The following is a 112,421-nucleotide window of genomic DNA, read 5'->3' on the forward strand; positions in this document are numbered from 1 at the left end:
CCTTCGCTTGGTCGCGGGCAACACGCGGGAGCTTGATGCCGAGATCCCGGAAGGTGTGCTGGACAAACGAGGAACAGTCCAGACCGATGTCGGGATTGTTCCCTCCCCACACGTAGGGAACACCCAGGTACTTGCGTGCCTCCCGCACGACGTCGCTGCCGTCGGTCTTCCCGTCCCGCGCGATTGGTGCTTCGTCCACTTGGTTGACGGCGTTCTTGCCTGTTTCAATCCGCGGGGAACTTGTTGCATCGCCCGACAATCCCTTGGGCTCCGACAGCGCCGTGCGGGCCGGATCCAGGGCCTCCTGCAGGAGCTGGGTGAAGTCCGCCGATGCGGTCACGCCGGAGCTGATCGTGCCCGATCCGCCCTGGTTCAGGCCGAGCGACGCAGGCGCATTCACGGCTTGGACGGTCCGTGGGACGGCAGGTTCGGTTGCCACGGCGCCGCTGACCGTGGCAAGGGTTCCTTGGATGGAACCAATGCGCGATGCCATCTCGCTGAAACTCACTATGCGTTCCTTCCCAGTGATCGGGCCGAGCCCAAATCATCAAGCAGGGCTTGTTCACGGCCCAGGTCCTCAAGCCGAAGGGCCGATGCGTGCCTGTTGGCAAGCTTCTCCAGGGCCTTGACCTCGGCCCGGGCCCGCTGGTGTTCGAATCCCGCGGACTGCGCCGTCTCGTTCAGGGTTTCGACCAGGGCATTGAGCTCCAGCAGCATCCCACTCGTTGAGGCGCGCGATGCGGCAACGGCCAACATCGTTGCCGAGTCCACCGGGTACTCTTCGCCGGCTCCCGCGGCTTCCTGCACGTTCCTGATCGCGGTCTTGCCGCCACGCAGGGCCTTGTTGGCGGCCGCCAGCTCGCCGGCGGCCTTGCTTTCCTGGAGCTCGCGCAGGCGAAGCAGCCCCGACAGGGGAAAAGTCCTACCCATTTAGTTCACTCCCAAGGTAAGCAGCAGGTTTGTCAGTTCGGCCCAGGACTGTTCGCCCGAGACGGGCTCTTCCAGTCGCTGGCGCAAGAAGTTGTTGATCGCATGTTCGTGGTCCACGGCGGCGTCCGCCAGCGGGTTGCTTCCGCGCTGGTAGGCGCCGACGTCCAAGAGGTCCTGGACCGAACGCCGGGCCGCGAGGACACGACGCAGGCCCGCCGCGGCCTGCGCCTGGTCCCGCGTGGTGACCCGGTTCGCGACACGCGAGACGGATGCCAGCGCATCGATCGAGGGAAAGTGCCCGGAGACCGCCAATTTGCGGTCAAGCACAATGTGCCCGTCCAGCAACGACCGGGTTGCATCGGCGATGGGCTCGTTGTGGTCGTCGCCGTCCACCAGGACCGTGTAGATGCCCGTGATCGACCCGTGGGCATCGCTGCCCGCGCGTTCCAGGAGCCTGGCCAGCAGGGAAAAGGTGGAGGGCGGGTAGCCGCGCGTCGCCGGCGGTTCCCCGGCGGAAAGCCCGATTTCGCGTTGGGCCATTGCCACGCGGGTCAGCGAGTCCATCATCAGCAGCACCTGTGCACCGGATGAGCGGAAGGACTCGGCAATTCGGGTTGCAACGAATGCGGCACGCAATCGCATGCGCGCGGGTTCATCGGCAGTGGAAACGACAACGATGGAACGGGCGAGCCCCTCGGGGCCCAGGTCCTCTTCGAGGAACTCCCGGACTTCGCGGCCGCGCTCGCCCACCAGGGCAATGACGTTGATCTGGGCGGAGGCTCCGCGGGCAATCATCGACAGCAATGAAGACTTGCCGACGCCCGAACCTGCAAATAGGCCGATGCGCTGCCCCGCCCCCACCGCGGTGAGCGTGTCCATGACACGGACCCCGAGCTGAAGCGGGGCGGTGATGCGGCTGCGTTCAAGTGCTGCAGGGGTTTCGTGCTCCATGGGAACCATGGAGTGCTCCCCCAGCGGCCCCTTGCCGTCGATGGGCTTGCCCAGTCCGTCCAGCACCCGGCCAAGGAGTCCGGTTCCGGTGGGAATCTGCGCGCCGTGGCCGCTGCTGCTGACCAAATCCCCGACGCTGATCTTTTCCAGCTCGCCCAGCGGCATGCAGTGAAGGGTCTCGCGGCGGGCGGCAACAACCTCGGCCGCGACCTTCTGCGGACCGATCTCCAGCACCGTCCCCAGTGGCGCGTTCAGGCCCGCCACTTCAAGCCCAAGCCCCACCACGGAACTGACCACACCGACGCGTACCGGATCGGCGGCCAGCAAGGCAGCATCCAGCGCTGGCCAGGCGAGTCCGCCCGTTGCCATCAGGACTCGCCCCGCAAGACCATCGCGGCGCGTTCGAACGCCGTGGAGATCCGGGCATCAAGGAACCCCTCGTCAAACGCGGTCATGGCGTCGCCACGGGCCAGCGTGGCATCGGCGGCAAGCTTGATCGTGGTGCCGGGGACGTGCGAAAGTCCCAGCAATGCCAGGTCATGCGGGTTCATCCGCACTTCGCGCACGGTGCTTGCCTCGATGCCCGTCAGGGCCCTGTCGAGGGCCGCCTTGGCGCCAAAAGCGTCGTTCGACAGTTCCTTGCCGATGACCTTCTGGGCCAGGAGCACGGCGGCTTCAGCCAAGACGGTGGAGGCGGCATCCAGCACGGGCACCGTCCTGGCGTCCAGCGCCCGGGCGGCTGCCCGCAAGGCGTCGATCGCCAGTGCGTGTTCGGCTGCCCGTGCGGCCTCGGCCGCGGCGTGCGCCCGGGCGAGCCGTTCGCGCTGCTCGCGCGCCACCGATTCGGCCGCGCGGATGCCAGTGGCATAGCCGGTGGCGTAGCCATGCGTCTGGGACATGGTCTCGTGGCGTTTGACGTTTTCCGCCGTGTTCAATTCGCTGAATTGCGCGGGTTCGAACGCCGGCACCCCGGTGCCAACCGTCTCAGAGGACAAAGTCATCTTCGTCGCCACGCTGGATCGTTATCTCACCAGTGGTTTCCAGTTCACGGATGGCACGGACGATATCCGCGCGCGCTTCCTCGACCTGCGAAACGCGTACCCGGCCCATCGATGCAATCTCGGCGTCCAGGACTTCCTTGGTGCGGTCCGAGATGTTCTCCCGGATGGTCGCCTCGACCGCGTTGCCGGCGCCCTTGAGCGCGAAGGCCAGGACAGCCGGGTTGATGCCGCGAAGTACCCGCTGGACATCCTTGCGGTCGAACTTCACCAGGTCGGTGAAGGAGAGCATGCGCGAACGCACTTCCTCGGCCAGCTGCGGGTCGCGCTGTTCCAGGGACTGCAGAAGGTCCTTTTCGATCGCGACATCCGAACGGTTCAGGATCTCAACCAGCGGCTGGATTCCGCCGACGGCCTCGACCGGTTCGCGCGGAGTCATGACGGCACCCGTGCGCTTCTTCAGGGCTTCGGCGACCACGCGCACGGCCTCGGGGGACGCCGTTCCCATGGTGGCCAGTGCCCGCGCAATGTCCGTGCGGAGGGGCGATTCGAAGCTGGCGAGCACCGCCGACCCGATTTCCGGGCGCAGGTGGGCAACCACAAGTGCCGTGGTTTGCGGAAGTTCGCCGTCGAGCAACGCCACGATCTGCGCGGGATCCGCGCTGTCGAGGAACTCGAAGGTCATCCCGGCCAGGGAGGACGAGAGCCTGTCCATGACGGTGTTTGCCTTGTCGCTGCCGAAGGATGCTTCCAGCAGACCCACGGCCATTTCGCGTCCGCCGCGGGCATTCAGCCGGCCGGACGTGGCAAGTTCGTGGATCTCGTGGATGGTGTCTTCCACTGTGGCGGCATCAACGCGGCGAAGGCGCACCAATTCGCCGGCGATTTCATCTGCCTCGAATTCGGTGAACTGCTTCATGACTTCGGCGGCGTGTTCCTTCTCCATCTGCATGAGCACGATTGCGACTTTTTGGGTGCCACTGAGCATCGCAGTCCCGCCGGGGCCTAGCGCTTTCATTCGTGCTTCCGATCATCCATGACGGTGCGCAGGTACTCGGCCATTTTTGCCGGGTCGCTGGCCGCCAGTGCCGATAGTTCTTCGCGTTTTACGTTGTGCGAGATGGGGAAGGTCGCCACCGGCGGCGGCAGCACCACCTGGGTCAGGGCAACGGTCTCCGGGTTCGGGGTTTCCATGGGCACCGCCGAGAGCGACGGGTAATCGCGCAATTCACCGAGGTCGATGGGTTCGCGGTTCTGCTTGTTGCGACGCACATAGAGTGCGTAGGCGGCAATCAGGATCAGGGCCAGGGCGACGACACCTGCAATGATCAGCGTGCGCATCAGGGCCGCGTTGCGCGCGGCGGTTTCGGCTGCGTCCGCCGCGGCCAGCTGGTTTTGGGCTGCGGTTGCGGCGTCCGTGTTGAATGGCACGACCGAGACGCTGACCTGGTCGTTGCGGTTCGTGTCGACTCCCGCGGCGTTGCTGATCATCTGGGTGAGCTGGGGAATGCTCAGGCCCTGGGCTGCCTTGTCGCTCAGTGCAACCGAAATGGTCTGACGCTGCAAGGTGCCGGCCGGGATCGTGCGGTTCTCGGTGACCTTGTTGACGGCGTTGGTCCGTTGGTTGTCCGTTGAGGTGAACGTGCCGGTGCCGTTGGTTCCGTTGGGTACGGCGATGTTGTCGGGGCCAAGGACGCCGGCGGCCGGACCTCCGTTGCCGTTGCCCTTGTAGTCTTCCTTCTTTTCCGATTCGACAAGTGCCGGTGAGCCCTTGGGGTCGGTGAAGGTTTCCTCGGTGCGTTCGGCGGATTCCTTGCTCATTTCGGCAGCCACGGCGACTGTTGCGTTGCCGGGACCCACCACGCGGTCGAGCATTCCCTGGATGGAGCTCGCGACACGGGTTTCGTAGTCGGACGTTTGTTGGTTCACTCCCCCGGTCAATCCGACGCCCGCTGCGGAGAGCAAGTTGCCCGCGGAGTCAACGACAGAGACATCATCTGGCTTCAGCCCGTCAACCGCCGCAGAGGTCAGGTGGACAACTGACTGGACTTGGTCACGGCTGAGCGTGACTCCCGGCTTGGTTTCGACAAAGATCGAGGCCGTGGGGTTGGTCTTTGAATCAACGAAGACCGTCTGTTCCGGAATCGCCAATTTCACCGAGGCCAGCTTTACGCCGTCCATGGCTTGGATCGTGTTGGCGAGCTCGCCTTCCAAGGCACGCTTGTAGGTGACGCTCTGCTGGAATTCGCTGGAGGTGACACCCATCTGGTCAAGCAGGGAATAACCGCTGGTTCCCGAGCTGGGCAGACCCGAGGCGGCTGCCTTGAGCCGGGCTTCGTAGACGCTGCCTTCGGGAACCAGGATGGTTCCGCCGCCTCCGGTGAGCTCATAGGACACACCGTCGGACTTGAGCTGTTCCACGATGCCCGCGGCGTCCTCGGGGGCAAGCCCCGAGAACAGCGGTGTCATTTTCGGCTGGCTCAGAAAAGTGCTGAGGGCAACGGCGCCCATGACCAAGATGGCAACGCCAATGATCATGATCGTGCGTTGGGCCACGGTGAACCCACGCACGGTGTCCATCATCTTGCCCAGCGGTGCGGGAACATTGGCCATCAGGCTTGCATCCTCATGATCTCGTTGAAGGCTTCAACCCCGCGGTTGCGGAAGGTTGACACCATTTCCACGGCCAATGAGGCGCGAGTGGACGCAAGCGTCGCGGCGTGGATGTCGGTCAGGTCCCCGGTGACGGCCTTGATGGAAAGGTCGTTTGAGATTCCCTGCAAACTTTGGACTTCGTTCACGGCGCCGCCGAGGGCGTTGGCGAAGGCAGAACCGTCCGTGCCGGCCTTTGCAGTCTGTTGGACGAATCCGGTGGCCGTGGTTGCGGCTACTCCGGTGACAGGGGCAATGTTGATGGGCATTAGTTGCGTCCGATCTGGAGTGCGGCCTGGTAAGTTTCCTTGGCGCGGTCGACGACTGCGGCGTTCACTTGGTAGCCGCGCTGCGCCATGATGAGGGCACCCATTTGTTCAGCCATGTCGATGTCCGGGTAACGAACATTTCCTTCGGCATCCGCCAGCGGATGATTTGGCTCATGCACGATGCGGCCTTCGGCGCTGCCGAATTCTGCACCCGAGACGAACACTCCCTGCTGGTCGCCGCTGGCCTGCGCCACGATGTAGCGGGCACGGAAGGCCTCGCTGCTCGTGGCGGTCGCGGTGTTGACGTTGGCAAGGTTGTCCGAGACGGCGTCCAACCACTTGCGGTGAACTGTCAGTGCCGTGCCGGCTATTCCGATTGCGTCAGGCATTAGTTGCTCCTCAGAGCGGTGCGGATGCTGTTGAATGGGCCGGATGCCGCCTGTGTCGCGAACTGGAAGCGCAGCACCGTGTCGATGTTGGACAGGGTCTCCGTATCGATGTTGACATTCGAGCCGTCGAGCCGGGTGGGTTCCAGCGACGTCGCCGTGGTCGCCGCACTTTTTCCGTCACCGCGTGACACGGATTTGGCAAGCGCGGATTCAAATTCGACCCGGCGGGCGTGGTAGCCGGGGGTGTTGACGTTTGCAATGTTGTTTGCAATGGCACGCTGACGCAGCGCCAGGCCATCCAAAGCGCTTTCCAGCGCCAAAGACGTCACGGAATCGAACACGACTAGTTGCTCCAGGATCGTAATGCGGCCCATCCTTGGGCACAAAGGGATGCGAGCAATCCGTGCTCTCAAGTTAGACAATCGGCCAAAAACAACTAGCCGTTAGTTATTTATGGCTATCCAAGCAGATCGATGTAAACGGCAGTGGGACTCCCCGACCGAGGGACCGAATCGATCGCGCGCAATTGCCGCGCGGTTTCATCCCGGCGGTCCTTGAGGACCACGGAAAGTTCCTGCATTTCCGTGAAGACTGCCTGTGCACGTGGCGCCAGAGCCTCGGGCAGCGGACCTACATTTTCCGGAGGGCTCCAGCTTGTGGGCAACTCAAAAAGCTCTTCGCTGTCCAGTGCGCATCGGCGCAACCGGGCCAGTTCGTCTTCCATTTGTTCCAGAACTTCAACCCAGGCTTCTTCGGCCGTGCTGAGAGTGGCGTTGTTAGCCAACGAACGTACCGCCATCGATCGCGGGAGTCGCCGCCGGAACGGCAGCAGCCTCGTGCCACGCCTGCCGCAGTGGCTCCAGCAGGGAAATTGCCTGGCGAGTCAGTGCCGGATCGCGGCGGATATTTGCATTGACCAACGTTTGGGTCGCGAAAGCGTAGAGGCCTTGCAGGCCCGGGGCTCCGTCCCATGATTCCGTGTTCAGCGAGGAAACCAGCTCGGCGATGATGTCCTGGGCATGCACGAGGTTGTCGGAGGCGGCAATCCAATCCTGTGCCTGCTGCGCCGCCTCGGCACGATTCAGGTCAAGCAGCAAGCGGTCAAAGAGCATCGTCAGCAGGCGTGCCGGGCTGGCCGAGAGGATTGCCTCGCGGTTCAGCTGTGCGCGTTTCTGGGCCGGGTTCATCATCATTTGCCCTGGGCTCCCGTGTTCAGGGAGCTAAGCTGCGAGGACATGTAGGACTGCTGGGAATTGAGCTTGCTCAACTGCACTTCCAGCGCGGAATAGGTTCGCTTCAGTGTGGCTTCGCGAGTGGAAAGCCGTCGATCCCAATCCAGAACCTGAGCGTCCAACCGGGAAACCAAGGATTCCTGGCCCTTGATGCGCGTAGTGATTGTGCCGTCGTATTTGTCGGACAGGTTCGAGGTGACGGTTGATACGCGTGAGGCGACGGTTTGCACCACGGATTCGATGCGGGCGGGGTCCTCGGCCAGAACCTTTGCAAACTTCTCGGCGTTGAATTCCAGCTTGCCGTCCTTGGTGATCGAGATGCCGATTTCCGATGGGGACTTTCCATCGATTGGCAAGACCACTGCATCCATGACCAGCTTCTTGACATCTCGGGCCGTGCTGTCGCCCGTGAAGATCTTGGCGGACGTCGCGCCGCCGGCGCCACTGGCGACTGCCGAGTTTGCGGCAATGAACTTGAAAAGGTCGTTGAGTGAAGTCACCAATTCCGAAGCGGCGTCGGAGGTGGCCTTCGTATCCCGGGCGACCGAAACCGTTGCGGGCTCCGTCGATGTCTTGGAAACCGTGACGTCTACGCCCGGGAGCAGCGACGCGAACGTATTGGTTGCGGAGCTGACGACTTGTTCCGCGCCGGTTCCTGCCCAAAGCTTGAGCTCGGCGTCTTGAGCCGCACGAATCTCCGTGAGCGGAGCATTGGTGCCGTCCTGGTTGAGGACCGTGAATGCATTCTTGGCGCCGGTTTCCGTTGCCGAGAACTGCACACGGAACTTGCCGTCGCCTGTTGCGACCTTGACGGCCTTGACGCCGGCGTCCGACGCATTGACCGCCTTGATGACGTCGTCGAGGGAATTCGAATTGGCCGCGATGGCGGTTTCGGTTCCGTCGGCTGCCTTGATGCTGAAATTCGAGCTGGTCCATTCAGTCACCGGACCCGATACATGGATCTGGCTTTGAGCGAGCTTGGTGACCGTGACATCCAGTGAGCCGGGGCTGGCGCCTGCCCCGGCGGTTGCCTTGACGCCATCGGAGCTGCTGGATGTGGTGAAGAGCTGGAGGGAGTCCGGCTTTGCCAGCTTCTTGGCAAGGGTGGCCAGGTCGGCGACCTTGGTGTTCAGCGCTTGCAGGGCACCGACCATGGTCTGGGTCGACTTGACCTTGTTCTTCAGGATGTTTTGCGGAATCGCTTCAACCTGCATGAGTGATTTGATCAGCGCCGCGGTGTCTAGTCCGCTGGCGAGTCCATCGAGTGACAGGCCCATGCCGTCTCCGCTTCTTCAGTCTTGGGTGTATACCGAGAATCTCCCGCGGCAAGAGCGCACTTCGTGCTGCGCTGATGCCACGGGAGATCCTTGTGTCATGCTTTGCGTTTCCTAAACCACAGACTGGCCTGTTGGCAGCTTGGGGGTATGCCAACTCGGAATCCGGGTATAGAAAACGATCTTGCTAGTCCGTGCCAGAGTTTCTAGCGGAGCAGCGACAGGACGCCCTGGGTGGACTGGTTTGCCTGCGCGAGCATGGCGGTACCGGCCTGGGACAGGATGTTCTTGGCGGTGAACTTGACCATTTCTCCGGCCATGTCGACGTCGCGAATGCGGGACTCTGCAGCAGAGAGGTTCTCGCGCGATACGTTCAGCGAGTTGATTGCCGATTCAAAGCGGTTCTGCACGGCACCGATGTTGGCGCGCTGGGTGGAGATCGCAGTGATTTCGGTATCAACAGAACCGACGCTCGTCAGGGCGTTGGCAGCCGTGTCGAACGTCAGCGCCTTGATGGTGGTTCCCAGTGCGGCGATGTCGGCAGCGGACAGGTCGACCGCGATCTGGTCATTGGCAGCGGTGGAACCGGCACCAACCTGGAAGGTCAGGTTTGCGGAACCGTCCAACAGGTTGATTCCGTTGAAGTTCGTGGTTCCGCTGATACGGGTCAGTTCGTCGGCCAATGCGTCCGATTCGCCCTTGATTGCAGCGCGGGAGTCAGCGTTGTTCGAGTCGTTGCCGGCCTGGACGGCCAGGTCGCGAACGCGCTGCAGGATCGAGTGAACCTCGGTCAGTGCGCCTTCAGCGGTCTGGATGACAGAGATGCCGTCCTGGGCGTTACGTGCTGCGACACCCAGACCGTTGACCTGCGAACGCAGGCCTTCGGAGATGGCCAAGCCTGCAGCGTCATCGGCCGCACGGTTGATGCGAAGGCCGCTGGAGAGCTTCTCGAGCGACTTCGACAGGTCGTTCTGCGTGTTGGACAGGTTTCGGTGAGCGTTGAGCGCCGAAATGTTGGTGTTGATCTGCATACCCATGTTGAATTCCTCCGTGAGACGGGTTTGGTTACCAAGGTCCATCCATGGACCTCAATCACCGACTATCGGCAGTCATCAACTTCGGGTTAGCGGTTTCCGAAAAATTCTTGGGAGGGTCGCTAAACAGCAGGCACCAAATACTCGGCGGTATCCGCCGGTCGGGTGATTCCCCCGGCAGCCCGTTCCTGGAACTCATACAGGTAGGAGTCCCGTCGCTGCGCTGCAGCTCGAGTCAAGGCTTCGGTAGCCACCGGTGTCGCCTCGGGCATGTAGTTCCTCTGCAATCCCTCTTGCAGCAACTTCATGGCAGTGGTTCGGCGCTGAGACACGGCCGAATGGGTGATTCCCATTTCGACTGCCAATTCCTTGACGGTGGATCCCTGGAAGTAAATGCGCTCAATGACTACACGCAGGTTCTCCGGCAACGCCGCCACCGCTTCACGCACGACCTGAACGTGCTCGACTTCGAGGACGGATTCTTCAGGCGTGAGATTGTTCGAGCTCAGATAATCGTTCATCGCATCATCGATGCCAACGACCGTGCGCGCAGAATCCGTGAGCGCGGCGATTGTTGATTCCTGGTCGGTGCCCATGGCTTCTGAAAGTTCGGCAACTGTGGGAGTTCGTCCCATGGCCGCGGTCAAGGTTGCTTGGATGGTGCGGGTTTCAGTGATGCGCTTGCGCGCACCTCGTGTTGCCCAGTCGTTGGAACGCATGTCATCCGCGAAGGCGCCAACGATGCGTCGACGGGCATAGGCGCCGAACGGGACGCCAACCGCTGGGTCGAATGCCTCGGCAGCCGTAATCAAGGCAATGGCGCCAACTGAAGCAAGATCTTCGCGGGAAAGGTGCGTCGCTTTTGCGCACATTTCAGCCGCGAGATAACCAACAAGCGGCAAATTCTCAACAACCAACAGGTTGCGTGCTTCTTGATCCACTGGGGGCGTTCCTTACCGCTTAGAGAGGGTCCCAGGCCGGTGCGTATTGTCACTGGCCAACTGGCTATTTCTCCCCAAAGAACCTCGCCACATGAGATATTAGCGGCAAATTCCACTTTGTGGGGTTATTTTGGCTAACGCGTGTCGATATGGAACCGATAGTGTCAAACAACTGGGGAATTATTGGGGTGCCTAGAGCTTTGGGAGGAAAACATCCATGGGAACCAATGAGCTTTCGGTGCTGTTATGGAAAGAACGCGAATTACTCGAACTGCTTCAATTCAAATTGGAAGAGCAGCATTTGCTGCTTGTGGCAGGAAAATCGCGTTGGATAGACCTGGCAACCCGAGAAATTGAAAGTGTTCTGGAAAAGGTCCATGCTGCGGGTTTGGCCCGCGCAGTGGAAGCTGTAGGCGTTGCAAATGCCTGGGGACTTGCCGACGATTCGTCGCTGGCGGAGATTATCGATTCGGCACCAGAGGGCCCGTGGAAGGACATCTTCACGGCACACCTTGGTGCCTTGCGGTCCACTAGCACCGAAATAGCCAGCCTTCGAGACGCAAACGAGCAGTACCTGCGTGCGGCATATCGCTCGACGCAAGAGACACTTGCCACCTTGGGTGAGGACTCATCGCTTTATGGGCCCAAGGGCTCATCCTCGACGCAACACGTCGGGGCACACATCATCGACACCAATCTATAAGGAGTCCCTGTGAGCACGTTCAGTGGCCTGAATACCGCCATGACAGGCCTGAATGCGGCACGCTTGGCAATGGAAACGGCCGGCAACAACTTGGCCAACGTGGGTACAAAGGGATACACGCGCCAGCGCGCCGACTTTGTTTCCGTCGGGTCCCTTGCACATACAGGGCATCTCACTTCTCGTAACGGCGTGGGACAAGGCGTTGCGCTTACTGGCATTGCACGGCTTTCCGACGCGCATCTGGAGGCCCGCGTCCGAGGGACATTGGCCTTTGCCTCGCAGTCCGACGTGCGCGCCGAGGGCCTTTCCAACCTTGAAGGAGTCCTCCGCGAACCCGGTGAAAACGGGCTTTCCGCGTTGCTCAACGACTTTTGGGCTGGATGGGAAGATGTCGCCAGCCAACCCGGTGCGACTTCCCCGGCATCCGTCCTGCTGGAACGGGCAAAGGCCGTGGCCGATCGGATCGCTGTCTCGCACTCGGAGATCTCAACCCAATGGGCTGCACAAAGGCAGAGTCTCGACACGATGGCCAGCGAAGTCAACGCGGCCGCCACGGCGATCTCGGACCTGAACGGCCAGATTCGCTCGTCGATTGCAGCCGGAGGCACGCCCAACGCCCTACTTGACCAGCGCGCGCTACTCAGCGACCGCATCGCGGAACTTACCGGAGCCACGGTTCGCGAGTCCCCGGACGGAACAACTGACGTGCTGATTGGTGGAAACGCCCTGGTTAGCGGAGACACGGTTCGACCCGTCGAAGTCACCGGAGGACTGTCGATGGACGACGGAATCGCCCCGGCGCTGCAGTGGGCCCACCGTCCCGGCGATTCGATAGGCCTTGAATCCGGTCGAATCGCGGGGGTAATTTCCATCCTTGCACCTGCCAACGCGTCCGGCACCGGTGGTGCCCTTGCCGAATCGGCCAAGTCGTTGAACACCATCGCCATGGAACTTGCAACGCGCGTCAACGACGTCCAGTCCAATGGAGTCACGGTTGACGGTCTCCAGGGGCAGGACTTCTTCAGTTTCGACCCCGCCAACCCTGCCTCGTCGATCAAGGTGATCGCAACAGGTCCAAAGGACCTGGCCACGGGCATTGCCGGCGGCGGAGCCTTGGACGGGTCCAACGCCTCGGCCATGGCCCAGTTGGGCAAATCCAAGGATGGCCCCGACGCACTGTGGGCGAACATGGTGATCAAGATCGGTGTTGCAACCAAGTCGGAAGCACAGCAGGCCGTGTCCACGGCGGTTTCGGCCGCCAGCGCCCAGGCCGCCCAACACTCCGTGTCGGCGGTCTCCCTCGATGAAGAAAACGTCGCCTTGCTGGCTCACCAGCATGCATTCCAGGGGGCAGCACGCGTGATGACTGCCGTCGATGAAATGCTGGACACACTCATCAACCGCACCGGACTCGTTGGACGATAGGTAACAAGGATCATGATGAGAATTACCACGGCGTCGCTGAACGCCACGACGGAACGCAATCTGCAGGTGGCCATGAACCGCCTGGCCACGGTGCAAAACAAGGCTGGAACCCAAAAGGAAATCGGGCGTCCGAGCGACGATCCCAGCGGCACTGCAAATGCCATGGCCATCCGGGCCCAGCAGCGCCAGAACGACCAGCTCATGCGCAACGTACAGGATGCCAACGGCTGGCTGTCCACGGCCGACAAAGCCCTGAGCACGACCACGGATCTGCTCCAGCAGCTGCGTGACGCCACGGTGAAGGGCGCCAACAGCGGCGCCCTGGACCCGAATGCCAGGGAAGCCATCGCGCTGGAACTCGAACAGCTGCACGATTCGCTGATTGCTGTGGCCAACACCGAATTCACCGGACGCCACATTTTTGCCGGCACCTCCGACGCGTCAACGGCGGTGGACGCGGGCTACAACTTTTCCGGATCCGGCAATACCGGCGTCGTTGAGCGACGCATCGGAACCAACTCCAGCATTCGCGTCGACGTAGAGGGCGCGGACCTTTTTGGTGAAGGAAACGCCAGCGTTTTTGCGTTGGTGAACAACATAGTTGCCGATTTGCGCGGTGGGACCAATATCGGTAACCGAATAGCGGAAGTAGATAAATTCATGCAGAACGCACTTGGGGTGCATTCAACTATCGGCGCCAGTCATGCCGCCGTGCTCGCGGCGGACGAGTCGCTGTTGGGCGACGCAGTGTCGCTGGAATCGCAGCGCAGCCTCATTGAGGACATTGATTTGGGGTCGGTTGCCCTTCAGCTCAAGACCCAGGAACTGGGCTACCAGGCAGCTCTTTCCGCAGCGGCTCGCACGCTGCAGCCATCGTTGATGGATTTCCTGCGATGAGCCGCGCGCTGGTTCCGGTTGTTCCGCTTCCGGGTTTTCCGACGGCTACAACTCTGTCCTTGGACGCAGTTGAGGGCGCAATCGGGCTTTACTCCCTGGTTTCAGCACAGGCGCCGGAGCTGCGGTTCTTTGTGCTGGACGCCGCAATCCACCTTGCCGATTATGACCCGGTGTTCACCAACGAGCAGATGGCCTTGGTTGGAGACCCAGCGCCCGGGGACAACAGCGTCCTGGTCATCGTCAACACAACCGACAGCCAACCGACGGTGAACCTGCTCGCCCCCCTCTTGGTCAACGCCGGCACCGGGTATTGTGCACAGGTCATTCTCGAGGGCCAGGAATGGCCGCTGCGCCACCTGCTGCCGCACTAGCCGATTCCGGCTTGACCCGGGTGCCTCGGAACTCCGGGCCGGCCGCCGAAGATTGAGGTTCACGCCACGGCTCAGCCGCCCGAGCGGCTAGGCTTAAGCGCATGTCTTCCAACAGTTCCGATGTACCTAGTTCCCAGCTTGCAATCCTGTTGACGTCCACAGGATGGGAGCTGTTGAATTCCGTCGACCCGTCGTCGGCCGGCACGAACGAAGCTGCTTTTCAACTGAACCTTAGCCTTCGGAAAGCCGGGCACCCGGCGGAGTTGGCCACAGCCGTCGTCCAGCAGAGCCAGTTGCGCTTCAAGGCCAGGGCGAAATTCGGGCCGTTTGCCGACAGCATGGTCTTCACGCAGGCCGGCCTGGAACAAGCCACTCGGCTGAACATTGCCGGTTTGCATGCCCAGCGCTACACACGAGCCGGCATCAAGAAGGTCGCCGACCTCGGTTGCGGCATCGGCGCGGATTCCTTGGCGCTGGCCAGCGCGGAAATTGATGTGACCGCGGTCGAACTCGATGAAACCACGGCCGCAGCAACGACCCTCAACCTCATGCCGTGGCCAAACGCCCGGGTGGTCAACGCGGATGCGACGTCATTCGACCTGACCGGATTCGACGGGGTGTGGCTGGACCCCGCGCGCCGCACCACCGACACCTCGGGCACCTCACGGATCTTTGATCCCGAGGCGTTCAGCCCTCCGCTGTCGTTCGTGGAGAACCTGGCCGACCGGGGGTTGGCCGTTGGCGTGAAGATGGGGCCGGGCCTCCCCCACGACGCCATTCCCGCCAATTGCGAAGCCCAATGGGTCTCGGTCAACGGGGATGTCACGGAAGCCGCCCTGTGGTTCGGCAAGCTTGCACGCCCCGGCATCCGCCGGGCCGCCCTCGTCATCAGCGAGCACGGTGCCAACGAAATCACCAGTGCCAACGATTTCGATCCGGACGCCGCCCTCCGCGGCGATGTGCCGGTCGGCCCCATCCCGGAGTACATCTACGAGCCGGACGGCGCCGTCATCCGCGCGGGGCTCATCGATGAACTGCTCAAGATCACCGGAGGGCACCTTCTCGACCCGCATATCGCCTATTTCGGAACCGACTCCTTTGTCCAGACGCCGTTGGCCAAGGCATACAAGGTGCTCGAAGTCCGGCCGTACCACGTCAAGAACCTGAGGGCCTGGGTCAAGGCGGAAAAGATCGGCGTTCTGGACATCAAGAAGCGCGGCATGGACGTCACCCCGGAAGAGTTGCGCAAGGTGCTCCTTGCCGGTTCCGGAAAGGGCGCCAAGAAAAAGGCCACCCTGGTTCTCACCCGCATCGGCGATCAGCGTGTTGCAATCCAGGTCGAGCCCGTGGCCTAAGGCAGGGCCGCCGGATTTCTCTTCGTGTCAGGGGCATGGATCGGTTATTACATTCATGTCATCCACCACGCCAACTAACTCGATAGAATTGACCGTGCATTAAATTTGGGGTGGTTCACCGCAAAATATTTGGAGGCTAGATGCAAATAGAATTCGCATCATCACGCCAGTCCACCCTTGGGGTGGAATGGGAAATTGCGTTGGTGGATCGAAACACGGCGGACCTGCGTTCCGTTGCCGACGACGTCTTGGCGCAGCTGCATGCCCGCCATGGTTCCCTCGAACTTGATGAAGAGCACCCGCGCGTGAAGCAGGAGCTGCTGCTCAACACCGTGGAAATTGTCACGGGCGTCTGCGACACCGTATCCGAGGCCAAGGCCGAGCTTCACGAGAGCATCGCGTCGATTCGTGAGGTCACGGACCCCATGGGCATCGACCTCTACAGCGCTGGATCGCACCCGTTTGCGTCGCCCAAGTCGCAGCCGGTGACCGACAAGGACCGCTATGCGAGGATGATCGACCGCACGCAGTGGTGGGGCCAGCAAATGGTGATCTACGGTGTCCACGTCCATGTGGGGCTCGACTCCCGTGAGAAGGCGCTCCCGATTGTGGACGGGCTGATCAACTACCAGGCGCATTTCCAGGCGCTATCGGCTTCGAGCCCATTCTGGGGTGGCGAAGACACAGGCTACGCCTCACAGCGCGCATTGATGTTCCAGCAACTCCCGACAGCCGGCGTCCCCTACCATTTCGCCACCTGGAAGGACTACGAAGCATACGTGTCCGACATGGTGCACACCGGGGTCATTGACGACATCTCGGAGATCCGCTGGGACGTGCGCCCGGTGCCTCGATTTGGCACGGTGGAAATGCGCATCTCCGATGGGCTTTCGTCGCTCCAAGACATCGGGGCCATTGCAGCCCTGACCCAATGCCTCGTCGACGACATGTCCACGACGTTGGACAACGGTGGTTCGATTCCCGTGATGCCGCCTTGGTACCGAGTGGAGAACAAATGGCGTGCCGCGCGTTATGGCATGGAAGCCATCATCATTCTCAACGCCGCTGGCGATGAAATGCTGGTCACCGATCATTTGAGGCTCGAGCTCGAGCGGCTTGCCCCCGTGGCCGAAAAGCTGGGGTGCAGTTCGGAGCTTGCCGACGTGGAACGCATCATCACGGGCGGCGCCGGCTACCAATGGCAGCACAAGATTGCCGACGCACACGGCGGAGACCTGCGTGAGGTAGTCAAGGACAATATCCGGCGAATGAACATCGCCTAGATTCCCGTTCCGGCTAAATGTTTGAGGGGTGTGCGCGTGGCGCATACCCCTCAAACGCTTAATTCTGCTGTCCGCCCAATGGGCCCCGAAGCTGCTGACTAGGCGACCAATGAAATCAGGCTCACTGGCTGGCCGGAGTCCGTGGAGAACTTCAGTCCTGTCGGCTTAACGCCGACAGCGACAAGCTGTGCCCCAAGTGCGGCAACCATGGCTCCGTTGTCGGTGCACAGGCTGATGGGCGGTACCCGAAGCGTAATCCCTGCAGACGCGCAGCGGGCAGCCAGGAGCTCTCGCAGCCGGGAGTTGGCCGCCACCCCTCCCCCGAGCAGCAGGTTGGTCAGCCCATGCTCTTGGCAGGCGCGCACTGCCTTTGAGGTGATGACATCGACAACGGCTTCCTGGAAGGATGCTGCGATGTCCGCCACAGGTACTTCCTCGCCGCGTTTCTGATACTGCTCAACGCAGCGGGCCACAGCTGTCTTCAAGCCGGAGAACGAGAAGTCATGGCGGTGTTTGCCGGGCTCTTCAGCGGTGCCAACGAACTTGGGAAGGGTCAGCCCGCGCGGGAAGCGGATGGCCTTGGGGTCGCCTTCCTTGGCAACCCTGTCGATGGCGGGGCCTCCGGGGTAACCCAGCCCAAGGAGGCGTGCTACCTTGTCGTAGGCCTCGCCCGCGGCGTCGTCAATGGTCGCACCCAACAATCGGACATCCTCGGAGAGGGAATTCACCTGCAGGATTTCCGTGTGGCCACCGGAGACCAGGAGTGCACCTAGATTTTCCGGCAGCTTTCCACCATCCAGCACACCGACTCCGACATGTGCAACTAGATGATTAATCGCATAGAGGGGTTTTCCACTAGCGAGGGCCAGCGCCTTGGCGGCGGCCACCCCCACCATCAGGGCTCCGGAAAGGCCCGGGCCACTAGTGACGGCGATTGCGTCGATTTCATCCAGCGTGACCCCGGCCGCCGTGAGGGCTGCTTCAAGGGTCGGCACGAATTCGTTCAAGTGGGCCCGTGACGCAATTTCGGGGATCACGCCACCAAAGCGCACGTGTTCTTCCATGGAGGAGGCAACCGCGTTGACCAGCATCTCGGTGCCACGCACGATCCCCACCCCTGTTTCGTCGCAGGATGATTCAATGCCAAGAACAAGGGGATTGGAAACAGACATAGCCATAATTTTAGGTCTCCTGACCCTGAGTAATCGAAGTGGACGGGTGCCGAGCACCAGGCCGCTGCTATTCGGAAGGGATCAAGACCTTGCGCATGATGATCGCGTCCACACCGTCGCGGTAGTAGCGCGGGCGACGGTGGATCACTTCGAAGCCGTGGCGTTCGTAGAGGCCCTGGGCGCGGGGATTGTCGGCCCGGACTTCCAGCAGCAGGTCAGTTGCGCTTCGGTCGATGGCACGCGCAATCATGGTGCGCAGCAAATGCGTCCCGATCCCCCGCCCTTCGTATTCCGGGATCACGGCAATCGTTTGAACGTCGGCCAGGGGCAGCACGCACATGAGTCCGCAATAGGCCACGATACGGCCCCCATCTTCCACAACCCAGTAGTCGCGGGTCGCGGTGAGGGCCAGTTCATCGACGAACATGGAGAAGGGCCATGCGTCTACGGGGAACAGCTCGGTTTCCAAGGCCCAGACCTCTGCGAGGTCCCCGCTGCCCATGGTCCTGGTATGAAGACCCTCAACCGGCGCGATTTCACTCACAGCAGCTTCCCCTTCATGACCGCAGGAACCTTGGCGTCCGATTCACGCAGGTACAACGGCTCCGTGCTGAGCGGTTGCTCCCCCGCCGCGAGCTGGCGTGCGGCACGGGTGCCGATTGCCACGGCATTCGGGTGCAGATCCTCGAACCCTTCGACTACGCTGGCTCCGACGGCCCGGAGCCGTTCGGCGTAGAGTCCTGCGCCGGCCCCGTATACCGGGAGCGCTGGAATCTCCTCGGCCACGGTGACGTTCGGCCCTTCCAGGAGTTGGCCGGTGGAGGTGTAGCGTGCCCAGTAGAGTTCCTTCCGGCGCGCGTCAATCGCGACCACGAATTCCGTCTCGGGGGCGCCGGCCACGGCCTCAAGCGCAATGGCGTCGAGGCTCATCACACCATGGACCGGTATGTTCCAGACGAAGCCCAGTGTCCGGGCGGTGGCAAGCCCTACACGCAAGCCGGTGAACGGGCCCGGTCCGACGCCCACGACAATCCCGGCGAGGCCTGCTCCTTCGATGCCTGCATTTTTCAACAGACCTTCTATGGCCGGAGCCAAGACTTCGGAGTGGTCGTTGCTGAACGTGGAGGTAAAGGAATCCATGACGCGAACGTCATGCGCGTTGGTGGCGTCGAGAAGCGCCGCCGAGGCATTGGCTGAGGTGTCAATCGCCAGTAGGTACACTGTCTATTTCCTTGAACTGTTGAAGTCGTTGAGAAGTTCGGCGAGCGCCTCGTGGCGTTCCCAGCGGGGCCCGTAGGCACCAAGGATGATGGTGCGCGGTTCCTCGTCTTCACCTTCATGGAAGTCGAAGACCAGTTCCCCGCCGGTGTCGGCGGAGCCCGCCCGCACCAGCCTGATTTCTAGGCGGGAGTCGCTCAGCTGTTCGACTTTTCCCTGTCCCCATTCCACCACCGTTACCGAGGAACGCATGCTGCTTTCCAGGTCGAGGTCGTCCACCTCCCCAGCGCTTTCGAGCCGGTAGGCATCCACATGGACCAGGTCCGGCCCCTTGGCGAGAGAAGGATGGATACGTGAAAGGACGAAGGTCGGCGAGATAATGCCTTCGCGTACGCCGAGGCCCAGGCCCAGGCCCTGGGTAAAGGTCGTCTTGCCTGCCCCCAGCTCTCCGGTGAGCACAAGTAGGTCCCCGGCTTGCAGCAGCTCGCCCAGGCGCTGTGCAAAGCGCTGTGTCTCGGCGACATCCCCCACGGCTATCTGCGCCTCGAGGGCCGCTCCCCCGCCGGCCGGATCACTCACCCGATTCACCCCACGTTCCTTCAACCAGCTGGCGGGGCACGCGCGGGGAAATGCGGGTCACGATTTCGTAGTTGATCGTTCCGGCCGCATCGGCCCATTCGGTGACTTGCGGGCCCCCGTCGCCGAAGAGGACGACCTCCGCTCCCAGGATTTCTTCCACGTCGACGTCGGGCCCCAGGTCCACCACGAACTGGTCCATGGCGATGGAGCCGCGGACTCGGTAGATCGTTCCGTTGATGCTGACCGGCGCATTGTTGGCCACGCGGGGAATGCCGTCCGCGTAGCCCATCGGGATCAGCCCCAGGTAGGTGTCTTCGGTGGTGTGGTAGCGAAGGCCGTAGCCGACCCCTTGCCCCGCCGGAACACGCTTCACGTTTGCCACGCGGCTCACCAGGCGCATGGCCGGGCGCAAGCCGAAGCTCTCGGGGCTTTCGTTTTCGAAGGGGCTCAGTCCATACAGCCCCAGCCCCAGCCGCACCATGTCGTAGTGCGCGTCAGGGCGGGTCAGGATGGCGGGCGTATTGGCAATGTGGCGCACTTCAAGGTCGAAACCTGCGTCCTCGGCGAGCGCCACGGCCTCGTTGAAGGCTGTCAGCTGTTCGTCGGTTTCGGGACGCTCGGGTTCATCGGCGACCGCCAAGTGGGAGAACACGCCAACGATGCGCATGAGCCCTTCCTCCTGGTAGCTTGCCGCACGGCCCAGGAGGGCGTCCCAATCGGCGGGTGTGCTGCCGTTGCGTCCCAGGCCGGTGTCGATCTTGAGGTGGACGCGCGCGGGCTGCGCGGCAGCCTCGGCGGCACGGGCCACGTAGTCCAGTTCCCAACCGGAAACCGCAATGTCGATGTTGGCGGCGATCGCTTCCTCGAAGGGAGTGCCCTCCGTGTGGAGCCATGCCAGCAGCGGGGCGTTGAGTCCCGCTTCGCGGAGCTTTAGCGCCTCGGTGACGTGGGCGCAACCCAGCCATGTCGCACCGGCTTGAAGAGCTGCACGGCCCACGGCGACGGCACCGTGTCCGTACCCGTCGGCCTTGACCACGGCCATGATTTTTGCGGGGGCCACCAGTTCGGATACTCGCTTGACGTTCTCGCGCACGTTCGCCAGGTCAATGATTGCTCGGCGTTCCCAGTTCGGCGCCTTTGCCGGCTTCTGGTCGTGTGTCGGGTTCTCGGGCTGTTCAGTTGATTGCGCACTCACCGAACAATTATCCCACTATCGCCCGGTTGCTTTCTCCATGGACGCGAGACCGCAGGTGCCGATATGAAAAAAGCCCCGTTGCCTTCGGCATGGAAGGCAACGGGGCATCGGATTCGGCGGGTTTGGGCCGCTCTAGCTGGCCCGGCTCTTGAGTTCGTCCCGAATTTCGGCAAGGAGCGCCAGCTGCGGGTCTTCAGACTCTTCCGGCTCTTCGATACCCAAGCGCGCCTTGCTCATTTCGGTGAGCTTTCGCATCGGCACCACGACTATGAAGTAAATGGCCGCAGCTACAAGCAAGAAGTTCACGAGGACCGTGAGGAAGGCACCGAACTTAACCTGGACGCCACCGGCAAGGGTGAGGACAAGGAAAGCATCAAAGTTCGGGGAACCCACCAACCCTGCAATAAGCGGCATGAGGATGTTTTCCACCAGCGCGGTGACGACGGCGCTGAATGCCGCACCGATAACAACGGCGACGGCAAGGTCAACGACATTGCCCTTCAATATGAAATCTCTGAATCCCTTAAGCATGAACCCAGCTTTTCATACAAACAGGACGAACATCACGGGTTGACCCGCTGTTTCACCAAAATTCGTTTGGCTTGCCAGAGAATCAGATCTTGCGGAGCAGCATTCTCCGGATTGAGTGGTCCGCGGATTTGCTGAGCACCAGCTGTGCCCTGCCACGCGTTGGAATGACGTTCTCGCGCAGGTTCGGTTCATTGATTCGTTTCCAAATGCCGTGCGCGGTTTCCCTGGCCTCCTGATCGCTCAGGTTCGCATAGCGGTGGAAGTACGATGCCGGATCCGAGAACGCGCCGGAGCGAAGCTTCATGAAGCGGCTGATGTACCACTCTTCAATGTCGGCGGTGCGTGCATCAACGAATACCGAGAAGTCGAAGAAGTCGCTCAGTGCGAGTCCGGCGATGCCGTCCATCCGGGCACGGGCCGGCTGCAGGACGTTGAGTCCCTCGACAATGAGCACCTGCGGTGAGCGGACCACGACTTCCTTGCCCGGCACGATGTCATAGGTCAGGTGCGAATACCAGGGTGCTCGGACTTCGGGAGCCCCGGATTTCACCTCAGAAACGAAACGCAACAGCCTTCTGCGGTCGTAGGATTCCGGGAAGCCCTTGCGGTGCATGATTCCGCGTTTTTCAAGATCAGCGTTTGGATACAGGAATCCGTCCGTGGTGATCAGCTGGACATCCGGGGTATCGGGCCAGCGACGCAGCAACTCCTGCAACACGCGTGCAGTCGTTGACTTGCCTACGGCCACGGATCCCGCGACGCCGATCACGAACGGCGTACGGCTGGTTTTTTCGCCCAGGAAGGTGTTGGTTGCCTGGTGAAGGGATGCAGCACCTTGGACATAGAGGTTCAGCAATCGCGAGAGCGGCAGATACACCTCACGGATTTCTTCAAGGTTTAGCTGTTCACCCAAGCCACTGAGCCGCTGCAGGTCCGCCTCATCGAGGGGCTGTTGCATTTCATTGGATAGGCGCGCCCATGTTTGACGGTCTAATTCGACGAAAGGTGTCGCACCGAAGTCGACCGTACGCTGTCCATTCACGCCTTGAATTGTGCCAAGAAAGCTCCTATTTACCCAAACTTCGACGAATCGGCGGTTTCGGGCAACATGGTAAAGCCCATAGAGCTCTGGCGCTCTCTCACGGCAGAAATGCACTTTTCGGCGCTTTTCGGCATGTAGTCTTTTTTCATGTGTGGAATCGTTGGATATGTAGGTAACCCAGAACGAACGGCCTCTCACGGCGCGCTCGAAGTCATCATCGAAGGCCTCCGTCGCCTCGAGTACCGCGGCTATGACTCGGCCGGAATCGCCGTAGTCACAGCAGACGGCGTTGACTCGCGAAAGAAGGCGGGCAAGCTTGCCAACCTCATCGCGAACCTTGAGGAAGACCCGTTGCCGGAGTCCGTCACCGGCATTGGCCACACGCGCTGGGCAACCCACGGCGGGCCCACCGACCTCAACGCCCACCCTCATAAGGCGGACAACGGCAAGCTGGCGCTGATCCACAACGGCATCATTGAGAACTTCGCCGAGCTGAAGGCATTGCTGCTCGAGGAGGGAGTTGAGTTCCTCTCCGACACAGACACCGAGGTCGCCGCCGCGCTGCTCGGTTCGGTTTACCGTGGCGCCGGCCAGGGCGACCTCACTCGTTCCATGGAACTGACCGCCCGCCAGCTTGAAGGGGCTTTCACCCTCCTGGCCGTCCATGCAGACCACCCCGGCGTGGTTGTTGCCGCACGCCGCAACTCCCCCTTGGTATTGGGCCTTGGAGACGGTGAGAACTTCCTGGGCTCGGACGTCTCGGGCTTCATCGATTTCACGCGACGTGCCGTCGAGCTTGGCCAGGACCAGATCGTGACTATCACGCCGGAGAGCCACACCATCACAGACTTCTTCGGCAACCCGGCCGAGGGCAAGGAATTCTCGGTCGACTGGGATGCAGCCAGCGCCGAAAAGGGCGGCTACCCGTCCTTCATGGAAAAGGAAATCAACGACCAGCCGGCCGCCGTCGCCGACACCCTGCTTGGCCGCTCGGATGCATTCGGCCGCCTGACGCTGGACGAAATGCGAATCGCCCCCGAGGAACTCGCCAAGGTCACCAAGATCGTCGTGCTCGCCTGCGGTACTTCCGCCTACGCGGGCTCGGTTGCCAAGTACGCCATCGAGAACTGGTGCCGCATTCCGGTTGAGGTCGAGCTCTCCCACGAGTTCCGTTACCGCGATCCGATCGTGGACGCGAACACCCTGATCGTGTCCATCTCGCAGTCCGGCGAAACCATGGACACCTTGATGGCCCTCCGCTACGCCAAGGAGCAGGGCGCCAAGACGCTGTCGATCTGCAACACCAACGGGTCGACGATCCCGCGCGAATCCGACGCAGTGCTTTACACGCACGCCGGACCGGAAATCGCCGTGGCCTCCACCAAGGCATTCCTGGCCCAGATCACCGCCACCTACCTGCTGGGTCTGTACCTGGCGCAGTTGCGCGGCAACCTGTTCAGCGGCCAGATCAAGGACATCCTTGCCGATCTCGGCAAGATCCCTTCCAAGATCCAGGACATCCTGGATCGCGGCGAGGAAATCAAGGCGCTGGCCCGCTCCATGGCCGAAGCAAATTCCGTGCTCTTCCTCGGTCGCCACGTGGGCTACCCGGTCGCCATGGAGGGCGCATTGAAGCTCAAGGAAATCGCTTACATCCACGCCGAGGGCTTCGCCGCCGGCGAGCTGAAGCACGGCCCGATCGCGCTCATCGACGAAGGACAGCCCGTCTTCGTTGTTGTTCCGTCCCCGCGCGGCCGTGATTCCCTGCACTCCAAGGTCGTGTCCAACATCCAGGAAGTCCGCGCCCGCGGCGCCAAGACCCTGGTCATCGCAGAAGCCGGCGACGAGTCGGTGCGCGAATTCTCCGAGTTCGTCTTCTATGTTCCGGAAACCCCGACCTTGCTGATGCCGTTGCTGGCAACGGTTCCGTTACAGCTCTTCGCCTGCGAATTGGCTTCGGCCAAGGGACTTGACGTCGACCAGCCGCGCAACCTGGCCAAGTCGGTCACGGTCGAGTAAACCAAACGTGCATGGTGTTGGTTTCGTTTCCCGCGAGGGGCCTGAAACCAACACCATTGTCGTTTAACGGCTTCCCGGGTGTCCACGGTCCGGGCAATCCGGCACCAGCCACAAAAGCCCCGCATGCCCACGCCACGGATCGGCACGGAACGTCATTGCGGAGGCCAATGTCCGCGCAGTGACGCAAGAAATGGGCGATCAATCTACCAGTTTTGGTCGGCGGCATTTCCAGGTGCCAGGTCAGGGATCAGGCGCGGTCTGCAAAGATTCCCTGAATGAATTCGGCTTGCCCCAGGTGCTTGGTGGTCTCATTGAGCACGCTCACCAGCCGGACTCCCGCGGTCACCGGCGGATCCCAACGCCGATCAACGATCTTGCTGAAGTCGCTGTCCGCCAGCTTGCCAAGAACACCGCCGGTGAACTGATGCACCGACCGGTAATATCCAAGCAAGTACTCGCTTTCAAACATCGCGAACGCTTCCACCTGCCCGCTACTGTGCCCGTAGCCGGTATCAAGCTCGGTGTAGGGCAGGTGAAACCTTGGGCGCCACCCGTCGACGACCCAGCGCTGTTCCACGAGTGTCTCGGGCCACAGCTTGTTGGCGAGGTGCACGAAGTGGTCATCCTGCACCCGGCAAAGGTGCCAGATCAGCCACGCGATGTGGTTGGTGTTCTTGGAGGGCCTGAAGCGCAACAGCTCCGGATCCGCCGACTCAAGCAGTGTTTCGATCCCCTCCAGGACCCGACCGAAACCGTCGAGCAAGAGCGCGTTGGCCGCTGTATCCAATGCCCCTGAATTCTCCATGGATCGTTTACCCCTTGCTTCCGGAAGTCCATCAGTTACACGTTGTCCAATAGCCAACACTTGTCCAACCGCCTTGAAAGTTCAATGGCCGTTTCGATCCGCCATCGCCTTCGCGGATAAACTCGAATCCATGATCGTTGGAATTGGTGTGGATGTTGTCGAGGTTTCTAGGTTCAAGGCGCAGCTGGAACGCACGCCTGCACTCATCGAACGGCTTTTCGTTCCGGCGGAACGGGATCTGCATGTCAGGTCCCTGGCCGCCCGTTTTGCCGCGAAGGAAGCCATAGCCAAAGCCCTCGGTGCACCGGCCGGAATGAACTGGCAGCATTGCCAAATCGTCAAGGACGATGCCGGCGACCCACATGTCCTGCTTGACGGTTCCGTCGCAGAAGTCGCCGCGGCGAAGGGCATTCTCTACTGGCACCTTTCCATGAGCCACGACGGGGATCTTGCCACCGCCATGGTGGTCGCCGAGCGCTAGACGGTTCAACAAATTTGCTGGTGGGAACCGGCTTCCCTTTTCCGGCGTGGGGCGACAGATGGGACATGTGCCGGACAGAGTCGGTATTCTGTCAATATGATTCCCGTGTACAGAGGCTCCCAGGTACGTACGGCAGAAATCCCACTGGTGCGTGAATCCGGGGCATTCCGGCTGATGCGTTTGGCAGCGGATGCCTTGGCCCACCATGCGGTGCAGATGTTGCGTGAGTATTCGGGGAAACTCTACGGCTCGCGGGTGGTCGGACTCATCGGCCCGGGAAACAACGGCGGCGACGGCCTGTACGCCATGGCTTCCTTGGCGAAGCGCGGCGTTAGATGCACTGCCGTTTTGCTCGACGAGCGTGCCCACCCCGAGGCCTTGAAGGCATTCGGCCGTGCCGGCGGGCGTTCATCTGCTGCCACGTACCTCCCCGAACTGCTTGAAGACTGCGATCTGCTGATCGATGCCGTCTACGGCACCGGAGTCCGCCCTGGCGTGGTCCTGCCGGAGATTCCGCGGGGCGTGCCCGTGTTGGCGTGCGACCTGCCCAGCGGTGTCAATGCCGATACCGGAGCAGTCGCCCCGACCGTCATTGCCGCCGACCGCACCGTGAGCTTTGGTGCGCTGAAGACCGGATTGGTCGTGGGCCCCGGCCACTTGGTGTCCGGGCAAATCAACGTGGTCGACATCGGACTGCGCGAGACCCTGCCCGCGCCGGAGGCCTGGGTGGTGCAGGGCGACGATCTGGAACTGCTGCTGAACCGGTCATCCGACTGGCGGGTGTCGGGACAGCACAAGTACCAGAGGGGCGTGCTGGGCCTGTTTGCCGGTTCCCCGCGCTACCCGGGAGCGGCCGTGCTGACCGCACGGGCCGCGGCCTCCAGCGGCCTGGGGCTGCTGCGAACCATGGTCCCGGACCAGGTCGCACCGGCCATGGCCGGCGCCGTCCCCGAAGCCGTGCCGCTGTCGTCGCAGGAACTCACCGCGCTGCTCACCCACAGCCGCCGCAACGACCGCGAAAGCGCCAAACGCATTGGCGCCTGGGCAGTCGGCCCGGGCCTCGAAGACACGCCCGAGAACCGCCAGACGCTTGCGCAGATCCTGGCTGCCGACACCCCCTGCGTAGTCGATGCCGGGGCTCTGGGCATGCTTGAACCGGGCGAAAACCACCAACTTCGAATCCTGACCCCGCATACCGGCGAGCTGCATTCCCTGTTGTCCAAGGCCGGTGTCCGGGTGAGCGCAACGGACATCGCAGAGGACCCGGTTCGGTGGGCCCGCTGGGCCGCGGTCGCCTACGACTGCGTGATCCTGCTGAAGGGCTCGGCAACGATCTGCACTGCACCCGACGGCTACACCTTGATCGTGCACGCCGCCACCCCGGACCTGGCAACGGCCGGCAGCGGCGACGTGTTGACCGGGCTATTGGGAACACTCGTGGCGGCAACCAAGTTCCCGGCCAAGGTATCCGATGCCAATCCCCTGCACCGGGTAACGGACATTGCCGCCTGCGGGGCACTCATCCACGCGCATGCCGGCGCACTGGCGGCGCTGGAAGGCACGCTAAGCGCCGTGGATCTGCTCCGGGCACTTCCACGCGCAGCACGGGACTTGGGGCTCTGAGATACTCCCCCAGCAGTTCCTTGCACAAACCACAAACGACGGGCCTTGGTCGACTTCGTGAAGTCGACCAAGGCCCGTCGTTTGTTTGGCGGTCCGGCGTCCGGGAACTGATCAGGGTTGTGCGTCCAGCGGGGCGTAGTGCTGGCCCATGCCGACGATCTCCCACCCGTCCGATTCCCACGCGTTGCGGTCCAGGACATTGCGGCCGTCAATGATGCGGCGTGAAGCGACCAGCGGATCCAGGTCGGCCGGCACCAGCTGCCTGAACTCTGCCCACTCGGTCAGCAGCAGGACGACGTCGGCGCCGCCGACGGCCTCGGCAAGGCCCGGGGCATAGTCCAGGCGCGGGAAGCGTGCTGCGGCGTTCTTGTTGCCCTTGGGGTCGTAGACGGTTACCTCGGCCCCCGCGTTGTAGAGCCGCACGGCGATGTCCAGGGCCGGCGAATCGCGCACGTCGTCGCTGTCCGGCTTGAACGTCACACCGAGAACAGCGATTTTCTTGGCGACCAAATCGTCGTTGAGCATCGCATGCGTCAAGCGCACCACGCGTTCGCGACGGCGCAAATTGATCTCGTCGACCTCAGCCAGGAAACCCATGGTGTGCGTCAGGCCAAGTTCACTGACGCGAGCCTGCAGCGCCCGGATGTCCTTCGGAAGGCATCCCCCGCCGAAGCCCACCCCTGCGTTGAGGAACTTGCGCCCGATGCGCACGTCGTGCCCCAGGGCATCGGCCAGGGTCGTGATGTCCCCGCCGATGGTCTCGGTGACCTCGGCGAATGAATTGATGAAGGAAATCTTCGTGGCCAGGAAGGCGTTGGCTGCCACCTTCACCAATTCGGCGGTCTCGAAGTCGGTGACAATCAGCGGGGTGTCGGCAGCCAATGCCTTGGCGTAAACCCTGCGCAGGATTTCGGCTGGTTCGGCGTCTTGAGCACCAATGACAAGTCGATCCGGGGTCATCGTGTCGGCAACGGCGAAGCCTTCGCGCAGGAACTCAGGGTTCCAGGCCAGCATGATCCTGGAATCCGGGTGTGCTTCTGCCTCGATCAACGACTTCAGGCGTCGCGCCGTTCCGACTGGCACCGTCGACTTGCCCACGATGAGGGCCTCGCCCCGAATGCGCTGGGCCAGTTCGCGGACGGCAGCGTCAACGTAACGCAGGTCGGCGCCGTGGCCGTCCGCCCGCTGTGGTGTGCCGACACCGACGAAGTGAATGTCCGCCCATTCGGCGACCTGGTCGTAGTCGGTGGTGAAGCGCAGCCGGCCCGTTGCAACGTGCTTCCGCAAGAGCTCGGGCAAACCCGGTTCGTGGAAGGGCAGTTCGCCCAGAGCCAGCGAATCGATCTTCGCTTGGTCGATGTCCAAGCCTATGACTTCAAAACCCAGCTCAGCCATGCATGCGGCGTGGGTTGCGCCCAGATACCCGGTGCCCACCACCGATATTTTCAACGTCATGCCCGTGGGACACCCTTTCTAAGACTCTTGCACACGCATTCAGCGGCACAACCATCAGCAATGTGGCCGGGCCAAACGGACCTCAGTCCGCTCCACCCGGCCACACGCAACAACTTGGTTTCCTAGAGAGCTAGCTCTCGCGAAACAACATCCGCCAGGGACTTGGCAATGTTCTCGGCCACGGACTGCGAGGTTGCCTCAACCATGACACGGACAACGGGTTCGGTACCCGACGGGCGCAACAGCACCCGACCCGAATCACCAAGCTCGGCCTCGGCCGCAGCAACGGCATCGGCAAGCACCGCGTTGGTCGGAGCCGCAGCCTTGTCTACGCCCTTGACGTTGATCAAGATCTGCGGCAGCACGGTCATGGCGCCGGCAAGTTCCTTCAGCGTCTTGCCGGTTGCGTTGACACGCGCCGCGATCTGCAGGCCGGTCAACACGCCGTCGCCCGTCGTGGCGTAGTCGGCAAAAATCACGTGGCCGGACTGTTCGCCGCCCAGGTTGTAGTCGCCTTCGCGCATGCCTTCGAGCACGTACCTGTCCCCGACGCCGGTTTCCTTGACGGTGATGCCGGCTTCGCGCATGGCGATCTTCAGGCCCAGGTTGCTCATCACGGTGGCAACCAGGGTGTTGTCCTTCAAAGTGCCGAGGTCCTTCATGGCGGTGGCCATGATCGACATGATCTGGTCGCCGTCGACGACGGTGCCCTCGTGGTCCACGGCCAGGCAACGGTCGGCGTCGCCGTCGTGCGCGATTCCGAGGTCTGCCTTGTGTTCAACGACGGCCGCCTGAAGGTTCTCGAGGTGTGTGGAACCGTAGCCGTCGTTGATGTTGATGCCATCGGGCTCGGCGCCGATGACAATCACCTTGGCACCTGCGGCGGCAAAGACCTCCGGGGAACAACCGCTTGCAGCGCCGTGCGCGCAGTCCAAGACGATCTTCATGCCATCCAGGCGGTTCGGCAGGGACTGCAACAGGTGCATGATGTAGCGGTCTTCGGCATCTGCGAAGCGGCTCACCCGTCCCACGTCCCCACCGAGGGGACGGTACTTGGGCTTCTCCATGGCGGCTTCGATTGCGTCCTCGAGCGCGTCGTCAAGTTTCTTGCCGCCACGGGCCAGGAACTTGATGCCGTTGTCGGGCGCCGGGTTGTGCGAGGCGGAGATCATCACGCCGAAGTCGGCACCGAGGTCCGCCACCAGGTACGCGGCAGCCGGGGTCGGCAGTGTTCCTGCTTCATGCACATCGACGCCGGACGCGGCAAGCCCCGCCTCGATGGCAGCCGAAAGGAAGTCGCCGCTGATCCGGGGATCCTTGGCCACCACCGCCATGGGCCTTCGCCCATCCTTTATTTGTTCATGCCCCAGCACCATTGCGGCGGCCTGTGAAAGCGCCATCGCCAGTTCTGGGGTCAAGAGTTCGTTTGCTTTTCCGCGGACACCGTCGGTCCCAAATAACCTTGCCATCGTCATCCATCATAGGGCCACAACTCCCCCGCGACCGGTATCTGCGGGCACCGGCCGCAGCCGAATATCCAATTCGCTAGCGATATTTCCCACAACAAAGGCGATTAAACGGCCGAAGGGCCCAGGGAATAATCCCTGGACCCTTCGTGTCGGGCAAAAAACCCGACGCAAGCGATTTAGCGCTTGGAGAACTGCGAAGCCTTGCGGGCCTTCTTGAGACCGGCCTTCTTGCGTTCGATGACGCGTGCGTCACGAGTCAAGTAGCCAGCCTTCTTCAGCGGCGCGCGGTTGTTGTCGCGGTCGATTTCGTTCAGCGAACGGGCAATGCCCAAACGCAGAGCGCCGGCCTGACCCGAAGGGCCGCCACCGTGGATGCGAGCGATAACGTCGTAGGCGCCATCCAGTTCGAGCAGCTTGAACGGCTCGTTGACATCCTGCTGGTGCAGCTTGTTCGGGAAGTAGTTTTCCAGCGTGCGACCGTTGAGGGTCCACTGGCCGGTACCCGGAACGACGCGAACGCGGGCGATAGCCTGCTTGCGACGGCCGACAGCTGCGCCTGCAACGGTCAGGGCCGGGCGTTCCTTAACAACAACGGCTTCTGCCGATGCGGATTCCGAGGTGTACGAAGCCGGAGCTTCACCCTCGAATTCGGTGATCTCTTCAGTGTTCTGAGCCACGATAATCTCCTAAAGTCTTTTTCTCGGGGCCCAGCGCTACTGCGCGACCTGGGTGATTTCGAAGGTCGTCGGCTGCTGTGCAGCGTGCGGGTGCTCGGCACCGCGGTAGACCTTCAACTTGGACAGCTGCTGTGCAGCCAGGGAGTTCTTCGGAAGCATGCCCTTGATGGCCTTCTCCACTGCCTGAACCGGGTTCTTCTCAAGAAGTTCGGCGTAGGTAACGGACTTCAGGCCGCCCGGGAAGCCCGAGTGGCGGTAAGCGCGCTTGTTTTCGAGCTTGGCGCCGGTCAGGGCAACCTTCTCGGCGTTGATGATGATGACGTGATCGCCCATGTCCATGTGGGGGGCGAAGGTAGCCTTGTGCTTGCCGCGCAGCAGGGTTGCGGCCTGGACGGCGAGGCGACCGAGTACAACGTCTGAAGCATCAATGATGTGCCACTGACGGGTCTGGTCGGCCGGCTTTGGAGTGAACGTACGCACTGTAATTGCCTTTGTTTATTGGTTACTGGTCAAGCACATCTTAGGAAAGCGGCTGTGAGATCCACAATCCTTAGAATGTGCCGTGTTTCGATGCGCTGTAACCAGTTCGCCAGGTGAGGACTGAAAAGACCGGCCGTCCATGAATGTTCGCAATCCCCGCAGACCAGTGGCTCTGCAACTGAGCCGTCACGCGAAGAAGGTTGTGTCGAACAAAGGACACGCACAACAGCCAATAGTCTATCGGATTAACCCCACGTCTACCAAAGTGCGTGGCGTGAGTCCGCCTACGTTTCCCAGGCGATGACAGCGAAAGCGAGTAATACGGAGCCGCTGAGGGCTCAAACCCAGCTCGGAGGCTTCCACGCACACCGCACCCCTCGGCGTGGCCTATCCGTCGACTCCGCGCAGTTCCGGCAGATCGGTGGTGATCTCGTGCGGCTGGCGCCGGGTTCTGGTCAGTTCCGCGCGCATCGCAATCTCTGCCTTGTCATCGGGATAGGCGACTTCCTCGAGCACCAGGGCGCGCGGGTCGGCAAGCATGTTTTTCGAATCCCGAACCGCTGCTTCGAGCCGACGGGCCACCCATCCGGGATCCTCGCGTCCGTCCCCGACGGTCAGGCAGGCACCGATCATGGCCCTGACCATGTTGTGGCAGAAGGCGTCGGCCTTCAAATGCGCCACAACGATCCCCGATTCGTCTCGTTCGAAGTTGAACTCGGTGAGCGTTCGAATGGTGGTGGCACGCTCTCGCGGCTTGCAGAAGGAGAGGAAGTCATGGCGGCCCAGCAGGCTCTCCGCTTCCGCATTGAGCAGGTCGACGTCGACGTCCTTCTTGTGCCACATCGTGAAGGCCCGGGTCAGCGGGTCGAACCTGGCCGGTCCATCGGCAATGCGGTAGGAGTAGCGGCGCCACAGGGCCGAGAAGCGGGCATCGAAACCTTCGGGGGCCCTGTACGCCTCGTGCACCAGGATGCTCCCGCCTTCCTTTCCCAGGACTCCGCGCAGGCGGCGCACCAGGGCATACCCCGGGTCCAGCTTGGCGCCACGGGCCAGTCCTGCATACTCGGTCTCGGTCAGGTCAAAGTGGACCATCTGGTGGCGGGCATGGACGCCGGCGTCGGTGCGTCCTGCAACGGTGGTTCTGATGGGGCGGCGAATCAGCATGTCCAATGCATCCTCAAGGACACCCTGCACAGTGGGTAGGCCCGGCTGAAGCGCCCATCCGTTGTACGAGCTGCCGTCGTATCCCAGGCGCAGGCACATGCGCACCAATGCCGGCTCGGCGGCACTGCCGTTTGGCGCCAGGGCCGGGTTGGTGGTGTTCAGCTCCGGAATAATCATTGACCTTTTCCCAGTTCGGTTGCCAAGCGGTTCTTGGGGGGGCAACCGCGAACCACTACGCCTCGGCCGGCTTCAAGTCTTGGCCAGCCGTTTTGAGGGCTTAGATAAAAAGTTAAAACATTGGCCCGGTGCATAAGTGCACCGGGCCAATGATTCAGCTATCGCCGAGAAGACAAGGACTAGGCCTTGTTCTCCTCTGCGGCTTCGGTCTCTACAACCTCTGCAGCTTCGGTTGCTTCGGTCTCAACGACCTCTTCAACCGGAGCAGCCTTTGCGGCAGCCTTTTCGGCTTCCTTCACAACGGCCTGCTTCGGGGAAACCGGCTCCATTACCAATTCGATAACAGCCATCGGAGCGTTGTCGCCCTTACGGTTGCCAATCTTGGTGATGCGGGTGTAGCCACCCGGGCGCTCGGCCATGAGCGGTGCGATGTTCTCGAACAGTTCGTGAACGATCGACTTGTTGGTGCGGCTGCGCGAGGCGATGACAGCCTGGACGCGACGACGCGAGGCCAGGTCGCCACGCTTTGCGAACGAGATCAGACGCTCAGCGTGCGGACGAAGGCGCTTGGCCTTGGTCAGCGTGGTGGTGATGGACTTGTTCTCGAACAGCTGCGCGGACAGGTTCGCGAGCATCAAACGCTCGTGAGCTGCGCTGCCGCCGAGACGCGGACCCTTTGGCGGGGTAGGCATAGTGTTCTCCTAATATGGTGGCCTGCGCAACCCGGGCAAGCCCGGGTGCGAAGGTTTAAGTTCTGTAGCGGGTAGCTAAGAAGCCTTAGACTTCTTCGTCACCGTAGACGTCATCGTCGCCAATGGCTGCGGCACGTGCGGCCAGATCGAAGCCCGGAGGGGAATCCTTCAGGGCCAGACCCAGATCGATCAGCTTCGCCTTGACCTCGTCGATGGACTTCGCACCGAAGTTACGGATGTCCATCAGGTCGGCCTCGGAGCGAGCAACGAGTTCACCCACGGAGTGGATGCCCTCACGCTTGAGGCAGTTGTACGAACGAACGGTCAATTCGAGGTCTTCGATCGGCAGCGCCATGTCGGCTGCGAGTGCGGCGTCCGTCGGGGACGGGCCGATCTCGATGCCTTCAGCGGCGGTGTTCAGCTCGCGTGCCAGGCCGAACAGTTCAACCAGGGTGGTGCCTGCGGATGCAACGGCATCGCGCGGGGCAATCGAATCCTTGGTTTCAACGTCGACAATGAGCTTGTCGAAGTCGGTGCGCTGTTCAACACGGGTGGCCTCCACGCGGAAGGTCACCTTCATTACCGGCGAGTAAATCGAATCCACAGGGATGCGACCAATTTCGGCGTCCGCGTTCTTGTTCTGCGATGCAGAAACATAGCCACGGCCACGTTCGATGGTCAGTTCCATGTCGAACTTGCCCTTCGCGTTCAAAGTCGCGATGTGCAGGTCCGGGTTGTGGAATTCAACGCCGGCTGGCGGGGTGATGTCGGCTGCGGTAACGACGCCCGGGCCCTGCTTGCGCAGGTAGGCGACGACCGGCTCGTCATGTTCGGAGGACACCGAGAGGCTCTTGATGTTAAGAATCAGCTCGGTGACGTCTTCCTTCACGCCGGCTACGGTGGTGAACTCGTGCAGTACTCCGTCGATCCGAACGCTGGTGACAGCTGCACCAGGGATGGAGGAGAGCAGGGTACGGCGAAGCGAGTTACCCAGGGTGTAGCCGAAGCCAGGCTCCAACGGTTCAATTACGAAACGGGAGCGGTTCTCCGCTACGACTTCTTCGGTCAGGGTGGGGCGCTGTGCAATAAGCACTTACATTTCCTTTCAGCGAGCGTCCGCTATATGACGCAACACAGGGGGTGGAAACGACGTAAGCCTCGTCGGCGTTCGTCTGGTTCGGTCTGGCTTGCCGTGGCGATCCTGCCGCCGCGTCAAAATCCGAAGGATGTTGAACACGGCGGCAGGAAAGCCAGACAGTCAATTAGACGCGGCGACGCTTTGGCGGGCGGCAACCGTTGTGTGCGCTTGGGGAAACGTCCTGGATGGACCCAACCTCAAGGCCAGCAGCCTGCAGCGAACGGATCGCGGTTTCGCGTCCCGATCCCGGGCCCTTGACGAAGACGTCAACCTTACGCATGCCGTGCTCCTGAGCGCGCTTTGCAGCGGCCTCGGCGGCCATCTGAGCAGCGTACGGAGTCGACTTGCGCGAGCCCTTGAATCCAACCTCGCCGGCCGAGGCCCAGGAGATTACAGCACCGGTCGGATCCGTGATGGAAACGATGGTGTTGTTGAAGGTGCTCTTGATGTGCGCCTGTCCGAGCGCGATATTCTTTTTGTCCTTGCGACGCGGCTTGCGTACCGCTCCACGAGTCTTGGGGGGCATTCTTACTCCTACGAAAAATTTGGCTTAGTCGACCGCTAGATTTAGCGGGACTTCTTCTTACCGGCGACGGTACGCTTCGGGCCCTTGCGGGTACGAGCGTTAGTCTTGGTGCGCTGACCGCGGACCGGCAGGCCCTTGCGGTGGCGGATGCCTTCGTAGGAGCCGATTTCAACCTTGCGGCGGATATCAGCTGCCACTTCACGGCGGAGGTCACCCTCAACCTTGAAGCTGCCTTCAATGAAGTCACGCAGCTGAACCAGCTCAGCGTCGGTCAGATCCTTGACGCGAGTGTCCGGGTTGATCCCGGTCTCGGCAATGGTCTGTTCTGCACGGGTCTTGCCCACGCCGTAGATGTAGGTGAGCGCAATGATCACACGCTTTTCGCGTGGGATGTCTACGCCAGCTAGACGAGCCATATGCTATGTCTACCTTTCGATGTGCGGAGGTCTTAAGCAGTACATCCTAGTTACCCAGGCCCCGGCCTCCGTGCCGAGGGATGCATCGCGCGTTTGGATGCTGTACTGCCGATTTCATTACTACGCGCAGGGTTTTCCCGTGAGGGAAAATTAGCCCTGACGCTGCTTGTGGCGTGGGTTTTCGCAGATCACCATGACTCGACCATTACGTCGAATCACCTTGCACTTATCGCAGATCGGCTTCACGCTAGGGTTAACCTTCACGGCTTACTCCTTTTGCGGTTGCGGTTTCAGTGGAGCGTAACTACCTTCGTCGCCCGGATCCCCTAAGGGAACCTGGACAATGAAAAGTCTTTACTTGTAGCGGTACACGATACGGCCGCGGTTGAGGTCGTACGGGCTGAGTTCCACCACTACGCGATCCTCAGGGAGGATTCGAATGTAGTGCTGACGCATCTTTCCCGAGATAGTTGCAAGCACAACGTGTCCATTGGGCAGCTCAACACGGAACATCGCATTGGGCAGCGCCTCTGATACGGTGCCTTCTACCTCGATGACACCCTCTTTCTTGGCCATATCCTCCGCTAACTTTTGTTGTCGGCAACATTTATCACCGACAGGTTTATGGTTCTGGCCGCAGTTCTCCCGGAAACCTAAGCAATTGCTTTTGGGCACCAAGGAACAGACAACCAACAGTCAAGCCTACGCGGTGGGTGGCTTAAAGGGAAATCCCCTTGGGCGCCAACTTTAGTTAGTTTGCCCACACCAGCGCCGTGGCCGCACCGACCCCAGAGCAACGGGTGAACAAGACGGAGACCGTATCCAGTGTTGAGTGCGGGCTCCGTCGACGCATTGTGTCGTCATCGGGGATGTTGCAAAACGCGCAGCGGCCTCCTAGCTTCATCCATCTCCCGCTCGCGCACAACCGCAGGCGTCCCGGGGTCAAAAAAGTGGGCCAGGGTTCTAGAACCCTGGCCCACTCTCCATGATCTATCCGCTACGGAACGATCGGGGACGGCGTAACTCCGAAGGGAGCAAGGCCCGCCACTCCCCCGTCGTGCGCGGTGAGTACCCAGATGCCACCCATGTGCACGGCGACGCTGTGCTCCCACTGCGAGGCGCGTGCGCCATCGACAGTGACAACGGTCCAGTCATCCTCAAGCACCTTTGTCTCGAGGTCGCCGCGTACGAGCATCGGCTCGATCGCCAGGCACATGCCCGGCTTCACCCGCGCACCGCGGTGGCCGGTGCGGTAGTTCAGCACGTCCGGCGCCTGATGCATTTCCGAACCAATGCCGTGCCCCACGTAGTCCTCGAGGATACCCAAGGGCGCGCCCGGCACCGAGGAAACGAAGTCGTCGATGGCGTCACCGATCTGTCCAACAAAGCGAGCCTCGGCCAATGCCGCGATGCCGCGCCACATCGCTTCCTGTGTGACATCCGAGAGCCGCTGGTCCTCGGGGTCGGCGGTGCCAAGGATCACGGTGCGGGCGGAGTCGGCGTGCCAGCCGTCCACGATGGCGCCGCCGTCGATCTTCAACACGTCGCCGTCCTTGAGCACGTAGTCGCTCGGGAAGCCGTGGACGACCTCTTCGTTGACGGAGGCGCAGATGGTGGCGGGGAACCCATGGTAGCCCTTGAAGTTGGACTTGGCGCCGTGGCGTTCCAGCACCGAGGCGAAGACCGAATCGACGTGGGCGGTGGTGACACCGATTTGCGCCGCCGCAACCGCCTCGTCCAGGGCTTCGGCCAATACCAAGCCGGCTTCACGCATCTTCAGGATCTGCTGGTTGGTTTTGTACTCGATTTTTGGTTGGCCGAAAGCCATGGTGTTTGTCCCTTCGAAGACTGATTAGCACTATTATCGCAAAAAGCCGCGGGGACCTGCACGCTATGTGCGGATCCCCACGGCTATTTGCTTACGGCCTTTGCTTAGGCGTTCTGTTCCAGCGCGTCCAGGACGCGGTTGGTGACTTCGTCGATTTCGCCGATTCCATCAACCTGGCGCACGATGCCGCGCTCCTGGTAGCGGTTGACCACGACTGCGGTTTCCGCGTGGTAGAGGCCCAGACGGTGACGGATGACCTCTTCGGTGTCATCCGCGCGGCCTTCAATTTCCGCACGCTTGAGCAACCGGACAACCAGTTCCTCGTCGTCGGCGGTGAGCTGAAGAACCGCATCCAGTTCCACGCCGGCGTCGGAGAGGATCGAGTCCAGCTCATCGACCTGAGCGCTGGTGCGCGGGTAGCCGTCGAGCAGGAAGCCGTCCTTGACGTCTTCCTGGGACAGTCGGTCGCGCACCATCGAGTTGGTGACCGAGTCGGGAACGAAGTTCCCTGCATCAATGTATTTCTTGGCTTCAATGCCGAGGGGGGTTCCGCCCTTGACGTTGGCGCGGAAGATATCACCGGTCGAGATTGCCACAACATTGAGGCGCTCCGAGATACGTACAGCCTGGGTGCCCTTGCCGGCACCTGGCGGTCCAATGATCAACAGTCTTGTCATCGCAGAAGTCCTTCGTAGTGTCGCTGCTGCATTTGTGCGTTGATTTGCTTGACGGTCTCAAGGCCCACACCAACCATGATGAGGATCGAGGTTCCGCCAAACGGGAAGTTCTGATCGGCGTTGAAGAGCACGAATGCAATCAACGGAATCAGTGCCACGAATGCCAGGTAAATGGCACCCGGGAGAGTGATGCGGCTGAGCACGTATTCAAGGTACTCGGCCGTCGGGCGTCCGGCACGGATGCCCGGGATGAAGCCGCCGTACTGCTTCATGTTGTCCGAGACCTCGGTCGGGTTGAACGTGATGGCCACGTAGAAGTAGGTGAAGCCCACGATCAGCAACGCGTAGACGGCCATGTACAGCGGGGAGGAACCGGAGAAGTGGGTCGAGATCCACAGCGCCCAGTCCGGAAGCGTTCCGTCCTGGCGGGTGTTGAACGTGACCAGCATGCCCGGCAGGGCAAGCATGGAGGAAGCGAAGATCACGGGGATCACGCCGGCCATGTTGACCTTGATCGGGATGTAGGTGGAGGTTCCGCCCACGGTGCGGCGGCCAACCATGCGCTTTGCGTACTGGACCGGGATGCGTCGCTGGGACTGCTCAACAAAGACAACCAGGGCAATGACGGCCAGTCCAACGAGGATGACACCGACGAAGGTGCCCCAGCCCTGGGACTTGATGATGGCACCCATGGAAACCGGGAAGCCGGAGGCAATCGACGTGAAGATCAGCAGGGACATGCCGTTGCCGATGCCGCGTTCGGTCGCCAGTTCACCCATCCACATGATCAGGCCGGTGCCTGCGGTGAGCGTGATGATCATCAGGATGATCACGATCAGGCTCTGGTCCGGAACGATCGGCAGCTGGCAGCTCGGGAACAGGGTTCCGCTGCGTGCCAGGGAGACCAGCGTGGTTGCCTGCAGCAGGCCAAGTGCGATCGTCAGGTAGCGGGTGTACTGCGTCAGGATCGCCTGGCCGGACTGGCCTTCCTTGTGCAGCTCCTCGAAGCGCGGAATGACCACGCGCAACAGCTGAATGATGATCGAGGCCGTGATGTAGGGCATGATGCCCATGGCAAAGATCGATACCTGCAGCAACGCTCCGCCACTGAACAGGTTGACGAACTGGTAGAGACCGCCGCTGGTGTTGCCGGCGGCCAGACACTGCTGGACGTTTGTGTAGTCCACACCGGGTGCAGGAATGTACACACCGGCGCGGTAGATCGCGATGATGGCGAGCGTGAACAACAACTTGCGTCGCAGGTCAGGCGTCCGGAATACCCGGGCAATGGCGCTGAACAAGCGTCCTCCTGAATGGTGATGGCCGGGATACCCGGAGATGACCTATCGATTCTACCGGGTGACTAGCGTTACTAACCAAATGCGCCGCGGCAAAAGTGAAATGAATCCCATGGCTGATCGATATTTTCGGCGGGGAATTGGCGCACTCCCCCGACTTTCGGTGCCTGGGCGAGGGCCGGAAATGACAAAAAAGAGGGGTTCCGGGAATCCGTTTCCGAATTCCTGAAACCCCTCTTTCCGCTATGCGATCAAGAGATCACGTAGCTTAGAGCTCTACAGCCGAACCGCCGGCTGCGACGATCTTCTCTGCTGCGGACGAGGAGAAGGCGTTGACCTTCACGTCGACCTTGACGGTGAGCTCGCCCGAGCCAAGGATCTTGACTGGCTCGTTCTTGCGAACGGCGCCCTTCGCGACCAATGCCTCAACGGTGACCTCGCCACCTTCCGGGAACAGCTCCGAGATCTTGTCCAGGTTTACAACCTGGAACTCGACGCGGAACGGGTTCTTGAAGCCGCGAAGCTTCGGAAGGCGCATGTGCAACGGCAGCTGGCCGCCGGCGAAGCCGGCCTTGACCTGGTAGCGTGCCTTGGTGCCCTTGGTACCGCGACCAGCGGTCTTACCCTTGGATGCCTCACCACGACCCACACGGGTCTTGGCCTTCTTGGCACCTTCGGCCGGACGCAGGTGGTGTACCTTCAGTGCGTTTTCTTTTTCAGCCATGATTACTTCGCCTCCTCAACCTTTACGAGGTGCGGAACCGTGTTGACCATACCCACGGTCACGGCGTCAGCGGTACGGGTCACGGTGTGACCGATACGCTTCAGACCGAGCGAGCGAAGGGTGTCGCGCTGGTTCTGCTTGCCACCAATGGTGGACTTGATCTGGGTGATTACCAGCGTAGCGTCGCTAGGGACAATGTTCTTTGCCACTACTTACGCACCTGCCTTCTGGTTCTGGATGTTGCGAAGCATCTGCGCCGAAACAACCTCGTCCAGCGGCAAGCCACGACGGGCTGCAACTGCCTGAGGCTCTTCAAGGGCCTTCAGAGCGGCAACGGTGCCGTGAACGATGTTGATCTGGTTGCTCGAGCCCATGGACTTGGACAGAACATCGTGGATGCCTGCACATTCCAAGACGGCGCGAACCGGACCACCGGCGATAACGCCGGTACCCGGCGATGCCGGACGGAGGAGAACTACGCCTGCAGCGGCTTCACCCTGCACCATGTGCGGGATGGTGGTGCCGATGCGCGGAACGCGGAAGAAGGACTTCTTGGCTTCTTCTACGCCCTTGGCGATTGCTGCTGGAACTTCCTTGGCCTTGCCGTAGCCGACGCCAACGAGACCGTTGCCATCGCCAACAACAACAAGTGCGGTGAAGCTGAAGCGACGACCACCCTTGACGACCTTGGATACGCGGTTGATAGCTACAACGCGCTCAAGGAACTTGTCCTTGTCTTCGTTGCGGCTGTCCTTCGAATCGCGGCCACGGCCACGACCCTCGCCACGGCCACGGCCTTCGCCACCACGTCCACGGCCTTCGCCGCGACGAGCGCCGGCGTTGTCCGCGGCGGGAGCAGCAGCAGTCTCGACTGCCTCAGTAGCTTCAGACACCTGAGTTTCCTTCTTGTTAGTTGCTTCGCTCACAGTGCCAGCCCACCTTCGCGTGCACCTTCAGCAACAGCAGCCACGCGACCGTGGTACTTGTTGCCGCCGCGGTCAAAGACCACAGCTTCGATGCCGGCAGCCTTGGCGCGCTCGGCAACGAGCTCGCCAACGCGCTTGGCCTTGGCGGTCTTGTCGCCATCGAAGGCGCGCAAGTCAGCTTCAAGCGTGGACGCGAACGCCACGGTGATGCCCTTGCTGTCGTCAACGATCTGAACGAACATGTGGCGTGCCGAGCGGTTAACGACCAGGCGCGGACGCAACTCGGTGCCGGTGATGCGCTTACGAACGCGCAGGTGGCGGCGGCCGCGTGCGGCAGCCTTGCTCTTACCCTTGATTCCGATAGCCATGGTTTACTTACCAGCCTTTCCGACCTTGCGGCGGATGATTTCGCCAGCGTAGCGAACACCCTTACCCTTGTACGGGTCGGGCTTGCGGAGCTTGCGGATGTTGGCGGAAACTTCGCCAACCTGCTGCTTGTTGATACCGGAAACGGTGATCTTGGTGTTGCCGTCGATCGCGAAGGTGATGCCTTCGGGAGCTTCGACAACAACCGGGTGCGAGAAGCCGAGGGCGAACTCGAGAGTCGAGCCCTTCAGTGCAACGCGGTAACCGGTACCGTGGATTTCCAGCTTCTTTTCGTAGCCAGCGGTGACACCGATGATCATGTTTTCGATCAGGGTGCGGGTCAGGCCGTGCAGCGAACGCGAATCGCGCTCGTCGTTCGGGCGAGACACGGTGACGATGTTCTCTTCGAGAACAACGGCAATCGGGCTTGCTACGGTGTGGGTCAGTTCGCCCTTGGCGCCCTTGACGGAGACAACGTCGCCATCAATCTTGAGCTCGACGCCGGCAGGAACAGTGATCGGAAGACGTCCAATACGTGACATGGTTTCTTTCTCCCTTTCCCGTTACCAGACGTAGGCGAGGACTTCCCCACCTACACCCTTCTTGGCTGCCTGGCGGTCGGTAAGCAGACCGGAGGACGTGGACAGGATGGCGATGCCGAGTCCACCAAGGACGTGCGGCAAGTTGGTGGACTTTGCGTATACACGCAGGCCCGGCTTCGAAATACGGCGAACGCCAGCGATTGAACGCTCGCGGCTCGGGCCGAACTTCAGGGTGATGGTCAGCTTCTTGCCAACCTCTGCTGCTTCTTCAACGAACGAGGCGATGTAGCCCTGTTCCTTGAGGATCTGGGCAACGCGCACCTTCAGCTTCGACGACGGCATTGCAACCGTGTCGTGGTAAGCCGAGTTGGCGTTACGCAGACGAGTCAGCATATCTGCGACAGGATCTGTCATTGTCATTTGGGCTTCTGCCCTTCCTCGCTACGGTTTCCGCGCAAGCGCGGACCTGCAACGTAGTTGATCTAGTTGGCGGTCTTGAACGGGAAGCCCAGTGCCTTGAGCAAGGCACGACCTTCGTCGTCGGTCTTCGCGGTGGTCACTACGGTGATGTCCATGCCGCGAACGCGGTCGATGGAATCAACATCGATTTCGTGGAACATGGACTGTTCCGTGAGACCGAAGGTGTAGTTGCCGTTGCCGTCGAACTGCTTCGGGCTCAGGCCACGGAAGTCGCGGATACGCGGCAGTGCCAGCGTAACCAAGCGGTCCAGGAATTCCCACATGCGATCGCCGCGAAGCGTAGCGTGGGTACCAATCGGCATGCCTTCGCGCAGCTTGAACTGTGCGATCGACTTGCGGGCCTTGGTAACCAACGGCTTCTGGCCGGTGATTGCGGTGAGGTCGCGAACTGCGCCTTCGATGAGCTTGGAGTCCTTGGCGGCTTCGCCGACACCCATGTTGACTACAACCTTGACCAAGCCCGGAACCTGCATCGGGTTGGAGTAGTTGAACTCAGCCGTGAGGGCTTCGCGGATCTCGGCGGCGTACTTGGTCTTCAGACGTGGCTGGATGTTCACAGCTGCTTCAGTCATTACAGTGCCTTCCCGGAAGACTTGGCGTAGCGAACACGGACGGTCTTGGAGACGCCGTTCTTCTCTACGGTTTCCTCACGGAAGCCAACGCGAGTCGGCTTCTTGGTTTCCGGATCAACGATTGCCACGTTCGAGACGTGCATCGGGGCCTCAACGACCTCAATGCCACCAGTCTGCGTGCCACGCTCGGTCTGACCGGCCTTGGTGTGCTTGGTGACGCGGTTGACGCCTTCAACAATCACGCGCTGCGCTGCCGGGAATACCTTCAGCACCTTGCCCTGCTTGTTGCGGTCGGAACCGGCGATGACCTGAACGAGGTCACCCTTCTTAATCTTTGCACCCATGGTTACAGTACCTCCGGAGCCAGGGAAACGATCTTCATGAACTTCTTGTCGCGAAGCTCACGACCCACCGGACCGAAAATACGGGTACCGCGGGGCTCGCCGTCAGCCTTGAGGATGACAGCTGCGTTCTCGTCGAACTTGATGTAGGAACCGTCTGCACGACGGCGCTCCTTCTTGGTGCGAACGATGACAGCCTTGACGACGTCACCCTTCTTTACGTTTCCGCCAGGGATAGCATCCTTGACGGTGGCGACAATGATGTCGCCAATGCCTGCGTAGCGACGGCCAGAGCCACCGAGAACACGAATGGTAAGGATTTCCTTAGCACCGGTGTTATCGGCAACCTTCAGTCGCGATTCCTGCTGAATCACTTTTCACTCCTGTCGTCTCGCTGGTTCTCCTAGGGAGCCTTGCGGAACGGATATGGTCCATCCCAGCCTTCACTTACCCCCACCTCCAAACACTTCAACCCGCACCGCAAAGCGGTAGCTGGATTTCATGCTGGGGAAGCAGGGCCGAGGCGTTAGCTGAGAGCTATGCCGCACAAACCTTCGGGCCCGTAAACGCCCGTCCGAGTGCACTATGCGTGGCGCTTGAGGTGGATAGTCTCCAAACGCAACGCGCACAGGATATCAAGTCTACGTTAAAAAGGCCGAGACCCGAAATCGAGTGCATAGCACAGGATTTCGGGTCTCGGCAAACGCTGCGCACCCCCGTTGAAGAGGGTGCGCAGCAACGCTAAGCGTCGAGGGTCAAAAAGCTTACTTAGCCTTTTCGATGACCTCTACCAGGCGCCACCGCTTGTCAGCGGACAGCGGACGGGTCTCGGCGATGAGAACGAGGTCGCCGATGCCGGCAATGTTCTCTTCGTCGTGAGCCTTCACGTTCTTGTTGCGACGCATGACCTTGCCGTAAAGGGCGTGCTTAACACGGTCCTCTACGTCAACGACGATGGTCTTCTGCATTTTGTCGGAAACCACGTACCCGCGGAGGGTCTTGCGGTCGTTGCGCTCTGAAGCTGCATCCACGACGTTCTCCTTCTCGCTCATTACTTGGCTTCCTCAGTTGCTTCAGCAGCTTCGGCCTTCTTCGAAGACTTCTTGGCCTTCGGGGCTTCTTCTACTGGGACAACAACGTCCGGACGAATGCCCAGCTCGCGTTCGCGCAGTACCGTGTAGATACGAGCGATATCGCGCTTGACAGCCTTCAGGTTGCCGTGCGATTCAAGCTGACCGGTGGCCGACTGGAAACGGAGGTTGAAAAGCTCCTCCTTGGCCTTCTTGAGCTCCTCGACCAGACGGGCGTTATCAAAGCCGTCCAGTGCTTCGGTTGCTAGATCCTTGGATCCGATTGCCATTCCTTATTCACCACCTTCGCGACGCACAATGCGTGCCTTCAACGGCAGCTTGTGGATTGCCAGGCGCAATGCCTCGCGTGCTACCTCTTCACTGACACCGGAGAGTTCGAAGAGAACTCGTCCCGGCTTTACGTTTGCGACCCACCATTCCGGCGAACCCTTACCGGAACCCATGCGGGTTTCGGCAGGCTTCTTGGTCAGCGGACGGTCCGGATAAATGTTGATCCAGACCTTACCGCCACGCTTGATGTGGCGGGTCATGGCGATACGAGCAGCTTCGATCTGGCGGTTGGTAACGTAGGCCGGGGTAAGGGCCTGGATACCGTATTCGCCGAAAGCTACCGTGGTACCGCCCGATGCTGCGCCACTCCGCTTGGGGTGGTGCTGCTTACGGAACTTTACGCGGCGTGGGATAAGCATTTAAGCCTGTCCTCCTTCTGCGCCTGCTGCCGGAGCTTCAGCAGCTGCTGCTGCTTCCGGTGCAGTGTTGCGGTCGTTGCGACGACGACGTTCGCCACCTTCTGGACGTCCACCCGGGCGTCCGCCCGGACGGTCGCCGCGGCCACGAGCAGGAGCTGCTGCAGCCTGGGCTGCCAGTTCCTTCGAGGTTACGTCGCCCTTGTAGATCCAAACCTTCACGCCGATGCGGCCGAAGGTGGTCTTGGCTTCGAACTTGCCGTAGTCGATGTTCGCACGGAGGGTGTGCAGCGGCACACGACCTTCGCGGTAGAACTCCTTGCGGGACATTTCTGCGCCGCCAAGACGACCCGAGCACTGTACGCGGATGCCCTTGGCACCTGCGCGCATTGCCGACTGCATTGCCTTCTTCATCGCGCGGCGGAAAGCCACACGCGAAGCAAGCTGCTCGGCGATGCCCTGTGCAACAAGCTGAGCTTCGATCTCGGGGTTCTTGACCTCGAGGATGTTCAGCTGAACCTGCTTCTGGGTGAGCTTTTCAAGCTCGCCACGGATGCGATCGGCTTCGGCGCCGCGGCGACCGATAACGATGCCCGGACGTGCGGTGTGGATATCCACACGAACACGATCGCGGGTGCGCTCGATCTCGACGCGGGCGATGCCGGCGCGCTCCATGCCGGTGGTCATCAGTTCGCGGATACGGATGTCTTCTTTTACGAAGTCCTTGTATCGCTGGCCGACCTTGGTGGAATCAGCGAACCAGTGCGAAACGTGGTCCGTGGTGATACCGAGGCGGAACCCGTGCGGGTTAACCTTCTGTCCCATTTACTTTTCCCCACCCTTCTTAGGGGTTGCGACGACCACAGTGATGTGGCTCGTGCGCTTCTTGATCTGGTATGCACGACCCTGAGCACGCGGCTGGAACCGCTTCATGGTCGGACCCTCGTCAACAAACGCTTCGCTGATGATCAGCTCGTCTTCGTTGAACGCGATTCCCTCGCGATCAGCAGCGGCACGGGCGTTAGCCACGGCCGATGCTACAACCTTGAACACCGGTTCAGAAGCTGCCTGTGGGGCAAACTTCAAAATCGCCAGTGCTTCGTTCGTCTGCTTGCCACGAACCAGGTTGACGACGCGCCGGGCCTTCATAGGCGTCACGCGAATATGGCGCGCAATTGCCTTGGCTTCCATTGCTTTCCTTCTCTCGTCTTCTCGAAGAAGTGCTAAGCACTCACTAACCCTTGCGGGTTAGCGGCGCTTGCCCTTCTTGTCGTCCTTTACGTGGCTACGGAACGTCCGCGTCGGGCTGAATTCGCCGAGCTTGTGCCCGACCATCGACTCGGTGACAAACACAGGAATGTGCTTGCGTCCGTCGTGTACGGCGATCGTGTGCCCGAGCATGTCGGGGATGATCATCGAACGGCGGGACCACGTCTTGATGACGTTTTTGGTGCCCTTTTCGTTCTCAGCAGCTACCTTGACAAACAGGTGCTGATCGACGAAGGGGCCTTTCTTCAGGCTGCGTGGCATGTTTCCAGGCTCCTATCGCTTGTTCTTGCCGGTACGACGGCGACGCACAATGAGCTTGTCGCTTTCCTTGTTCGGACGACGAGTGCGTCCTTCACGCTTACCGTTCGGGTTGACCGGGTGACGACCACCGGAGGTCTTGCCTTCGCCACCACCGTGCGGGTGGTCAACCGGGTTCATGGCAACGCCACGTACGGTCGGGCGAACGCCCTTCCAGCGCATACGGCCGGCCTTGCCCCAGTTGATGTTCGACTGCTCGGCGTTGCCGACCTCGCCGACGGTTGCGCGGCAGCGCACGTCAACGTTGCGGATTTCGCCGGAAGGCAAACGGAGCTGAGCGTAGCGACCCTCACGGGCCACCAGCTGAACCGAGGCACCTGCGGAACGAGCCATCTTGGCGCCGCCGCCGGGACGCAGTTCCACAGCGTGGATAACGGTACCCACCGGGATGTTGCGCAACGGCAGGTTGTTGCCTGGCTTGATGTCGGCGTTGGGGCCGGCTTCAATGGCATCGCCCTGGGAGAGCTTGTTCGGTGCAATGATGTAACGCTTGGTTCCATCAATGTAGTGAAGAAGCGCAATGCGAGCGGTACGGTTCGGGTCGTACTCGATGTGAGCGACCTTTGCCGGTACGCCGTCCTTGTCGTGACGACGGAAGTCGATCAGACGGTACTGGCGCTTGTGTCCGCCACCCTTGTGACGGGTGGTGATCTTACCGGTGTTGTTACGGCCGCCAGTCTTGTGCAACGGGCGAAGCAACGACTTTTCCGGAGTCGAACGGGTGATTTCTGCGAAGTCGGCAACGCTCGAGCCGCGAAGGCCCGGGGTTGTCGGCTTGTACTTACGGATTCCCATAGTTTAATTCCTCGTTAAAGTGGTCTCCGCTTAAGAAAGCGGACCGCCGAAGATGTCAATCGAGCCTTCCTTCAGGGAGACGATCGCACGCTTGGTAGCCTTGCGCGTCCCCCATCCGAACTTGGTGCGCTTGCGCTTACCGGCACGATTAAGGGTGTTTACGGAGTCAACCTTGACCGAGAAGATAGCTTCTACGGCGTTCTTGATTTCCGTCTTGTTTGAACGCGGGTCAACGAGGAAGGTGTACTTGCCTTCGTCGATCAGACCGTAGCTCTTTTCCGAAACGACGGGTGCGATGACCACATCGTGCGGAGCCTTTGAGAAGGTGCTCACTTGGCTTCCTCCTTCTGGACCAGGGCGTCAAAAGCAGCCTTGGTGAAGATGACGTCATCGGAAACCAGAACATCGTAGGTGTTGAGCTGGTCTACGTAGAGAACGTGTGCAGCCACGATGTTGCGGCACGAGAGTGCTGCTACGTCGTTGTTGCGTTCGATGACTACGAGCAGGTTCTTGCGCACGGACAGCGAGCGCAGGGTGGCCAAGGCCTCCTTGGTGGACGGCGTGGTGCCGGCAACCAGGGCTTCAATGACGTGGATGCGGTTGTTGCGAGCGCGGTCAGACAGGGCGCCGCGCAGTGCAGCAGCCTTCATCTTCTTGGGGGTGCGCTGGCTGTAATCGCGAGGGGTCGGACCGTGGACAATGCCACCGCCGGTCATGTGAGGAGCACGGATGGAACCCTGACGGGCGCGGCCGGTACCCTTCTGCTTGAACGGCTTGCGACCTGCGCCGGAAACTTCCGAGCGGTCCTTGGTCTTGTGCGTGCCCTGACGAGCAGCTGCGAGCTGGGCCACAACGACCTGGTGCAGCAGCGGAACGTTGGTCTGGACGTCGAAGAGCTCCGAAGGGAGTTCTACGGTAAGTGCCTTAGACATTTAGTTATGCTCCCTTCACAGCGGTGCGCACGAGAACGACGCGGCCGCGAGCGCCTGGAACGGCACCCTTGATCAGCAGGAGGTTCTTCTCGGCATCCACAGCGTGAACCGTGAGGTTCTGCGTGGTAACGCGATCGACGCCCATGCGGCCGGCCATCTTCTGGCCCTGGAACACGCGGCCCGGGGTCGAAGCGCCACCGATGGAGCCTGGCTTACGGTGGTTCTTGTGAGCACCGTGCGATGCCGGAGCACCGTGGAAGCCGTGGCGCTTCATAACGCCAGCGAAGCCCTTACCCTTGGACGTTCCAACAACGTCGACCTTCTGGCCGGCGGTGAAGATTTCGACGGAGAGTTCCTGGCCCGGGGCGTAGGATTCAGCGTCTGCGGTGCGCAGCTCAACAACGTGGCGACGCGGGGTAACCCCGGCGGCCTCGAAGTGGCCAGCCAAAGGCTGGGTGACCTTGCGCGGATCGATCTGGCCGTAGCCGATCTGAACTGCAACGTAGCCATCGCGTTCGGCGTTGCGCAGCTGGGTCACGACATTGCTGTCGGCCTGTACAACGGTTACCGGGATGAGGTTGTTGTTCTCGTCCCAAACCTGGGTCATGCCGAGCTTCGTGCCCAGCAGGCCCTTTACATTACGGGTTGCGGTCATAGTTTTCTCGCCACCTCCCCTAGAGCTTGATTTCGATGTTGACATCCGCCGGCAGGTCGAGACGCATCAGCGAATCTACGGCCTTCGGGGTCGGATCGATGATGTCGATCAGACGCTTGTGCGTGCGCATTTCGAAGTGCTCACGGCTGTCCTTGTACTTGTGTGGCGAACGGATAACGCAGTAAACGTTCTTTTCCGTCGGCAGCGGCACTGGGCCGACTACGGTTGCGCCTGCGCGCGTGACCGTCTCAACGATCTTCCGGGCAGAAACGTCAATGACCTCGTGGTCATACGACTTCAGCCGGATGCGGATTTTTTGTCCCGCCATGGCGTCATGCCTCTTTCTAATTAGCACTCTCTGTACAGTTACTGTGCCCTACGGGTTCCTGGGAACCGGCACGCCTCGCATCGAACTGAATCCGGATAAATCCGGGTTCCTCAATCCGCCGAAGCCCGACCCCCGCGCTCGGGCGTGTCGCGGTTGAAGGCGATACTAACCCGCATGAATGCGTGGGGGTGATGTTCACGTTTCCAAAAAATTCGGTCGTATTGCTCCCCAGCCCCGGGCATTATCCCGGGTGAGACACAATCTCGGTTGAAAAATCATTGCCCCGGTCTCGGTTACCCGACCAGCAGACATGAACCATGGAAATACTCATGAACAACTTGTCTATTCTGGCAGATGCCGGGCCAAAACACCAAATGCGGCCTCTCGGCGGCTCGAACACCCACCGAACCCACACACCCCCGCACAACGCCGCCCGAGACAACAACCCGTGGCTCGGAAACAGCAAAACCACCGCCGGCACGGGCAATCGGCCCCCGCCACTCCCCCGCCGACGCTCTTGGATCCTGACAGCCAGGGGCCGTTCGAGTGAGCAAGCTCACCGCATCTGTGTGCGGGTGGTGCTACTGCCCGTCGCGGTTTGCCCGGCGAATTGACTTCGCGCGCCCGATTTCCTTCGCAAAGTGCTTGCGCGCCCAAAAGATAGCTCCACCCGCGGCGACCAGCACCACGACAACAATGAGGAATTCCATGCCACCAAGATTAGTCCCTTGGTTCGTTCCGGCGCATGGACCAGCTTCCCGGATTCAGAGCCAGGTACGTGGCTGCTCCGCGGCACCCGGGCCAGCGCCGGGCGTCCCCGAATCCGGCGCCGTTGCCTCCGGCATCGGGGAGGGCCGCGGTTCGCCCGCGTCGGCCGCGTTCTTGTTCATCCTGCCAAGTCGCCAAAGGGCCAGGGCAATGAGCCCAGCCGCGAGAAGCAGCAACAGCACGAAGGTGTACCCGCGCAGGAACCAGAGCACCGCGACTCCGATCCCGACCGCCGCCCAAAGGGTGAAGAGCCTGCGGTTGGAAAGCAACCCGAACACCAGCAGAGCAGTGAAGCTCAACAACACCAGCATCTGTTGCCCCAGCGTCGAGGTCAGGATGGTGCCGAGCCCGGTGAGCGAAAGCAAGGCCATGGAAGCGACCAACGTGTAAACGGCACGCCTCTCACGCTTACGGTAAAACTCGTAGGCTGCCAGCGCGGCAAGGACAAGCACCCAGTAATAGGCGAATGCGAAAAGCCCGAACCCGTCACTCGCAACCCACCAGCAACGCTGGGCAATGGCCGCAGTCGACATCGCGGCAATTTCGAAGGAGTTTTCGCGTTGGGTCGCTGGCACCTCCAGCGTCGAAGCCGTGCACAGCGCAACCACCGCCAGTCCGGCACCGATGTAGGTCAGGGAAGGGGTTCCCTCAACAAGTCCAAGGAATCCGGCCGAAGCGACTGCAACCAAAGCGCCGGTGAACAATATCCGCGCATGGGCAGGAGACCAGCCGTCGGTGCGCTGGAACAAACCTGCAAGGGAAACGGCTTCACCGGAGAACCGTCCGCCGAAGATCGCCGCGATGAGCAAGATCAGGGCCGTCGAGCAGAGCAGCAGCATCGTATCCTGCGGTTCGCCGCCGGGAATGCCTGCGGCTTCACGGAACCAGTCGAGGCCGTGCGCCGTGGCGTAGAGAAGGAACGAAATCGAACCGACCACGACCAGCGGCAAGCCCCACGTCGACGCGAAGACCAAGCCGCCAACCACGCCTAGAACCCCGGCAAGAACCTTCCACCCTTGCCCCATGTCCTGGACCAGGACAAGGATCGAAACGAAGAACAACACCGTCAGCATCAGGCGCAGCCACCTGTACTCTGAGCCGCGCACGTTCCGCAGCTCGGCCAGCAAGAACGCGACAACCAACACCGCCATGGCGATACCGGCAGGCCCGTCACCCCACAGGGGAACCGGCAGCCAACCCCCGGCGCGCAGTCTTGTGCCGAGCGTGGGTGTCAAAACCAGGCCGAGGACGGCAAGACCCGCAAGTATCCAGGCGCCATGGAACAACACGCCCCGCGGTTCACGCGTCGCAGCAAAGACGGTCGCAAAGAGCAACAGGCACAGGAACTGGACAAGCAGCGCTGCCTGGTCGTAGGTTCCGATGCCTCCCGCCAGATACGCCGCAGGAATCATCGCCAACAGTGCGGCCGTTGCAATGCTCAACCACAGCTGATGCGTGGAGGGCCTGACGGCTGCAACGCGCCTGCCCGCGAGAACACGCGCACTTTGTGCCACTGAGGTGGTCAATGCCAGCAGCGCGAATTGGCCGTGGCTGTCCATGCTGAAACGGTCCGCCACATGCCAGGCCGTTCCGGAAAGGAGTACTTGCGCCAGCACCGCATAGACGACTCCCGGCACCGACGAATCCTCCGCCAGGAGCCGGGACACAACGTAGGCCAGTGAGAGCATCGCGACGACTTCCACCAGCCACGACGGGTCGAGCCCGGCTGCCAGCAACAACGCAGCGAGGATTGCAACGACGCCTCCCAGGTGAACCAGAAGCCGGGGCCATCGGGGAGAACCGGGGTTATCTGCCGCGTGCGATTCCGGCCCGTCACCGGACGGCGACCGCAACCCCAGTACCGCGGTCGCTCCCAAGAGGCCGCCTGCCAGGATCAACCACATGAACACCGGATCCCAGTCGAATGCCAGCCAGAATTCGGTGCTCCAGCCATGCCCGGGGCCCGCCGAGAAGCGGTCCATGGATTGCAGTCGGCCAACGAGGAAGGTGGTGGCCGTGGCCAGCAGCACTCCGCCGGCGAAGACTGCCGACTCCCCCACTGCGAAGCTTGCATCAACGCCGTCGGCGGATTCTGGCCGGCGCCCGGCACGGCTCCTGCGCAATGCGAGGGCCGACCAAACCACCTGGACCAGCACCCCCAAGGTGAATCCCACGAAACCGGCGATCTGGCCGGCGCGGATTCCAGCCAAGTAGCCTACGTCCTCCCCCGTCGCGTTCAGCGCCGGCATCGACGGGTTCGGCAGCAGCGCCCATCCCAGCGCGGCAAACTTGAACAGCGCGCCAACCGCCAAAGGCGCAACGAGCCGTGCCGTGAACTTCAATGCCCGCGTTCGGGCTGTCCGTTCACAGCGCGCCAACCACCAGCTGATGGCAAGTGCAACGCCCAGCAGTATGGCTTGGCGGCCGGCGGAAAACACGCCGCCCTCAAGCAGGCTCAACAACCCGACCCCCAGCGGGGCCCACATGAAACCGCGACCGAGTTTGCGCGCCAGCAACGACGCAGCAACCAACACCACCGGCAACGACCAGTTCAGCTCGGGACTTGGGGGCCCTGCCGACCGGAAACCACCGCGCAAGATACCGTCGAAACCCCCGACAGCGCACGCGGCGGCGGCCGCCAGCAGCACCCAGATTTCGGTTCGCACGGCCTCTCCCTTGCGGGCAATCCTGTCCGAATACGGCTCGGCGAGGAACGCCAGCAACACCGACTGCGCCACGAACACCACCGCGAGGATACGCAAGGTCGTCGCCAGTGGGACATCTGCGTGGTCAAGGAAAGCGACAAGGCAGAGCATCGCGGCGGCGCGGGCTGCGGCAAGATGCCAGAACCGTTCGGAGGGTTTGGCCGCGACCAGGGCGACCACGTAGTAAGCTGCGGCCGCGGCGAAAAGCCATCCGAAGTCCAAGGAATCCAAAACACCGATGGATACGAGTGCCGCCAAAAGCGTCGCGGGCACCAGATAACGGTGGGCCGCGGAGAAGGACTGCAGGTAGATGCTGCCGATCCACTGCGGCTTGCGCGTTCCTACCAGGGTGATGGCGGTGGCCAGCAGCATGCTGAAGAGGAAGTAGTAGATCAGACCGCGGTTGAGCACGGCACCGCCCGCATAGGCGGTGGACACCATGAATGTCGTGCTCAATGCCGCAATGACCCTCGACTGCAGTTTCCCGGCTGCATACATGAAGGCGACGGTTCCAACGACCGAGGTAACCAGCCAGACAATCCCGGGGCTTGAGGGAAGCAACACGAAGTGTGCAAGCCCCGTCATCGGGAGCAGCGCGAGCCCGGTCGCGGTGAATGCCGCGGCGGCGGGGCGCAGTCGTTCGCTGCGCGCGTGCATGATCAGGCCCGCCGCGTAGAATCCAGCAGTGACAAGGCCCAGTCCCACGACCTTGGCAGTCGACGGCAACGCAATGGCGATGAACAACGAGGCCGCCGCAACCATGAGCAGCGCTGCAACGTAGAGCGTGATGTTGATGTTTCGCAGTGCCCGAACGCGCGGATCCACTGGGACAAGTGGTAGCGCTGCGGGGGCCTGCGAATACATCGGACCGGGAACGCCGGATCCGGTCATCCAGGGAAAGCCCGGGGCCGGACTCTCTGGGGCTGCTGCCGGCGGTGGCGCCGGAGGAAATGCTACTCCCCCGGTATCCGACGGGTCGGCGTATTCCCCGCGTTGTTTTCCGGCACCGGCGTCGCCGGCAGCGAACAGCCGTGCGGCATCGAAACCTTCCTGCCAGGCGCGGGCCAAAGCGGTTGACTTCACCAGCTCCTGCCGGCGGGCCTTTCCAGTGCTGGCTATCCTGCCGACGAACACGCCGATGAAAAACACGATCAGCGAAACGATCAACGTTGTCATGGGGGGGCTCGCACCTTCCGCGGATGATTCTTTGTCCGGCTACCGGTGACGGGCCCGGGCCGCGTTACAGCGTACACCATTCAGACTAATCGTTTTATTTACAGTTTGCGGTGTCACGCGGACGAAAACTGCAACAAAAAAGAGAAGGCCCCGGCTGTCGAAACAGCGGGGGCCTTCTCTTTAGACCGTTAGGTCAAGATCTGCGAAGTAAACTTACGCGGTGATCTTGGTAACGCGTCCCGAACCAACGGTGCGGCCGCCTTCGCGAATTGCGAAGCCGAGGCCCTCTTCCATGGCGATCGGCTGGATCAGCACGACAGACATTTCGGTGTTGTCGCCAGGCATAACCATTTCCGTGCCTTCCGGCAGGGTGATAACGCCGGTTACGTCCGTGGTACGGAAGTAGAACTGCGGGCGGTAGTTCGAGTAGAACGGGTTGTGGCGTCCGCCTTCATCCTTGGACAGGATGTAGACGTTGGCTTCGAAATCGGTGTGCGGGGTGATGGAACCCGGCTTCACGATAACCTGGCCACGCTCTACGTCTTCGCGCTTGATACCGCGAAGCAGCAGACCACAGTTCTCGCCGGCCCAAGCCTCGTCGAGCTGCTTGTGGAACATCTCGATACCGGTAACCGTGGTCTTCTGGACCGGGCGGATGCCGACGATCTCAACCTCGGAGTTGATAGCAAGGGTGCCACGCTCGGCGCGACCCGTTACAACGGTGCCACGACCGGTGATGGTGAAGACGTCTTCAACCGGCATCAGGAACGGCTTGTCACGGTCACGGATCGGGTCCGGAACGTGGTTGTCCACAGCGTCCATCAGGTCCTCAACGGCCTTGACCCAAACCGGGTCGCCTTCGAGTGCCTTCAGGCCGGAAACGCGCACAACAGGTGCCTCGTCGCCGTCGAAGCCCTGCGAGGAGAGAAGTTCGCGAACTTCCATTTCCACGAGGTCGAGGAGCTCTTCGTCATCTACCATGTCGGACTTGTTCAGTGCGACGAGCAGGTACGGAACGCCAACCTGGCGAGCAAGCAGAACGTGCTCACGGGTCTGAGCCATCGGGCCGTCAGTAGCGGCAACCACGAGGATCGCGCCGTCCATCTGAGCAGCACCGGTGATCATGTTCTTGATGTAGTCAGCGTGACCCGGGGCATCAACGTGTGCGTAGTGACGCTTCTCAGTCTGGTACTCAACGTGAGAAATGTTGATGGTGATACCGCGCTGGCGCTCTTCCGGCGCCGAGTCGATCTGCGAGAAATCGCGCTGTTCGTTCAAATCCGGGTACTTGTCAGCAAGTACCTTGGAAATGGCGGCAGTCAACGTGGTCTTACCGTGGTCAACGTGACCAATGGTGCCGATGTTGACGTGCGGCTTGGTCCGCTCGAACTTTGCCTTTGCCACAGGTTCCTCCTAGAAACGTTTACAGAAGACGTACCTCGCCCACTCGGATCGCGGGCGAAACTTATACAAGTCTACTGGGGGCTTGGTGAAATGTTTAAATTGCGGTTAGCGCCGGCACCAATCAAGGTTCCATTGCTTGGCCTAGCGGGGCCGGTCGTGATTTCTCTCGCCCGGCCCCACCGTGCGGCCATTCACCCGAAAATCGGGGTCACGGCCAATTTTTGGTCCTGAACGAGATTACTCGCCGCGGGACTTCTGGATGATCTCGTCGGCTACTGCCTTCGGGACCTCGGCGTAGCTGGAGAAGGTCATCGAGTAAACGGCACGACCCTGGGTCTTCGAACGCAGGTCACCAATGTAACCGAACATTTCAGACAGCGGAACCGTTGCGCGAATGACCTTTACGCCTGCTGCGTCTTCCATCGAAGCGATGGAACCACGGCGGGAGTTCAAGTCACCGATGACGTCGCCCATGTACTCCTCCGGAGTACGGACTTCAACATCCATAACCGGCTCGAGGATGATCGGCTGGGCGCGGCGTGCGCCTTCCTTGAACACCTGGGAACCAGCGATCTTGAACGCCATTTCCGAGGAGTCAACGTCGTGGTAGGCACCGTCGAGGAGGATGGCCTTTACGCCAACCATCGGGTAGCCGGCCAGGATGCCGAACTGCATGGCGTCCTGGATACCTGCGTCAACCGAAGGGATGTATTCGCGAGGAATACGGCCACCGGTTACGGCATTCTTGAACTCGTAGATGACACCGTCAACAACTTCCAGAGGCTCGAACGAGACCTGGACCTTTGCGAACTGGCCGGAACCACCGGTCTGCTTCTTGTGGGTGAAGTCAACCTTCTCCACAGCCTTCTTGATGGTTTCGCGGTAAGCAACCTGCGGCTTGCCAACGTTGGCTTCAACGCGGAATTCGCGACGCATGCGGTCCACCAGGATGTCCAGGTGGAGTTCGCCCATGCCGCCGATTTCGGTCTGGCCGGTGTCTTCGTTGAGGGAGACGGTGAACGTCGGGTCCTCAGCCGAAAGCTTCTGGATAGCAGTCGAAAGCTTCTCCTGGTCACCCTTGGTCTTCGGCTCAATGGCAACGAAGATCACGGGATCGGGGAAGGACATCGACTCAAGAACGATCGGGTGTGCCGGATCGCACAAGGTGTCACCGGTGGTGGTGTCCTTGAGACCAATCACAGCGTAGATGTGGCCTGCGTGGACCTCGTCTACGGGCATTTCCTTGTTGGCGTGCATCTGGAAGAGCTTGCCAATACGTTCCTTCTTCTGCTTAGTCGAGTTCAGCAGCTGAGTACCGGGAGTTGCCTTACCGGAGTACACGCGGATGAAGTTCAACTGGCCGAAGAACGGGTGGGTTGCGATCTTGAAGGCAAGTGCCGAGAAAGGCTCGTCCTCGGAAGGCTCGCGCTTGATCTCGATTTCTTCGTTCTTCGGATCGTGACCGATAGTCGCGCCAACGTCCATCGGGTTCGGCAGGAAGTCGATGACAGCATCGAGCATCGGCTGAACGCCACGGTTCTTGAAGGCAGAACCACAGAAGACCGGGTAGATCTCCGAGTTGACAACCATCTTGCGGATGCCGGCCTTGAGCTCAGCAATGCTGATCTCTTCGCCTTCGAGGAACTTCTCCATGAGCTCGTCAGAGCCCTCGGCTACGTCCTCAACCAGCTTGGCGCGGTATTCCTCGGCCTTTTCCTGAAGGTCGGCCGGGATTTCCTGAACTTCGTAGGCGGCACCCATGGTGACGTCACCCTTGGAGTCGCCCTCCCAGACGAAAGCCTTCATGGTCATCAGGTCGACAACGCCGGTGAACTCGGACTCGGAGCCGATCGGCAGCTGCATTACCAGCGGCTTGGCACCAAGGCGCTTGATGATGGTGTCTACGGTGAAGTAGAAGTCAGCACCCAGCTTGTCCATCTTGTTGACGAAGCAGATACGCGGAACGTTGTACTTGTCAGCCTGGCGCCAAACAGTCTCGGACTGTGGCTCCACGCCTTCCTTGCCATCGAACACGGCTACAGCGCCGTCGAGGACGCGCAAGGAGCGCTCAACCTCAACGGTGAAGTCAACGTGACCCGGGGTGTCAATGATGTTGATCTGGTTCTTGTTCCAGAAGCAGGTCACGGCGGCAGACGTAATCGTAATGCCGCGCTCCTTTTCCTGCTCCATCCAGTCAGTCGTCGAGGCACCATCGTGCGTTTCGCCGAGCTTGTGGTTCACACCCGTGTAGAACAGGATGCGTTCCGTGGTAGTGGTCTTACCGGCATCAATGTGGGCCATGATGCCGATGTTGCGGACCTTATTCAGGTCGGTAAGCACTTCCTGTGCCACGATGTCTCCCTAAGTTGGTGATATCCATTCCAGTGGCGGAACCGATCAATGATCGATCCCGCCATCTGAATAGAACGCTTTTTACCAGCGGTAGTGGGCGAAGGCCTTGTTGGACTCTGCCATCTTGTGAGTATCTTCGCGACGCTTTACAGCGGCACCCAGACCGTTCGACGCATCCAGGATCTCATTCATGAGACGCTCGATCATGGTCTTCTCGCGGCGAGCCTTCGAGTAGCCAACGAGCCAGCGAAGTGCCAGAGCGGTCGAGCGACCCGGCTTTACTTCTACTGGAACCTGGTAGGTTGCGCCACCAACACGGCGGGAGCGAACCTCGAGGGCCGGGCGGATGTTATCCATGGCCTTCTTGAGGGTTACAACCGGGTCAGCACCGTTCTTGGCTGCTGCACCTTCGAGTGCACCGTAAACGATGCGCTCTGCGGTCGACTTCTTACCGTCGATCAAAACCTTGTTGATCAGCTGGGTAACAAGCGGGGAACCGTATACCGGGTCCGAGACGAGGGGGCGCGCTGGCGCCGGGCCCTTACGAGGCATTACTTACCTTCCTTCTTGGCACCGTAGCGGGAACGAGCCTGCTTACGGTTCTTTACACCCTGGGTATCGAGCGCACCACGTACGATCTTGTAGCGCACACCCGGAAGGTCCTTAACACGACCACCGCGAACGAGCACGATGGAGTGTTCCTGCAGGTTGTGGCCAACGCCCGGAATGTAAGCGGTAACTTCAACGCCACCGGCAAGGCGCACACGTGCGACCTTACGAAGTGCGGAGTTCGGCTTCTTCGGGGTGGTGGTGTACACACGGGTGCATACGCCACGACGCATTGGGTTGCCCTTAAGGGCTGGGGCCTTGGTCTTCTTGACCTTCGGCGAGCGGCCCTTACGGACCAGCTGCTGAATAGTAGGCACTTTCGTGTCCTCCGGTTTCTTGTTCTGCGGCGCCGCCCACCATAAGACTGCTTGGAGACGCTGCGTTTATAGTCGTTTAGTCACAGCGACTTCGGGTTGACCCCTAGGCGTGCGAAAGTGTGGCATCTGTTGCGCAACCTACCCGCAACCCGGACCGTGTCCATTTGCCACACCTATAAAACAATTAGCTCAAGCTTAGCATGACTTCCTGGACCTTAATGACGTCGGCCTCATCACATGCTCCGGCGGTTCCCTTTAAACACAAGGAATTTTCCGTTACTGGCCGCACTGGCGCCTCGCCTGCATCTCCGCGGCCAAGGCCACTTCGCCTCGACAAACCCTGCGGAGGCATCAGCCACAAGTTACCGACCGGCCTCACCCAGGGAACCTGTGAGGTCGGTCGTCCGATCAGGGTTTCGGTCCTAACAGGCATCGATCCAGTAGCGCCGTGTGCCGTTTCGAGTATCTTCGTACACGCCTCGGTTCTTCTCTATGGTCCTGCGTGAGCCTTCATTGCCTTCGAGGCATGTCACGAGCACTCGCGACATCCCCATTGCATTGGCGACGGGCAGTGCTTGGGCGAGCGCCTCGGTGGCATGCCCCTTGCGGCGAGCCGACGGACGCACGCTGTAGCCAATGTGTCCGCCCTCGTTGAAGAGAAAGTCGTTGAGTTCGTGCCGGATGGCGAGCGAGCCAAGTATGGTGCTCCCCTGCGCGATCCAGAGGTACGTGCACGGAACATAGCCCGGCTTGCGCGGGCTGTCGGGTTCCGCGTCGGCAATCAGCCGTTCCACGAAGCCTTCGAAGACTTCTGGATCCCGCAATTCTCCAAGGTCCAGATCCTCGCCACCGGCTCCGTCCCGGTGGGCACCCTCGAATTCCGTGGCCGCTTCCAACCACGAGTCCTGGTAGCAGGCGTCCGGGGCGATGAGTCTAATCATGGCAAGAGCCTACGCAGGGACTTTGCTCCGCCCCGATTGCGACGCGCCACAGGCTGCTCGGCGGCCCAGGGGGTTGCGATGCTGCATCCCCACCGCCTCATTGGCGGCTACCCCCGAACTCCCTCGTTAACGGCCTTGGCCGGCACCCCCGTGATGGGAATGCCGGCCAAAGTTTGTTACATCAGCGTTGTCCCGCCGGGTGGGCGGGACAACGGCTCATGCCTTAGCGGAAATCGTTGCCGAGATCGTAGTCATCCATGGCGATGGCATGGAATTCCGGGCTGAGGCCCGGCTCCAGGCCGTCGTAGTCCATGCCGGTGGAGAATGCGGACTGGCCGGTGAACAGCGAAGCCTTCGCTGCCTCGGTCGGTTCCACGTTCACCTGGGTGTAGCGATCCAGACCGGTGCCGGCCGGGATCAGCTTACCGATGATGACGTTTTCCTTCAGGCCGAGCAATGGATCGGACTTGCCTTCCATTGCAGCCTGGGTCAGGACACGCGTGGTCTCCTGGAAGGAAGCAGCCGAGAGCCACGAGTCGGTAGCCAAGGAAGCCTTGGTGATACCCATGAGCTCGTCACGGCCCGATGCCGGCTTCTTGCCTTCGGAGACAGCCTTGCGGTTCTCGTTCTGGAAGCGAGCGCGGTCAGCAAGCTCACCCGGCAGCAAGTCGGTTTCGCCCGACTCGATGACGGTGATGCGGCGAAGCATCTGGCGAACGATGACTTCCACGTGCTTGTCGTGGATGCCTACGCCCTGGGACTGGTAGACCTCCTGGACTTCGCGTACGAGGAACTTCTGGGCCTCGCGCGGGCCGAGGACACGAAGAACCTGCTTCGGGTCGATGGCACCGGCAACCAGCTGCTGGCCAACCGTCACCGAATCGCCATCGGCGACCAGCAGACGTGCACGGCGCAACACCGGGTAGGCGATTTCTTCGTCGCCGTTGTCCGGGGTGATCACGATGCGCAGCTGCTTCTCGGAGTCCTCGATGGACACGCGACCGGCAACCTCGGAGATCGGAGCAACACCCTTCGGGGTACGTGCTTCGAAGAGCTCCTGGATACGTGGCAGACCCTGGGTGATATCTTCCGCGGAGGCAGCGCCACCGGTGTGGAAGGTACGCATGGTCAGCTGGGTACCCGGTTCACCAATGGACTGTGCGGCAATAATGCCCACTGCCTCTCCGATGTCAACGGTCTTGCCGCTTGCAAGCGAACGGCCGTAGCACAGTGCACAGGTTCCGACTGCCGACTCGCAGGTCAGCACGGAGCGGACCTTGATGTCGGTGACACCGGCTGCAAACAGTTCGTCGATGAGCACGTCGCCCACGTCCGAACCGCTGGCTGCCAGCACCTTGCCCGAGGCGTCAACGACGTCGGTGGCCAAGGTACGGGTGTACGCCGAGTTCTCAACGGTTTCGTGCATGCGCACGGTACCGATTTCGTCGGTGTACGCGATCGGCACGTTCAGGCCGCGGCTGGTGCCACAGTCGAGTTCGCGCACGATGACGTCCTGCGACACGTCGACCAGTCGACGGGTCAGGTAGCCCGAGTTTGCGGTCTTCAACGCGGTATCGGCCAGACCCTTACGGGCACCGTGGGTGGCGATGAAGTACTCGAGAACCGACAGGCCTTCGCGGTACGAAGACTTGATCGGACGCGGGATGATCTCGCCCTTAGGGTTGGACACCAGGCCACGGATACCGGCAATCTGGCGCAGCTGCAGCCAGTTACCACGAGCCTTCGAGGTCACCATTCGGTTAATGGTGTTCAGCTCTTCCATGCCGGCCTTCATGGCCTCGGCTACCTCGTCGGTTGCCTTGGTCCAGATGTCGATCAGGTCCTGGCGGCGCTCCGAGTCGGCAATCAGGCCCTTGTCGAACTGCGACTGGACGCGGCGTGCCTTCTCCTCGTACGGAGCAAGGATGGTTGCCTTGTCCATGTTCGAGGTGATGTCGGAGATGGCAACGGTGACGCCCGAGCGGGTGGCCCACTTGAAGCCGGCATCCTTCAGGTTGTCCAGCGTTGCCGCCGTGACAATCTTCGGGTAGCGCTCGGCGAGATCGTTGACGATCTCGGAGAGTGCGTCCTTGCCGGCAACCTGCTCTACCCATGGGTAGTCGGCAGGCAGGGTGTCGTTGAACAGGACCTGGCCCAGCGAGGTGGAGATCAGTGCGTCTTCACCCTCGACCCAGCCTTCCGGTGCCGGCTGCTCCTCGGAAGGAACAAAGCCGGAAACGCGGATCTTGACAGGCGAGTTCAGGTGCAGTTCGCCGCGGTCCATCGCCATGATCGCCTCGGCCGGCGAGGAGAACGCACGACCGGCGCCCTTCTCGTCCAGACGCTTGGTGGTCAGGTGGTGGAGGCCGATGATCATATCCTGCGAAGGCAGGGCAACCGGACGGCCGTCCGAAGGCTTCAAGATGTTGTGCGAGGACAGCATCAGGATGCGGGCTTCGGCCTGGGCTTCGGGGCTCAGCGGCAGGTGAACTGCCATCTGGTCACCGTCGAAGTCGGCGTTGAATGCGGCACAAACCAGCGGGTGCAGCTGAAGGGCCTTGCCTTCAACCAGCTGTGGTTCGAACGCCTGGATGCCCAAACGGTGCAGGGTAGGTGCACGGTTCAGCAATACCGGGTGCTCGGTGATGATCTCTTCGAGAACATCCCAAACCTGCGGGCGGTAGCGCTCGACCATGCGCTTGGCGCTCTTGATGTTCTGTGCGTGGTTGAGGTCAACCAGGCGCTTCATCACGAACGGCTTGAAGAGCTCCAGGGCCATCTGCTTGGGCAGACCACACTGGTGCAGCTTCAGCTGCGGGCCGACAACGATGACCGAACGGCCGGAGTAGTCAACGCGCTTGCCGAGCAGGTTCTGACGGAATCGACCCTGCTTGCCCTTGAGCATGTCGGACAGCGACTTCAACGGACGGTTGCCTGGACCCGTTACCGGGCGGCCACGACGACCGTTGTCGAAGAGCGAGTCAACAGCTTCCTGCAGCATGCGCTTTTCGTTGTTGACGATGATTTCCGGCGCACCAAGGTCCAACAAGCGCTTGAGGCGGTTGTTGCGGTTGATGACGCGGCGGTACAGGTCGTTGAGGTCGGAGGTCGCGAAGCGGCCACCGTCCAGCTGGACCATCGGGCGCAGTTCCGGCGGGATCACCGGTACGGCGTCGAGAACCATGCCCAACGGGGAGTTGGACGTGGTCAGGAACGCGTTGACGACCTTGAGGCGCTTAAGCGCACGGGTCTTCTTCTGTCCCTTGCCGTTTTCGATGATGTCGCGAAGGATCTCGGCTTCCGCGGCCATGTCGAAGGACTCGAGGCGCTTCTTGATGGCTTCGGCGCCCATGGAGCCCTCGAAGTACAGTCCGTAGCGCTCGCGCAGCGAGCGGAACAGGCCTTCGTCACCTTCGAGGTCAGCGACCTTGAGGTTCTTGAAGCGGTCCCAGACCTGATCAAGACGTTCGATGTCGGCGTCGGCGCGCTTACGCACCTGAGCCATCGTCTTGTCGGCCAGGTCGCGGGCCTTCTTCTTTTCCGCGGCCTTTGCACCCTCGGCTTCGAGGGCAGCAAGCTGGTCCTCGAGGTCGCGGGCGATGGAGGCGATGTCGGAGTCGCGGGTGTCAACCAGCTGCTTGCGTTCCAGGTCGTGCTGCGCCTGGAGGTTCGGCAGTTCGGCGTGACGGCGCTCTTCGTCCACGGAGGTGACCATGTAGGCGGCGAAGTAAATGATCTTCTCAAGATCCTTCGGTGCCAGGTCAAGCAGGTAGCCCAAGCGCGAGGGAACGCCCTTGAAGTACCAGATGTGGGTTACAGGGGCTGCAAGCTCGATGTGACCCATGCGTTCGCGACGAACCTTGGCACGGGTAACTTCAACACCACAGCGTTCGCAGATGATGCCCTTGAAGCGCACGCGCTTGTACTTGCCGCAGTAGCACTCCCAGTCGCGGGAAGGGCCGAAGATCTTTTCGCAGAAAAGACCGTCCTTCTCCGGCTTGAGGGTGCGGTAGTTGATGGTTTCGGGCTTCTTAACCTCGCCGTAGCTCCACCCGCGGATCTCTTCCGCAGTTGCCAGGCCGATGCGCATGAGGCCGAATGAGGATTCGCTGGACATATGGTCCTTATCTCTCTTCTAAGTTTCTGAAGTCTAATGTGGTGAGGTGTTCGCGGGACCCGAAGGTTCCACGCTCACCGTGGGTCTGGAAGATGTCCAGTTCCATGTTGGTCCTGGCGGCCGAAGGAGCGCTGCGCTGGTGTTGCCACCGGCACCGCTCCCCCGACCACAGGGCACGAGTTGGAACTAAACTTCTTCGACGGAGTTCGGCTCCGACCGGGAAAGGTCGATACCGAGTTCTTCCGCGGCCCGGAAGACTTCTTCATCCGAGTCTCGCATTTCGATGGTGTTGCCGTCGGTTCCGAGGACCTCGACGTTCAAGCACAACGACTGCATTTCCTTGATCAGGACCTTGAACGATTCCGGGACACCTGGTTCCGGGATGTTCTCGCCCTTGACGATTGCCTCGTAGACCTTCACGCGACCGTGAATATCATCGGACTTGATCGTCAGCAGTTCCTGCAGGGTGTATGCGGCACCGTAGGCCTCCAGGGCCCACACTTCCATTTCACCGAAGCGCTGGCCACCGAACTGTGCCTTACCACCCAACGGCTGCTGGGTGATCATGGAGTACGGACCGGTGGAACGTGCGTGGATCTTGTCGTCCACCAGGTGGTGAAGCTTCAAGATGTACATGTAGCCAACGGAAACCGGATCCGGGAACGGCTCGCCGGAGCGGCCGTCGAACAGACGGGCCTTGCCGGAGTTGCCGATCAGGCGCTTGCCGTCGCGGGTCACATTGGTGTGGTCGAGGATGCCGCGGATTTCGTTTTCCGTGGCGCCGTCGAAGACCGGGGTGGAAACCTTGCTGGAGCCGACTTCACGCGGGAGGTCCGGCAGGTTCTTGACCCACTCCGGCTCGCCCTCGATCTTCCAGCCCTGCTTGGCGGCCCACGCGAGGTGGATTTCCAGGACCTGGCCGACGTTCATTCGACCCGGAACACCCAAGGGGTTCAGGACGACGTCAACCGGGGTTCCGTCTTCAAGGAACGGCATGTCTTCGATCGGAAGGATCTTGGAGATGACGCCCTTGTTACCGTGGCGGCCTGCAAGCTTGTCACCGTTGGTGATCTTGCGCTTCTGTGCCACGTAGACGCGAACCAGCTGGTTCACGCCCGGGGGCAGGTCGTCGTCGTTGTCGCGGTCGAAGATGCGGACACCGATGACCACGCCGGACTCGCCGTGCGGAACCTTCAGGGAAGTATCGCGAACTTCGCGGGACTTCTCACCGAAGATGGCGCGCAACAGGCGCTCTTCCGGGGTCAGCTCGGTTTCACCCTTCGGGGTGACACGGCCAACCAGGATGTCGCCTGCTTCAACCTCGGCACCGATGTGGATGATGCCGCGCTCGTCGAGCTGCGCCAGGATCTCTTCGGACACGTTCGGGATGTCGCGGGTAACCTCTTCGGCACCAAGCTTGGTGTCGCGGGCGTCAACTTCGTGCTCTTCGATGTGGATCGAGGTGAGCACGTCGTCGGAGACCATGCGCTGGGAGAGGATGATCGCATCCTCGAAGTTGTGACCTTCCCAGGACATGAAGGCAACCAGCAGGTTCTTGCCCAGGGCGAGCTCGCCCTTGTCGGTGGACGGGCCGTCGGCGATGATCGAGTTGTAGTCAACACGATCGCCTTCGGAAACCATCACGCGCTGGTTGTATGCGTTGCCCTGGTTGGAGCGAGCAAACTTCATGATCGGGTAGGCGGCTTCGGTCCCGTCGTCGTTCATGACAGTGACAAGGTCGGCCGAAACCTCGGAGACAACGCCTCCGGTGGTTGCGATGACCGAGTCGCCGGCGTCAACTGCGGCGAACTTCTCCATGCCGGTACCCACGAGCGGGGACTCGGAGGCAAGCAGCGGCACAGCCTGACGCTGCATGTTCGCACCCATGAGGGCGCGGTTGGCATCGTCGTGCTCGAGGAACGGAATCAGGGCGGTTGCCACGGACACCATCTGGCGCGGGGAAACGTCCATGTATTCAACTTCGGACGGTTCCACGATGACGGGCTCGCCGCCACCGCCGCGTTCGCGGACCAGGACGCCGTCTTCAATGAAGCGGTTGTCTGCATCCAGCGGCGCATTGGCCTGTGCGATGAAGTTTTCGAGTTCCTCATCCGCGGTCAGGTAGTCGATCTCGCCGGTGAGGCGGCCGTCTACGACCTTGCGGTACGGGGTTTCGATGAAGCCGAAGGCGTTGATGCGGCCGTAGGTAGCCAACGAGCCGATCAGACCAATGTTCGGGCCTTCAGGGGTTTCGATCGGGCACATACGTCCGTAGTGGGACGGGTGAACGTCTCGAACTTCCATGCCTGCACGGTCACGGGAGAGACCGCCCGGGCCCAGCGCGGAAAGACGACGCTTGTGCGTCAGACCGGCCAGCGGGTTGTTCTGGTCCATGAACTGCGAGAGCTGGGAGGTTCCGAAGAACTCCTTGATCGCTGCAACAACCGGGCGGATGTTGATCAGCGTCTGCGGGGTGATTGCTTCGACGTCCTGCGTGGTCATGCGTTCGCGAACGACGCGCTCCATGCGGGACAGGCCCGTGCGGACCTGGTTCTCGATCAATTCGCCAACGGCGCGGATGCGACGGTTGCCGAAGTGGTCGATGTCATCGATGCTCACGGTCAGGTCGACGGGCTTGCCGTCGCGCATGCCCGGGGTGGTCTTCTCGCCGGCGTGCAGAGCGACAAGGAACTTGATCATCGCGACGATGTCGTCGATGTTCAGGACCGAGGCGTTCGGCGAATCCAGCGGGGTTTCAACACCGAGCTTGCGGTTGATCTTGTAACGACCAACCTTTGCCAGGTCGTAGCGCTTGGCCTCGAAGTAGAGGTTCTTGAGCAACGCCTGTGCAGCATCGACCGTCGGCGGTTCGCCTGGGCGAAGCTTGCGGTAGATATCCAGGAGGGCTTCTTCCTGGGTATCGGTGGTGTCCTTCTCCAGGGTGGCTCGGATCGAGTCGTACTGTCCGAACTCTTCCAGGATGCGGCCTTCGGTCCAGCCGAGGGCCTTCAGCAGAACGGTGACCGACTGCTTGCGCTTGCGGTCGAGGCGAACGCCGACCTGGTCGCGCTTGTCGATTTCCAGTTCGAACCAAGCACCACGCGACGGGATGATCTTCGCGGTGAAGATGTCCTTGTCGCTGGTCTTGTCCGGGGTGCGCTCAAAGTAGGCGCCCGGGGAACGAACGAGCTGGGATACCACGACACGCTCGGTGCCGTTGATGATGAAGGTACCCTTGTCGGTCATCAGCGGGAAATCGCCCATGAACACGGTCTGCTGCTTGATTTCGCCCGTGTTGTTGTTCATGAACTCGGCCTTAACGTACAAAGGCGCCGCGTACGTTGCGTCGCGGTCCTTGCACTCGGCCATGGTGTACTTCGGATCAGCGAACTCAGGCTCCGAGAAGCTCAGGGACATGGTCTCCTGGAAGTCTTCAATCGGGGAGATCTCTTCGAAGATCTCGGCCAGACCCGAAGTCGTGGCTACACTGGTGTCACCAATGGTCTGGGCGTATGCCAGACGGTTCTTCCAGCGCTCGTTGCCGACGAGCCAGTCAAAGCTCTCGGTCTGAAGTGCCAAAAGATTAGGAACATCAAGTGGTTCGTGAATCTTTGCAAAAGAAAGTCGGCCAGCATATTCCGCGCTGCGGGCCGAACTAGCGGTTTGGTTGTTAGAGGTGCTCGAGGCGACCAAGATGGATCCTTCCACAGACCGTCAGGTTTCCGACGCCGTCTCTCTGCCCGAGTTTCACTCGTAACAGCACCGTTGAGCAGGCCCACCGCTATATGAAGGCCGGAGATGAAAAGAGAAGACGCAAATCTCCACGTTACACCATGCGGCTTACCATGTCCACCATTGAACTCGCAAACCCGACCCGGAAATCGCCAGTCAACCTGAGAGATGGGTCACGATTTGCCGAGAATTCTGTGGCGTAAACCACAGCGCGCTAGCCTAGAAGTAAACATTCACCGTGTTTTACCGAAAGCGAGAGTTCGATCATGTCTTCACACCGTGACGCGGTCATAGTCTCCGGCGCCCGCACTCCGTTTGGCCGCTTGAATGGTCAGCTTTCAACGCTGAGCGCCGTTGAGCTTGGTGCCGCAGCCATCCGCGGGGCGCTGGAGCGTTCTGCCGTTCCCGCCGAGGACGTCCAGGCAGTAATCATGGGACATGTGGTCCAGGCAGGTTGCGGCCAGAACCCCGCCCGCCAGAGCGCCATCGCCGCCGGAATCGGCTGGAACGTCAACGCCATCACTGTCAACAAGGTGTGCCTCTCGGGCCTCTCTGCCATCACCGATGCCGCCCGCCTGATCCGCGTGGGCGATGCCGACGTGGTCGTGGCCGGCGGGCAGGAGTCCATGTCCAATACCCCGCACCTGCTTCCGGGGTCGCGCCAGGGCTGGACCTACGGAAACATCACCGCAATCGACTCGGTGGCCCACGACGGCCTGACCGACGCCTTCGACGGAAATTCCATGGGAAGCAGCACCGAAGCCAACAACACCGTGCTCCGCCTGACGCGCACCGAGCAGGACGAGGTTGCTGCTGCGTCGCACCAGCGAGCAGCGGCAGCCGTTGAGGCCGGGATCTTTAGCGAGGAAATCGTGGCGATCAGCATCCCGCAGCGCAAGGGCGATCCACTTGTTGTCGCCACCGACGAGGGCATCCGGCCGACAACCACAGTTGAGACCCTTGCCGGCCTGCGCCCGGCCTTCGCCAAGGACGGCACCATCACCGCCGGCAACTCCTCGCCGCTCTCCGACGGCGCCGCAGCAGTCGTCGTCACCTCGCGCGAGTACGCCACCGCGCACAACCTTGAAATCCTGGCCACAGTTGGCGCCGCCGGGCAGGTTGCCGGTCCCGACAATTCCCTGCATTCGCAGCCATCCCATGCCATTGCCGCGGCCTTGAAGACCCAGGGCTGGGAGACCTCGGATCTTGACTTCATCGAGATCAACGAGGCCTTCGGCGCCGTTGCCTGCCAGTCGCTCAAGGATCTTGGCTACCCGCTGGAAAAGACGAACATCCACGGCGGTGCGATCGCACTGGGCCACCCGATCGGCGCTTCCGGCGCACGTCTGGCCCTGAGCGCCGCCCTTGAACTGAAGCGCCGCGGATCCGGCAAGGCGGCCGTCAGCCTGTGCGGCGGCGGCGGCCAGGGCGATGCCCTGCTGCTGGTGCGCGAAGCATAATGATGACGGATCAGCTGCCGGCCGACGGCCTGGAACGCATGCAACGCGATGCCCGCAACCGCGGGCTGCACGTTGACGTGGTTACCCGGCAACCGGCCGGCAGCCTGATCGAGGCAGCCGGGCTCATGGGCCTGGGGGTCCACGAAGTCGTCAAGTCGCTCGTGGTGAAGCACAAGGACGGTTCATTCTTTTTCGCGCTTATCCCCGGAGACCGGACCATTTCGTGGCCCAAGCTGCGTGCCCTGCTGGGGGTCAACAAGCTGTCCTTGCCGCGCCCGGAGGTGGCCTTCGCCGCAACCGGCTACGAGCGTGGCACCATCACTCCCCTGGGCGCGACAACTCCGTGGCCGGTCTACGTGGATTCAAGCGTTGTTGCCGGCAGGATCTGCCTGGGCGCCGGCGCCCACGGCCATTCAGCCTTCGTCGACTCCGCGGAACTGATTTCAGCGCTCAACGCAACGGTCGCGGACATCAGCGACGCTGAAGCACCGGGCTAAGCAGCTTCTTTCCCCGCGCCCCGAGGAATTCCAGGCCCTTTGTCGTGCCTGTTGCCAGCGGCTTGGCCAACGGGCGTTCGACGAAGCGGTGCACCAGGTACGCGGCCGTGAACACGATGCCCATGACGATCGGGAGCGTCAGGTACTTACCCAGCGTGGGGTTCAGCTGGTCGATCAGCCACCAGCCCCACACCTGGTGCAAGAGGTACACCGGGTAGGTCAGTGCCCCGGCCAGCGCCAGGAATTTCCACTGGACGTTGCGCAGCGGCGTCAGGCTCAGCGCCGCAACGGCCGCGAACAACCCTGCGACGATCAGCCAGTAGGTCCATGGGGCGACCTCATAGCCGACCAAATCCAGGGCCTCCACCGGCGCCTTCAACCCCGTGAAATACGCGGAGAGCACGACGTTGAGAAGCAGTATGCCCCAGCGTTGCACGCTGTGGCCGAAGCGGTAGATCATGAACAGCATCATGCCGCCGGCAAAGAGCGGCGCGTATTCGGCCATCAACAAGTAGGTGGCGTTTTCATTTCCCATGAGTTGGGCGCCAAGCCCCAGCAGCGGCCAAGCCACGGCAAAGATGGTGACCCCGCGAATGGTCAGCAGACGCAGCATGATCAACACCAGGATGACCAGGTAGAAACGCAGCTCGATCCAAAGGGTCCAGTAAACGCCGTCGATGTGCCGCATGCCCATCAACGGGTGGAACATGGTGAGGTTCGCCAGAAGTTCCTTGATGCCTCGGCCCTCGCCCAGCTTCGGCCACATGACGATCACCAGGAACCCGGTGGCGAGCACTGCCACCCAATATGCCGGGTACAGCCTACCCACCCGTGAACCAACGAACCTACTCGCGCTCTTCCCGTAGGCCGAAAGCAAGATGACGAATCCAGAGATGATGAAGAAGAGCTGCACACCCATGTTGCCGTAGAGGGTGAACTTTGAAAGCTCAGGCCATGCGTCCTTGGCCATGGGGGTTCCCCAAAATTCATGGTGCCATGCGGTGTAGTGATAGAGCAGGACCAGGACCGCGGCAAGGAATCGAAGGCCGTCCAGCAATGCCAGTCTCGGCGCACGTGGTGTCTGGCGCACTGCTTGCGTCAAGACGCTGTTTTGGCGCGGGACGTCAATGAGCGCAGTTCCGGATTCCGGCAAAGCCATACCCCACCTTTACTTGATTTGCGTTGTCTTTTCGTTATCAACGGTAGCAAAGTTCGTCGCATGCGATCCGAGAGTGGGTGCTTTCTCACTCTGCCGGGTTTGGCGAAAGCACAGGAAAACGGCAAATCCGATTAAAAAACTGCGGGCCCGCGAAACCAATCGGTTCCGCGGGCCCGCAGTGAAAGGTGCGAAGAGTTACTTGACAGTAACGGTTGCGCCGGCAGCCTCGAGGGCTTCCTTTGCCTTCTCAGCAGCTTCCTTGGTTGCGCCTTCGAGGACGGCCTTCGGAGCCGAGTCAACGACCTCCTTGGCTTCCTTCAGACCCAGGGAAGTGATTGCACGTACTTCCTTGATGACTGCAATCTTCTTGTCGCCAGCCGACTCGAGGATAACGTCGAATTCGGTCTGCTCTTCGGCCTCAGCGGCACCGGCAGCCGGGCCAGCAACTGCAACAGCAGCAGCGGAGACGTCGAAGGTCTCTTCGAAGGTCTTTACGAACTCGGAGAGCTCGATGATGGTCATTTCCTTGAAGGCTTCCAAGAGCTCTTCGGTGGACAGCTTAGCCATGGTGGGCAGCCTTTCCGTCGGCGGCGCATACGCGCCGCAAGTTACTTGAGTGAGGGGTTGAAGAAAGCTTAGGCTTCTTCGGTGGCGGCTTCGGCAGCGGGTGCCTCAACCTCGGCGGGTGCTTCAGCAGCGCCACCGTTTGCTTCTTCGAGCTTTGCGCGCAATGCTTCGATGGTGCGGACTGCGGCGGAAGCCGGAGCCTGCAGCACACCGGCAACACGTGCCAGCTGGAACTCACGCGATTCAAGGGCTGCCAGTGCGGCAACTCCGGCTGCGTCGAGGGCCTTGCCCTCGAAGACACCGGTCTTGATGATGAGCTGCTTGTTGTCCTTGGCAAAATCCGTGAGGCTCTTAGCGGCAGCGATTGCATCACCCTTGATAAAGGCGATTGCAGTCGGGCCAGCAAGCTGGCCTTCGAATGCATCGATGCCGGCTTCCTTTGCTGCGATACCAGTCAAGGTGTTCTTCACAACCGCGTACTTGGTCTCCTGACCAAGTGAGCGGCGAAGCTGCTTGAGCTGCGCAACAGTAAGCCCACGGTATTCGGTCAGGACAGCGGCGGTCGACTCCTTGAAGTCGGCGGTGATTTCCTCAACTGCGGAAACCTTAGTCGGCGTTGCCATAACACTCCTTCCGGGGTATAGATCTGATACCAGTCGATCTGACCCGGCCAGGAGTACTGGCATAAAAAACGCCCCATGCAGGATGCACGGGGCGGAAAGAACGCACTAAAATATGCGAAAAATTCACTTCGTTCACCTGCGCAGGTCGTCCTTTGTGGGACTTTCGGAGCCTCACTACATAAGCAGCTAATCTCGACCGACGGTCTTCGGTAGTTCCAAGCCTAACAGCGCCGCGACGCAAGAACCAAATCGACGGAACACTCCCCCTTCAACCTCGCCGCGGCCCACAACCCGCAAACCGGAAGAGGGGCACGCTATCCCCGGAGGAAGCGATGACCTCGCCCAGGATTCACGGGCTTGGCCCCCCTGAGCCGAGGCCGCCATACATCCGGATCTTAAAAGAGCAGAACCCCGGTTCCGTAACTTGGGGGATAACGGAAGCGGGGTCCTGCGGAAGCGGCAATGCAACTTGGGGGAACGCATTGCCGCGCTAAATGTTTAGGACGGGGCTTGGGGTCTCCGTCAAAAACACTGGTGATCAGATCACCGGTCACAACCAGGTTGCAACGCAATAAGCGTATCAGCAATGCCTTCGGACACAAGATGTTACGGTGTCCAAAATAGACAAATTATGGCCTGGACCACACACAAAGAGACTAGGCAGATCCTCCTTTGTAGTAACAATTTCCCTAGTCAACAATTGAAAGGCGAGGATTTCGCGTCCCGCGGGGCCACGTGCCCAAAATCTCACAAGATTGCTCCATTTGATTCCCTTATGCGAGGATTTGAACCACCAAATCGTTCAGCCGACCGTGAGTCGTCAAGCATTGGAACAGACTATCCGGGATTTCTCTGCGGGGTCTATTTGGCAAGACCGCAGTGCTAATTTCAAGGAACAGCGACAATTCCAATGCGAAGCCGCAGTGATGCCCAACATGGGTTCAGGCAACGACCGCAATAGGCACAGACTCGTTGTGGCGTTTCCCGCAGCGGTGGGCTGCTAGTCGCAGATGTCATGAAGATTGGCGTGGCGACGTGCATAGAAACCGACAATTCCCCCGGACACTGCCGAATGCAGGAACGGCATCGCATGGTCAAGGGAAGTTGAAACGCATCGTGAGCTTTGGAGATGAACCTCTCAACGATCGGTTCGCCGGCCGGCGACTCAAGCCTGCTGAACAAGGCCGTCTCGACCATCGTGGACATCACCTCCGGTTCCAACAAATTTGTTTGGAGCCACCCGATGTAGAACCTCGTACGCGGCACCGGAGTGGCGGCATCGGCAGACTCTCCAAGTCCCATTGCCAGCACCTCGTCGATTCCGGCCGGGGCCGAACTTCTTGTAGGTGTTCGCGAGCGTCGTTGCGGCGATTTTGCCGCCCGCTCCCTCACGCTGTGCACAAATTCTCCCTTGCCGAGGCCGGCTGATAGCGGGCCTCGCTCCCTGAAGTGGAGGAAATCTCGCCGGGCGCGGCACTGCCCCCGTCTTGGCATTCATTTCCAGTGCACACCGCCAGCAACATGCCTCCCGCGAAGGTGTAACGCACCAGCGCGGGCCATAGTGAGGACCCGGACATGGGGGCCACCGTGGAGACCCCCGAGACTCGCATTCGGCTCTGCCGGCACCCGCTGGCGGACAGCCAAGCTGTGGCCTTCCCCGGCGATGCGGTCCAGCGGAACCCGGGAATCTGGATGTTGGGGTACCGCAAGTTTCCCCGCACCAACTCAAGTTGGTTCCGGGGCACAAAAAACCGCAGGCCCGAAACCCCTGCAGAGGGGATTCGGGCCTGCGGTGAAGTGGAAGCGCTATTTAGGCTTCGGTAACCACGCGGGTCACGTTCGAGTCAACGGCGATGCCGGGACCGAAGGTGGTTGCAACGGTTGCCTTGGTGATGTAGCGGCCCTTGGAGGAGGAAGGCTTCAAACGAAGAACCTCGTCCAGTGCTGCTGCGTAGTTCTCGGCCAGCTTCTGAGCATCGAAGGAAACCTTGCCGATGATGAAGTGCAGGTTCGAGTGCTTGTCGACGCGGAAGTCGATCTTGCCACCCTTGATGTCGTTGACGGCCTTGGCGACGTCCATGGTGACGGTGCCGGTCTTCGGGTTCGGCATCAGGTTACGAGGACCCAAGACCTTACCCAAACGGCCAACCTTGCCCATGAGGTCAGGGGTTGCAACTGCTGCGTCGAAGTCGGTCCAGCCGCCAGCGATCTTGGCGATCAGGTCGTCCGAGCCAACGAAGTCGGCGCCGGCTGCGATTGCAGCTTCAGCCTTGTCGCCGTTTGCGAAAACGAGGACGCGGGCGGTCTTACCGGTGCCGTGCGGCAGGATAACGGTGCCGCGGACCATCTGGTCAGCCTTGCGAGGGTCAACGCCCAAGCGGAAAGCAACCTCAACGGTTTCGTCGGCCTTCGACGAAGCGATTTCCTTGGCCAGGGCGATTGCCTCGGTCGGTGCGTAAACCTTGTCGGCTTCGATCTTAGCCGCGGCGGCTACGTATGCTTTGCTGCGCTTTGCCATCTGCTTTTTCTCCTTATGCAGTCGTGGTCATGTATGGGTCGCGCGCGACCCTGCCACTTGCGATCGGGTGTCCACCTACGGTGAAAATGTCCCGGTCGTCTTGTTTGTTATGGGGGTGCGTTTCCGGTTGAACCGGGCGCGCGGGGTGTAGCGGGGGCTAATTAGCCAGCTACGGTGATGCCCATGGAGCGGGCGGTGCCGGCGATGATCAGGGCAGCAGCCTTGATGTCGTTGGCGTTGAGGTCTTCCATCTTTGCAGTGGCGATCTCTTCAACCTGAGCCTGGGTCAGGTTTGCAACCTTGACGGTGTGCGGGGTTGCGGAACCCTTGGCAACGCCTGCAGCCTTCTTGATGAGCTCGGCTGCCGGAGGAGTCTTGGTGATGAAGGTGAAGGAACGGTCTTCGTAGACAGTAATTTCAACCGGAATCACGTTACCGCGCTGCGACTCGGTCGCTGCGTTGTAAGCCTTGCAGAATTCCATGATGTTGACGCCGTGCTGACCAAGCGCCGGGCCGATCGGAGGTGCCGGGTTGGCGGCGCCTGCCTGGATCTGCAGCTTGATGAGTCCGGTGACCTTTTTCTTGGGGGCCATGTCGGGTCCTTCTTCTTTTGCGTTGCCCCGTTGCACAGGAGCGTGCCTCGGGGGGTTGACCGCCGTGGCGCGGCGGCCGAGTCATGCCGATTTCCCGGTAAAGCAAACCGGGAAAGGCACGAAGACTATATGTTACTGGATTTTGGTGACCTGGCTGAACGACAGGGTGACCGGGGTTTCGCGCTCGAAGATCGAAACCAGCACCACGAGGGTGGAGGATTCCAGCTTGATCTCGCTGATCGTTGCCGGCAGGGTCTCGAACGGACCGTCGTTGACGATAACCGATTCGCCGACCTCGAAGTCAACGGTGACCTCGGTGATCGGTGCGCGGCCCGGCTTCATGTTGGCCGCTTCTTCTTCGCTGACGATCGTGTGCTCGAGCATCGAGAAGACTTCCTCGAGGCGCAGCGGATCCGGGTTGTGGGCGTTGCCAACGAAGCCGGTGACGCCGGGGGTGTGACGAACGGCACCCCAAGAAGCGTCGGTCAGTTCCATGCGGACCAGAACGTAGCCGGGGATGCGAACGCGACGCACGATCTTGCGCGTGGTGTTCTTGATCTCCACGACCTCTTCCATCGGGACCTGGATTTCATAAATGAATTCTTCCATGCCCAGGGTCTGGATGCGGGTTTCGAGGTTCACCTTGACGCGGTTTTCGTAACCTGCGTAGGAGTGGATGACGTACCAGTCACCGGGCTGACGACGCAGCTTGGTGCGGAATTCTTCGATGGGATCAACGGCCGGGGTTTCCTCGGCTGCTGCATCTTCAGGAGCCTGCTCGGCGTCCTCGGAAACGACGGAATCGGTCGACACCTCTTCGGTATCGACCTCTGCTGCCTGGCCCTCAAGTTCTTCGATGGCCTGCGGTTCGAGTTCCTGATCGGACACTGCGGTTCCTGCTTTCTGTTACTGGTTCACCAGAAATATGGGGCGAATCGTCCCGGCTTACTTTTCGGCCGGGTTGGTGAAGATCCAAATAGATCCGTTGCCGAACATGAAGTCCAGGGCGGAAATGATGACCATCATCAACACGACGAAGCCGATGACCACTAGCGTGTAGTTCACCAGTTCGCTGCGAGTCGGCGTAACGACTTTCTTCAGCTCAGAAATCATCTGGCGGAAGAACAGTGCAATTCCGGCGAAGAAACCCGCCTTGGCCGGCTTCTTGTTGCGCCCTGCGCCGTGCGAATCGCTCGCAGTCGTTTCAGTCACCGGTTCCTCGTTTCAGATTATGCCAATTGAAACAATCACGGTGTGCCGCAGTCTTATCGACCACGACACACCGTGACGTGAATTTCGCCGAGCAATCCAGAATGATTGCTACTGCGCAGGGCAGACAGGACTCGAACCTGCAACCTGCGGTTTTGGAGACCGCTGCGCTACCAATTGCGCCACTACCCTTCGAGTTCAGAACTCGTTCGGCCACCCAAGCCGCTTGCGACTTGAGTGATCTAGATGTTTTCCAACACCGAGGATCAAGTTTACGCATGGAATGGGTCGATTGTCGAACTGAGCACCACTTCCCCGTGTTTTCAAGGGTTTTCGGGCCTCCCTGTTAGGTTGTTGGGCATGCGTACTTCCAAAACAGGGTCCATTCGCTTCGAGCGCGCCAGTGCGTTGATCCTCCTGGTGTTTGCCGGCGGCTCGATCCTCGATGCGATTTTCGGCATTGCGCACCTTGCAGGGCCCGGGAGCTTTTGGGCCATCCAGTTCATGGCCGCATCGATTCCCCTGCTCATCGCCACGGGCGTGTGGGTTGCGTTGCGGACGCAGAAGGAACTTTCCGGCGCCTGCTTCGTCATGTTCTTGGTGGCATTCCCCGCATGGTTCGTGGAGGTTGCTTCGGCGATTCCCGTCAGCTGGTACCTGGGCGCCGGGCTGGTCATGTGGTCGATGAGACTGGGCCAGAACCTGCTCATGTGGGTCGGCACCAGCCTGCTGGTGCTGGCGGCCGGGGCGCAGTTCCACCTGATCAACTACACAGGGGCCATGTACCTGCCGTTTGTCATCACGGTTCCAGTCTTCCTGTGCGTGGCCGCGTACTTCCAGTGGCACCAGGTCCGTGCACAGGCTCACGAAATCGACCTGGATGAGCAGGAAAAGGACGATCTGCACCTCAAGCGCTATGGCCGGCTGCCCAACGAGTAACCTCCAGCACTGGCGACGGGCATGCATCGCCGGGTAAAACCGCGTGTCGTATTGGTTGATTTAGTCGTTCCATCAGGCCTTGGCGCACTAAGCTGAAATCACACACCCCCAAACCACCTCCCCTTCCAGGAAGCGACGACATGTCACGCATTTCCCGACGTATCGGGTCCATCGCAGAATCCGCAACACTGGCCGTAGACGCAAAGGCCAAGGCCCTGAAGGCCGCCGGACGCCCGGTCATTGGCTTCGGCGCAGGCGAACCGGACTTCGCCACCCCCGATTACATCGTTGAAGCAGCAATTGCAGCGGCACGCAATCCCCAGTACCACCGCTACTCCCCCGCCGCGGGCCTGCCGGAACTCCGTGCGGCCATCGCCGAGAAGACCATGCGCGACTCCGGCTACAAGCTGGAGGCTTCCCAGGTCTTGGTCACCAACGGCGGCAAGCAGGCCGTGTACAACGCGTTTGCGACGCTGCTGGATCCGGGAGACGAAGTCATCCTTCCGGCACCGTACTGGACCACCTACCCGGAGGCCATCCGCCTGGCGGGCGGCGTTCCCGTTGAGGTCTTCGCCGGCCCCGAACAGGGCTACAAGGTCACCATCGAGCAGCTGGAAGCAGCTGTTACGCCCAAGACCAAGGTGCTGCTCTTTGTTTCGCCGTCCAACCCCACCGGTGCGGTCTACGCCCCGGAGCAGGTGGCCGAGATCGGTCGCTGGGCCGCTTCCAAGGACCTGTGGGTCATCACCGACGAAATCTACGAACACCTCACCTACGACGACGCGGTCTTCACGTCGATCGCCACCGCAGCCCCGGAGCTGGGCGACAAGGTCATCATCCTCAACGGTGTCGCCAAGACCTACGCCATGACCGGCTGGCGCGTGGGATGGATGGCGGGCCCCCTGGACGTCATCAAGGCTGCAACCAACCTGCAGTCCCACGCGACCTCCAACGTCGCCAACGTCTCGCAGATGGCAGCTCTTGCGGCCGTATCCGGTCCGCTGGATGCCGTGGCGGAAATGCGCACCGCCTTCGACCGCCGTCGCAAGGCCATGGTCTCGGCATTGAACGCCATCGACGGCGTGCACTGCCCGACCCCGGAGGGCGCGTTCTACGCGTACTCCGATGTCCGCGGCCTGCTGGGCCGCGAGATCCGCGGCGTTGTCCCGGCCACCTCGGCCGAGCTTGCCGCGCTGATCCTTGAGCAGGCGGAGGTTGCAGTGGTTCCGGGCGAGGCTTTCGGTCCGTCGGGCTACATCCGCATGTCCTACGCCCTGGGCGACGCGGACCTGGCGGAGGGTGTCGGCCGCATGGCCGCGCTGCTGGGCGAAGCCAAGTAAGTAGCTCATCGACCAACGGCAGTGGCCGGCAAACTCCTCGCGGAGGTTGCCGGCCACTGTTGCATCCCGGGCATGTGCGGTCGGGCCAGATCAGGCCGGCCTAGAGGCTAGAGGATCCGCCGGTCCACCGCCCAGCGGGTCAGCTCGTGGCGGTTGGAGAGCTGCAGCTTGCGCAGCACGCTCGAGACGTGGGTCTCGACCGTCTTGACGGAGATGAACAGGTCCTTGGCCACCTCCTTGTAGCTGTAGCCGCGGGCGATCAGCCGCATCACCTCGAGTTCGCGGGCACTGAGCAGGTCCAGTTCCTCGTCGGCGCTGATGGCGGCCTGGGTGCCGAACGCGTCAAGCACGAAGCCCGCAAGCCGCGGCGAAAAAACGGCGTCCCCTCCGGCGACACGCTCCACGGCGTCGGAGATTTCCTTCCCGGAGATCGACTTGGTGACATAACCGCGCGCGCCGGCGCGGATGACCGTGACGACGTCCTCGGCGGCGTCGGAAACGCTCAGGGCCAGGAACTTCACGCTGGAGAACAAGTCGGCGCAGCCTGCCAGCACCTCGGCGCCTCCCCCGCCGCGGCCGCCCGGCAGGTGCACGTCCAGCAGCACCACCGACGGCGCGTGATGGCGCACGGCGGCAATGGCCTCCTCGACGGTGGCCGCCTCGGCGACCACGCGGATGCGGTCGTCAAGGTCCGCCTTGAGGCCCGAACGGAAGATGGCGTGGTCGTCGACCACCACCACGTCAATGGGTGTGAATGCCTGGTCAGTCATCGTCGTCCTTGGTCTCTTCATTCATCGTCAGGTGTACTTCGGTGCCGTCTTCGGTGCTGCGGATGCTGGCGCTCCCGCCATTGCGCTCCATGCGCCCGATAATCGATTCACGCACGCCGTGGCGGTCGTCGGAAACGTTGTCCACCTCGAACCCGTCCCCGCGGTCGCGCACAAAGACCTCCGCCCGGCCGGGGCCGGCCTCCACGTAGACGGAGATGGTTCCGCCCGCGTGCTTGGCGGCATTGGTCATGGCCTCGCGCGTTGCCTGAAGCAGCGCGTCATGCCCGTCCAGGCCGCTGCATTCGCCGACGGCAACCACGTTGATGGAGACCAGGTAGAGTTCCTCGACTTCGGCCGCTTCCCGGCGGATGGCCTCGGTGATTTCACCTTCCTCCGGCTCCTGGGTGTTGTAGAGCCACTGGCGCAATTCGCGTTCCTGGGCCCGGGCCAGGGTCAGCACCTGCGCGGGGTCGTGGGAGCGCTTTTGGATCAGTGCGAGGGTCTGCAGCACCGAGTCGTGCAAGTGCGCGGCGATGTCCGCGCGTTCGGCGGCGCGCACCCGGTTGGAGCGTTCGGAGACGTAATCGCGCCAGAAGCGCAGCCCCCACGGGAGCAGCACCAGGGCCAGGCCCGCGACCACCGCGACCGCAACGGCCAGCCCGGAGAGCAGCTCGCGCAGGCCGACGATGCCGCTGAGGAAAAGCAGCAAACCGGTGACCACCAAGGCCACGCCGACGATGAGCCGGATGAGGGCACCCGTGCTCAGCGTCCCGGTGCTCCGGCGCAATCCCGCGCGGCCCTCGTCGTCCAATTGCAGCCAGGCCATGATGGCGCCGGCAAGCACCACCACAATGGGCCAGAGCTTGTCGAGGCGCAGTTCGGCCCCGAGCATCTGTGCGGAGACCAGCCCGGCGACAACCAGCAATCCGGCGCCGATGAGGACCTGCCGCATCGAGTGCTGCCGCTGCTCGCTGGCCGGGTCATCGATGTCCGGAAGCAGCTTCCTGTTCATTTCCTCGGCCAGGCCGAACCTGCGGGTTCCTTCGCGACGTTCGGCCTCGCGCCGGACGTCGGTGGCGCTGGGCAGGAAAATCCACAACCAGGCGTAGAGGATGATGCCTGCTCCGGCCAGGCCGGTGGCCAGCACGAAGCCGATGCGGATCCAGCGCACCTGGACTCCCAGGTGCGCCGCCAGGCCGGAACACACCCCGGCCAGCACGCGGGGTTGGCCGCGGACCAGTTCGGGGCGTTCGAGCGTTGTGTTCATGCCTCAATACAAGCACGTCCGGGGCCGGTGGCGAGGATTCCCCGGCCGCTTCCGGGGTATCTTCAGGGTTCAATCAGGGGTGACCCTCATAGCGCGCAAACCCCGGGCACGGAAGGATTGTTTCCATGAATGAAACACCAGTCGAACACGGTTTTTTCCGTTGGGTCCGGGAATTGGAGGTGCGCCGAGGCACCGATCACTGGATCGGCGGCGTGGCATCCGGTCTGGCCGAACGCTTTGGTCTGGCCCCCATCCTGGTCCGCGGCATCTTTGTTGCACTCTCCTGCCTGGCGGGCTTGGGGCTGTTGGTCTACGGGCTTGCCTGGGCGCTGTTGCCCGGACCTGACGGCAGCATCCACGCCCAACAGGCAATTGCCGGGCGTTGGAACAGCGGAATGACCGGGGCGCTGGTCTTCTTCGTCTTCGGCGCCATCGGCTTCCCTTGGTTCTTCAGCTGGTGGGACGGCGGATTCTGGACCTTCGCGGTGATCGCCGCAATCCTATTCGTCATCTTCTCCCGCCGCGGCCGCTTTGACGATCGCAGGCAGGCCGCCAACGGCGCGGGCGCACCCGCGGCCGGCCCATGGGCAACGCAGTACCCTGCCGCCGGCGATCCGAACTGGTCGGATGCTCCCGGTACCCCGGGCACGCCTTCGACGTTCGGCGCCTTCGCTCCCCAGCCCGGTCCCGACGGGGGGACGCAAGCCTCCGCCGGCGCACCCGACGTAAATACGCGGGACGAGTCCATTGCCACCGATGCAACCGGCAGCGGCGCTGCTTCGGAGGCGGGCTCGAACTCGAACCTCACGGTCCCGCTCGATGTGAAGCCCGCCAATGCTTCAAGTGCCGCGGACGGTGTTGAGGCAACGCCCATCGAGAAGACCCCGGACGAAACCACCGGAGGTTCCCCAGACACCCCAACCACAAGGTTCCAGCCCTTGGACCAGGAGCGAACCATGCCCTTCGCAGCAGCCACTCCCTCCGAGAACCCCCGGATCGATGCGGCGCTGCCGCCGCTGGACCCGGCGTGGCCAGGAACCGGGCACGCGGCCGGCGGCGGGTTCACACCGCCTCCCTACGTCCCGCCCGCGTACACCCCTCCGGCGCCGCGCGCACCCAAGGTCCCGCGCCTGCGCGCCATTCCCGGCTACGCCGCGACCATCGTGCTCGGCCTGGCGGTGCTGGTCTTCGCCTTGGTCGTCGGGCTGAACGAACTCGGCTGGCTGGCCTTGCCCACCAGCCCCGTGGCCATCGGCTTCGCCGCGGCCCTCGTTGTCATAGCCCTGGGCATGATCGGCGCGGCACTGAACCAGCGCACCGGCGGGGCCCTGGTCGGCTTCGGCATCGCCGCCCTGGTGTGCTCGCTCATTTGGAGCGGCGGCGCCCTGCGCATGGCCGAGGTCAACATGTTCAGCAGCGGCATCAGCACCACCGACGAGGGTGGCAGCACCAACGTCTTCCACTCCGGGGAGATGGACCTGCGCCACTACTCGACGATCACCCAGGACACCGAAGTGTCGATCGACAACGTCTTCTCCTCGGTGAAGTTGATCGTGCCGGACAACATTCCCGTCGTCCTCGAGTTCAGCGGCGCCTTCACCTCGCTGAGCGTCAACGGGGCGGACACCACCAGCACCGGCGGCAGCACCAGGCTCAACCCCGCGGCGACGGGCCCAACCCTACGAATCGAGCTTGACGGCGCCTTCAACAGCGTCGAGGTCAGCGTCCAGAAAGCAGAGGTGGCACCATGAGCCAGCAATTCCCGCAGCACGAGGCCGGGGTCGAGGCCCAGCCGAAGTTCCCCACCGGAACCCTGGTCTTCGGACTGATCCTGCTGGTGGTCGGCGCGCTCCTGCTCGCCGGGCTGCTCTTCGGAATCCAGCTCAACGGACCGCTGCTGTTCATTGGGCTGCTCGGCGGCGCGGGGTTGATCCTGGTCATCTCCGGGATCGTCGCGGCACGCCGCACCCGCTAGCCGGTTTCCGCCAATTCACCCAGCGCCACCGTTTCATCCACGCCGCGGCCCCCATTCGGGCCCACAACATGAAAGACTTGCCGACATGGACTCCTTCTTCAACTCGCTCCGCTCCATCCCCCTCCGCCGCGGCCCCAAGCGCCTGGTTGCAGGTGTTGCCGGCGGCATCGCCGACAAGTTCGGCTGGGACGTCACGCTGGTGCGCATCGGTCTGCTGCTCAGCTTCCTGCTGCCGGTCCTGGGCATTCCGCTCTACCTGGTGGCCTGGCTGTTGATCCCGGCCCAGGATGACACGATCGCACTGCAGAAGATCATCCGCTCCTTCAACAAGTAGGCCCGCGGCGAGCGGATCCCTCCGGGGCCCCGCCCCCACGCGGACTTCATGCCGGTGTTCCCCCGTCAGCTTCGGCGCACGGGGGGAACACCGGCATTTGTGCTGTCACCGCATCCGGCGTTGCCGCGTAGCACTGCGGCCACGTGTTGGCCATCACACCCATCGCTTGGCTAGACTGTTCACTGTCGAGCTCAGCGTCGCGCTCCAACCACATTCCCGGCCGTTTGCGGTCGGGCAACGAGCACCGACTAAGAATTGAGTTTGCATGCGCATCGGGATCCTGACCAGCGGCGGAGACTGCCCGGGACTGAACGCGGTCATCCGCGGCGCCGTCCTGAACGGCATCAAGAGCTACGGCCACGAGTTCGTCGGCTTCCGCGACGGCTGGCGCGGGGTGAAGGACGGCGACTTCATCGAGCTTCCCCGCGAGAAGGTCCGCGGCATCTCCAAGCAGGGCGGCACCATCATCGGCACCTCGCGCACCAACGCGTTCGATGGCGAGAACGGAGGCCCGGACAACATCAAGGCCACGCTCAAGCGCATCGGCGTCGACGCGATCATCGCCATCGGCGGAGAAGGCACCCTGGCCGGGGCCCAGCGGCTGAGCGACGCCGGCCTGAAGATCGTCGGCGTGCCCAAGACCATCGACAACGACCTCGACGCCACCGACTACACGTTCGGCTTCGACACCGCCAACCAGATCGCCGTCGAGGCCATCGACCGCCTGCGCACCACCGGCGAGTCCCACCACCGCTGCATGATCGCCGAGGTCATGGGCCGCCACGTGGGCTGGATCGCGATGCACGCGGGTATGGCCACCGGCGCCCACGCCATCCTGATCCCCGAGCAGTCCACCACCATGGAACAGATCTACGCCTGGGTGCGCGAGGCGCACGACCGCGGGCGCGCGCCGCTGGTCGTCGTCGCCGAGGGATTTGTGCCGGAGGGGGCCGACGCGGCGTTCTCCGACCGCGGGCTCGACGCGTTCGGCCGTCCGCGCCTGGGCGGCATCGGCGAGCAGCTGGCCCCGTTCATCGAGGCCGCCACCGGGATCGAGACCCGCGCGACGGTGCTCGGTCACATCCAGCGCGGCGGGGTTCCCAGCGCGTTCGACCGCGTGCTCGCCACCCGGATGGGCATGGCGGCCGTCGATTCGGTGCACGACGCCGCCTGGGGCTCGATGGTCGCGTTGCGCGGCACCAAGATCAACCGGGTGCCGTTCCAGGCCGCGCTGAACAACCTCAAGCGCGTTCCGCAGGAACGCTACGACGAGGCCCGGATCCTTTTCGGCTGATCCGCCACCTCCGTGCGCCCGGCGACGCGTGTTTCCGCGCGGCGCCGGGCACCAAAAACCGATGCCCTGCACTAGGCTCTAAACGTGAATCTTGAATTCGGCACCCGCGCCATCATCGCCCTTGCGTGGGCACGCGACTTCGGCGTCGATGACTCCGCCTTGCAGCCCGACAGGACCCCGGTGCGCCTCTTTGTCCCGGCGGTCGGCACCGACATGGTGCAGGTCCTGCACCTGGGCGACCACCAGGTGGTGCGCGCCCCCGGGGAACTGCTGCCGCTGCTGCGCACCGCTCCGGACGAACACTTCATGGACGACCGGGCGCTGGTTTCGCTGCTGCACGGCAGCGGGCTGGCCCCCTCGGTGCGCTCGCTGGGAGTCGATGCGCTGACCTATGTCGATGCCCCGTTCGAGATCGTCGGCTCCGAACACGTTTCGGTCTCCGGCACCAGGACCGACCTTGCGCGGCTGCTGGAACGCAGCCCGCACGACGACGCATCGACCACCACCCTGCAGGGCTGCGACCGGTGCTTCGTGTTGTTTTCCGAGGCCCACGAAGAACCCGTGGCCGCGGCCAGCTATTGGGCCCCGGGCGGCCTGTTGGCCGACACCACGGTGCTCACCTACCCGGCGATGCGCGGCTACGGCCTGGGCAAGTATGCGGCGGCCCTGGCCGTCGACGACGCACTGAGCGAGGGGTTGATTCCGCAGGCGCGCATCAAGGACGGACAGGACGCCGCAAGCGCGCTTGCGACGTCCCTGGGGTTCGAGCTTGTGGGCTCCCTGCTGAGCGTGCGGCTGCACAACGGACTCTGAGGACGCCGGCCCGCGGAGCCACCCGGACGTCGGCCCGCGGTCGCAGCGCACCTGGCGCTTCGAGCGTGACTAGTGCGGCTGGCGCAGGAATCCGGTGAAGCGCCCGGCGGTCTGCCCGGCATCGGTTGTCACGATGGTTTCCTGCGAGGCCGCGTAGGCCTCGTCCCCGTCGACGACCTGCAGCGCGGCGTCGGGATCGATATTGCGCTTGATCAGGGCCAGCGCGATCGGGCCCGCCTCGAAGTGGGTGGCCACCGAGGTGAGCTTGCCGATCGTCTTCTCGCCCAGGCGGACCTCGGAGCCGACTGCCGGCAGGGTGTGCATGGAACCGTCGAGGTGCAGGAACACGATGCGGCGCGGCGGGTGCCCGATATTGTGGACGCGCGCGATGGTTTCCTGGCCCTTGTAGCAGCCCTTGTTCAGGTGCACGGCGGTGCGGACCAGGTCCAGCTCGTGGGGAATGGTCTTCTCGTCGGTTTCGAAGCCGAAGCGCGGACGCCAGGCGGCGATGCGCAGCGCCTCCACGGCCATCATGCCGGCCAGCGGAAGGTCGGCCACGGCGGACTCGAGCTCGCCGAGCGGGAGGATGTACTCGCGCCACGGGCGTTCGGCGCCCGGGTGCTCCCCCGCCGAGTAGGCGTAGCCGCCCGGGGAGATCTCAGGCCAGGAATCGACCCAGCAGGGGTAGGCCTCCAGCGCGGGCTGCGGCGTGCAGGCCCCGACGAGGCCGAAGTCGGCGCTGACGTCCTTGACCTCGACGCGCAGCATGAAGCGCATGCGGTCAAGCCACGCGGCAAGCGGTGCGCCCTGGCCGGGCTCGACCAGCAGCCACAGCTTGTCCTCGTCCGCCAGGATGCGGATGTCGAATTCGACGCGGCCTTGGATCGTCAGCAGCAGCGTCTGGGTGCTTTGGCCGGGGCGCAGCTCCAGCAGCATCTGGCTGGAGAGCGTGTTGAGCCAGCTCAACCGGTCTTCCCCGGCGAGCGTCACCACGTCGAAGTGGGACATGTCGGCCACTGCGGTTCCCGCGAGCAGCCTGCGTTGTTCGGCGCTCAGTTCCCCGTAGTGGGCGGCCACGCCCTCATCGACACCGGACCCGGCCACTGCGGCCGGTCGTGACAGCAACGGCGAGAGCGCCATGGTTTATGCCTGTTTCTTGAGTGCGGCTGAGGCGTGGGCCTTCAGTTCGTTGCCGCCGGTGGATACATCCCAGCGCCAGTATAGATCGCCGTTGACCAACCCGTAGATGCGGGTGGCCGAGGCGTATTCCTTGGCGTTGGAACCGCGCATCACCAAGTCGGTGGCCAGCTGGATCTGCGGGCCCTTGATGACGCCGTAATAAAGTTCGGAGATCGCCCCGGGGTGCGCGATGTTGGCCTGGATCTTGAACCCGTTGTCTTCGGTCCGCAAGGCTTCAACGTCTTCGGCCGATCGCAGGGTCGGAACAATGTCGCCCGGAATCATGCCCGGACCAAGATCGCCGTCCACCATGGGGCGCTCCAACGACCAGAATCCCGTTTCGACCGACAAGGGGCGCAACTTGTTGCCCTGCTCGTCGGTGACCCACGATTCGGATCGGTATTCCAGGAACGGCAAGCCGTTCTGGGTGAAGTTCACGGTCTGCCAGAAGAACTCGTCGTCGTCTTCCCCCTCGCCGAGGCGGCCGTTGCCTTCCCAGGTTCCGAGGAGCCAGGAAAGTGGTACGAGCTCGGGGGTCAAGTCTGTGGGTATCTCAATTGGCATGACGCGTGTGCTTCCTACTGCGTTTCTAAATTACTTCTGGCCCTTGAAGAGGCGGGTGACGACAAGTGCGGCAAAGCCGGCCATGCCCAGTCCCGCAATGCTCAGCAGGGAAAGGAAGAAGATCTCGAGTCCAAGGTAGTTTTCAGTCATGGCTCCATCCTAACCGTTTCTGTGCCGCCGACCGATCTTTGATGACGGACCTGTTCCTCCGTGCCGCACTTCCCCGTGAACGCAGGGGAAATCGGCCGTCACGAAACATGCGGGACAACGCCCGGGCGGATCCCGCGGAGGCCGTTGCGTGACCAAGGTCATCCGCCGGCGGGGACGCGGCGGAGGCCTAACCCATCAGGAGCTGGGCGTACCAAACCACCGAGCCGCACACCAGCAGCGGTGCGCCGGCCGCCGCAAGAACCTGTGCGTTGGTGCGCGGGCCGCCCGAGGTGACAAGCATCGCCCGGCAGCCCACCACCACCAGGCCGCAGGCCGCACCCAGCAGCATTGCAGGCAGCACGTTGACGCCGATGTCGAGCATGCTCGCGGCGCCGCCGATCAGGACCGCCAGGACGAATCCCAGCGGGAAGACAATGCGGTCGGGCAGGCGCAACACGCCGGGGATCGCGGCGCCGAGGATGCTCAGACTCGAGATCAGCATGAGCACGCGCCATTCGGGATCGGTGCCCAGTGCCACCCAGCCTGCGCCGAGGCTTGCGACCACCGTGCCGGCGGTGCCGACGGCCACGGATTCGAGGCGCTGCCGGGCGTCGGTGCCGCGAAAGAGCTGGGTGAGGAACATCAGGATCGTGCCGATGCCCACGCAGGGGGCCACCCACATCAGGCCCGGGATCGGCTCGCCGACAAAGGCGAGCAGGGCCGCCGCTGCGGAGACCAGGAAGATGACAAGGCCCACCGGGTTCGGGGCGGGCAACTTCAGCAATCGCGGCCAGCCGAAGGCAAAGGCGCCCAGGAGCAACAGCACTACCGCCAGCACGGGCCACCCGGCGGCACCGGGCAGGTAGCTCGCCCCGATGACCAGCGCTAGGACAATGGTTCCTGTAGCCAAAACTTTGAGTCTCACAGGTTACATCCTGCCTTATCCGGCGCCGGGCGGTCCCATCCGGACCGGGAGAACCGGGGCCACGGCGCGCGCCGCGCTCCGGGCCACGGGCGTGCCGGCAAGCGCCACCGACGGCATCGCGGCGCACGCTTGCCCACCGCACGGTGGGATCCGGGAACCACGGGGCCGTCACATGCACCGATGTGAAACACCTGACAATCTATACTGCTCTTATGCACCCGATCCCGTAGATGTGCTCGGTTTCTTATTCGCAACCTTGAGGAGGGGCATCCATGGCAAGCATCCTTTTGCTGACAAACGCACCTGGCCCGTCCCCCGACGTCGTTCCTGCGCTGGAGCTGCTCTCGCACCAGGTCCGCATCCTGCCGGCCCAGGCAACGGCGCTCCTGGATGCCGAGGATGCCCAGATCATCCTGGTCGACGGGCGCAAAGACCTGGTGGCTTCGCGCACCCTGTGCCAGCTGCTCCGTACCACGGGCATCAGCCGGCCTGTCCTGCTGGTCCTCACCGAGGGCGGCATGGCGGCGGTGTCCGGCCTGTGGCAGGTGGACGATGTTTTCCTTGACACCGCGGGGCCGGCGGAGGTCGAGGCCCGGCTGCGCCTGGCCCAGGCCCGCGCGCTTCCGCAGGACGAACCCGAGGCGGCCCCGATCCGCGCCGCCGGGGTGTTGATCGACGAGGCAAGCTATACGGCGAAGGTCCACGGGACCCCGCTGAACCTGACCTACAAGGAATTCGAGCTGCTGAAGTACCTGGCCCAGCACCCCGGACGGGTGTTCAGCCGCGAACAGCTGCTCCACGAGGTGTGGGGCTACGACTACTACGGAGGCACCCGCACCGTGGACGTGCACGTGAGGCGCCTGCGCGCCAAGCTGGGCACCGACCACGAGCAGCTCATCGGGACGGTCCGCAACGTCGGATACCGTTTCACGCCGCAACGCCAAGAAAACCCCGAGGTCGTCGACGCCTAGGGGCCGCGGCGCTATGTTTAGGGGTATGAACGCCGCCAAAAACCCCCTAGTCTCCATCGACATCGTCAAGGGCTCACCGGAACAAAACGTCTTGGGCGCGGTGCGCACGCTTGCCGCAGCGGCCGAGGAGGCCGACGGCAACCCGCCGCTGAGCGAACAGACGCTCCTGAAGCTGCGCAGCGAGCCGGACACCGACGCCATCATCGGTGCCTACGCCTACCTGCTGGAAAGCGCCGACTACGATTCGGGCGAGCTGGTCGGCGCCGCGGTCGCCGTGCTGGGAACCGCCGGCCAGCCGGGCACCCTTGAACTTGCGGTGCACCCGTCGTTCCGCGAGGACGGGATCGCCGGCGCCCTGCTCGAGGCCCTGGCCGAGCGCACGGACCTCACGGCCCTGCGCGCCTGGGCCCACGGAAACCACGAGGGCGCGGCCAAGCTCGCCGAGCGCTTCGGCTTCACCCCGGTGCGCGAGCTGTGGCGCATGCGCCTGGTCCACGGAACCCCCGTCCCCGCCCCGGTGCTGCCGGCCGGCACCCGCATCCGCGCCTTCAACCCGGACACGGACGGCCCGGCCTGGGTCGCGGCGAACGCCGCCGCGTTCGCGCACCACCCGGAACAGGGCGCCATGACCCTGGCGGACCTGCACGCCCGCATGGGCGAGGACTGGTTCGATGCCGCGGGCTTCCTGCTCGCCGTCGACGCGGACGACCGCATCCAGGGCTTCCACTGGACCAAGGTGCACCCGGCGACCTCCTCCGCCACCACCGGGGAGCACCAGGCGATTGGCGAGATCTACGTGGTGGGCGTGGTCCCGGCGGCGCAGGGCACGGGCCTGGGCAAGGCACTGACCCTGGCCGGCATCGAACACCTGAACGGCAAGGGCCTGGACGCCCTGATGCTCTACGTGGATGCGGACAACACTGCCGCCGTGGCGCTGTACCGGAAGCTCGGTTTTACCAAGTGGGATGTCGATGTCATGTACGCGCCGGCATCGTCGCGCGATTCGGTAGAGTAAGTACCAGACGCAAAGCCGCGTGCCCGACGTTCCGCCGACGGGCATGCGGCTTCCTACTTCACTCCAAGCTAGGGGCACACACCATGGACCCGCAACCAGTCACCACCGCTTTGGGCCTCACCGACGTGCCGGCGGCACGCGCGACGCAGGACCGGATCGAGCTGCCCGACTTCGGCCCCTCCGCGGTTCCCGACGGCGATTTCGCCGACGACAGGTTCCTGGACCGGGAACTGAGCTGGTTGCACTTCAACGCCCGTGTGCTGGAGCTCGCCGAGGACCCGGACCTGCACCTGCTGGAGCGGGTCAGCTTCCTGTCGATCTTCGCCTCCAACCTCGACGAGTTCTTCATGGTCCGCGTCGCCGGCCTCAAGCGCCGCATCGCCACAGGCCTTGCCGTGCCCTCCCCCGCGGGCATCAGCCCGATCGACCAGCTGGAAATGCTCCTCAACGACGCGCACGCGCTGCAACTGCGCCATGCAAAGGTCTTCGCCGAGCAGGTCCGCCCCGCCCTGGAGGAAGAGCAGATCCTGCTCACCACCTGGGGCGAGCTGGATTCCCGCGCGCAGCAGGAGCTGCACCGCTGGTTCATCGACCAGGTCTTCCCGATCCTCACCCCGCTGGCCGTCGATCCGGCCCACCCCTTCCCATACATCTCCGGGCTTTCGCTGAACCTAGCCGTAGTGGTCCGCAACCCGGTGAGCGGCAAGGAGCTCTTCGCCCGCCTGAAGGTGCCGGACACCATGCCGCGGCTGATCTCCGTGGACGGGCCGCGCGCCGGCAACACCGCCGGCCGCGTGGCGCGCTTCGTCACGCTCGAGGACGTGATCGCCCAGCACCTGGAGCACCTGTTCGCCGGCATGGAAATCGTCGAGTACCACTTCTTCCGCGTCACCCGCAACGAGGACCTGGAGGTGGAGGAGGACGACGCCGAGAACCTGCTGCAGGCCCTGGAGAAGGAACTGCTGCGCCGCCGCTTCGGCCCGCCGGTGCGCCTCGAAGTGGTCGACGACATCGCGCCGAACATCCGCGCGCTGCTGGTGCGCGAGCTGGGCATCGAAGAGGACGAGGTCTTCGCACTTCCGGCCCCGCTGGACCTGCGCGGCCTGGGCGTGATCGCCGGCATCGACCGCCCGGACCTGCACTACCCCAAGCAGCTGGCGCACACCTCCCGGCACCTGAACGAGTCGGAGACCTCCAAGGCCGCCAATGTGTTCGCCGCGATGCGCCGCCGCGACATCCTGCTGCACCACCCCTACGATTCGTTCTCCACCTCCGTCCAGGCGTTCCTGGAGCAGGCGGCCAACGACCCGAAGGTCATGGCCATCAAGCAGACGCTCTACCGCACCTCCGGCGACTCGCCGATCGTGGACGCCCTGATCGACGCCGCGGAGGCCGGCAAGCAGGTGCTGGCCCTGGTGGAGATCAAGGCGCGCTTCGACGAGCAGGCCAACATCTCCTGGGCACGCAAGCTGGAGCAGGCGGGCGTGCACGTGGTCTACGGCATCGTGGGTCTCAAGACGCACTCCAAGCTCTCCCTGGTGATCCGCCGCGAGGGCGACAAGTTGCGCCGCTACTGCCACATCGGCACCGGCAACTACCACCCGCGCACGGCCCGCTACTACGAGGACCTGGGCCTGCTCACCAGCGACGAGCAGGTCGGCGAGGACCTCTCGCACCTGTTCAACCAGCTCTCCGGCTACGCGCCGCGCTCCACCTTCAAGCGCCTGCTGGTCGCCCCGCGCTCGCTGCGCTCGGGGCTGATCGACAGGATCGAGGCGGAGATCGCCAACCGCCGCGCCGGGCTTGCCGCCCGTGTGGTGATCAAGGTGAACTCCATGGTCGACGAGGCCATCATCGACGCGCTGTACCGGGCCTCCCAGGCCGGGGTGCGGGTCGACGTGATCGTGCGCGGCATCTGCGCGCTGCGCCCGGGCATCCCGGGTCTGAGCGAGAACATCCGGGTGCGCTCGGTGCTGGGCCGCTTCCTGGAACACAGCCGCGTGTTCATGTTCGCCAACGCCGGGTCACCGATGATCTACATCGGCTCCGCCGACATGATGCACCGCAACCTGGACCGCCGGGTGGAGGCGCTGGTCGCGCTGAGCAGCCACGAGGACATCGCCGAGCTGGTGCTATTGCTCGACCGCTACATGGCCCCGGGCACCGCCAGCTGGCACCTTGACTGCGAGGGCGCCTGGACGCGCCACCACAAGGATGCGGACGGCACGCCGCTGCAGGACATCCAGTCGTGGCTGCTTGATTCACGGGCCCGCCAGCGGACGGCAGTGAGGCGCTAGAACCGTGCACATGCTTCGCTCCTGCGATTCCCAGGAGGTTCGTGAGGGTACCTTTGCCGTGGTCGCGGCCGGTGCCATTGTTTGGCGCATCAACCAGGGCGAGTTGGAAGTCCTGATGATCCACCGAGAGCGCTACAACGACTGGTCCTGGCCCAAGGGCAAGATCGACGAGGGCGAGACCATGCCCGAGTGCGCCGCCCGAGAGGTCTTCGAGGAGGTCGGGCTCGACATCGAGCTGGGCGTCCCGCTTCCCGCCATGACCTACGAAGTGGGCAGCGGCACCAAGGTCGTCTACTACTGGGCGGCCAAGGCCCCCAGCACCAAGCCCGTTCCCGACGGCAGGGAAACCGACGCCGTGCGCTGGTGCACCCCGAAAATGGCGGGCAAGTGGCTGACGAATCCGGGCGACATGGCTCCCCTGGAGTCGCTGGTACAGGCACACAAGGCACGGGTGCTGGAAACCCAGCCCTTCCTGGTGGTGCGCCACGCAAAGGCCAAGCCTCGTTCGAACTGGACCCGGGAAGAGGGCAAGCGCCCGCTGGCCGCAACGGGCCAGCGCCAGGCATTGGCAGTGGCCCGACTGCTGGACGCCTGGCGTCCGGAGCGGGTGGCGTCCAGCCCGTGGACCCGATGCGTGCAGACCATCACGCCGTATGTGAAACAGCAGCGTTTCACCGTCAAGCTGTTGAATTCCACCACCGAGCACGAGGCCAACCGCCGCCCGAACAAGGCGCGGAAGGCCGTTGCCAAGTTGCTGGACAAGCGCCGGGCGCAGGTGCTCTGCACGCACCGGCCGGTGTTGCCGCTGATCCTCGAGGAACTCAGGTTGCGGATGGCAGATTCGCTTGCGGCGTTCCTGCCCGCCGAGGATCCGTTCCTGCGCCCGGGTTCCCTGCTGGTGGTCCACCAACCCATAGCTGGCAAGGGAAAACTCGTTTCGGTGGAAGTTTATGACGCATTTGAAGACTAGTCGAAGGTCTTGGATGTAGGCTCTGAGACAAGCCCCCGCGAGAGGTTTGCGGGGCGTGGTCCTGACGAATAAGAGGAGTGCATCATGGCTGTTGCAAATCACGGCACCGTCCCACGGAAGATCGTTCACCAGGGACTGCGCCTGGACCATGACCGGGACCGCGGCCGCTACAGCCTGTGGCAGGGCCCCACCTATGTGGGCTTCCTCGGCTACCACCTCGAGGAGGGCGTGGCTACGCTGCAGCACACCATCATCAAAGAGGAGTACAGCCGGCAAGGCTACGCCCGCGCCCTTGTCACGCTGGTCTTGGAAGACCTACGGAAGCAGAACGCGAAGATCGTTCCGGAATGCACCTACGTGCAGGACTACCTGCGCCGCTACCCCGAGTACAACGACATGCTGGCCGCCTGACCATTGTTTTGACACGTCCCTTGGACAATTGAACTTTGTCTCAATGCATTGATACATTGAGACAAAGTTCAACCAGGGGGTTCCTTCATGATGGGCGCAGCAACGGCCGCGGGTCTCGGTTTGGCCATGTCGGCCGTGTTCATTTATCTGGTGCTCAGGGCCTTTGCCGGCAACCCGGCGGCACCGCACAGCACCGAGGGCGTTTCCCGCCACGCGTTCTGGACGGCCGTCATCGCATTCTTCGCTAGCGGCACCGCCGGCTTGGAAAACCTGTGGGCAACCCAGCAACCGCTTGCCGCCGATGCCGGGTCCTTCGAGAACCTAGCCATGCATGCGGCGGCACCCGGCTTCTGGCTCGGCGTGATCTATCTGATCGGGCAATACACCTGGCCCCGGCATCTGCAGCCTGTCCGCTCGGCCTCCCTTGAGGTACGCAGCGTCAAGAAGGTCGTGCCCAAGTACCTGGCCGGGGTCCTGCTACTTGCCACGATCCTCAGCGCCGCCGCCATCACCATCGCCTGGAACGATGCCGGTGCTCCCTCGCGCACCGGAAACGACGGCACCGGATGGACCACGGAAAACGGCATGTACGACGGCGAGTTCGACGAGTTCGGAAATCCCGTCAACCAGCCTTACGACGGGGCAACAGACGAATACGGCAACCCCGTGGACTCCGACGGATATGTCCTCTCCGATGACGAGATTGCGGAGATGAACGCGAATGCCGCGCTCGAAGAGGTTCCCGACATCCCAAGCATCGACGGCACCCGACCAGGCTCCCTGGTGGGTCCATATCTTGCCGGCGGGTTGGCGCTGCTCCTGGCCAGCGTCAGTGGCATCACCGCGTTGGTGATCCGCCGCCCGCCCCTTCAATCCCTCGACGCCGATGACAACGACGTGCTGCGTGCCGTGTGGCTCAACAGGCTGCTGCGCACCGCCGTGATCGCGGTGTCGGGTTTCGGCACCATGTCACTGCAGTACGTCGCCCAAGGGGTCAGGGCCCGTGCCGCATGGGACATGCCACTGGATGTCCACGGCATTGGCGGCAGCCAAGCCGAAGCCGTCGCCAACTGGCTGATGGGCGCCAGTACCATCTGGATACTGCTGGCGATCGTCACAACGGCCGCGTGGGCGCCACCCAGGCTGAACTTCGTCAACTCCGTGCAGGCCGCTGGCATGCCGCTGCACTCGTCCGCGTATTCCAAGGCCCGGGATTTCCTCTTCCTGGCCCAGGGAGTGGGCGCGCTGCTGGTCGTCGTAGTCTTCGGCGTCCTCGGACTACTTCGATCGTTCGGCTATAGCGGAACGATCGCCGAGAGCGTCCAAATTGGGGGGCAAGGCAGCCCGTTGCCCTACGACGAATCGCCTTGGATGGCCGGATATGACTCTGCAGCAAGGTTGGACGACATTTCGGTGCACACACAGATGCTGGCTTCGGCTGCGTGCGCATACCTGCTGGTGCAATTACTAGCCGCCTATATAGTCAGGCGTCGGCTGGGCAACCGGCTTGAGCTAGCAGAACCGAGATCCGCGTTGCTGCCACTGTGGTTCACCATCGTGGTCTGCTGTGCCTTGGCCACGGGATTGGCTTCCGGCACGAACTTCATCTTCAACGGTGCGCCTGAGACGAGAATTGCCGCCACGTGGATGCTCGGGATCGTTGCCGTCACGGCAGCGCTGGCCGTGCTGCTTTATCGGGCGGCCGTCCGCCGCCCGGCGCTCGAGGGCGCAAGCGACAGCGAGGACTTCGAGCTCCGGGTTGTCATCGCCCACCGCGGGGTACGCCTGTTCGGCGGGGTGTCGCTGATTGCCGCAGCCATCTTGGCAAACCCCAACTACCTGATCCAGACCACTTTCTCCGGCTACACGGACTACTCCTACACCAGCGACCCGTCCGCCTTCCAGGTCATTTGTCTGGTGCTGGGCATCGCACTGTGTTTCCTGCCGGCCTCCACCGCGTATACGCGGCGGGCGGCCAGGTCCCGCCCGGGCGCGGCGGCAGCCGCATGAGCACCCTGATCACCGTCGACTTGCGCGACGCCACTCCCCCATTCGAACAGATCCGCGCGCAGATCGCTTCGCTGATTGACGTGGGTCAGCTGGCCAATGGATCACGCCTGCCCACGGTACGGGCCCTGGCCTCCGACCTTGGCGTGGCCACGGGCACCGTGGCCCGTGCCTACAAGGAGCTCGAGGCCGCAGGGCTGATCGAAAGCCGTCGGCGCCTGGGCACTGTCGTCATGCATTCCTCCCCGGCCGCCGACGGGGCAGCGGACTCGCCGCTTGAGGCGATGATCGACGAACTCATCGGCGAAGCAAGGGCCGCGGGCATAAAGGACGACACCCTGGTTTCCCTGCTCCGCGGCCGGCTGCGCGCCTCGGGCTAAGCGCTTTCCACCCGGCCTCGACACGGGACGGACGCTCCATGAATGTCGCCATCAGCCATACCCGGGCCCGGTTTGCCACTATGCCTTTCGTAGTGATCATCAGCGCATTTCACGTGTTTGCGTCACACGTCGCGAGCCGAATCCCCGTGCCCGACTAGACTTAGTAGGTGACGATTCAAACCCCATACGAAGACTTGCTGCGTGAAGTCCTGGCCCACGGCACCGCCAAGGGCGACCGGACCGGCACCGGCACCTTCAGTGTTTTTGGCCGCCAAATGCGCTTTGACCTGTCGGAATCCTTTCCGCTGATCACTACCAAGCGCGTCCATTTCAAGTCCGTTGCCGTGGAACTCTTGTGGTTCCTGCGCGGGGACTCGAACATCTCCTATCTTCAAGAGAACGGCGTGAAGATCTGGGACGAGTGGGCGGATGCCGATGGCGAACTCGGCCCGGTGTACGGCGTGCAATGGCGCTCGTGGCCCACGGCCGACGGCCGCCACATCGACCAGATCTCCCAGGTCATGGATTCGCTGCGCGAGAACCCCGATTCCCGCCGCCACATCGTCTCTGCGTGGAACGTCTCGGAGATCGAGAACATGGCACTGCCGCCATGCCACGCCTTCTTCCAGTTCTACGTCGCCGACGGCAAGCTTTCCTGCCAGCTCTACCAGCGCAGCGCCGACATGTTCCTGGGAGTCCCCTTCAACATCGCCTCCTACGCATTGCTGACCCGCATGATGGCGGACCAGCTGGGCCTTCAGCCCGGCGAGTTCGTCTGGACCGGCGGCGACACGCACATCTACGCCAACCACTTGGAGCAGGTCAAGGAACAGCTCGCCCGCGAGCCATACCCGTACCCGCAGCTGCGCATCACGCGCACCCCAGATTCAATCTTCGACTACACGATCGACGACTTCGTCATCGAGGATTACCGACACCACCCGACGATTAAGGCCCCCATCGCCGTATGAGCAACCTGAATTCCAGCGCCGGACACCGCGCCGAGACCACCACCCCCGAACGACTGGGCATGATCTGGGCGGAGGCCGCAAACCGCGTCATCGGCTTGGACGGGTCCATGCCGTGGCACCTGCCCGAGGACATGGCCCACTTCAAGCGCACCACGATGGGCCACCCGGTCATCATGGGCCGCAAGACCTGGGAATCGTTCCCGGAAAAGTTCCGTCCGCTGAGCGGCCGCACCAACATCGTCATCACCCGCGATGCCTCGACCCACGCCGCATTGAGCACAGCCGGCGCGACCCCGGTTTCCTCCCCGGAGGAAGCCCTCCAGGTTGCGCGCGCCAGCGACGGCGCCGAGGAAATCTGGGTCATCGGCGGCGGGGAAATCTACGCGGCCCTCGCCCCGAAGGCCAACCTGGCGATCGTCACCGTGATCAATGACAGCCTGAAGGGCGACACCACTGCCCCGGCGCTGGACTCGGCCTGGACCAAGGCCATGAGCGAACCGGACACCGGGTGGCTCAAGTCGGCCAACGGCACCGAATACCGCATCGAGGCATGGGAGCGCGGCGCGTGAAGGACAGCCTGAAGGCGCTGAAGACCCACCCCGAGGCGCTCTTTGTCCTGGGCTACATGTTCTTCCCGCTCTTCGCCCTGATCTTTGCGGGCCTTGGCCTGTTCCTGATCCTGACCGGTTCCAAGATCATGGGCTTGGTCCTGCTGCTCACGCTGACCCAGGTCTTTGCCTTCAGCTCGCTCTGGGCCGTCGGCGCGCGCAAGAAGCTGCTTGCCGACGAAGACAAGAAGCCGTAACGCCGGAGTCGTCAGACGACCGCACCATGATGGACGCCGTGCCCGGGGAATTTTCCCCTTCGGGTGCGGCGTCCTTCGTTTGCCTACGCGGCATTCTCCCGGCGCCGCCCGCCCCGAACAACCGCACCGTGGCGCCCGTGTGGCGTAACCAACTCCCCAATCGCGGACCCGAAGCCTTAAGATGGATCCATGACTTCTTCCGTTGGCTTTGTCGGTTACCGCGGCATGGTTGGCTCTGTTCTGATGCAACGCATGCAGGACGAGGGCGACTTTGCGAATCTCGATCCCGTGTTCTTCTCCACGTCCAATGCGGGCGGCGCGGCCCCCGCATTCGCCGAAGGCGCACCTGCGCTTCAGGATGCCTACGACCTGGACACCCTGGCCAAGCTGCCGATCATCGTCACCGCCCAGGGCGGGGACTACACCAAGGCCGTGCACGGCGACCTGCGTGCGCGCGGCTGGGACGGCCTCTGGATCGATGCGGCATCCACGCTGCGCATGAACGACGACTCCGTCATCGTCTTGGACCCGATCAACCGCAACGTCATCGACGCCTCGCTGGCCTCGGGAACCAAGGACTTCATCGGCGGCAACTGCACCGTCTCGTGCATGCTCATGGGCCTGGGCGGACTGTTCAAGAACGGCCTGGTCGAGTGGGGAACCGCGATGACCTACCAGGCAGCCTCCGGCGGCGGCGCCCGCCACATGCGCGAACTGCTCAACCAGTTCGGCACGATCAACGGCAACGTCGCGGCCGAACTCGACGACCCGGCCTCGGCGATCCTCGAGATCGACCGCAAGGTCCTCGCCACCCAGCGCGGCGGACTCGACGCCTCCCAGTTCGGCGTGCCGCTTGCCGGTTCGTTGATCCCGTGGATCGACTCGGACCTGGGCAACGGCCAGTCCAAGGAAGAGTGGAAGGCCGGGGTCGAAACCAACAAGATCCTGGGCACCACCGACGCCAACAAGGTCATCATGGACGGCCTGTGCGTGCGCATCGGCGCCATGCGCTCGCACTCCCAGGCACTCACCCTCAAACTCACCGAGGACCTTTCGGTGGCCGAGATCGAGAAGCTGCTGGCCGAGGACAACGAGTGGGCCAAGGTGGTTCCGAACACCAAGGACGCCACGGTCGACGCTCTGACCCCGGTTGCCGCATCCGGCACCCTGGACATCCCGGTGGGACGCATCCGCAAGCTCGAAATGGGCCCGCAGTACATCTCGGCGTTCACCGTCGGCGACCAGCTGCTGTGGGGCGCCGCCGAGCCGCTGCGCCGCATGCTCGCGATCGCGCAGGGACGCCTCTAGCCTTCGGCGGGGTTCTTCGAGCAAGACTTCATGCCGGGTTCCGGCGGCCTTCCCTGGTGTGGGGCGGCCGCCGGAACCCGGCATTTCTTGTTTGGGCTAGCCCGCCCGGAATTTCAGGTGGTCGTCCATGCGCGAATGCATCCGGGCCAGCAGGCTCGCCGGGGTCCCGGCCTCGAAGGGCACTGCAACGGCGCGGGTTTCCTTGCCCGTGGTCTCCACCTGCCAGGTGCCGACCGTATGCCCGCCGCTGACCAGCGTCCGGCGGAAGACCCCGTTGCCGCCCGGGGCGATGGCGTCCGTATGCTCCGGGGCGAGCGTGGCGGTGCGATCCCTGTACCCGAGCAGGAACTCGTCGAACCCCGGCAGCGCGAGCACGCTGCGCGCCCCGGGGGCGTCGTCCCAGAGCGCATCGATTTCCGGCGCAAGATGGTAGGCGCTGCCGCCGAGTTCACGGGTGGCCAGTTGGCCGCCAATGGCCTTCAGCGCGGCCCGCACCGGCGTCAGCCCGAGGCCCAGCCACCAGGCGCAGTCGGAGACCGTCGCCGGCCCGTGCGAGCGGAAGTAGCGCAGGACAATCCCCCGCAGGGCCTCCTCGGGGTCCGCGGCGGTTGCGTCCGGGCCGGGCGACCACCGGGCGCTCGCCATGAACAGCTGGCGGGTTCCGGATCCGGGCTCCATGCGTCCCTGCACCAGCTCGCCGGTGAGGCTCAGGGCGACCAGCAGGTGGTAGCCGCGCTGCCCGGAAACATCCGACCCGGCGGCGGACATTGCCTCCATCAAATCGGAGCGGCTTGCGCCCGCCGTGCCGCAGCGTTCCACGACCACCGGCAGCAGCGATTCGAGTTCCGCCTCGGTGATGCCTTCCCGCCGCCAGGTTGCCGCGGCCTGGGCCCGCATGCGCGGCGCGGTGACACCGAGCAGCGGGCGGAGCAGTTGCGGATCCAGGAACATGAGCGTGCCGCGGGCGCCCCAGGAACGGACGACGACGCCGGATTCGAGGGCCGCGTGGACCTGGGCCAGGGTGCTGCCGGGCAGCCGTACGCCCAGCGCCCAGCAGGCCTGTGCCAGGTCCTGGGCCTGCATCATGCCCATGCGCCGGACCACGTCGGCCGGGGTGCTCGCGTGCGCGGCCCCGTCCGGGATCCCGGGCAGCAGGCCCTGCGCGGCCAGCCGCAGCCGTGCCAGGCGGAGCCTGTCGCTGCCTGTCAGCGGGGCAGGTACAGTGGCCATGGGTGGGGCTCCCGGGTTGTTGGAGGTTGCAGCCGTTAGAGGCTGCAGCCGATCAGCAGCGGCTCGTTGTGCAGTTCGATGCCGAAGCGGTCCTTGACGCCGGCGCGCACGGCCCGGGCGATGGCAAGGATGTCCTCGCTTCCCGCTCCCCCGCGGTTGGTGATCGCGAGCGTGTGCTTGGAGGACAGCGAGGCGCGGCCCCCGGCCACGTCTTCGCCCGCGGTGCCGGGCAGTCCGTAGCCCTTGCCGAAGCCGGCGCGGTCGATCAGCCAGGCGGCGGAGAGCTTGACCTTGCCCGGTTCGGCGGCCGGGAAGTTCGGCGCGCCCTCCGGCAGGGTTTCCAGGACGGAGGCGTCGACGATCGGGTTGGTGAAGAAGGAGCCGGTCGAGTAGGTGTCGCGGTCGGCCGGATCGAACACCATGCCCTTGGAGGCGCGCAGTTCCAGCACCTTGGTGCGCACCGCGCCGGCGTCGGCCCGCTCGCCTGCCTCGACGCCGAGCGAGTTGGCAAGCTCCTTGTAGCGGACGGGTGCGGAGTCCGCGCGGCGTTCGAGCGCGAAGCTGACCGAGAGCACCACGTACTCCGGGGAACCCTCGACGGTGGTGCGCTTGAGCAGCGAATCCCTGTAGCCGAAGCCCAGGCCCGCATTGCCGAAGTGCGTGGTGCGGCCGGTGGAGCGCTCGAACACGCGGACCTCCAACAGGCTGTGGGCCACCTCGGCCCCGTAGGCGCCCACGTTCTGCACCGGGGTGGCACCGGACGAACCGGGGATGCCGGAGAGGGCCTCGAGCCCGCTGAGCCCGGCGGCCAGGGTCTGCGCGACCGCATTGTCCCACGGATGTCCCGCCGCGATGTCCACGCGCACGCGTCCGTCGGCCAGTTCCCCGGCGATCTCGACGCCGTGCGATTCGATGTGCAGCACCGTTCCGTCGTAGCCGGCATCGTCGATGACCAGGTTGGACCCGCCGCCGATGATCAGCAGCTTGTCCTCGCGGGCATCGGCCCCGGCCACGGCGGCAACGATCTCTTCCTCGGTGTGCGCGCGCACCAGGGTGCGGGCCGGGCCGCCGACGCCGGTGGTGGTCATCTGGGAGAGCAACGGGGTGTTCACTGTTTCTTGCGCCTGTTCTGGGAATGCCTGCCGGCGCGGATGCCGGCGGTCTGGAGATCGGGTGGTGGGGGGGGATCCGGTCGTGGGGAGATCCGGGGCCGTGCCGGGATCGGCCGGCAGCGGGGCCTACTCCTTGATGGTAGCCTCGCCGGTGGCCGGTTGCCCGTCGGGCCCCGGTTCCTGCGTGGAGGTTTGTTCCGGCACGGGGACCTGGTCAGGGTCCGCCGCGTGTTCCGGGACGGGCTTGTGCTCCGGGACGGGCTTGTGCTCCGGGGCCGTGGCTCCGGCCAGCATGAAGGACATGACCACCAGCACCCCGACGGACGCCAGGGCGTTGAGCAGGCCGATCCGGTCCGCCAGCAGGCCCAGCAGCGGCGGCCCGCCCAGGAACGCGCCGTAGCCGATGGTGGAGACCACCGAGACGCGCGCCGCGGCCCGCATGGGGTCGTCGGACGCGGCCGTCATCGCGACCGGGAAGCTCAGCGCCACGCCCAGCCCCCACAGCGCCAACGCGGCCATCGCAGTCTGCACTGAGGGACCGAAGACGAAGAGCAGCAGCCCGGCCAGCGCGCTTGCCGCGGAGACCCGCATGACAAGCACCCGCCCGAAGCGGTCCAGGATGCGGCCGCCGAGCATCCGCGCCACGGTCATCGCGGTCACGAACACGCCGTAACCCAGGGCGCCGACGGTGTTCGCCGAACCGTATCCGTCGGAGAGCGCCAGCGCGACCCAGTCGCCCGCGGCGCCCTCGGCCAGCGCCATGCCCAGTACCAGCAGGCCCAGCACCAGGGTGCGGGGTTCGCGCCAAGCGGCGGCCAGCAGCGCCTTGTTGGAGGGGCCGCTGCCGGTGCTGGTTACCTCGTGCCCGAACGTCCGGGCTCCGCCGTGGACCAGCAGGACCACGACCAGCGCCATGATCCCGAAGTGCCAGGCGATCGACAGGTGGATTGCCGCGCCGATCGCACCGGCGGCCGCGCCGACCACGGTGCCGACGGAAAAGAAGCCGTGCAGCGCGGGCATGATGCCCTTGCCCAGCGCCCGTTCCATGGCCGCGCCCTGGACATTGGAGGCGACGTTCCAGCTTGCCGTTCCCATGCCCTGGAGTGCCAGCGCCACCCCGGTCAGCGCCACGGAGCCGAAGACCGCCGAGCTGATGCCCGCCGCGGCCATGGCCGTCGACGCGAGCGTCGCGCCGAGCACCATGGTGCGCTTGGATCCCAACTTCATCACGATGAAGCCGGAGGCGGAGACGGACAGGAAGGAGCCAGCGGTCATGCACAGAAGCAGCAGGCCGACCTCCCCGTGGCTCAGCCCCAGCGCGTCGCGCACCGAGGGCAGCCTGGCCACCAGCGTGGAGATGACAAGCCCCGAGGCGAAGTACGTGGCGATGACGCCGTTGCGCCAGGGCAGCACCTCGGGGTTGGCCACGGCCTTCACCGGGCTGCGCCCGCCGCCGGGTCGGGATCCGTCGCTCAGAATTGCACCAGGGCCTGCGCCTTGACCAGCACCTTGGTTCCCTCGAGCGTGACCGTCAGGTCGACGCGCGCGGTGCGGGCTTCCTCGTCCAGCGCACCGATGGCGCCGCTGATCTCGACGGCCGTGCCCTCGTGGTCGCTCGGGTTCGAGCCGGCCGGGTCGGCCACCGGCACCGGCTTGGTGAAGCGGGTCTGGTAGTCGATGACCGCGCCCGGGTTGCCCACCCAGTTGCTGACCAGCTGCACGGCCGATCCCATGGTGAACATGCCGTGGGCGATGACGCCGGGCAGCCCGACCTCGGTCGCGAAGCGTTCGTTCCAGTGGATCGGGTTGAAGTCCCCTGACGCGCCAGCGTAGCGCACCAGGTCCGCGCGGTTCACGCGGATGGTGGTGGAGCCGATGTCCATGCCCTTTTCAAGGGTTGCAAAGTCGATCATTACTGGTCCTCTCCGCGTACCAGAAGGGAGGAAACCGTGGTGGCGACCTTTTCGCCCGCGGTGGTGGTGATTTCCGAACGGGTGGTGATCATCGCCCCGCCGCCCATCGCACGGACGGTGTCGACGTGCAGTTCGGCGAGCAGTTCGTCGCCGGCGACGATCGGGCGGTGGTGGGTGAAACGCTGGTCTGCGTGCACCACGCGGGAGAAGTCGATGCCGCTGGCCGGGTCGGCGATCAGCTGCGCATCGGCGCGCTGGGCGACGATGATGGCGAAGGTCGGCGGGGCCAGCAGGTCTGCGTGGCCAAGCTCGGCCGCGGCTGCCAGCTCGAAGTGCGCCGGGTGGGTGGCCTTGACGGCTGCGGCGAATTCGCGGATCTTCTCGCGGCCGACAACGTAGGGATCCTTGGCCGGGTAAACGCGACCGGCCAACTCGGGATTGATGCTCATCGGATATTTCTCTCCTGGGCAGGTGTATGGGAAACGGGGGGGTAATGCAGGCGGGGCGCTAGGACTTCTTCTTGCGTTCGCGCCGGGGGCGGGAGGCCGGAACCAGGCCCTGGGAGACGCGCCAGGCCTTTGCGTCGCGGGCACGCACCGTCATTCCGACCAGGTGGGTCAGCACCCCCACGCCGATGATGCCGATGGCCGTGTACATCAGCGGCTGGTTCTTGAGGTTGACACCAATGATGGCCAGGATTATGCCGGTTCCCGAGATGATCATCGACCCGAAGGCCAGTTTCTTGTAGAGTCCGGAAGAAGCTTCCCAGGGAGTATTGGTCATGTGTCAATCCTAATTCAGATGCACGGCCGAAAATCAGAACAATGCCGACTGGATGGCCGGGGATTCCGTCACGTATTGGCCCAGCACCAGTTTCCGGCCCTTGAGCAGGGATGCGTCGGCAACGAAGAGATCGGGGGCGTTCCCCAACCGGACCCCGAGGCCCTGACCCAGGACCGACGCCACGGTGAAGCCGTGCCCTCCGACGGTCAGGTCGGCCGGGTAGGGCTGCAGGGCATTGGTTTCCCAACCCTCCAGCAGGGCCGCCGCCTGCGCCGGGGCGATCCATGGCTCGTCGACGACCCTGAAGGTTTCGCCTCCCTGCTTGGGCAACGAGGCGAGGAATTCCCTCACCCGGGACGCCCGCTCGCTGGTTTCGCCGTCCAACGCGGCGAGGCTGGTGCGGGAGTCGAGCAGGCCGCGCACCTTCGACTGCGCACGCACCTGCTGCGGGAAGCCCATTTCCCTGGTCACCAGGTCTTCCAGGATGCGCACCTGCGCGCCATCCGCCGCCAGGCCGACGTAGCGGGCGCTGACGGCCCCCTGTTCGGCCAGCCTGCGCCACTTGCTGGGGTTCGCCGCGGTGCCGATCTTGCTGACCCCGTGCGCGAAGGACGCGACGTACAGCCAGTGTTCCTGCATCAGGTAGTCCCGCAGCCCGGCGCCGGCGCGCCCGGAGCGGTGGAAGTCGTGCATCGCCCGCGACTGGTCGGCCGCCTCGCAGGACTCGCACTGGGTTCCGCGCTGCACCTCGGCACCCGTCGGGCACGGAACCTGGGTTCGGTGCGTCCGGTCGTGGACCAGCTGGTGGCCAAGGCACCAGCGCCCGGGCAGCACGCCAAAGCCGAGTTCGACCCCGCTGTCCAGGGCGATGTTGCGGGCCTCGTCATTTTCATCCCGCAGGGCCAGTTTGGGGGTCCCCGGTTCGGCAGGCCAAAGGACTCCCCGGCACAGCAGCGCTTGTTCCTGCATTTAGTTGTGCAGCGCCGTGGCCACCGCGGCGGTGGCGTGCAACCACGCCCTGCGGGTGGCAGGACGCAGCCCGTCAAAGCGGATCTGCCCCTTCACCAGTGCCGCGTCGTACGGGACCGTCACCACCGAGCGGGCCAGACGGCGGAAGCCGTGGGCGATCCGGTTAAGCTGGTCGCTGTTGCCCTGCGGTTGGTGCTGGGAAACGATCACCACGGCGTTCTTCGCCAGTTCCGCGTAGTGTCCCCCGCGCTTGGCCAGGGCTTCGAGAAGCAGCGCGCCAGCCTCGGCGTGTTCCTCCACCGTGGTGCTGGCGATGACCAGCTGGTCGGTGTGGTCGATCATGCGCATCCAGCGCTCGGCGGATTCGTCGTTGCCGGAATCGACGATGGTCAACGAGAAGAAGCGCGAGACGATCTCATGCATCACATCGAAATCCTCCGCGTTCACGTGCTGTTCCGAGGCCAGCAGCGTCGGGTCGGTGCGCAGCACGCTGTAGCAGTCCTCGGGTTGGTAGTGCACGTACTCGTGGATGATCGGGTCCCCGACCTTGACGTCCTTGAGCTCGGCGGATGCGGCCAGCAAATCCATCGAATGCCAGGAGTGCTGGCCCTGGACGGTGCGCCAGCCCAGGGTTCCGCGCGTCCCGTTGTTGTCCCAGACCAGGACCGGGTCTCCGCTGTTGCGACCGAAGACCGCCGAGAGCAGCACGGCCGTTGGCGTCTTGTTGGCGCCGCCCTTGCCGTTCACCACGGAGATGGTCTTCGGCTCGTTCAGGCGGGTTCCCACCGTCCGGCGCCAATTGCGTTCCTCGACCTCCTGGGCCGACGGTTCCATGTTGAAGCCCATGCGCGAAAGGAAACCGCGGAACCCGCGTTCAGCACGGAAGGAGGTCTCGTCTTCCGGGCGCAGGAAGGTGTCGCGCTCCCCCTCCCCCGGAGTCATGTCCCGGAAGGCCTGGCGCCGCCCATCCGCCGTGGAGAGGTCATCCAGCCTTGGGGAACCGGCGGCCTCGACCGCGTCGGCGGCCTGGGCTGCCGCGGTGTTTACCGGGGCTGCCGCCTGGGCTGCCGCCTGGGCTGCCGCGGTGTTTACCGGCGCTGCGATGGTCTCCACCGGGGCCTGATCGGCAGAAACCTGAACTTGCTTCGTCTGCTTGTCGGCGGCATTGGAGCCTTTGCCGTCGGCAACTTCGGGCGTCGACGTTTTGGCTGCCGTCCGCTCCGCCATGCTGCTGGCGACCGGGGTGGCCGGCGCCGCGGTCGACGGCGCCGCGGTCGACGGCGACGACGCCACGGGTTTCACGGCACCCGGTTTCGCGGAATCCTGCACCACAGGAACCTTGACCGTCGACGGCGCAGTTGGCTTTGCGATTTGCCGAGGGGCTTCCAAGCCCGGCTTGGCGGATTCAGCCGTTGACTTGCCTGCCTTGTTGGCGTTTTTTGACGGCTTTGTTTCGGCAACGGAGGCCCCCGTATTGGCACTCGGGGCACTCTTTTTGTTTGCCGGCACGGCAGGCGCCACCGGCTTCGGCGAGGGGGCGGAATCGGGTGTGCGGATATCTTGGCGTTCCGATTCAGGAACCGAATCAAATTCGTCCCCAGGTGAGGAAGCCACTGTCGATTTCTCGTCCGCGGTGCCCTCTTGGCTCCCCGATTCCGGTTGCCCCTGGCGCGCGCGTCGAAGCGAGGCACGGGTCGGGAACTCTTGGTTGAAGTCGGCCTTGGGCATGCGCTTGGTCCTCTCATAAAGGTTCATGGTCATCACGAGCGCTTACTCTCATTGGCCCTTCATAGAGCTACAAGGCACCTATGACCACAGATTTCGCACTTCACCCATCATATCGGGGAGCTCCGCCGAACCGGCAGATTGCCCCCGGCACGGTTCACTCGGACGCCGAAGTAGGAATTGAATTCAGCGATGGCTAGCCTTGTTGGAGACCAACCATATGGCGTGGAACACGCCGAGCATGCAACGAACAGGACCGCTCGTGGATTTTTTCGGCACAGCCTTGGACGCGCTGAGCACCTTCATCCTCTCTGCTGCGGGACACCCACTCTCCTACCTGATGATCTTCCTGTTCTGCGCGATCGACGGTTTCTTCCCGCCGGTCCCCAGCGAATCGCTGGTCGTTGCACTGGCTTCCCTGATACCTAGCAGGGGAATGCCCGACCCGTGGCTCCTGGGCCTCATGGCCGGGCTGGGCGCATTCGTGGGCGACAACGTCGCCTACCTGATCGGCAGGGCCATCGGTACCGACAGGTTTGCGTGGATGCGCCGGAAGCGGCTTCAACATGCCTTTGCGTGGGCCGGCTATGAACTGCGACTCCGGCCCGTCTCGTTGATTTTGGTGGCACGCTTCGTGCCCATCGGCCGGGTTGCGGTGAATCTGGTCGCCGGCGCCACCCGCTACACACATCGCAACTTCCTCATCCTCACTTGCTTTTCCAGTGTTGGATGGGCCGCATACTCGGTGCTGATCGGGATGCTGGCAGGCCAGTGGTTCCAGGAATACCACCTCCTGGGCATGGTGGTCGCGGTGGTCGTCGCGATGGGCCTGGGGATCACGATCGACCGCATCGTCGCCCGGATCAGCGGCAACACCTCGCTTCGAAAGTAGGAAGCATGCGGCGGAACCAGGTTCGCGGGACAACAAAAAACCGCTGCCCAGCCCATCGAAATGGGTTGGGCAGCGGTTTTTATCTCTGAGCCCCCCACCGGAATCGATCCGGTGACCTCGTTCTTACCAAGAACGCGCTCTACCACTGAGCTAGGGGGGCAACGAAGAAATACTCTACCTAACAATCGACCCAAAATGCACATCGAGAGCGCCCAAAGTGACGAAGGTCGCATTTTAGTGGTGAAGGTTGGGTGGTTGCGGTGCCGTCGTCAGGCTTCGCGAGGCAGGAACCCGAACGCGGAATCGCGCAGTTCGGGTGCCGCCAGCGGGTGTTGCGCTCAGCCGTGAGCACACCCGCCGGAACCGATCTAGCTTTCGCTTGCTTTCCTTCTGCCCGCCTTGAGCAGTTCCAGTCCAATGGGAATCACCGAAATGAGGACAATGACAACAAAGATCACGTCGATGTTCTTGCCGACCCATTCGTATTGCCCCAGCCAGTAGCCAAGGAGCGTCACTCCCACGCCCCAAAGCAGGGCTCCAAGCAAGTTGTAGAGGGCGAAGACCTTGTAGCTCATGTGGGCGACGCCCGCGATGACAGGCACGAAAGTCCTGACGATGGGCACGAAGCGGGCCAGAACCACGGCCCTGCCGCCGAATCGCTCAAAGAATGCATGGGCCTTTTCAACGTATTCCTGTCGGAAGAACCGCGAATCCGACCGCTTGAAAATTGCGGGTCCTGCCTTGCGCCCAATGAGATATCCGGTTTGGTCGCCTGCAATCGCGGCGACGAAGATCAGCAGGGCAAAGACCGGAAGGCTGACATTCAAGGCACCGGTGGCAACCAGGAGGCCTGCGGTAAAGAGCATGGAATCGCCGGGCAGGAAGAATCCCACCAGCAGGCCGGTCTCGGCAAACACGATGCCGCAGACCAGCAGTATGACCCACGGGCCAAGGGCCGGGTCCCGCAGGAAAACGTCGGGATTCAACCAGTCCGGAAGGAAACTCGAGGTTACGGGCCTCACCGAGACGGCGGCGAGTGCCGCGTGCATGTTGGAAAAAGAAATCACCACCCAACATTAGGGCACCGTTCGGAGGCAGGAAGCGATATCTGCCTCCCGAACCGCAAGCTCCCAGCGGATTCACGGCCAACGCGCCGGTACGTTCGAGGCGCTACCGGGACAAGCCCATCCTCTTGGACAGAACATCCAGGCCGTCTGCGAGGCCAACTTTGGCAGCTTTCCACGAGTGCCCCATGCCCGCGACCGTTGCATCGACAACGGTCATTCCGGCGGCCTTGGCGGCCGCCGATAGCGTGCTCATCTCCGGCCCGTAGTGGTGGTCGTCGGCACCAACGGATAGGTACGCGAAGCTGTGGTGGTACTTGTTCCGGCTGAGAAGTGCCAGCGGCGTCTTGGCGTCGAAGGCCGCAGTGTTGCCGCCGAACGAATGCTGGATTGTGACGTTTCGGTTGGCCGTCAGTGCGGGCTCGAGCTGCCCCGACAGATCGAGGATGTTCGGGTAAATGGCGGGCTGCTCGGTACCCAACTGAATCGCGCAAGTCCCGCCAAACGAGAATCCGCCAAAGGCCCACCGGGATGTGTCCGTTTGGACATCGAGATTCGTCTTGATCCACTTCGGAACGTCAACCGAGAGATACGTTCCGGCGTTGGCAATTTGGCTGTCCATGCACATGGTGTTCCCGTCCTGGCTGCCGTTGGGGTCCACGACCACCACGACCGGGGCCAGCCCCTGATGTGAACGGGCAAATTTGTTCATGATGTGTTCAAGGTTGCCTGAATCGACCCAGCGTTGCGGGCTCCCCGGCTGCCCTGCCACCATGACCAGCACCGGCAGCTGGGGCCGTTTGGCGACCAGATAGGCCGGCGGAAGGTAAATCACCGCGTTGCGGGCGGAGAATCCGGAGGCGGTCCCCAGGATGCCATTCTCAAAGAGCTTGCCGCTCTTCGGCATGTCCCTCGGCGCCGTCCACCCCTGAATTGCGGGGAGCTTGGAGCCTGTTTCGTGGGCCAGTTCCTGGGGCGTGCGCAGGTCGTTTCGGCCCAGTGTCGGCAGTCCCGAAGTATCCGCATCGTAGAAACTCCCGATGTTCATGTACTGGCCAAAGTAGGCATTGATTTGCACCGCCGACAAGAGGACCACCGCAACCATGCCAAGCGGGGTGGCCAGCCGGCGCCAGGCGCCAATGCCCCTCATGCCGAAAATGCCGAGGAACACGGCAAATGCACCAACGCAGCCCCAAGCGATCACCGAGCCGGGCATGGGCTCGGGAAGCACATAGAAAACCCATACCAACAACCAGTGCACGATCAACGTCGCGAGGACTGCCGCAACCGCCAAAAGCACGATCCTGAGCAACCATTTGGATTGCCTGCGGGGAAGCAGAAGGAAGAGCATTCCGATCGAGGCAACAATCCACACGACCGTTGGAAACCAACCGCCAATCAAACTGATCGAATCCACGAACCCCATAGCCGCTTCCGTCTCTTTGGCATAAGACCTTCCCGTGGGCCAGCGCCCCGTCCAGTTACGACGTTAAGCCGTATTCCGGTCGGTGCGCCCATGGGCAAACTGTGCAACTTCAGCAAATACTCTGGGAAATGCCTGCGGCAGGCTATCCGTTGGCAGTCGCCCTGAGGCGGTGGCGCTTGTACTCATGCCATGTCAGATACGCGACAATTGCATCGAAGAGGGTGAGCGCGACAAGCCCTGCACTTGGCGCGATGGATATTTGATACCCCTGGTATGCAATGAAGACCAGCAGGACACCGAGCATCCAGGGATAGGCCCAAATTTTTCCCCTCAGAATGGCAACAACAAGCACGAGCTTCACGACGCCGTGCAGCAGCAGATAGATGGCAGCAAACAGGATTGAGCCCTGCGTTGCCCGTTCCGTGATGTGCAACAGATGGGTGGCGATGAAGTCATTGGGGTCTTCGGTCAGCTCATTGCGGGTCAGCGCCAAGGCGATGCCGTTCAGTGACCTGGGGCCTGCAAAAAGCAGGACGATTCCCCCAAGGATTTCGGCGGCCCCGTTGAGGCCCTTGGCCGCGATCCCAACGAGGAAGAATCGTTCCCACCAGTCCCGCGGTTTCACCGCTCACCCCCGTCGCCCCGGCACTGTTACCAACGGCATTTCCCGTGCTGTTGCGCCTCCGGCCAACAATGCCACATTGGAAAGAATCCGTCATGGCCAGATCCCGGCGAAGTTCCGGCTCGCAAGCACCTTGGGCGGGGTCAGTCCTTCCACTTCGTGACGACGTCCGTGGCCAGTGCGCTGTCGTTTGACGAATCGCGAACCGACCAGGCCAGGTATTCGCCTTGGCAAAGGCTGTTTCCGAACAGGTCCGGTTCCTTCACGGCACGCAACGTCTGCTTGTCGGAGTTGTAAACATACTGGGAAGCAACGCCTTCGCCGCTGGCATCTGAGTAGGTCCACGTCACCAAGTCCCCGCAGTGCGCCAGACCTTCAAGATAGGAATCCTGCGGTTCGGTGAACGCGATGACCTTCTTGCTCTTGGTGTCCACGACGAAAGTCTCCCCGTTGAAGGAGAAGGACAGGGCGCTGCCGGAACCGTTCAGCGTCTTGAAGAAGCTGCCTTCCGGCGCGTTCTCCGCGATCTTGAGCAGGTCCGTTCTGGTTCCGTCGTTGTTCAGAAGAACTATTCCCCGGGCATCGTCCATGGTGAGGAAGTTCAATTCCCCTTCTTCTTCTTCTTCTTCTTCTTCTTCTTCTGCTTCCCCGTCGAGCTTTTCAAGTCTCACCGCCGCCACCGCATCGTCCAGTGACACCGGGTAGGCAGCCCCGGATTCCTCTATGCGCATTTTTCCTTGACCGGAGAGGTCGGTCGATACTACTTGGGTGTTGAGCATTCCCCCGATTTCCGGCCCCACGGTGGTGTGCCAATACACTCGGTTGGAATGGATGACTGGGTCGATGCCGCCCATTCCGGCCCCCAGCGACGGGTCGTCTGCATTGTCACCGGACTTCGCCAGCAGCACGGGTTCGGATGCGGCTGCGCGCTTGGCAAAGATCTTCCAGGTGGTGGCCACCAGGGCTGTGTCGGGAGTCTCAAACCAGACGAAGTTATCCCCGTCGGAATCCCCGCTTTCCACTTGGCGAAGTTCGTTGGAAGGCTCCGCTCCTGCAGCCTCGGGCCATGGCTGGAATTCTTCGTCCACCACCAGGCCCACACGGGATCCCGAGGTGAGGCGATTCGTGGAGGCGTCGATCCCCTGGTTCTCCATCATGGATCCAACCAGCCGACCTTCGCGATCCAAGCCGAATGATGCGAAGGATTCGCTGCCGAGGGCCCAGCGTTCGGTGGTGGACACCTGTTTGAAGTCCCGTCCGGGCACAGCCTCGGTAGCTGTCTCCAGATCGATCCTGCTGATCCGGAATTCGCTTCCGTCCGCCCATTCAAGGGCGGAGTAGCCAGCGGATTCGTGCGCCACTGGCTGCGGGTTTTGGCTTGCGCATCCGGCGACGGCCAACGCTGCAACACCAGCGACTGCAGCAAACCATGAACCTCGTCCAAGCCCCATTACTCAATTCGCCCCGTTCCTTGGTTGTGTTGCAGTTGAGTAGCGACGCGGCGCGCTCCCTGGCTCGCAGGTGGTTTCACCGGCAAACGGCTCGTCGGGTAGTCGTTTGCGCCAGAGAAGCCACCTAGAACCCGGAACGGAAACGACATGTTCCAGAATCGGGCATCCGTTGCGCACGTCGCGTTGCAAACTTCCGACTAGACTACCGCAGGGGCACCTGCTTCCCATGTCAAGCATCACTTCCGGAGATGGCAACGGTGCCGAATAACCGCTTTGAAGATCCCGCCTTCCAGCGCAATTGAACTTGCGCGCCGCGGCGGGAACCCTTCGGCCAGACGGCCCACGTCCAAACCAGAAAGCCCGATACCCAGTGCCTTTTGCAGATGAAATGCTCGGCGAAAACGATCTCTA

120 protein-coding genes and 2 tRNA genes (2 of these 122 running past the window's edge) are annotated in these 112,421 nt (G+C 62.7%); 31 read left to right on the plus strand and 91 right to left on the minus strand.

What is annotated here, in order from left to right:
* The 14 genes from ACFY5D_RS05840 to ACFY5D_RS05905 form a co-directional block, all read right to left on the minus strand.
* Positions 1-508, minus strand: the 5' portion of a protein-coding gene (locus tag ACFY5D_RS05840; protein ID WP_387526309.1) for a C40 family peptidase. The gene continues 323 nt to the left of window position 1, outside the view; only the first 508 of its 831 coding nucleotides appear in the window; the start codon lies at positions 506-508; the stop codon falls past the left edge of the window.
* The gene (locus ACFY5D_RS05845; RefSeq protein ID WP_387526312.1) at positions 508-930 is read right to left on the minus strand and encodes a flagellar export protein FliJ; all 423 of its coding nucleotides are present in this window, start codon (positions 928-930) and stop codon (positions 508-510) included. Before ACFY5D_RS05845 ends, ACFY5D_RS05840 begins: the two co-directional genes overlap by 1 nt.
* Positions 931-2,250 (minus strand): FliI/YscN family ATPase, encoded by a 1,320-nt coding sequence (locus ACFY5D_RS05850; protein ID WP_387526315.1) that lies wholly within the window; start codon positions 2,248-2,250, stop codon positions 931-933. It abuts the gene before it with no gap.
* Positions 2,250-2,882, minus strand: a complete 633-nt coding sequence (locus ACFY5D_RS05855; protein WP_387526317.1) for a FliH/SctL family protein — start codon at positions 2,880-2,882, stop codon at positions 2,250-2,252. Before ACFY5D_RS05855 ends, ACFY5D_RS05850 begins: the two co-directional genes overlap by 1 nt.
* On the minus strand, positions 2,866-3,897 hold the full coding sequence (gene fliG, locus ACFY5D_RS05860; RefSeq protein ID WP_387526320.1) for a flagellar motor switch protein FliG: 1,032 nt from the start codon (positions 3,895-3,897) through the stop codon (positions 2,866-2,868). Before fliG ends, ACFY5D_RS05855 begins: the two co-directional genes overlap by 17 nt.
* Positions 3,894-5,492, minus strand: coding sequence for a flagellar basal-body MS-ring/collar protein FliF (fliF, locus tag ACFY5D_RS05865; protein ID WP_387526323.1), 1,599 nt, complete (start codon positions 5,490-5,492; stop codon positions 3,894-3,896). The genes fliG and fliF overlap by 4 nt, the downstream gene beginning before the upstream one ends.
* Positions 5,492-5,800, minus strand: a complete 309-nt coding sequence (locus ACFY5D_RS05870; protein WP_387526326.1) for a flagellar hook-basal body complex protein FliE — start codon at positions 5,798-5,800, stop codon at positions 5,492-5,494. The genes fliF and ACFY5D_RS05870 overlap by 1 nt, the downstream gene beginning before the upstream one ends.
* Positions 5,800-6,189: a flagellar basal body rod protein FlgC gene (locus tag ACFY5D_RS05875; protein WP_387526329.1), complete on the minus strand. Its 390-nt coding sequence runs from the start codon at positions 6,187-6,189 to the stop codon at positions 5,800-5,802. The genes ACFY5D_RS05870 and ACFY5D_RS05875 overlap by 1 nt, the downstream gene beginning before the upstream one ends.
* Entirely contained in the window at positions 6,189-6,530 is a 342-nt protein-coding gene (gene flgB / locus ACFY5D_RS05880; RefSeq protein WP_387527590.1) for a flagellar basal body rod protein FlgB, read from the minus strand. The genes ACFY5D_RS05875 and flgB overlap by 1 nt, the downstream gene beginning before the upstream one ends.
* 116 nt (positions 6,531-6,646) lie before the next feature.
* Positions 6,647-6,973 carry a hypothetical protein gene (locus ACFY5D_RS05885; protein ID WP_387526332.1) on the minus strand — a complete coding sequence of 109 codons (327 nt, stop codon included), beginning with the start codon at positions 6,971-6,973 and terminating at the stop codon, positions 6,647-6,649.
* Positions 6,966-7,382, minus strand: a complete 417-nt coding sequence (gene fliS, locus ACFY5D_RS05890; protein WP_387526334.1) for a flagellar export chaperone FliS — start codon at positions 7,380-7,382, stop codon at positions 6,966-6,968. The genes ACFY5D_RS05885 and fliS overlap by 8 nt, the downstream gene beginning before the upstream one ends.
* A complete protein-coding gene (fliD, locus tag ACFY5D_RS05895) occupies positions 7,379-8,698 on the minus strand; it encodes a flagellar filament capping protein FliD (protein ID WP_387526337.1) in 1,320 nt (439 codons plus the stop codon). Before fliD ends, fliS begins: the two co-directional genes overlap by 4 nt.
* A gap of 203 nt (positions 8,699-8,901) precedes the next feature.
* Positions 8,902-9,732, minus strand: coding sequence for a flagellin (locus ACFY5D_RS05900; RefSeq protein WP_387526340.1), 831 nt, complete (start codon positions 9,730-9,732; stop codon positions 8,902-8,904).
* Between the two features lie 119 nt (positions 9,733-9,851).
* Positions 9,852-10,670 carry a sigma-70 family RNA polymerase sigma factor gene (locus ACFY5D_RS05905; RefSeq protein ID WP_387526343.1) on the minus strand — a complete coding sequence of 273 codons (819 nt, stop codon included), beginning with the start codon at positions 10,668-10,670 and terminating at the stop codon, positions 9,852-9,854.
* 217 nt (positions 10,671-10,887) lie between these two features.
* On the opposite strand from ACFY5D_RS05905, the gene ACFY5D_RS05910 reads away from it, so the two are divergent.
* The 6 genes from ACFY5D_RS05910 to ACFY5D_RS05935 all read left to right on the plus strand — a co-directional run bounded on the left by ACFY5D_RS05910 (position 10,888) and on the right by ACFY5D_RS05935 (position 16,704).
* Positions 10,888-11,373: a flagellar protein FlgN gene (locus ACFY5D_RS05910; protein ID WP_387526346.1), complete on the plus strand. Its 486-nt coding sequence runs from the start codon at positions 10,888-10,890 to the stop codon at positions 11,371-11,373.
* Between the two features lie 9 nt (positions 11,374-11,382).
* Positions 11,383-12,798 (plus strand): flagellar hook-associated protein FlgK, encoded by a 1,416-nt coding sequence (gene flgK / locus ACFY5D_RS05915; RefSeq protein ID WP_387526349.1) that lies wholly within the window; start codon positions 11,383-11,385, stop codon positions 12,796-12,798.
* A 12-nt stretch (positions 12,799-12,810) separates the two neighbouring features.
* Entirely contained in the window at positions 12,811-13,695 is an 885-nt protein-coding gene (gene flgL / locus ACFY5D_RS05920) for a flagellar hook-associated protein FlgL (protein ID WP_387526352.1), read from the plus strand.
* Entirely contained in the window at positions 13,692-14,066 is a 375-nt protein-coding gene (locus ACFY5D_RS05925) for a flagellar assembly protein FliW (protein WP_387526355.1), read from the plus strand. Before flgL ends, ACFY5D_RS05925 begins: the two co-directional genes overlap by 4 nt.
* Before the next feature lie 101 nt (positions 14,067-14,167).
* Complete coding sequence (locus tag ACFY5D_RS05930) at positions 14,168-15,421, plus strand: methyltransferase (RefSeq protein WP_387526358.1); 1,254 nt, start codon at positions 14,168-14,170, stop codon at positions 15,419-15,421.
* Positions 15,422-15,561: 140 nt separating this feature from the next.
* Complete coding sequence (locus tag ACFY5D_RS05935) at positions 15,562-16,704, plus strand: glutamate--cysteine ligase (protein ID WP_387526361.1); 1,143 nt, start codon at positions 15,562-15,564, stop codon at positions 16,702-16,704.
* A gap of 98 nt (positions 16,705-16,802) precedes the next feature.
* Here ACFY5D_RS05935 and tsaD read toward each other — a convergent pair whose 3' ends face one another.
* From tsaD to coaA, 7 genes are all read right to left on the minus strand, one after another.
* Entirely contained in the window at positions 16,803-17,876 is a 1,074-nt protein-coding gene (gene tsaD / locus ACFY5D_RS05940; protein ID WP_387526364.1) for a tRNA (adenosine(37)-N6)-threonylcarbamoyltransferase complex transferase subunit TsaD, read from the minus strand.
* 67 nt (positions 17,877-17,943) lie between these two features.
* Positions 17,944-18,378 carry a ribosomal protein S18-alanine N-acetyltransferase gene (rimI, locus tag ACFY5D_RS05945; RefSeq protein WP_387527593.1) on the minus strand — a complete coding sequence of 145 codons (435 nt, stop codon included), beginning with the start codon at positions 18,376-18,378 and terminating at the stop codon, positions 17,944-17,946.
* A gap of 38 nt (positions 18,379-18,416) precedes the next feature.
* On the minus strand, positions 18,417-19,097 hold the full coding sequence (gene tsaB / locus ACFY5D_RS05950; protein ID WP_387526367.1) for a tRNA (adenosine(37)-N6)-threonylcarbamoyltransferase complex dimerization subunit type 1 TsaB: 681 nt from the start codon (positions 19,095-19,097) through the stop codon (positions 18,417-18,419).
* Positions 19,098-19,100: 3 nt separating this feature from the next.
* Positions 19,101-19,682, minus strand: coding sequence for a tRNA (adenosine(37)-N6)-threonylcarbamoyltransferase complex ATPase subunit type 1 TsaE (gene tsaE / locus ACFY5D_RS05955; protein ID WP_387526370.1), 582 nt, complete (start codon positions 19,680-19,682; stop codon positions 19,101-19,103).
* Positions 19,666-20,868 carry an alanine racemase gene (gene alr, locus ACFY5D_RS05960; protein WP_387526373.1) on the minus strand — a complete coding sequence of 401 codons (1,203 nt, stop codon included), beginning with the start codon at positions 20,866-20,868 and terminating at the stop codon, positions 19,666-19,668. The genes tsaE and alr overlap by 17 nt, the downstream gene beginning before the upstream one ends.
* A 132-nt stretch (positions 20,869-21,000) precedes the next feature.
* Positions 21,001-21,399, minus strand: a complete 399-nt coding sequence (mscL, locus tag ACFY5D_RS05965) for a large conductance mechanosensitive channel protein MscL (protein ID WP_387526376.1) — start codon at positions 21,397-21,399, stop codon at positions 21,001-21,003.
* Between the two features lie 82 nt (positions 21,400-21,481).
* Entirely contained in the window at positions 21,482-22,441 is a 960-nt protein-coding gene (coaA, locus tag ACFY5D_RS05970; RefSeq protein WP_387527596.1) for a type I pantothenate kinase, read from the minus strand.
* 147 nt (positions 22,442-22,588) lie between these two features.
* Here coaA and glmS point away from each other — a divergent pair, with 147 nt between their 5' ends.
* Positions 22,589-24,460, plus strand: coding sequence for a glutamine--fructose-6-phosphate transaminase (isomerizing) (gene glmS, locus ACFY5D_RS05975; protein ID WP_387526379.1), 1,872 nt, complete (start codon positions 22,589-22,591; stop codon positions 24,458-24,460).
* Between the two features lie 247 nt (positions 24,461-24,707).
* Here the strand turns inward: glmS and ACFY5D_RS05980 are convergent, their stop codons facing one another.
* Positions 24,708-25,265, minus strand: a complete 558-nt coding sequence (locus ACFY5D_RS05980; RefSeq protein WP_387526382.1) for a DinB family protein — start codon at positions 25,263-25,265, stop codon at positions 24,708-24,710.
* Positions 25,266-25,395: 130 nt separating this feature from the next.
* Here ACFY5D_RS05980 and ACFY5D_RS05985 point away from each other — a divergent pair, with 130 nt between their 5' ends.
* The gene (locus tag ACFY5D_RS05985; RefSeq protein ID WP_387526385.1) at positions 25,396-25,746 is read left to right on the plus strand and encodes a holo-ACP synthase; all 351 of its coding nucleotides are present in this window, start codon (positions 25,396-25,398) and stop codon (positions 25,744-25,746) included.
* 147 nt (positions 25,747-25,893) lie between these two features.
* Entirely contained in the window at positions 25,894-27,369 is a 1,476-nt protein-coding gene (locus ACFY5D_RS05990) for an NAD(P)H-hydrate dehydratase (protein ID WP_387526388.1), read from the plus strand.
* Between the two features lie 111 nt (positions 27,370-27,480).
* Here ACFY5D_RS05990 and ACFY5D_RS05995 read toward each other — a convergent pair whose 3' ends face one another.
* The 43 genes from ACFY5D_RS05995 to rpoB form a co-directional block, all read right to left on the minus strand.
* Positions 27,481-28,824, minus strand: a complete 1,344-nt coding sequence (locus ACFY5D_RS05995) for a UDP-glucose dehydrogenase family protein (protein ID WP_387526391.1) — start codon at positions 28,822-28,824, stop codon at positions 27,481-27,483.
* 122 nt (positions 28,825-28,946) lie between these two features.
* Positions 28,947-30,293, minus strand: a complete 1,347-nt coding sequence (glmM, locus tag ACFY5D_RS06000; protein ID WP_387526394.1) for a phosphoglucosamine mutase — start codon at positions 30,291-30,293, stop codon at positions 28,947-28,949.
* Positions 30,294-30,469: 176 nt separating this feature from the next.
* Positions 30,470-30,970 (minus strand): 30S ribosomal protein S9, encoded by a 501-nt coding sequence (rpsI, locus tag ACFY5D_RS06005; RefSeq protein ID WP_387526397.1) that lies wholly within the window; start codon positions 30,968-30,970, stop codon positions 30,470-30,472.
* A 36-nt stretch (positions 30,971-31,006) separates the two neighbouring features.
* Positions 31,007-31,450, minus strand: coding sequence for a 50S ribosomal protein L13 (gene rplM, locus ACFY5D_RS06010; RefSeq protein WP_209998382.1), 444 nt, complete (start codon positions 31,448-31,450; stop codon positions 31,007-31,009).
* Between the two features lie 387 nt (positions 31,451-31,837).
* Positions 31,838-32,791 (minus strand): tRNA pseudouridine(38-40) synthase TruA, encoded by a 954-nt coding sequence (gene truA, locus ACFY5D_RS06015; RefSeq protein WP_387526400.1) that lies wholly within the window; start codon positions 32,789-32,791, stop codon positions 31,838-31,840.
* A gap of 179 nt (positions 32,792-32,970) precedes the next feature.
* Complete coding sequence (gene rplQ, locus ACFY5D_RS06020) at positions 32,971-33,483, minus strand: 50S ribosomal protein L17 (protein ID WP_387526403.1); 513 nt, start codon at positions 33,481-33,483, stop codon at positions 32,971-32,973.
* Positions 33,484-33,568: 85 nt separating this feature from the next.
* Positions 33,569-34,576 carry a DNA-directed RNA polymerase subunit alpha gene (locus ACFY5D_RS06025; RefSeq protein ID WP_209998403.1) on the minus strand — a complete coding sequence of 336 codons (1,008 nt, stop codon included), beginning with the start codon at positions 34,574-34,576 and terminating at the stop codon, positions 33,569-33,571.
* A gap of 169 nt (positions 34,577-34,745) precedes the next feature.
* Positions 34,746-35,147: a 30S ribosomal protein S11 gene (gene rpsK / locus ACFY5D_RS06030; RefSeq protein ID WP_387526406.1), complete on the minus strand. Its 402-nt coding sequence runs from the start codon at positions 35,145-35,147 to the stop codon at positions 34,746-34,748.
* Between the two features lie 41 nt (positions 35,148-35,188).
* Positions 35,189-35,563 (minus strand): 30S ribosomal protein S13, encoded by a 375-nt coding sequence (rpsM, locus tag ACFY5D_RS06035; protein WP_068731550.1) that lies wholly within the window; start codon positions 35,561-35,563, stop codon positions 35,189-35,191.
* Between the two features lie 150 nt (positions 35,564-35,713).
* A complete protein-coding gene (gene rpmJ / locus ACFY5D_RS06040) occupies positions 35,714-35,827 on the minus strand; it encodes a 50S ribosomal protein L36 (protein WP_071894985.1) in 114 nt (37 codons plus the stop codon).
* Between the two features lie 90 nt (positions 35,828-35,917).
* Positions 35,918-36,139 (minus strand): translation initiation factor IF-1, encoded by a 222-nt coding sequence (gene infA / locus ACFY5D_RS06045; RefSeq protein ID WP_068731548.1) that lies wholly within the window; start codon positions 36,137-36,139, stop codon positions 35,918-35,920.
* A gap of 421 nt (positions 36,140-36,560) precedes the next feature.
* Positions 36,561-37,391, minus strand: coding sequence for a type I methionyl aminopeptidase (gene map / locus ACFY5D_RS06050; protein WP_387526411.1), 831 nt, complete (start codon positions 37,389-37,391; stop codon positions 36,561-36,563).
* Positions 37,392-37,495: 104 nt separating this feature from the next.
* Positions 37,496-38,068 (minus strand): adenylate kinase, encoded by a 573-nt coding sequence (locus tag ACFY5D_RS06055; protein ID WP_387526414.1) that lies wholly within the window; start codon positions 38,066-38,068, stop codon positions 37,496-37,498.
* Positions 38,065-39,369 carry a preprotein translocase subunit SecY gene (gene secY, locus ACFY5D_RS06060; protein ID WP_387526416.1) on the minus strand — a complete coding sequence of 435 codons (1,305 nt, stop codon included), beginning with the start codon at positions 39,367-39,369 and terminating at the stop codon, positions 38,065-38,067. Before secY ends, ACFY5D_RS06055 begins: the two co-directional genes overlap by 4 nt.
* A 265-nt stretch (positions 39,370-39,634) precedes the next feature.
* On the minus strand, positions 39,635-40,090 hold the full coding sequence (rplO, locus tag ACFY5D_RS06065) for a 50S ribosomal protein L15 (protein ID WP_209998423.1): 456 nt from the start codon (positions 40,088-40,090) through the stop codon (positions 39,635-39,637).
* A 2-nt stretch (positions 40,091-40,092) separates the two neighbouring features.
* Entirely contained in the window at positions 40,093-40,299 is a 207-nt protein-coding gene (rpmD, locus tag ACFY5D_RS06070; protein WP_209998433.1) for a 50S ribosomal protein L30, read from the minus strand.
* Positions 40,300-40,302: 3 nt separating this feature from the next.
* A complete protein-coding gene (gene rpsE / locus ACFY5D_RS06075; RefSeq protein WP_209998435.1) occupies positions 40,303-40,983 on the minus strand; it encodes a 30S ribosomal protein S5 in 681 nt (226 codons plus the stop codon).
* Positions 40,984-41,012: 29 nt separating this feature from the next.
* Positions 41,013-41,384, minus strand: coding sequence for a 50S ribosomal protein L18 (gene rplR / locus ACFY5D_RS06080; protein WP_387526421.1), 372 nt, complete (start codon positions 41,382-41,384; stop codon positions 41,013-41,015).
* 3 nt (positions 41,385-41,387) lie between these two features.
* Positions 41,388-41,924, minus strand: coding sequence for a 50S ribosomal protein L6 (rplF, locus tag ACFY5D_RS06085; protein ID WP_387526424.1), 537 nt, complete (start codon positions 41,922-41,924; stop codon positions 41,388-41,390).
* A gap of 21 nt (positions 41,925-41,945) precedes the next feature.
* The gene (gene rpsH, locus ACFY5D_RS06090) at positions 41,946-42,344 is read right to left on the minus strand and encodes a 30S ribosomal protein S8 (protein WP_068731531.1); all 399 of its coding nucleotides are present in this window, start codon (positions 42,342-42,344) and stop codon (positions 41,946-41,948) included.
* A gap of 62 nt (positions 42,345-42,406) precedes the next feature.
* Complete coding sequence (rplE, locus tag ACFY5D_RS06095; RefSeq protein WP_387526427.1) at positions 42,407-42,976, minus strand: 50S ribosomal protein L5; 570 nt, start codon at positions 42,974-42,976, stop codon at positions 42,407-42,409.
* Positions 42,976-43,320 carry a 50S ribosomal protein L24 gene (gene rplX / locus ACFY5D_RS06100; protein ID WP_068731527.1) on the minus strand — a complete coding sequence of 115 codons (345 nt, stop codon included), beginning with the start codon at positions 43,318-43,320 and terminating at the stop codon, positions 42,976-42,978. The genes rplE and rplX overlap by 1 nt, the downstream gene beginning before the upstream one ends.
* A gap of 2 nt (positions 43,321-43,322) precedes the next feature.
* The gene (gene rplN, locus ACFY5D_RS06105; RefSeq protein ID WP_209998446.1) at positions 43,323-43,691 is read right to left on the minus strand and encodes a 50S ribosomal protein L14; all 369 of its coding nucleotides are present in this window, start codon (positions 43,689-43,691) and stop codon (positions 43,323-43,325) included.
* Positions 43,692-44,081: 390 nt separating this feature from the next.
* Positions 44,082-44,369, minus strand: a complete 288-nt coding sequence (rpsQ, locus tag ACFY5D_RS06110) for a 30S ribosomal protein S17 (protein ID WP_209998448.1) — start codon at positions 44,367-44,369, stop codon at positions 44,082-44,084.
* Positions 44,369-44,677 carry a 50S ribosomal protein L29 gene (gene rpmC / locus ACFY5D_RS06115; protein ID WP_387526432.1) on the minus strand — a complete coding sequence of 103 codons (309 nt, stop codon included), beginning with the start codon at positions 44,675-44,677 and terminating at the stop codon, positions 44,369-44,371. The genes rpsQ and rpmC overlap by 1 nt, the downstream gene beginning before the upstream one ends.
* A 3-nt stretch (positions 44,678-44,680) precedes the next feature.
* Positions 44,681-45,097, minus strand: coding sequence for a 50S ribosomal protein L16 (rplP, locus tag ACFY5D_RS06120; protein ID WP_068731518.1), 417 nt, complete (start codon positions 45,095-45,097; stop codon positions 44,681-44,683).
* Positions 45,098-45,919 (minus strand): 30S ribosomal protein S3, encoded by an 822-nt coding sequence (gene rpsC / locus ACFY5D_RS06125; RefSeq protein WP_209998459.1) that lies wholly within the window; start codon positions 45,917-45,919, stop codon positions 45,098-45,100.
* A complete protein-coding gene (gene rplV, locus ACFY5D_RS06130; protein ID WP_105548304.1) occupies positions 45,920-46,285 on the minus strand; it encodes a 50S ribosomal protein L22 in 366 nt (121 codons plus the stop codon).
* 57 nt (positions 46,286-46,342) lie between these two features.
* Entirely contained in the window at positions 46,343-46,624 is a 282-nt protein-coding gene (gene rpsS, locus ACFY5D_RS06135) for a 30S ribosomal protein S19 (protein WP_068731512.1), read from the minus strand.
* 12 nt (positions 46,625-46,636) lie between these two features.
* On the minus strand, positions 46,637-47,476 hold the full coding sequence (rplB, locus tag ACFY5D_RS06140; RefSeq protein ID WP_387526437.1) for a 50S ribosomal protein L2: 840 nt from the start codon (positions 47,474-47,476) through the stop codon (positions 46,637-46,639).
* A gap of 30 nt (positions 47,477-47,506) precedes the next feature.
* Positions 47,507-47,809, minus strand: a complete 303-nt coding sequence (rplW, locus tag ACFY5D_RS06145; RefSeq protein WP_071212935.1) for a 50S ribosomal protein L23 — start codon at positions 47,807-47,809, stop codon at positions 47,507-47,509.
* A complete protein-coding gene (rplD, locus tag ACFY5D_RS06150; RefSeq protein ID WP_387526441.1) occupies positions 47,806-48,408 on the minus strand; it encodes a 50S ribosomal protein L4 in 603 nt (200 codons plus the stop codon). The genes rplW and rplD overlap by 4 nt, the downstream gene beginning before the upstream one ends.
* A gap of 4 nt (positions 48,409-48,412) precedes the next feature.
* Positions 48,413-49,063, minus strand: coding sequence for a 50S ribosomal protein L3 (gene rplC / locus ACFY5D_RS06155; RefSeq protein ID WP_209998465.1), 651 nt, complete (start codon positions 49,061-49,063; stop codon positions 48,413-48,415).
* A gap of 19 nt (positions 49,064-49,082) precedes the next feature.
* Positions 49,083-49,391: a 30S ribosomal protein S10 gene (gene rpsJ, locus ACFY5D_RS06160; protein ID WP_003803825.1), complete on the minus strand. Its 309-nt coding sequence runs from the start codon at positions 49,389-49,391 to the stop codon at positions 49,083-49,085.
* A gap of 581 nt (positions 49,392-49,972) precedes the next feature.
* Positions 49,973-50,101: a hypothetical protein gene (locus tag ACFY5D_RS06165; protein ID WP_387526445.1), complete on the minus strand. Its 129-nt coding sequence runs from the start codon at positions 50,099-50,101 to the stop codon at positions 49,973-49,975.
* A 54-nt stretch (positions 50,102-50,155) separates the two neighbouring features.
* Positions 50,156-54,040, minus strand: a complete 3,885-nt coding sequence (locus ACFY5D_RS06170; protein WP_387526448.1) for a hypothetical protein — start codon at positions 54,038-54,040, stop codon at positions 50,156-50,158.
* 213 nt (positions 54,041-54,253) lie between these two features.
* Positions 54,254-55,444: an elongation factor Tu gene (tuf, locus tag ACFY5D_RS06175; protein ID WP_387526451.1), complete on the minus strand. Its 1,191-nt coding sequence runs from the start codon at positions 55,442-55,444 to the stop codon at positions 54,254-54,256.
* A gap of 237 nt (positions 55,445-55,681) precedes the next feature.
* A complete protein-coding gene (gene fusA, locus ACFY5D_RS06180; protein ID WP_387526454.1) occupies positions 55,682-57,796 on the minus strand; it encodes an elongation factor G in 2,115 nt (704 codons plus the stop codon).
* Between the two features lie 81 nt (positions 57,797-57,877).
* Positions 57,878-58,348 (minus strand): 30S ribosomal protein S7, encoded by a 471-nt coding sequence (rpsG, locus tag ACFY5D_RS06185; RefSeq protein ID WP_387526457.1) that lies wholly within the window; start codon positions 58,346-58,348, stop codon positions 57,878-57,880.
* Positions 58,348-58,722: a 30S ribosomal protein S12 gene (gene rpsL / locus ACFY5D_RS06190; protein WP_068731493.1), complete on the minus strand. Its 375-nt coding sequence runs from the start codon at positions 58,720-58,722 to the stop codon at positions 58,348-58,350. The genes rpsG and rpsL overlap by 1 nt, the downstream gene beginning before the upstream one ends.
* Before the next feature lie 422 nt (positions 58,723-59,144).
* A complete protein-coding gene (locus ACFY5D_RS06195) occupies positions 59,145-59,663 on the minus strand; it encodes a GNAT family N-acetyltransferase (protein ID WP_387526460.1) in 519 nt (172 codons plus the stop codon).
* Between the two features lie 223 nt (positions 59,664-59,886).
* Positions 59,887-63,780, minus strand: a complete 3,894-nt coding sequence (locus ACFY5D_RS06200; protein WP_387526463.1) for a DNA-directed RNA polymerase subunit beta' — start codon at positions 63,778-63,780, stop codon at positions 59,887-59,889.
* Positions 63,781-63,966: 186 nt separating this feature from the next.
* Positions 63,967-67,473 carry a DNA-directed RNA polymerase subunit beta gene (gene rpoB, locus ACFY5D_RS06205; RefSeq protein ID WP_387526466.1) on the minus strand — a complete coding sequence of 1,169 codons (3,507 nt, stop codon included), beginning with the start codon at positions 67,471-67,473 and terminating at the stop codon, positions 63,967-63,969.
* A 305-nt stretch (positions 67,474-67,778) separates the two neighbouring features.
* Here rpoB and ACFY5D_RS06210 point away from each other — a divergent pair, with 305 nt between their 5' ends.
* Positions 67,779-68,972, plus strand: a complete 1,194-nt coding sequence (locus tag ACFY5D_RS06210) for an acetyl-CoA C-acetyltransferase (RefSeq protein ID WP_387526469.1) — start codon at positions 67,779-67,781, stop codon at positions 68,970-68,972.
* Between the two features lie 2 nt (positions 68,973-68,974).
* Positions 68,975-69,469, plus strand: coding sequence for an aminoacyl-tRNA deacylase (locus tag ACFY5D_RS06215; RefSeq protein WP_387527599.1), 495 nt, complete (start codon positions 68,975-68,977; stop codon positions 69,467-69,469).
* Here ACFY5D_RS06215 and ACFY5D_RS06220 read toward each other — a convergent pair.
* From ACFY5D_RS06220 to ACFY5D_RS06255, 8 genes are all read right to left on the minus strand, one after another.
* Positions 69,444-70,628 carry an acyltransferase family protein gene (locus ACFY5D_RS06220; protein ID WP_387526472.1) on the minus strand — a complete coding sequence of 395 codons (1,185 nt, stop codon included), beginning with the start codon at positions 70,626-70,628 and terminating at the stop codon, positions 69,444-69,446. The two genes, ACFY5D_RS06215 and ACFY5D_RS06220, sit on opposite strands and share 26 nt — an antisense overlap.
* 195 nt (positions 70,629-70,823) lie before the next feature.
* Entirely contained in the window at positions 70,824-71,195 is a 372-nt protein-coding gene (gene rplL, locus ACFY5D_RS06225; protein ID WP_387526474.1) for a 50S ribosomal protein L7/L12, read from the minus strand.
* Positions 71,196-71,263: 68 nt separating this feature from the next.
* Complete coding sequence (rplJ, locus tag ACFY5D_RS06230) at positions 71,264-71,818, minus strand: 50S ribosomal protein L10 (RefSeq protein WP_387526477.1); 555 nt, start codon at positions 71,816-71,818, stop codon at positions 71,264-71,266.
* A 1,810-nt stretch (positions 71,819-73,628) separates the two neighbouring features.
* A complete protein-coding gene (gene rplA / locus ACFY5D_RS06235; protein ID WP_387526480.1) occupies positions 73,629-74,336 on the minus strand; it encodes a 50S ribosomal protein L1 in 708 nt (235 codons plus the stop codon).
* Positions 74,337-74,497: 161 nt separating this feature from the next.
* Positions 74,498-74,929 (minus strand): 50S ribosomal protein L11, encoded by a 432-nt coding sequence (rplK, locus tag ACFY5D_RS06240; RefSeq protein ID WP_209998508.1) that lies wholly within the window; start codon positions 74,927-74,929, stop codon positions 74,498-74,500.
* A 132-nt stretch (positions 74,930-75,061) separates the two neighbouring features.
* Positions 75,062-75,817 (minus strand): transcription termination/antitermination protein NusG, encoded by a 756-nt coding sequence (nusG, locus tag ACFY5D_RS06245; RefSeq protein ID WP_387526483.1) that lies wholly within the window; start codon positions 75,815-75,817, stop codon positions 75,062-75,064.
* 57 nt (positions 75,818-75,874) lie between these two features.
* Positions 75,875-76,141 (minus strand): preprotein translocase subunit SecE, encoded by a 267-nt coding sequence (secE, locus tag ACFY5D_RS06250; protein WP_387526486.1) that lies wholly within the window; start codon positions 76,139-76,141, stop codon positions 75,875-75,877.
* Between the two features lie 116 nt (positions 76,142-76,257).
* Positions 76,258-76,330, minus strand: a tRNA-Trp gene (locus ACFY5D_RS06255).
* Between the two features lie 168 nt (positions 76,331-76,498).
* Here ACFY5D_RS06255 and ACFY5D_RS06260 point away from each other — a divergent pair.
* Together ACFY5D_RS06260 and ACFY5D_RS06265 are read left to right on the plus strand one after the other, a co-directional pair.
* Positions 76,499-77,077 carry a hypothetical protein gene (locus tag ACFY5D_RS06260; protein WP_387526489.1) on the plus strand — a complete coding sequence of 193 codons (579 nt, stop codon included), beginning with the start codon at positions 76,499-76,501 and terminating at the stop codon, positions 77,075-77,077.
* A 140-nt stretch (positions 77,078-77,217) separates the two neighbouring features.
* Complete coding sequence (locus ACFY5D_RS06265) at positions 77,218-78,417, plus strand: pyridoxal phosphate-dependent aminotransferase (RefSeq protein ID WP_387526492.1); 1,200 nt, start codon at positions 77,218-77,220, stop codon at positions 78,415-78,417.
* 107 nt (positions 78,418-78,524) lie between these two features.
* Here ACFY5D_RS06265 and ACFY5D_RS06270 read toward each other — a convergent pair whose 3' ends face one another.
* Together ACFY5D_RS06270 and ACFY5D_RS06275 are read right to left on the minus strand one after the other, a co-directional pair.
* Complete coding sequence (locus ACFY5D_RS06270) at positions 78,525-79,187, minus strand: LuxR C-terminal-related transcriptional regulator (protein WP_387526495.1); 663 nt, start codon at positions 79,185-79,187, stop codon at positions 78,525-78,527.
* A complete protein-coding gene (locus ACFY5D_RS06275; RefSeq protein WP_387526498.1) occupies positions 79,180-80,454 on the minus strand; it encodes a PspC domain-containing protein in 1,275 nt (424 codons plus the stop codon). The genes ACFY5D_RS06270 and ACFY5D_RS06275 overlap by 8 nt, the downstream gene beginning before the upstream one ends.
* Before the next feature lie 125 nt (positions 80,455-80,579).
* Between ACFY5D_RS06275 and ACFY5D_RS06280 the strand changes: the two genes are divergently transcribed.
* From ACFY5D_RS06280 to ACFY5D_RS06300, 5 genes are all read left to right on the plus strand, one after another.
* Positions 80,580-82,205, plus strand: a complete 1,626-nt coding sequence (locus tag ACFY5D_RS06280; RefSeq protein WP_387526501.1) for a PspC domain-containing protein — start codon at positions 80,580-80,582, stop codon at positions 82,203-82,205.
* Positions 82,202-82,429: a hypothetical protein gene (locus ACFY5D_RS06285; RefSeq protein WP_387526504.1), complete on the plus strand. Its 228-nt coding sequence runs from the start codon at positions 82,202-82,204 to the stop codon at positions 82,427-82,429. Before ACFY5D_RS06280 ends, ACFY5D_RS06285 begins: the two co-directional genes overlap by 4 nt.
* A gap of 85 nt (positions 82,430-82,514) precedes the next feature.
* Positions 82,515-82,763 (plus strand): PspC domain-containing protein, encoded by a 249-nt coding sequence (locus tag ACFY5D_RS06290; protein WP_387526507.1) that lies wholly within the window; start codon positions 82,515-82,517, stop codon positions 82,761-82,763.
* Between the two features lie 265 nt (positions 82,764-83,028).
* Positions 83,029-84,057 (plus strand): 6-phosphofructokinase, encoded by a 1,029-nt coding sequence (locus ACFY5D_RS06295; RefSeq protein WP_387526509.1) that lies wholly within the window; start codon positions 83,029-83,031, stop codon positions 84,055-84,057.
* Positions 84,058-84,141: 84 nt separating this feature from the next.
* Positions 84,142-84,870, plus strand: a complete 729-nt coding sequence (locus tag ACFY5D_RS06300; RefSeq protein ID WP_387526512.1) for a GNAT family N-acetyltransferase — start codon at positions 84,142-84,144, stop codon at positions 84,868-84,870.
* Positions 84,871-84,939: 69 nt separating this feature from the next.
* Here the strand turns inward: ACFY5D_RS06300 and ACFY5D_RS06305 are convergent, their stop codons facing one another.
* The 3 genes from ACFY5D_RS06305 to ACFY5D_RS06315 form a co-directional block, all read right to left on the minus strand.
* Entirely contained in the window at positions 84,940-86,010 is a 1,071-nt protein-coding gene (locus ACFY5D_RS06305) for a YgfZ/GcvT domain-containing protein (protein WP_387526515.1), read from the minus strand.
* A gap of 3 nt (positions 86,011-86,013) precedes the next feature.
* Entirely contained in the window at positions 86,014-86,613 is a 600-nt protein-coding gene (locus ACFY5D_RS06310) for an FABP family protein (protein ID WP_387526518.1), read from the minus strand.
* A gap of 337 nt (positions 86,614-86,950) precedes the next feature.
* Complete coding sequence (locus ACFY5D_RS06315; protein WP_387526521.1) at positions 86,951-87,673, minus strand: hypothetical protein; 723 nt, start codon at positions 87,671-87,673, stop codon at positions 86,951-86,953.
* Between the two features lie 287 nt (positions 87,674-87,960).
* On the opposite strand from ACFY5D_RS06315, the gene ACFY5D_RS06320 reads away from it, so the two are divergent.
* The 11 genes from ACFY5D_RS06320 to asd all read left to right on the plus strand — a co-directional run bounded on the left by ACFY5D_RS06320 (position 87,961) and on the right by asd (position 98,823).
* Positions 87,961-88,659: a DNA-binding response regulator gene (locus ACFY5D_RS06320; protein ID WP_387526524.1), complete on the plus strand. Its 699-nt coding sequence runs from the start codon at positions 87,961-87,963 to the stop codon at positions 88,657-88,659.
* Between the two features lie 25 nt (positions 88,660-88,684).
* Complete coding sequence (gene mshD, locus ACFY5D_RS06325; protein WP_387526527.1) at positions 88,685-89,674, plus strand: mycothiol synthase; 990 nt, start codon at positions 88,685-88,687, stop codon at positions 89,672-89,674.
* 83 nt (positions 89,675-89,757) lie between these two features.
* Complete coding sequence (locus ACFY5D_RS06330; RefSeq protein ID WP_387526530.1) at positions 89,758-91,971, plus strand: RNA degradosome polyphosphate kinase; 2,214 nt, start codon at positions 89,758-89,760, stop codon at positions 91,969-91,971.
* Between the two features lie 10 nt (positions 91,972-91,981).
* Complete coding sequence (locus ACFY5D_RS06335) at positions 91,982-92,941, plus strand: NUDIX domain-containing protein (protein WP_387526533.1); 960 nt, start codon at positions 91,982-91,984, stop codon at positions 92,939-92,941.
* An 84-nt stretch (positions 92,942-93,025) separates the two neighbouring features.
* Positions 93,026-93,352, plus strand: coding sequence for a GNAT family N-acetyltransferase (locus ACFY5D_RS06340; protein WP_387526536.1), 327 nt, complete (start codon positions 93,026-93,028; stop codon positions 93,350-93,352).
* Between the two features lie 87 nt (positions 93,353-93,439).
* On the plus strand, positions 93,440-95,362 hold the full coding sequence (locus ACFY5D_RS06345) for a hypothetical protein (RefSeq protein ID WP_387526539.1): 1,923 nt from the start codon (positions 93,440-93,442) through the stop codon (positions 95,360-95,362).
* Positions 95,359-95,739 carry a GntR family transcriptional regulator gene (locus tag ACFY5D_RS06350; protein WP_387526542.1) on the plus strand — a complete coding sequence of 127 codons (381 nt, stop codon included), beginning with the start codon at positions 95,359-95,361 and terminating at the stop codon, positions 95,737-95,739. Before ACFY5D_RS06345 ends, ACFY5D_RS06350 begins: the two co-directional genes overlap by 4 nt.
* Positions 95,740-95,906: 167 nt before the next feature.
* The gene (locus tag ACFY5D_RS06355; RefSeq protein ID WP_387526545.1) at positions 95,907-96,710 is read left to right on the plus strand and encodes a thymidylate synthase; all 804 of its coding nucleotides are present in this window, start codon (positions 95,907-95,909) and stop codon (positions 96,708-96,710) included.
* Complete coding sequence (locus tag ACFY5D_RS06360) at positions 96,707-97,279, plus strand: dihydrofolate reductase (protein WP_387526547.1); 573 nt, start codon at positions 96,707-96,709, stop codon at positions 97,277-97,279. The genes ACFY5D_RS06355 and ACFY5D_RS06360 overlap by 4 nt, the downstream gene beginning before the upstream one ends.
* Complete coding sequence (locus tag ACFY5D_RS06365; protein WP_387526550.1) at positions 97,276-97,515, plus strand: NF038396 family protein; 240 nt, start codon at positions 97,276-97,278, stop codon at positions 97,513-97,515. The genes ACFY5D_RS06360 and ACFY5D_RS06365 overlap by 4 nt, the downstream gene beginning before the upstream one ends.
* A gap of 189 nt (positions 97,516-97,704) precedes the next feature.
* Positions 97,705-98,823 (plus strand): aspartate-semialdehyde dehydrogenase, encoded by a 1,119-nt coding sequence (gene asd, locus ACFY5D_RS06370; protein ID WP_387526553.1) that lies wholly within the window; start codon positions 97,705-97,707, stop codon positions 98,821-98,823.
* Positions 98,824-98,919: 96 nt separating this feature from the next.
* Here asd and ACFY5D_RS06375 read toward each other — a convergent pair whose 3' ends face one another.
* The 8 genes from ACFY5D_RS06375 to ACFY5D_RS06410 all read right to left on the minus strand — a co-directional run bounded on the left by ACFY5D_RS06375 (position 98,920) and on the right by ACFY5D_RS06410 (position 106,159).
* Positions 98,920-100,053 (minus strand): winged helix DNA-binding domain-containing protein, encoded by a 1,134-nt coding sequence (locus tag ACFY5D_RS06375; RefSeq protein ID WP_387526556.1) that lies wholly within the window; start codon positions 100,051-100,053, stop codon positions 98,920-98,922.
* Positions 100,054-100,088: 35 nt separating this feature from the next.
* Positions 100,089-101,165: a UDP-N-acetylmuramate dehydrogenase gene (locus ACFY5D_RS06380; protein WP_387526559.1), complete on the minus strand. Its 1,077-nt coding sequence runs from the start codon at positions 101,163-101,165 to the stop codon at positions 100,089-100,091.
* 126 nt (positions 101,166-101,291) lie between these two features.
* The gene (locus tag ACFY5D_RS06385) at positions 101,292-102,593 is read right to left on the minus strand and encodes an MFS transporter (protein ID WP_387526562.1); all 1,302 of its coding nucleotides are present in this window, start codon (positions 102,591-102,593) and stop codon (positions 101,292-101,294) included.
* 44 nt (positions 102,594-102,637) lie between these two features.
* A complete protein-coding gene (locus ACFY5D_RS06390; protein WP_387526565.1) occupies positions 102,638-103,078 on the minus strand; it encodes a MaoC family dehydratase in 441 nt (146 codons plus the stop codon).
* Positions 103,078-103,527 carry a MaoC family dehydratase N-terminal domain-containing protein gene (locus ACFY5D_RS06395; RefSeq protein WP_387526567.1) on the minus strand — a complete coding sequence of 150 codons (450 nt, stop codon included), beginning with the start codon at positions 103,525-103,527 and terminating at the stop codon, positions 103,078-103,080. Before ACFY5D_RS06395 ends, ACFY5D_RS06390 begins: the two co-directional genes overlap by 1 nt.
* A 58-nt stretch (positions 103,528-103,585) precedes the next feature.
* The gene (locus tag ACFY5D_RS06400) at positions 103,586-103,861 is read right to left on the minus strand and encodes a hypothetical protein (RefSeq protein ID WP_387526569.1); all 276 of its coding nucleotides are present in this window, start codon (positions 103,859-103,861) and stop codon (positions 103,586-103,588) included.
* Between the two features lie 33 nt (positions 103,862-103,894).
* On the minus strand, positions 103,895-104,830 hold the full coding sequence (locus ACFY5D_RS06405; RefSeq protein WP_387526572.1) for a DUF2797 domain-containing protein: 936 nt from the start codon (positions 104,828-104,830) through the stop codon (positions 103,895-103,897).
* A complete protein-coding gene (locus tag ACFY5D_RS06410) occupies positions 104,831-106,159 on the minus strand; it encodes a MinD/ParA family protein (RefSeq protein WP_387526575.1) in 1,329 nt (442 codons plus the stop codon).
* Positions 106,160-106,838: 679 nt separating this feature from the next.
* On the opposite strand from ACFY5D_RS06410, the gene ACFY5D_RS06415 reads away from it, so the two are divergent.
* The gene (locus ACFY5D_RS06415; RefSeq protein ID WP_387527601.1) at positions 106,839-107,447 is read left to right on the plus strand and encodes a DedA family protein; all 609 of its coding nucleotides are present in this window, start codon (positions 106,839-106,841) and stop codon (positions 107,445-107,447) included.
* 88 nt (positions 107,448-107,535) lie between these two features.
* Here the strand turns inward: ACFY5D_RS06415 and ACFY5D_RS06420 are convergent.
* The 5 genes from ACFY5D_RS06420 to ACFY5D_RS06440 all read right to left on the minus strand — a co-directional run bounded on the left by ACFY5D_RS06420 (position 107,536) and on the right by ACFY5D_RS06440 (position 112,010).
* Positions 107,536-107,607: transfer RNA gene (locus ACFY5D_RS06420), tRNA-Thr, on the minus strand.
* A gap of 208 nt (positions 107,608-107,815) precedes the next feature.
* The gene (locus ACFY5D_RS06425; RefSeq protein WP_387527604.1) at positions 107,816-108,496 is read right to left on the minus strand and encodes a VTT domain-containing protein; all 681 of its coding nucleotides are present in this window, start codon (positions 108,494-108,496) and stop codon (positions 107,816-107,818) included.
* Between the two features lie 121 nt (positions 108,497-108,617).
* Entirely contained in the window at positions 108,618-109,811 is a 1,194-nt protein-coding gene (locus ACFY5D_RS06430; RefSeq protein WP_387526578.1) for an alpha/beta hydrolase, read from the minus strand.
* A gap of 268 nt (positions 109,812-110,079) precedes the next feature.
* Positions 110,080-110,562: a DUF2127 domain-containing protein gene (locus ACFY5D_RS06435; protein WP_387526581.1), complete on the minus strand. Its 483-nt coding sequence runs from the start codon at positions 110,560-110,562 to the stop codon at positions 110,080-110,082.
* A 140-nt stretch (positions 110,563-110,702) separates the two neighbouring features.
* Positions 110,703-112,010, minus strand: a complete 1,308-nt coding sequence (locus ACFY5D_RS06440) for a hypothetical protein (RefSeq protein ID WP_387526584.1) — start codon at positions 112,008-112,010, stop codon at positions 110,703-110,705.
* 370 nt (positions 112,011-112,380) lie between these two features.
* Between ACFY5D_RS06440 and ACFY5D_RS06445 the strand changes: the two genes are divergently transcribed.
* Positions 112,381-112,421, plus strand: the 5' portion of a protein-coding gene (locus ACFY5D_RS06445) for a DNA alkylation repair protein (protein WP_387526587.1). Its footprint extends 1,051 nt past the window's final position; the window shows 41 of its 1,092 coding nt (coding positions 1-41); its start codon is at positions 112,381-112,383; the stop codon falls past the right edge of the window.

This window comes from Paeniglutamicibacter sp. NPDC012692, assembly GCF_042901625.1.
GTDB lineage: Bacteria > Actinomycetota > Actinomycetes > Actinomycetales > Micrococcaceae > Paeniglutamicibacter.

What these genes read in the sequence shown, in the direction of transcription:
- ACFY5D_RS05845 (WP_387526312.1), bottom strand. Translation starts at nt 930, where the DNA reads ATGGGTAGGACTTTTCCCCTGTCGGGGCTGCTTCGCCTGCGCGAGCTC.
- ACFY5D_RS05850 (WP_387526315.1), bottom strand. Translation starts at nt 2,250, where the DNA reads ATGGCAACGGGCGGACTCGCCTGGCCAGCGCTGGATGCTGCCTTGCTG.
- ACFY5D_RS05855 (WP_387526317.1), bottom strand. Translation starts at nt 2,882, where the DNA reads ATGACTTTGTCCTCTGAGACGGTTGGCACCGGGGTGCCGGCGTTCGAA.
- fliG (WP_387526320.1), bottom strand. Translation starts at nt 3,897, where the DNA reads ATGAAAGCGCTAGGCCCCGGCGGGACTGCGATGCTCAGTGGCACCCAA.
- fliF (WP_387526323.1), bottom strand. Translation starts at nt 5,492, where the DNA reads ATGGCCAATGTTCCCGCACCGCTGGGCAAGATGATGGACACCGTGCGT.
- ACFY5D_RS05870 (WP_387526326.1), bottom strand. Translation starts at nt 5,800, where the DNA reads ATGCCCATCAACATTGCCCCTGTCACCGGAGTAGCCGCAACCACGGCC.
- ACFY5D_RS05875 (WP_387526329.1), bottom strand. Translation starts at nt 6,189, where the DNA reads ATGCCTGACGCAATCGGAATAGCCGGCACGGCACTGACAGTTCACCGC.
- fliS (WP_387526334.1), bottom strand. Translation starts at nt 7,382, where the DNA reads ATGATGATGAACCCGGCCCAGAAACGCGCACAGCTGAACCGCGAGGCA.
- fliD (WP_387526337.1), bottom strand. Translation starts at nt 8,698, where the DNA reads ATGGGCCTGTCACTCGATGGACTCGCCAGCGGACTAGACACCGCGGCG.
- ACFY5D_RS05900 (WP_387526340.1), bottom strand. Translation starts at nt 9,732, where the DNA reads ATGGGTATGCAGATCAACACCAACATTTCGGCGCTCAACGCTCACCGA.
- ACFY5D_RS05910 (WP_387526346.1), top strand. Translation starts at nt 10,888, where the DNA reads ATGGGAACCAATGAGCTTTCGGTGCTGTTATGGAAAGAACGCGAATTA.
- flgL (WP_387526352.1), top strand. Translation starts at nt 12,811, where the DNA reads ATGATGAGAATTACCACGGCGTCGCTGAACGCCACGACGGAACGCAAT.
- ACFY5D_RS05925 (WP_387526355.1), top strand. Translation starts at nt 13,692, where the DNA reads ATGAGCCGCGCGCTGGTTCCGGTTGTTCCGCTTCCGGGTTTTCCGACG.
- ACFY5D_RS05930 (WP_387526358.1), top strand. Translation starts at nt 14,168, where the DNA reads ATGTCTTCCAACAGTTCCGATGTACCTAGTTCCCAGCTTGCAATCCTG.
- ACFY5D_RS05935 (WP_387526361.1), top strand. Translation starts at nt 15,562, where the DNA reads ATGCAAATAGAATTCGCATCATCACGCCAGTCCACCCTTGGGGTGGAA.
- tsaD (WP_387526364.1), bottom strand. Translation starts at nt 17,876, where the DNA reads ATGTCTGTTTCCAATCCCCTTGTTCTTGGCATTGAATCATCCTGCGAC.
- rimI (WP_387527593.1), bottom strand. Translation starts at nt 18,378, where the DNA reads ATGGGCAGCGGGGACCTCGCAGAGGTCTGGGCCTTGGAAACCGAGCTG.
- mscL (WP_387526376.1), bottom strand. Translation starts at nt 21,399, where the DNA reads ATGCTTAAGGGATTCAGAGATTTCATATTGAAGGGCAATGTCGTTGAC.
- glmS (WP_387526379.1), top strand. Translation starts at nt 22,589, where the DNA reads ATGTGTGGAATCGTTGGATATGTAGGTAACCCAGAACGAACGGCCTCT.
- ACFY5D_RS05980 (WP_387526382.1), bottom strand. Translation starts at nt 25,265, where the DNA reads ATGGAGAATTCAGGGGCATTGGATACAGCGGCCAACGCGCTCTTGCTC.
- ACFY5D_RS05985 (WP_387526385.1), top strand. Translation starts at nt 25,396, where the DNA reads ATGATCGTTGGAATTGGTGTGGATGTTGTCGAGGTTTCTAGGTTCAAG.
- ACFY5D_RS05995 (WP_387526391.1), bottom strand. Translation starts at nt 28,824, where the DNA reads ATGACGTTGAAAATATCGGTGGTGGGCACCGGGTATCTGGGCGCAACC.
- glmM (WP_387526394.1), bottom strand. Translation starts at nt 30,293, where the DNA reads ATGGCAAGGTTATTTGGGACCGACGGTGTCCGCGGAAAAGCAAACGAA.
- truA (WP_387526400.1), bottom strand. Translation starts at nt 32,791, where the DNA reads ATGATTATTCCGGAGCTGAACACCACCAACCCGGCCCTGGCGCCAAAC.
- rplQ (WP_387526403.1), bottom strand. Translation starts at nt 33,483, where the DNA reads ATGCCTACCCCGCCAAAGGGTCCGCGTCTCGGCGGCAGCGCAGCTCAC.
- rpsK (WP_387526406.1), bottom strand. Translation starts at nt 35,147, where the DNA reads ATGCCCCCCAAGACTCGTGGAGCGGTACGCAAGCCGCGTCGCAAGGAC.
- rpsM (WP_068731550.1), bottom strand. Translation starts at nt 35,563, where the DNA reads ATGGCTCGTCTAGCTGGCGTAGACATCCCACGCGAAAAGCGTGTGATC.
- infA (WP_068731548.1), bottom strand. Translation starts at nt 36,139, where the DNA reads ATGGCCAAGAAAGAGGGTGTCATCGAGGTAGAAGGCACCGTATCAGAG.
- map (WP_387526411.1), bottom strand. Translation starts at nt 37,391, where the DNA reads ATGGCTTTCGGCCAACCAAAAATCGAGTACAAAACCAACCAGCAGATC.
- ACFY5D_RS06055 (WP_387526414.1), bottom strand. Translation starts at nt 38,068, where the DNA reads ATGACAAGACTGTTGATCATTGGACCGCCAGGTGCCGGCAAGGGCACC.
- rplO (WP_209998423.1), bottom strand. Translation starts at nt 40,090, where the DNA reads ATGGCTGAAAAAGAAAACGCACTGAAGGTACACCACCTGCGTCCGGCC.
- rplR (WP_387526421.1), bottom strand. Translation starts at nt 41,384, where the DNA reads ATGGCTATCGGAATCAAGGGTAAGAGCAAGGCTGCCGCACGCGGCCGC.
- rplF (WP_387526424.1), bottom strand. Translation starts at nt 41,924, where the DNA reads ATGTCACGTATTGGACGTCTTCCGATCACTGTTCCTGCCGGCGTCGAG.
- rpsH (WP_068731531.1), bottom strand. Translation starts at nt 42,344, where the DNA reads ATGACAATGACAGATCCTGTCGCAGATATGCTGACTCGTCTGCGTAAC.
- rplE (WP_387526427.1), bottom strand. Translation starts at nt 42,976, where the DNA reads ATGACTGAAGCAGCTGTGAACATCCAGCCACGTCTGAAGACCAAGTAC.
- rplX (WP_068731527.1), bottom strand. Translation starts at nt 43,320, where the DNA reads ATGGGTGCAAAGATTAAGAAGGGTGACCTCGTTCAGGTCATCGCCGGT.
- rpsQ (WP_209998448.1), bottom strand. Translation starts at nt 44,369, where the DNA reads ATGAGCGAGAAGGAGAACGTCGTGGATGCAGCTTCAGAGCGCAACGAC.
- rpmC (WP_387526432.1), bottom strand. Translation starts at nt 44,677, where the DNA reads ATGGCAATCGGATCCAAGGATCTAGCAACCGAAGCACTGGACGGCTTT.
- rplP (WP_068731518.1), bottom strand. Translation starts at nt 45,097, where the DNA reads ATGCTTATCCCACGCCGCGTAAAGTTCCGTAAGCAGCACCACCCCAAG.
- rpsC (WP_209998459.1), bottom strand. Translation starts at nt 45,919, where the DNA reads ATGGGACAGAAGGTTAACCCGCACGGGTTCCGCCTCGGTATCACCACG.
- rplV (WP_105548304.1), bottom strand. Translation starts at nt 46,285, where the DNA reads ATGGAAGCCAAGGCAATTGCGCGCCATATTCGCGTGACGCCTATGAAG.
- rpsS (WP_068731512.1), bottom strand. Translation starts at nt 46,624, where the DNA reads ATGCCACGCAGCCTGAAGAAAGGCCCCTTCGTCGATCAGCACCTGTTT.
- rplB (WP_387526437.1), bottom strand. Translation starts at nt 47,476, where the DNA reads ATGGGAATCCGTAAGTACAAGCCGACAACCCCGGGCCTTCGCGGCTCG.
- rplD (WP_387526441.1), bottom strand. Translation starts at nt 48,408, where the DNA reads ATGTCTAAGGCACTTACCGTAGAACTCCCTTCGGAGCTCTTCGACGTC.
- rplC (WP_209998465.1), bottom strand. Translation starts at nt 49,063, where the DNA reads ATGACCGCAACCCGTAATGTAAAGGGCCTGCTGGGCACGAAGCTCGGC.
- rpsJ (WP_003803825.1), bottom strand. Translation starts at nt 49,391, where the DNA reads ATGGCGGGACAAAAAATCCGCATCCGGCTGAAGTCGTATGACCACGAG.
- ACFY5D_RS06165 (WP_387526445.1), bottom strand. Translation starts at nt 50,101, where the DNA reads ATGGAATTCCTCATTGTTGTCGTGGTGCTGGTCGCCGCGGGTGGAGCT.
- ACFY5D_RS06170 (WP_387526448.1), bottom strand. Translation starts at nt 54,040, where the DNA reads ATGACAACGTTGATCGTTTCGCTGATCGTGTTTTTCATCGGCGTGTTC.
- rpsG (WP_387526457.1), bottom strand. Translation starts at nt 58,348, where the DNA reads ATGCCTCGTAAGGGCCCGGCGCCAGCGCGCCCCCTCGTCTCGGACCCG.
- ACFY5D_RS06195 (WP_387526460.1), bottom strand. Translation starts at nt 59,663, where the DNA reads ATGATTAGACTCATCGCCCCGGACGCCTGCTACCAGGACTCGTGGTTG.
- ACFY5D_RS06200 (WP_387526463.1), bottom strand. Translation starts at nt 63,780, where the DNA reads ATGTCCAGCGAATCCTCATTCGGCCTCATGCGCATCGGCCTGGCAACT.
- ACFY5D_RS06210 (WP_387526469.1), top strand. Translation starts at nt 67,779, where the DNA reads ATGTCTTCACACCGTGACGCGGTCATAGTCTCCGGCGCCCGCACTCCG.
- ACFY5D_RS06215 (WP_387527599.1), top strand. Translation starts at nt 68,975, where the DNA reads ATGACGGATCAGCTGCCGGCCGACGGCCTGGAACGCATGCAACGCGAT.
- ACFY5D_RS06220 (WP_387526472.1), bottom strand. Translation starts at nt 70,628, where the DNA reads ATGGCTTTGCCGGAATCCGGAACTGCGCTCATTGACGTCCCGCGCCAA.
- rplL (WP_387526474.1), bottom strand. Translation starts at nt 71,195, where the DNA reads ATGGCTAAGCTGTCCACCGAAGAGCTCTTGGAAGCCTTCAAGGAAATG.
- rplJ (WP_387526477.1), bottom strand. Translation starts at nt 71,818, where the DNA reads ATGGCAACGCCGACTAAGGTTTCCGCAGTTGAGGAAATCACCGCCGAC.
- rplA (WP_387526480.1), bottom strand. Translation starts at nt 74,336, where the DNA reads ATGGCAAAGCGCAGCAAAGCATACGTAGCCGCCGCGGCTAAGATCGAA.
- rplK (WP_209998508.1), bottom strand. Translation starts at nt 74,929, where the DNA reads ATGGCCCCCAAGAAAAAGGTCACCGGACTCATCAAGCTGCAGATCCAG.
- ACFY5D_RS06260 (WP_387526489.1), top strand. Translation starts at nt 76,499, where the DNA reads ATGCGTACTTCCAAAACAGGGTCCATTCGCTTCGAGCGCGCCAGTGCG.
- ACFY5D_RS06265 (WP_387526492.1), top strand. Translation starts at nt 77,218, where the DNA reads ATGTCACGCATTTCCCGACGTATCGGGTCCATCGCAGAATCCGCAACA.
- ACFY5D_RS06270 (WP_387526495.1), bottom strand. Translation starts at nt 79,187, where the DNA reads ATGACTGACCAGGCATTCACACCCATTGACGTGGTGGTGGTCGACGAC.
- ACFY5D_RS06275 (WP_387526498.1), bottom strand. Translation starts at nt 80,454, where the DNA reads ATGAACACAACGCTCGAACGCCCCGAACTGGTCCGCGGCCAACCCCGC.
- ACFY5D_RS06280 (WP_387526501.1), top strand. Translation starts at nt 80,580, where the DNA reads ATGAATGAAACACCAGTCGAACACGGTTTTTTCCGTTGGGTCCGGGAA.
- ACFY5D_RS06285 (WP_387526504.1), top strand. Translation starts at nt 82,202, where the DNA reads ATGAGCCAGCAATTCCCGCAGCACGAGGCCGGGGTCGAGGCCCAGCCG.
- ACFY5D_RS06290 (WP_387526507.1), top strand. Translation starts at nt 82,515, where the DNA reads ATGGACTCCTTCTTCAACTCGCTCCGCTCCATCCCCCTCCGCCGCGGC.
- ACFY5D_RS06295 (WP_387526509.1), top strand. Translation starts at nt 83,029, where the DNA reads ATGCGCATCGGGATCCTGACCAGCGGCGGAGACTGCCCGGGACTGAAC.
- ACFY5D_RS06305 (WP_387526515.1), bottom strand. Translation starts at nt 86,010, where the DNA reads ATGGCGCTCTCGCCGTTGCTGTCACGACCGGCCGCAGTGGCCGGGTCC.
- ACFY5D_RS06310 (WP_387526518.1), bottom strand. Translation starts at nt 86,613, where the DNA reads ATGCCAATTGAGATACCCACAGACTTGACCCCCGAGCTCGTACCACTT.
- ACFY5D_RS06320 (WP_387526524.1), top strand. Translation starts at nt 87,961, where the DNA reads ATGGCAAGCATCCTTTTGCTGACAAACGCACCTGGCCCGTCCCCCGAC.
- mshD (WP_387526527.1), top strand. Translation starts at nt 88,685, where the DNA reads ATGAACGCCGCCAAAAACCCCCTAGTCTCCATCGACATCGTCAAGGGC.
- ACFY5D_RS06330 (WP_387526530.1), top strand. Translation starts at nt 89,758, where the DNA reads ATGGACCCGCAACCAGTCACCACCGCTTTGGGCCTCACCGACGTGCCG.
- ACFY5D_RS06335 (WP_387526533.1), top strand. Translation starts at nt 91,982, where the DNA reads ATGCTTCGCTCCTGCGATTCCCAGGAGGTTCGTGAGGGTACCTTTGCC.
- ACFY5D_RS06340 (WP_387526536.1), top strand. Translation starts at nt 93,026, where the DNA reads ATGGCTGTTGCAAATCACGGCACCGTCCCACGGAAGATCGTTCACCAG.
- ACFY5D_RS06345 (WP_387526539.1), top strand. Translation starts at nt 93,440, where the DNA reads ATGATGGGCGCAGCAACGGCCGCGGGTCTCGGTTTGGCCATGTCGGCC.
- ACFY5D_RS06350 (WP_387526542.1), top strand. Translation starts at nt 95,359, where the DNA reads ATGAGCACCCTGATCACCGTCGACTTGCGCGACGCCACTCCCCCATTC.
- ACFY5D_RS06360 (WP_387526547.1), top strand. Translation starts at nt 96,707, where the DNA reads ATGAGCAACCTGAATTCCAGCGCCGGACACCGCGCCGAGACCACCACC.
- asd (WP_387526553.1), top strand. Translation starts at nt 97,705, where the DNA reads ATGACTTCTTCCGTTGGCTTTGTCGGTTACCGCGGCATGGTTGGCTCT.
- ACFY5D_RS06375 (WP_387526556.1), bottom strand. Translation starts at nt 100,053, where the DNA reads ATGGCCACTGTACCTGCCCCGCTGACAGGCAGCGACAGGCTCCGCCTG.
- ACFY5D_RS06390 (WP_387526565.1), bottom strand. Translation starts at nt 103,078, where the DNA reads ATGATCGACTTTGCAACCCTTGAAAAGGGCATGGACATCGGCTCCACC.
- ACFY5D_RS06395 (WP_387526567.1), bottom strand. Translation starts at nt 103,527, where the DNA reads ATGAGCATCAATCCCGAGTTGGCCGGTCGCGTTTACCCGGCCAAGGAT.
- ACFY5D_RS06400 (WP_387526569.1), bottom strand. Translation starts at nt 103,861, where the DNA reads ATGACCAATACTCCCTGGGAAGCTTCTTCCGGACTCTACAAGAAACTG.
- ACFY5D_RS06405 (WP_387526572.1), bottom strand. Translation starts at nt 104,830, where the DNA reads ATGCAGGAACAAGCGCTGCTGTGCCGGGGAGTCCTTTGGCCTGCCGAA.
- ACFY5D_RS06425 (WP_387527604.1), bottom strand. Translation starts at nt 108,496, where the DNA reads ATGCACGCGGCACTCGCCGCCGTCTCGGTGAGGCCCGTAACCTCGAGT.
- ACFY5D_RS06440 (WP_387526584.1), bottom strand. Translation starts at nt 112,010, where the DNA reads ATGGGGCTTGGACGAGGTTCATGGTTTGCTGCAGTCGCTGGTGTTGCA.